The 115,343-nt window shown below is 54.5% G+C and carries 88 protein-coding genes and 1 riboswitch (2 of these 89 cut by a window edge); of the genes, 68 read left to right on the top strand and 20 right to left on the bottom strand.

Going from position 1 to position 115,343, the window contains the following annotated elements:
• From K239x_RS03510 to K239x_RS03520, 3 genes are all read right to left on the bottom strand, one after another.
• A protein-coding gene (locus K239x_RS03510; protein WP_145416275.1) for a GumC domain-containing protein crosses the window boundary here: on the bottom strand, positions 1-1,948 show its 5' portion. Its footprint begins 122 nt before the window's first position; 1,948 of the gene's 2,070 nt are visible here — the first part of the coding sequence; its start codon is at positions 1,946-1,948; its stop codon lies beyond the left edge, outside the window.
• Positions 1,949-1,983: 35 nt separating this feature from the next.
• Positions 1,984-3,399, bottom strand: a complete 1,416-nt coding sequence (locus tag K239x_RS03515) for an O-antigen ligase family protein (protein WP_145416276.1) — start codon at positions 3,397-3,399, stop codon at positions 1,984-1,986.
• A gap of 429 nt (positions 3,400-3,828) precedes the next feature.
• Complete coding sequence (locus K239x_RS03520) at positions 3,829-5,058, bottom strand: Gfo/Idh/MocA family protein (RefSeq protein WP_419189629.1); 1,230 nt, start codon at positions 5,056-5,058, stop codon at positions 3,829-3,831.
• A gap of 475 nt (positions 5,059-5,533) precedes the next feature.
• Between K239x_RS03520 and K239x_RS03525 the strand changes: the two genes are divergently transcribed.
• The 26 genes from K239x_RS03525 to K239x_RS03650 all read left to right on the top strand — a co-directional run bounded on the left by K239x_RS03525 (position 5,534) and on the right by K239x_RS03650 (position 36,253).
• Positions 5,534-6,973: a sigma 54-interacting transcriptional regulator gene (locus K239x_RS03525; protein ID WP_419189630.1), complete on the top strand. Its 1,440-nt coding sequence runs from the start codon at positions 5,534-5,536 to the stop codon at positions 6,971-6,973.
• Between the two features lie 397 nt (positions 6,974-7,370).
• The gene (gene rfbB / locus K239x_RS03530) at positions 7,371-8,945 is read left to right on the top strand and encodes a dTDP-glucose 4,6-dehydratase (protein WP_145416279.1); all 1,575 of its coding nucleotides are present in this window, start codon (positions 7,371-7,373) and stop codon (positions 8,943-8,945) included.
• A gap of 94 nt (positions 8,946-9,039) precedes the next feature.
• Positions 9,040-9,954: a glucose-1-phosphate thymidylyltransferase RfbA gene (rfbA, locus tag K239x_RS03535; protein ID WP_145416280.1), complete on the top strand. Its 915-nt coding sequence runs from the start codon at positions 9,040-9,042 to the stop codon at positions 9,952-9,954.
• A 38-nt stretch (positions 9,955-9,992) separates the two neighbouring features.
• Positions 9,993-11,144 (top strand): Gfo/Idh/MocA family protein, encoded by a 1,152-nt coding sequence (locus K239x_RS03540; RefSeq protein ID WP_145416281.1) that lies wholly within the window; start codon positions 9,993-9,995, stop codon positions 11,142-11,144.
• A gap of 178 nt (positions 11,145-11,322) precedes the next feature.
• A complete protein-coding gene (gene ispH / locus K239x_RS03545; protein WP_145416282.1) occupies positions 11,323-12,267 on the top strand; it encodes a 4-hydroxy-3-methylbut-2-enyl diphosphate reductase in 945 nt (314 codons plus the stop codon).
• 346 nt (positions 12,268-12,613) lie between these two features.
• Complete coding sequence (locus K239x_RS03550) at positions 12,614-13,708, top strand: tetratricopeptide repeat protein (protein ID WP_145416283.1); 1,095 nt, start codon at positions 12,614-12,616, stop codon at positions 13,706-13,708.
• 152 nt (positions 13,709-13,860) lie between these two features.
• Positions 13,861-14,910 (top strand): PEP-CTERM sorting domain-containing protein, encoded by a 1,050-nt coding sequence (locus K239x_RS03555; RefSeq protein ID WP_145416284.1) that lies wholly within the window; start codon positions 13,861-13,863, stop codon positions 14,908-14,910.
• 158 nt (positions 14,911-15,068) lie between these two features.
• Positions 15,069-15,377 carry a hypothetical protein gene (locus K239x_RS03560; protein ID WP_145416285.1) on the top strand — a complete coding sequence of 103 codons (309 nt, stop codon included), beginning with the start codon at positions 15,069-15,071 and terminating at the stop codon, positions 15,375-15,377.
• 836 nt (positions 15,378-16,213) lie between these two features.
• Positions 16,214-18,064, top strand: coding sequence for a DUF1800 domain-containing protein (locus tag K239x_RS03565; protein WP_419189631.1), 1,851 nt, complete (start codon positions 16,214-16,216; stop codon positions 18,062-18,064).
• Positions 18,065-18,199: 135 nt separating this feature from the next.
• Positions 18,200-19,669, top strand: a complete 1,470-nt coding sequence (locus tag K239x_RS03570; protein ID WP_145416287.1) for a DUF1501 domain-containing protein — start codon at positions 18,200-18,202, stop codon at positions 19,667-19,669.
• A gap of 183 nt (positions 19,670-19,852) precedes the next feature.
• Positions 19,853-22,393 (top strand): secretin N-terminal domain-containing protein, encoded by a 2,541-nt coding sequence (locus K239x_RS03575; RefSeq protein ID WP_419189632.1) that lies wholly within the window; start codon positions 19,853-19,855, stop codon positions 22,391-22,393.
• Positions 22,393-24,057 carry a GspE/PulE family protein gene (locus K239x_RS03580; protein ID WP_145416289.1) on the top strand — a complete coding sequence of 555 codons (1,665 nt, stop codon included), beginning with the start codon at positions 22,393-22,395 and terminating at the stop codon, positions 24,055-24,057. Before K239x_RS03575 ends, K239x_RS03580 begins: the two co-directional genes overlap by 1 nt.
• The gene (locus K239x_RS03585; protein ID WP_145416290.1) at positions 24,057-25,262 is read left to right on the top strand and encodes a type II secretion system F family protein; all 1,206 of its coding nucleotides are present in this window, start codon (positions 24,057-24,059) and stop codon (positions 25,260-25,262) included. The genes K239x_RS03580 and K239x_RS03585 overlap by 1 nt, the downstream gene beginning before the upstream one ends.
• The gene (gene gspG, locus K239x_RS03590; RefSeq protein WP_419189633.1) at positions 25,259-25,720 is read left to right on the top strand and encodes a type II secretion system major pseudopilin GspG; all 462 of its coding nucleotides are present in this window, start codon (positions 25,259-25,261) and stop codon (positions 25,718-25,720) included. Before K239x_RS03585 ends, gspG begins: the two co-directional genes overlap by 4 nt.
• Positions 25,707-26,255, top strand: a complete 549-nt coding sequence (locus tag K239x_RS03595; protein WP_145416291.1) for a prepilin-type N-terminal cleavage/methylation domain-containing protein — start codon at positions 25,707-25,709, stop codon at positions 26,253-26,255. Before gspG ends, K239x_RS03595 begins: the two co-directional genes overlap by 14 nt.
• Before the next feature lie 11 nt (positions 26,256-26,266).
• The gene (locus K239x_RS03600) at positions 26,267-26,680 is read left to right on the top strand and encodes a type II secretion system protein (RefSeq protein ID WP_419189634.1); all 414 of its coding nucleotides are present in this window, start codon (positions 26,267-26,269) and stop codon (positions 26,678-26,680) included.
• 2 nt (positions 26,681-26,682) lie between these two features.
• Positions 26,683-27,306, top strand: a complete 624-nt coding sequence (locus tag K239x_RS03605) for a prepilin-type N-terminal cleavage/methylation domain-containing protein (RefSeq protein WP_145416293.1) — start codon at positions 26,683-26,685, stop codon at positions 27,304-27,306.
• The gene (locus K239x_RS03610; RefSeq protein WP_145416294.1) at positions 27,306-28,331 is read left to right on the top strand and encodes a hypothetical protein; all 1,026 of its coding nucleotides are present in this window, start codon (positions 27,306-27,308) and stop codon (positions 28,329-28,331) included. The genes K239x_RS03605 and K239x_RS03610 overlap by 1 nt, the downstream gene beginning before the upstream one ends.
• A 27-nt stretch (positions 28,332-28,358) precedes the next feature.
• Complete coding sequence (locus K239x_RS03615) at positions 28,359-29,096, top strand: hypothetical protein (RefSeq protein ID WP_145416295.1); 738 nt, start codon at positions 28,359-28,361, stop codon at positions 29,094-29,096.
• A 69-nt stretch (positions 29,097-29,165) separates the two neighbouring features.
• Positions 29,166-30,503, top strand: a complete 1,338-nt coding sequence (locus tag K239x_RS03620) for a hypothetical protein (protein WP_145416296.1) — start codon at positions 29,166-29,168, stop codon at positions 30,501-30,503.
• Complete coding sequence (locus K239x_RS03625; protein WP_145416297.1) at positions 30,500-31,045, top strand: hypothetical protein; 546 nt, start codon at positions 30,500-30,502, stop codon at positions 31,043-31,045. The genes K239x_RS03620 and K239x_RS03625 overlap by 4 nt, the downstream gene beginning before the upstream one ends.
• A gap of 142 nt (positions 31,046-31,187) precedes the next feature.
• Positions 31,188-32,039, top strand: a complete 852-nt coding sequence (locus K239x_RS03630; RefSeq protein ID WP_419189635.1) for a tetratricopeptide repeat protein — start codon at positions 31,188-31,190, stop codon at positions 32,037-32,039.
• A gap of 198 nt (positions 32,040-32,237) precedes the next feature.
• Positions 32,238-32,933: a PEP-CTERM sorting domain-containing protein gene (locus K239x_RS03635; protein WP_145416299.1), complete on the top strand. Its 696-nt coding sequence runs from the start codon at positions 32,238-32,240 to the stop codon at positions 32,931-32,933.
• Between the two features lie 145 nt (positions 32,934-33,078).
• Complete coding sequence (locus tag K239x_RS03640) at positions 33,079-34,563, top strand: RtcB family protein (RefSeq protein WP_145416300.1); 1,485 nt, start codon at positions 33,079-33,081, stop codon at positions 34,561-34,563.
• Between the two features lie 96 nt (positions 34,564-34,659).
• Positions 34,660-35,874 carry a cytochrome P450 gene (locus K239x_RS03645; protein ID WP_145416301.1) on the top strand — a complete coding sequence of 405 codons (1,215 nt, stop codon included), beginning with the start codon at positions 34,660-34,662 and terminating at the stop codon, positions 35,872-35,874.
• Positions 35,875-35,950: 76 nt separating this feature from the next.
• On the top strand, positions 35,951-36,253 hold the full coding sequence (locus K239x_RS03650) for a hypothetical protein (protein ID WP_145416302.1): 303 nt from the start codon (positions 35,951-35,953) through the stop codon (positions 36,251-36,253).
• A 26-nt stretch (positions 36,254-36,279) separates the two neighbouring features.
• Here the strand turns inward: K239x_RS03650 and K239x_RS03655 are convergent, their stop codons facing one another.
• Together K239x_RS03655 and K239x_RS03660 are read right to left on the bottom strand one after the other, a co-directional pair.
• Entirely contained in the window at positions 36,280-37,575 is a 1,296-nt protein-coding gene (locus K239x_RS03655) for a 3-keto-disaccharide hydrolase (protein WP_145416303.1), read from the bottom strand.
• A 64-nt stretch (positions 37,576-37,639) separates the two neighbouring features.
• Positions 37,640-38,914, bottom strand: a complete 1,275-nt coding sequence (locus tag K239x_RS03660; RefSeq protein WP_419189636.1) for a sulfotransferase family protein — start codon at positions 38,912-38,914, stop codon at positions 37,640-37,642.
• A gap of 384 nt (positions 38,915-39,298) precedes the next feature.
• On the opposite strand from K239x_RS03660, the gene K239x_RS03665 reads away from it, so the two are divergent.
• From K239x_RS03665 to K239x_RS03680, 4 genes are all read left to right on the top strand, one after another.
• On the top strand, positions 39,299-39,619 hold the full coding sequence (locus K239x_RS03665) for a MazG nucleotide pyrophosphohydrolase domain-containing protein (protein WP_145416304.1): 321 nt from the start codon (positions 39,299-39,301) through the stop codon (positions 39,617-39,619).
• A complete protein-coding gene (locus K239x_RS03670; RefSeq protein ID WP_145416305.1) occupies positions 39,616-42,090 on the top strand; it encodes a hypothetical protein in 2,475 nt (824 codons plus the stop codon). The genes K239x_RS03665 and K239x_RS03670 overlap by 4 nt, the downstream gene beginning before the upstream one ends.
• A 64-nt stretch (positions 42,091-42,154) precedes the next feature.
• On the top strand, positions 42,155-43,093 hold the full coding sequence (locus K239x_RS03675) for an ABC transporter ATP-binding protein (protein WP_145416306.1): 939 nt from the start codon (positions 42,155-42,157) through the stop codon (positions 43,091-43,093).
• Positions 43,094-43,176: 83 nt separating this feature from the next.
• The gene (locus K239x_RS03680; RefSeq protein WP_145416307.1) at positions 43,177-43,356 is read left to right on the top strand and encodes an Rdx family protein; all 180 of its coding nucleotides are present in this window, start codon (positions 43,177-43,179) and stop codon (positions 43,354-43,356) included.
• Between the two features lie 9 nt (positions 43,357-43,365).
• Here the strand turns inward: K239x_RS03680 and holA are convergent, their stop codons facing one another.
• Both holA and K239x_RS03690 read right to left on the bottom strand, forming a co-directional pair.
• Complete coding sequence (holA, locus tag K239x_RS03685; protein ID WP_145416308.1) at positions 43,366-44,412, bottom strand: DNA polymerase III subunit delta; 1,047 nt, start codon at positions 44,410-44,412, stop codon at positions 43,366-43,368.
• Between the two features lie 188 nt (positions 44,413-44,600).
• Entirely contained in the window at positions 44,601-47,420 is a 2,820-nt protein-coding gene (locus K239x_RS03690) for a hypothetical protein (protein ID WP_145416309.1), read from the bottom strand.
• A gap of 197 nt (positions 47,421-47,617) precedes the next feature.
• Here K239x_RS03690 and mnmG point away from each other — a divergent pair, with 197 nt between their 5' ends.
• From mnmG to K239x_RS03730, 8 genes are all read left to right on the top strand, one after another.
• On the top strand, positions 47,618-49,432 hold the full coding sequence (gene mnmG, locus K239x_RS03695) for a tRNA uridine-5-carboxymethylaminomethyl(34) synthesis enzyme MnmG (RefSeq protein WP_145416310.1): 1,815 nt from the start codon (positions 47,618-47,620) through the stop codon (positions 49,430-49,432).
• A gap of 584 nt (positions 49,433-50,016) precedes the next feature.
• Positions 50,017-50,604: a response regulator gene (locus tag K239x_RS03700; RefSeq protein WP_419189637.1), complete on the top strand. Its 588-nt coding sequence runs from the start codon at positions 50,017-50,019 to the stop codon at positions 50,602-50,604.
• Between the two features lie 139 nt (positions 50,605-50,743).
• The gene (locus K239x_RS03705; RefSeq protein ID WP_145416312.1) at positions 50,744-51,985 is read left to right on the top strand and encodes a sensor histidine kinase; all 1,242 of its coding nucleotides are present in this window, start codon (positions 50,744-50,746) and stop codon (positions 51,983-51,985) included.
• A 273-nt stretch (positions 51,986-52,258) separates the two neighbouring features.
• Positions 52,259-53,734: an Asp-tRNA(Asn)/Glu-tRNA(Gln) amidotransferase subunit GatA gene (gene gatA, locus K239x_RS03710; RefSeq protein WP_145416313.1), complete on the top strand. Its 1,476-nt coding sequence runs from the start codon at positions 52,259-52,261 to the stop codon at positions 53,732-53,734.
• Between the two features lie 96 nt (positions 53,735-53,830).
• Positions 53,831-55,312: an Asp-tRNA(Asn)/Glu-tRNA(Gln) amidotransferase subunit GatB gene (gene gatB, locus K239x_RS03715; protein WP_145416314.1), complete on the top strand. Its 1,482-nt coding sequence runs from the start codon at positions 53,831-53,833 to the stop codon at positions 55,310-55,312.
• A 116-nt stretch (positions 55,313-55,428) separates the two neighbouring features.
• Positions 55,429-56,865: a hypothetical protein gene (locus K239x_RS03720; RefSeq protein WP_145416315.1), complete on the top strand. Its 1,437-nt coding sequence runs from the start codon at positions 55,429-55,431 to the stop codon at positions 56,863-56,865.
• Positions 56,866-56,977: 112 nt separating this feature from the next.
• Positions 56,978-57,472, top strand: coding sequence for a hypothetical protein (locus K239x_RS03725; RefSeq protein WP_145416316.1), 495 nt, complete (start codon positions 56,978-56,980; stop codon positions 57,470-57,472).
• Complete coding sequence (locus K239x_RS03730) at positions 57,469-58,284, top strand: hypothetical protein (RefSeq protein WP_145416317.1); 816 nt, start codon at positions 57,469-57,471, stop codon at positions 58,282-58,284. The genes K239x_RS03725 and K239x_RS03730 overlap by 4 nt, the downstream gene beginning before the upstream one ends.
• Positions 58,285-58,378: 94 nt before the next feature.
• Here K239x_RS03730 and hisB read toward each other — a convergent pair whose 3' ends face one another.
• The 3 genes from hisB to hisD form a co-directional block, all read right to left on the bottom strand.
• Positions 58,379-58,966: an imidazoleglycerol-phosphate dehydratase HisB gene (gene hisB / locus K239x_RS03735; protein ID WP_145416318.1), complete on the bottom strand. Its 588-nt coding sequence runs from the start codon at positions 58,964-58,966 to the stop codon at positions 58,379-58,381.
• 124 nt (positions 58,967-59,090) lie between these two features.
• Positions 59,091-60,134 (bottom strand): histidinol-phosphate transaminase, encoded by a 1,044-nt coding sequence (gene hisC, locus K239x_RS03740; RefSeq protein ID WP_145416319.1) that lies wholly within the window; start codon positions 60,132-60,134, stop codon positions 59,091-59,093.
• A 234-nt stretch (positions 60,135-60,368) separates the two neighbouring features.
• Complete coding sequence (gene hisD, locus K239x_RS03745; protein ID WP_145416320.1) at positions 60,369-61,721, bottom strand: histidinol dehydrogenase; 1,353 nt, start codon at positions 61,719-61,721, stop codon at positions 60,369-60,371.
• A 157-nt stretch (positions 61,722-61,878) separates the two neighbouring features.
• On the opposite strand from hisD, the gene K239x_RS03750 reads away from it, so the two are divergent.
• From K239x_RS03750 to K239x_RS03770, 5 genes are all read left to right on the top strand, one after another.
• Positions 61,879-62,913 (top strand): threonine aldolase family protein, encoded by a 1,035-nt coding sequence (locus tag K239x_RS03750; protein WP_145416321.1) that lies wholly within the window; start codon positions 61,879-61,881, stop codon positions 62,911-62,913.
• 62 nt (positions 62,914-62,975) lie between these two features.
• Entirely contained in the window at positions 62,976-64,628 is a 1,653-nt protein-coding gene (locus tag K239x_RS03755) for a glycosyltransferase family protein (protein ID WP_145416322.1), read from the top strand.
• A 62-nt stretch (positions 64,629-64,690) separates the two neighbouring features.
• Entirely contained in the window at positions 64,691-66,049 is a 1,359-nt protein-coding gene (locus K239x_RS03760) for a c-type cytochrome (RefSeq protein WP_419189638.1), read from the top strand.
• Between the two features lie 150 nt (positions 66,050-66,199).
• Positions 66,200-66,310: riboswitch (TPP riboswitch) on the top strand.
• 67 nt (positions 66,311-66,377) lie between these two features.
• Entirely contained in the window at positions 66,378-68,480 is a 2,103-nt protein-coding gene (gene thiC / locus K239x_RS03765) for a phosphomethylpyrimidine synthase ThiC (protein ID WP_419189639.1), read from the top strand.
• Between the two features lie 253 nt (positions 68,481-68,733).
• Entirely contained in the window at positions 68,734-69,474 is a 741-nt protein-coding gene (locus tag K239x_RS03770; protein WP_145416323.1) for an ion transporter, read from the top strand.
• 157 nt (positions 69,475-69,631) lie between these two features.
• On the opposite strand, the gene K239x_RS03775 is transcribed toward K239x_RS03770, so the two are convergent.
• Positions 69,632-70,939 (bottom strand): MFS transporter, encoded by a 1,308-nt coding sequence (locus K239x_RS03775; protein ID WP_145416324.1) that lies wholly within the window; start codon positions 70,937-70,939, stop codon positions 69,632-69,634.
• 448 nt (positions 70,940-71,387) lie between these two features.
• Between K239x_RS03775 and K239x_RS03780 the strand changes: the two genes are divergently transcribed.
• Positions 71,388-72,401, top strand: a complete 1,014-nt coding sequence (locus K239x_RS03780) for an acyl-CoA desaturase (protein WP_419189640.1) — start codon at positions 71,388-71,390, stop codon at positions 72,399-72,401.
• 152 nt (positions 72,402-72,553) lie between these two features.
• Here K239x_RS03780 and K239x_RS03785 read toward each other — a convergent pair whose 3' ends face one another.
• The 3 genes from K239x_RS03785 to thrC all read right to left on the bottom strand — a co-directional run bounded on the left by K239x_RS03785 (position 72,554) and on the right by thrC (position 75,249).
• Positions 72,554-72,919 (bottom strand): hypothetical protein, encoded by a 366-nt coding sequence (locus K239x_RS03785; RefSeq protein ID WP_145416325.1) that lies wholly within the window; start codon positions 72,917-72,919, stop codon positions 72,554-72,556.
• A gap of 9 nt (positions 72,920-72,928) precedes the next feature.
• On the bottom strand, positions 72,929-73,690 hold the full coding sequence (gene dapB, locus K239x_RS03790) for a 4-hydroxy-tetrahydrodipicolinate reductase (protein WP_419190045.1): 762 nt from the start codon (positions 73,688-73,690) through the stop codon (positions 72,929-72,931).
• A 197-nt stretch (positions 73,691-73,887) separates the two neighbouring features.
• On the bottom strand, positions 73,888-75,249 hold the full coding sequence (thrC, locus tag K239x_RS03795) for a threonine synthase (RefSeq protein ID WP_145416327.1): 1,362 nt from the start codon (positions 75,247-75,249) through the stop codon (positions 73,888-73,890).
• Between the two features lie 364 nt (positions 75,250-75,613).
• Here thrC and K239x_RS03800 point away from each other — a divergent pair, with 364 nt between their 5' ends.
• The 7 genes from K239x_RS03800 to K239x_RS03830 all read left to right on the top strand — a co-directional run bounded on the left by K239x_RS03800 (position 75,614) and on the right by K239x_RS03830 (position 81,342).
• On the top strand, positions 75,614-76,186 hold the full coding sequence (locus K239x_RS03800) for a signal peptidase II (protein ID WP_419189641.1): 573 nt from the start codon (positions 75,614-75,616) through the stop codon (positions 76,184-76,186).
• Positions 76,187-76,216: 30 nt separating this feature from the next.
• Complete coding sequence (gene hisN / locus K239x_RS03805) at positions 76,217-77,023, top strand: histidinol-phosphatase (RefSeq protein ID WP_145416329.1); 807 nt, start codon at positions 76,217-76,219, stop codon at positions 77,021-77,023.
• Between the two features lie 377 nt (positions 77,024-77,400).
• On the top strand, positions 77,401-78,876 hold the full coding sequence (gene ffh / locus K239x_RS03810) for a signal recognition particle protein (protein ID WP_145416330.1): 1,476 nt from the start codon (positions 77,401-77,403) through the stop codon (positions 78,874-78,876).
• 160 nt (positions 78,877-79,036) lie between these two features.
• Positions 79,037-79,489, top strand: a complete 453-nt coding sequence (gene rpsP / locus K239x_RS03815) for a 30S ribosomal protein S16 (RefSeq protein WP_145416331.1) — start codon at positions 79,037-79,039, stop codon at positions 79,487-79,489.
• A gap of 54 nt (positions 79,490-79,543) precedes the next feature.
• Entirely contained in the window at positions 79,544-80,236 is a 693-nt protein-coding gene (trmD, locus tag K239x_RS03820) for a tRNA (guanosine(37)-N1)-methyltransferase TrmD (RefSeq protein WP_145416332.1), read from the top strand.
• A gap of 131 nt (positions 80,237-80,367) precedes the next feature.
• Positions 80,368-80,721 (top strand): 50S ribosomal protein L19, encoded by a 354-nt coding sequence (rplS, locus tag K239x_RS03825; protein WP_145416333.1) that lies wholly within the window; start codon positions 80,368-80,370, stop codon positions 80,719-80,721.
• A gap of 111 nt (positions 80,722-80,832) precedes the next feature.
• Positions 80,833-81,342 carry a YraN family protein gene (locus K239x_RS03830; protein WP_473163567.1) on the top strand — a complete coding sequence of 170 codons (510 nt, stop codon included), beginning with the start codon at positions 80,833-80,835 and terminating at the stop codon, positions 81,340-81,342.
• A 555-nt stretch (positions 81,343-81,897) separates the two neighbouring features.
• Here the strand turns inward: K239x_RS03830 and K239x_RS03835 are convergent.
• Positions 81,898-82,851, bottom strand: a complete 954-nt coding sequence (locus K239x_RS03835) for a hypothetical protein (RefSeq protein ID WP_145416334.1) — start codon at positions 82,849-82,851, stop codon at positions 81,898-81,900.
• A 722-nt stretch (positions 82,852-83,573) separates the two neighbouring features.
• On the opposite strand from K239x_RS03835, the gene K239x_RS03840 reads away from it, so the two are divergent.
• The 11 genes from K239x_RS03840 to K239x_RS03885 all read left to right on the top strand — a co-directional run bounded on the left by K239x_RS03840 (position 83,574) and on the right by K239x_RS03885 (position 99,897).
• Positions 83,574-84,596 carry an AAA family ATPase gene (locus K239x_RS03840; protein ID WP_145416335.1) on the top strand — a complete coding sequence of 341 codons (1,023 nt, stop codon included), beginning with the start codon at positions 83,574-83,576 and terminating at the stop codon, positions 84,594-84,596.
• A 130-nt stretch (positions 84,597-84,726) separates the two neighbouring features.
• Positions 84,727-85,638, top strand: coding sequence for a DUF58 domain-containing protein (locus tag K239x_RS03845; RefSeq protein ID WP_145416336.1), 912 nt, complete (start codon positions 84,727-84,729; stop codon positions 85,636-85,638).
• A complete protein-coding gene (locus K239x_RS03850) occupies positions 85,635-87,698 on the top strand; it encodes a BatA domain-containing protein (RefSeq protein ID WP_145416337.1) in 2,064 nt (687 codons plus the stop codon). The genes K239x_RS03845 and K239x_RS03850 overlap by 4 nt, the downstream gene beginning before the upstream one ends.
• Entirely contained in the window at positions 87,695-89,890 is a 2,196-nt protein-coding gene (locus K239x_RS03855) for a hypothetical protein (RefSeq protein ID WP_145416338.1), read from the top strand. Before K239x_RS03850 ends, K239x_RS03855 begins: the two co-directional genes overlap by 4 nt.
• Before the next feature lie 154 nt (positions 89,891-90,044).
• The gene (locus K239x_RS03860; protein WP_419189642.1) at positions 90,045-92,723 is read left to right on the top strand and encodes a hypothetical protein; all 2,679 of its coding nucleotides are present in this window, start codon (positions 90,045-90,047) and stop codon (positions 92,721-92,723) included.
• Between the two features lie 72 nt (positions 92,724-92,795).
• Positions 92,796-93,326 carry a hypothetical protein gene (locus K239x_RS28240; protein WP_419189643.1) on the top strand — a complete coding sequence of 177 codons (531 nt, stop codon included), beginning with the start codon at positions 92,796-92,798 and terminating at the stop codon, positions 93,324-93,326.
• Between the two features lie 36 nt (positions 93,327-93,362).
• A complete protein-coding gene (locus K239x_RS03865; RefSeq protein WP_145416339.1) occupies positions 93,363-94,250 on the top strand; it encodes a hypothetical protein in 888 nt (295 codons plus the stop codon).
• Between the two features lie 4 nt (positions 94,251-94,254).
• A complete protein-coding gene (locus K239x_RS03870) occupies positions 94,255-94,977 on the top strand; it encodes a hypothetical protein (RefSeq protein ID WP_145416340.1) in 723 nt (240 codons plus the stop codon).
• Positions 94,978-95,027: 50 nt separating this feature from the next.
• On the top strand, positions 95,028-96,089 hold the full coding sequence (locus tag K239x_RS03875) for a prenyltransferase/squalene oxidase repeat-containing protein (RefSeq protein ID WP_419189644.1): 1,062 nt from the start codon (positions 95,028-95,030) through the stop codon (positions 96,087-96,089).
• 2 nt (positions 96,090-96,091) lie between these two features.
• Positions 96,092-99,208, top strand: a complete 3,117-nt coding sequence (locus K239x_RS03880; protein WP_145416341.1) for a TlpA family protein disulfide reductase — start codon at positions 96,092-96,094, stop codon at positions 99,206-99,208.
• A 14-nt stretch (positions 99,209-99,222) separates the two neighbouring features.
• Positions 99,223-99,897, top strand: a complete 675-nt coding sequence (locus K239x_RS03885; RefSeq protein WP_145416342.1) for a hypothetical protein — start codon at positions 99,223-99,225, stop codon at positions 99,895-99,897.
• 934 nt (positions 99,898-100,831) lie between these two features.
• Here the strand turns inward: K239x_RS03885 and K239x_RS03890 are convergent.
• Entirely contained in the window at positions 100,832-102,256 is a 1,425-nt protein-coding gene (locus tag K239x_RS03890; protein ID WP_419189645.1) for a hypothetical protein, read from the bottom strand.
• 247 nt (positions 102,257-102,503) lie between these two features.
• On the opposite strand from K239x_RS03890, the gene K239x_RS03895 reads away from it, so the two are divergent.
• Both K239x_RS03895 and K239x_RS03900 read left to right on the top strand, forming a co-directional pair.
• Complete coding sequence (locus tag K239x_RS03895; protein WP_419189646.1) at positions 102,504-103,532, top strand: NAD-dependent epimerase/dehydratase family protein; 1,029 nt, start codon at positions 102,504-102,506, stop codon at positions 103,530-103,532.
• Positions 103,533-103,538: 6 nt separating this feature from the next.
• Complete coding sequence (locus tag K239x_RS03900) at positions 103,539-104,585, top strand: dihydrodipicolinate synthase family protein (protein WP_145416344.1); 1,047 nt, start codon at positions 103,539-103,541, stop codon at positions 104,583-104,585.
• Between the two features lie 186 nt (positions 104,586-104,771).
• Here the strand turns inward: K239x_RS03900 and queC are convergent, their stop codons facing one another.
• Entirely contained in the window at positions 104,772-105,464 is a 693-nt protein-coding gene (gene queC / locus K239x_RS03905) for a 7-cyano-7-deazaguanine synthase QueC (RefSeq protein ID WP_145416345.1), read from the bottom strand.
• Positions 105,457-106,422 carry a 3'-5' exoribonuclease YhaM family protein gene (locus tag K239x_RS03910; protein WP_145416346.1) on the bottom strand — a complete coding sequence of 322 codons (966 nt, stop codon included), beginning with the start codon at positions 106,420-106,422 and terminating at the stop codon, positions 105,457-105,459. The genes queC and K239x_RS03910 overlap by 8 nt, the downstream gene beginning before the upstream one ends.
• Before the next feature lie 622 nt (positions 106,423-107,044).
• Here K239x_RS03910 and K239x_RS03915 point away from each other — a divergent pair.
• The 4 genes from K239x_RS03915 (at position 107,045) to K239x_RS03930 (ending at position 113,575) form a co-directional block, all read left to right on the top strand.
• On the top strand, positions 107,045-107,686 hold the full coding sequence (locus K239x_RS03915; RefSeq protein ID WP_145416347.1) for a hypothetical protein: 642 nt from the start codon (positions 107,045-107,047) through the stop codon (positions 107,684-107,686).
• 202 nt (positions 107,687-107,888) lie between these two features.
• Positions 107,889-109,007 carry a c-type cytochrome domain-containing protein gene (locus K239x_RS03920; protein ID WP_419189647.1) on the top strand — a complete coding sequence of 373 codons (1,119 nt, stop codon included), beginning with the start codon at positions 107,889-107,891 and terminating at the stop codon, positions 109,005-109,007.
• Between the two features lie 40 nt (positions 109,008-109,047).
• Positions 109,048-111,249, top strand: coding sequence for a polyphosphate kinase 1 (gene ppk1, locus K239x_RS03925; protein WP_145416348.1), 2,202 nt, complete (start codon positions 109,048-109,050; stop codon positions 111,247-111,249).
• Between the two features lie 397 nt (positions 111,250-111,646).
• Positions 111,647-113,575, top strand: a complete 1,929-nt coding sequence (locus K239x_RS03930) for a membrane or secreted protein (RefSeq protein ID WP_145416349.1) — start codon at positions 111,647-111,649, stop codon at positions 113,573-113,575.
• Between the two features lie 183 nt (positions 113,576-113,758).
• Here the strand turns inward: K239x_RS03930 and K239x_RS03935 are convergent, their stop codons facing one another.
• Together K239x_RS03935 and K239x_RS03940 are read right to left on the bottom strand one after the other, a co-directional pair.
• A complete protein-coding gene (locus tag K239x_RS03935) occupies positions 113,759-114,754 on the bottom strand; it encodes a DHH family phosphoesterase (protein WP_145416350.1) in 996 nt (331 codons plus the stop codon).
• A gap of 4 nt (positions 114,755-114,758) precedes the next feature.
• On the bottom strand, positions 114,759-115,343 hold the 3' portion of the coding sequence (locus K239x_RS03940; protein ID WP_419189648.1) for a bifunctional riboflavin kinase/FAD synthetase. Its footprint extends 414 nt past the window's final position; only the last 585 of its 999 coding nucleotides appear in the window; the start codon falls outside the window, past its right edge — the gene reads right to left on this strand; it ends in the stop codon at positions 114,759-114,761.

Raw genomic sequence — 115,343 nt, forward strand, 5'->3', positions numbered from 1 at the left:
TGAGTAGTTCGACATCGGCAAAATGCTTGCTGTCCAGTCCTGTGACCAGAATCAGACGATCGTCTTGAACGCAATCTTTAACGCGGGCCAGTATTTGCTCCGCTTGTGTGTCCGCGATGTCGATCGTGTGCAGCAGGCCGCAATGCGTGTGGCTTTCGGTTGCTTGCTCCGATCCGGCAACAACGACTGTGATTTTTTCACCCATTTGAGCCAAACAGTCTGCAACGCGAACCGTCAACCAAAGCGTTGGCAGTCGGCCAGTTAGTTCCACGATTTGAATGATCGAATCGGATCCCGTGAAGCGACGCAGACGATTGGCCAGTAACCGAATCGCTTCGGGATGCATTTGCTCCGTCGCGTCGTTGGGTGGTGTCAGATCGTTGGACGCCGGGGAGGCCAGCGTGATGACACCCAGTTTCTTGGCCAGCGATTCGCCGGGCGATGGCAGCACGTTCTTGAGTCCAAAAATCAGGACGGGAGACGTTAGGCCTAGGAATGCGATCAGGAATGAACCGGCAAATTGCTTGCGATAGTTGCTGGTTTCGCCATTGACGGCCGGTTCGGCCTGCGCAAGTACGGTGAAGACATGCGCGTCGGTTCCCTTCAAGTTCTCAAGGCTTTCTGCCAAAAACGACTGGTCGTCAATGCGTTTCGAAGCGACCAAGAGTTGCTTCTCCAATTCCTTCGCTGCCGGAATCGCCGTTTCAATCTTCTCTAACTCTGGCTTCGTGACGGACAGCAGTTTTTCCAGTTGCTCGATACGAATACGCGAACCGGATATCTGTTGATCAATTTCGCTTCGCTTGCGCTCAAGTTCGCGAAACGTTTCGATTGCGCCGGCCGGATCATTCCCAAGCGACTGAATTTGTGACGTTAAGTCGGTGAGTTCGCTTTCCATTTGCTGCATCGGCGAATTCCCGCGGACGGCCAGTTGTAGCTGTTCGACTTCGCCCAACATCGATTCGTAGCGGGAGCGGGGAATCAATTGGCTGTCAGCGAGTCGCCGGAGACGTGCTAATTCGCCTTCCTTGCTACGCAGTCGTGACTCAGCCACTGCCCGATTTCGTTCGCGATCAATGTCCAACTTGATTTCATCCATGCGACGCAACATCGATGTCGGACTCGCTGGAACAACGCCACTAGCGGTCGTGACGGGTGTCGACCGCGTTGTCGAAGGCATGGTGTGGCTAACGAGAGTCACGTCATGCTGGTCAAGTTTTTCGCGATAGCTCAATCGCGCCTGCAAGTTGATTTCTTCGTCCCGGATGCTTTCCTCAAGCGTATTGACTTCGCTGTCGAGAGCATCAAGGGAAGATTCGATATCGTCGACGCCATACTTCGCTGCCAACTGCTTGTACTGGTCAACCAGTTGCTGATGATCGGGGTCGTAGCGTGATGCAATGGTTTGTCGAATACTTGTCACAAACTGGCTGATTCCTTCGTCACGGATTGAACGCGCTCGCTGATTCCCAATCGCAACGATTTGATCAAGCAGGCGTTTGGCGTCGTCGACGTCTTCCCAAGTCAGAGACAGATTGATCGAAGCATTCCCGCGTCCGACGGAAGTCTTCAGACGCCGTTGGAGTAGATCGACTGGGACTTTTAGACCCAATTCGCTGCGCAGTGCTTCCATGCATTCAAGTGATTTAAATTCCGTCGCCAACGTATGCACATCGGGACTTTGGTAGAGCGGTGCACCGACCGAACTGCGGTTAAACACAAGTCGTGATTCGACTTCGTAAGTGCTCTGGCTGTGCTCCTTGGCCCAGTAGACTGCAGCGATCGCGCTGGCGATGCCCGCAACAGCTAAATATTTCCAAGTGACGCCAAAGAGTTTCGTGACGACGTTGTCCGACGAATCATCAGCGATCATTCGTGGTGTGGATGAAATTTGCAGGTCGGGGTCGTCACTGATGGGCAGTGAGGTTCTTACCAAGGTTTTCGTCATCGGTATTTTCCTAGCCATGTAAAGGAATCTTAGGATCAGACGTGGCCAGCCTGATGAAACGGTTCCGCGTTTGCGCGAATTTTTCGGCGCGGTGGTGCTGACGCAATTCGGTGAGTCGCCATGCGGGGTGAGTGTTTCGTTTTGTTGGCTGCCGAAACGCTGCTGCTAAGCATTCCGATGTAGCACAGCCACGAAAAACCGAAGCCGTTGGAGAACCACACGGTCAACAGCAGCAACATCACCGCCGCGATGGTGCCCGACATTGATCCAATCAGAACGCGGTAGGCTGGGGCGCCAACGAATGCGAGTTGCGAAGACGAACCGATCGCAAATAACCCCAGTGCAAGAAACGCGATCAGACCGGCGATGCCCCAATTCAATATCAACAGCACATAGTGATTGTCGATGGACCGAAAGGTTCGCCGCAGTTCAGGTTCGACGTAGAGCAGGTGATCGGTTTTTGCGCCCCATTTACCATGACCCAACCAGCCTGCGTCTTGCATCGCGGAGGCATAGACGATGTAGAGCAGTGTTCGGTGTTTGGTTCCCGAGTATTCGTATTCATCGCCGTTGATGGTGACGGTGTGACCTTGTTCTTCACCCGAAAGCGATTCCAACTGGTCAACGACAATGGGCCACGCCGCGACCATCAGGGCCAGAGCCGCGAAGGCCAGAATGCCCAAAGGTAGTCTCCATGCGGGTTTCCAAAAGAACAGTGCACTCCCGATCGAAACGGCCAATACCAATATGGGACCTCGCGAGAGCGTGCAAAATACTCCTGCAGCACAAAGGATCGGCGTCACGATAAACAGTCGCGGCAATTGGTTATTCCAAGCTTGCCGTGCGCCTTCGATCGACCATGGAAAAAGCATTGCGATCGTCATGCCAAAATAGATCGGATGCCCCAGCGGGCCTTCGGCGCGGCGCAGATTCATTCGATAATTTTCGCCGGCAATGCGTGATCCACCGCGACCCGCGATCACGTTGAGCGGGTTGACTTTGGTAGTCGATTCGACCACCGACCAAGTGGACAAGACCAGGCAAACAGCGCACGCATACGGCAAAAGTTGATCCAAATCGCTGAGCTTTGTGATGACCAATCGGCCCATGACATACGGCACCACCCATGTCGAAAGGATGACCAAGCATTCAGATGGGCCGAATAATTGGGAGCGTTGCAGCGAAATCATTGCGACGACGGTGAGGACGCCAACAAACAAGTCGACCCAGTTCCAGCCTTTGATCCATCGACCACTGCCAATGCAGATGACGGCCAGCAAACCAAGTGTCATGAATCGCAGATCAATACTTAATGCACCGACACCGCGTGACAGCCATGCGGGTGCCAGCATCGCGCAAACCCAGCCCACGCGAGTTGCCAAGCTAGCACAGCTGATCAGCACGCTGACAAGCAACGCGACGACAATCATGGCGAGAATGGGAAAGAACAAGGAACAAGTTTGCTTGAGTGTGAGTCGTCGTTTCTTGCCAGTTCTCCGAATGGATGGCCGGACAAACGCAATGGGATTTGCAAAACGTGATTCGCAAAACCTGTACCGCGTGCCGCTAACGGATTGTGAATGCCCACCAGAAAAGTCACGTTGACGATTTGCGGGGGCGTACGCGCGCTTGCTGGCGTGGCATAGCGGTTAACAACTTTCCCTTCACCGACATCTGAGAAGAAACCATCAAAATTTGTTTCTGTATCGGTGTGGTTCGATCGAAACTGGTCGACGATCAGAACGATAAAACTGTCTGGCGATTCGCTGCCATAGTGAGAATGTAAAAGCGCCCATAGACGAAATGCGAGCAGAGAAGGGCAGTCTGATGAGTCACATTAAACCGCTCGCTGGTGTCGCGAAATCTGGGAAGCCAATCAACTACGAAACAATGGCGGGTGTCAGCGGGTCACGGATTGTTTCTTCGAATTGCTCTCGCGCGCGTCCGGAATCGATCTTCTGTGCCCACGGCATCGGCGAGATCGAACCGGCACGCGTATCGATGTTCTGCGTCGCGAGTCCTTCGGTTGGCGTTTGGATTTTTAGAACCACTTCGTTGATGTGAAGCGAAAAGTCGGCCGACAAGTGACACTCTTGACCGTCTTGGACGGCCTTTGCCAAATCAGCGATGCCGCGTGAAAAGTCCATGTGATGACCTCCGGTTCCGTAACAATGTCCAAACCCTGGGCCTGCCAATGGCGGCAACTTGCGTCGATGCACACCCTTGATCCTTGCCATCAACGGGATCTTTTTCATTCTCGCTGACATGGTCGAAAACGGTTCGACATACACCGGCGAGTTGTAATACCAGCAGTCTTCCACGGACAACGTGCCATCGTCGCCGTAGATTTTTAGGTGGTGATCGTGTTGGGCGATGATGCTGCATGTCAGCCTGGCCACGACACCGGATTCAAATTCCAAACAGGCCACCGAAAAATCGGGTGCCATCACGTCAATTGTTTCCCGGGTGTTTTTGCTGGGAATCAGGCAGCGCGGGAAAGTCGTCAGTCGCGTGACGGAACCAAAAAACGCTACCAGCCAAGTGAGATAGTAGCCGGCGTGTTCCAGCGTGCAGCCAACTTCAAGTTCGTCTTTCACCGGCCATGGACGGCCCAGAATGCTTTTCCACTGGTCGTATGGCATTTGGTGAATCAAACCGTCGTCCATCTCCGCATAAGCCAATCGAACGGTTCCAATTGCGTTATTGCGCAGTGCCTGCCAAGCCGTTTGTGCCGTTTCACTCAGGACATTGCAGGGTGCTGAGGACAATTGCAAGCGTCTGGATTTTGCCATGTCGACCAATTCGGCAGCCTGTCCCAAATCCGTGGCCAGGGGTTTTTCGCTGTACACGTGTTTGCCCGCATCCAGTGCAGCAGCGGAAATCTCAAAGTGACTTCTGGGGTTTGTCAGATTGATAACGGCGTCGACGCGATCATCGCAAAGCACTTCATCAATGGATTGATAGTGATGGCCGCCAAAATGTTTGCACAACTCTGACGATCGTTCCGCAATGGCGTCGTGTGCGCCCAAGAAGTTTAGTTGGGGATGATTCGGGAGCGTTTGCAGATAGAAGTCAGCAACGTATCCGCAACCAATCAATGCAATGTTCATTGATAACTCAGGCGTTGTGAAAATGGGTTCAGGGCGAAACAAATGACATTTCATTCACTACGCAAGTGCCGCGCCGAAATCGCCAAACTGAAGTCTTGAACACCTGCCACTGCGCACTCTGCGCGCAATTCTTCAATCCAATGCGTCTCTGGTAAGCACGTCGGCGTGGCGATCCATCACACAAACTTTATCTTGCATTTGTTGCCAATTTAAACTTCCTCCATAGGGTTAGGGCTGTGGGCCCTAGGAGGCTCTCTAGGTGGGTCCGCCCTCCATCGTAAATCAGATGATTTGCGAAACCGGATACCGGCATGGGGTTTGCCTAGTTTGACTTCCGGCACTGCTTATAGCAGTTTCAAACGAACGAGAAAGACGCTCGCGTTCAATCAGCCATGAGAATTATGGACAGCGAAACGATTGGAATTGAAAGCCGTCGATTTGCGAGCCATTGACTACACCGTTCCCAATGCGCGACATGAAGAAACAGTCATTAACAAAACCAGATGCGATCATTGCCATTGTCTCCAATGATTCCAAATTTGCAGCCAGTGTGAAGTCCGATCTAGGCGCATGGGGGTTTTCCAGCATTGTTGCTCACGACGATGCGCAACTGACCGACGTGATGAACCAGCAGGCACCGACTTGTGTTGTGTTGGACGTGAGCCAGCCTGATGGTTTAAGTGACTCCGCGGCCGACCGAGTCGTTGACATGCGGCTTCTGGATCGATTGCGTTCTGGTTGGAAGACGACGCCCGTGGTCGCTGTGTCATCCGATCCATCGATTTCGCTAGCGGTGTCGCTGGTCAAGCATGGCGCATTTGACGTCGTCGCCAAATCCTGTGCGACGAAACAGATCAGCCGTTTGGTTGACGGGTTGGCCAAGCAGCAGCAAGCCGATCATCGGGCCATGAAGCACCACGAAGCGCACTGTAAATCGCGTGGGATGGGGAACTACGAAATTTTGGGCAAGAGCCAAGCGGTGATGGACGTTTTGGATTTGGTCGAACAAGTTGCGCAAAGCGACGCGACCGTTTTGATTTTGGGCGAAAGTGGCACGGGAAAGGAGCTGTTGGCACGTGCGATTCACCACAATTCACTTCGAGCCGACAAGACGTTTGTGCCCGTCAATGTCGCTGCTTTGCCACCCAATATCGCCGAAAGTATTTTGTTTGGATACGAAAAAGGTGCTTACACGGGCGCCGATACCGCATCGAAGGGTTGGTGCGAAACGGCCAACGGCGGCACCTTGCTGTTAGACGAAATCGGCGAGATGGACATCATGCTGCAAGCCAAGCTGTTACGTTTTTTGCAAGACGGAACCTTTATGCGGGTGGGTGCCAACCAACAACAAAAGGCAGACGTCCGCGTCATTGCGGCGACAAACCGAGAACCAAAAGAAATGGTTCAATCGCATCTCTTGCGAGAAGATCTTTACTATCGGCTGAACGTGTTTCCTATTCGGATGCCACCGCTGCGTGAACGTCGGGAAGACATTCCGATTCTTGCCAACACGTTCTTGGAACGATCGGCGGAACTTCATCGGCGGCAGGTCGTCGGGTTTAGCGAAGGCGCGATGGAGTGTCTGGTTCAATACGATTGGCCGGGCAATATTCGCCAACTGGAAAATTTGGTGACGCGGATGGTGTTGCTGACACGCGATGCTTTTATTGGCATCAGTCACGTGCCCGCGGAAATCAAGTCGACTCGCGCCGGCACGCACGTCCAGCCCGAACCCGAGCTGAGTCATATGAAAAATGTGGAACGGCAAGCCATCGTAGCGGCATTGGAAAAATCCGACGGCAATGCCGTGGCAGCCGCCAAGCTACTTGGCCTTGGTCAGGCGACGATCTATCGAAAGATTAAGCGCTTTCAGATCGAACTGAATCAGATCAAAGCTGATTCTCGCATCTCTTAACATCGCGTTATGCGAGTAATGCGAGCGTGCCCGCTGTGGCGCTACGCGAGCGTGCGCTGGGGAACCATGCGAGCGTGCGTTCCGATGCTGCTCCTGCATGTGCTTGATCCGCGACATCGGTTTGCCTGTTCGATATGAGGAAGTTGCCGCAGGGGTTTCTCGATTTGATTCATTCTTGTTTGTCATGTGATGAACGCGTAACGAATCGTGCCGTACGACGAAATCGCTGCGTCAGTAATCGTTGCCTATAAATGTCATTAAAGGTTCTGCGAGTGACGTTAACGGTGCTTTGAATGAAATGGTCTAACACGAATCACAAACGTCCGTGTGTTCGGAACGGGAGTTGCGTTCCCTGGGATCAGTGAAACATTCCTGGCTCGTACGATTGGACGTCAACATGAAAACGGTTTTAGTCACCGGCGGCGCCGGCTTCATTGGCAGCAACTTAGTCAGGCATTTAATTCGCGCTGGCTACCGCGTCGTCAATTTGGACAAACTGACGTATGCGGGAAACCTTGCGTCGTTGAAGGATTTGGAACAAGACGAGAATCACATTTTTGTTCAGGGCGATGTCTGCGATGGGATGTTGGTCTTGGAACTACTGCATCGATACGATTGCGATGCGGTAATCAACTTGGCAGCCGAATCACACGTCGATCGCAGTATTGGTTCGCCCGGCATGTTTGTCCGTACGAACGTTGTCGGCACTTTCGAGATGCTGGAAGCAGCACGCGAATATTGGCATGCGTTGAGCGAAGAACGCAGTCAAGGATTTCGCTTTGTGCACGTGTCGACCGATGAAGTCTTTGGGTCACTTGGGGATTCGGGAAGCTTTACTGAATCGACGCCGTTTCAACCCAATTCGCCGTATTCGGCATCCAAAGCAGCCAGCGACCATCTCGTCCGTTCGTATCACGAAACATTTGCGTTGCCGACGATCACCACCCACTGTTCAAACAATTATGGGCCTTATCAATTTCCCGAAAAGTTGATTCCGTTGATGACGTTGCATGCGGTCGAAGGCAAGCAGTTGCCCGTCTACGGGACCGGTCTAAATGTACGTGATTGGCTACACGTCGAAGATCATTGTTCGGCGCTGCGGTTGATTTTGGAGTCCGGCCGGATCGGTGACACCTACAATATCGGTGGCGATGCCGAACGCTCCAATTTGGAAGTCGTGCATGCCATCTGCCAAACGGTGGATGAGCTTTGCCCAAGCGACCAACCATCATCAAAAAATATTCAGTACGTACGTGATCGACCTGGTCACGATTTTCGCTATTCGATCGATGCGTCAAAACTTTCGTCTGAACTTGGCTGGAAACCATCCGTTTCATTCGAGCAAGGTATCAAGGACACGGTTAGTTGGTATTTGTCGAATCCAGATTGGGTGACCAGCACACGCGAGAAAGGTTATCACGGACAACGGTTGGGAACGTCAGCCAATTCGATGACCGATCAGTTGACGCAGTCGACCGAGCGCGAACTTGGATCAACCGTCGACAAACCGTTCGACGGCGTCGTGTTTGAGCAATTGACACAGTACACCGACGATCGTGGATGGTTGATCGAGTTGTATCGCAACGACGAAATTCCGATCGGCAACGAACCGGTCATGGCTTATGTCAGCCAAACGATGCCGGGCGTTTCTCGTGGACCCCATGAACACGTCGACCAAAGTGACCTGTTTGGTTTTTTTGGACCCGGTGACTTCCGATTGTATTTGTGGGACTCGCGCGAAGGCTCGCCGACATTCGGAGAACGATTCACCGTGGTCGTGGGTGAGAGCAACCCTCAGTCGGTGATCGTGCCACCGGGCGTAGTGCATGCTTACAAGAATATTAGTCTGCGTCCTGGAATTGTCTTTAACGCACCCAATCGTCTGTACGCCGGTGAGGGCAAGAAAGAAGCGGTTGACGAAATTCGGCACGAAGACAACCAAGGAACGCCCTATCAACTGGTCGACGCATAGTGTGCCAAGACGTTTGACGATCAACAGCGACTGGACGATCCGGTTGACTTCACGCTTGGACGCAAATTGACTAACACTTATCGCGAGACGAATCATGTCAGCTACTGAATCACGCGTTTCCAAAGGCATCATTCTTGCCGGCGGTAGCGGGACCCGCATGGCTCCCATGACCAGTGGATGCAATAAGCAACTATTGCCGGTCTACGATAAACCAATGGTGTACTACCCGCTGTCAGCATTGATGTTGGCGGGGATCCAGGATGTGTTGCTGATTTCTTCTCCTGAGGAGATTGACCGGTTTTCGTCACTACTGGGCGATGGTTCACAGTTTGGAATCCAGATCAGCTACGAAGTCCAGCCTCGACCAAACGGTTTGGCGCAAGCGTTTGTGATTGGAAGCTCGTTTATTGGCGACGACAATGTCGCGCTCATTCTGGGCGACAATATTTTTCACGGCAATGATCTGGCGACGATCTTGCAGCGTGCGGCGGCCAACCAAGAGGGCGCGACGATCTTTGCGTATGAAGTCCGCGATCCCGAACGCTATGGTGTGATCGAACTGGATGAATTTGATAATCCGATTGCGATTGTCGAAAAACCGATCGACCCCCAAACAAATTTGGCCGTGCCCGGGATCTATTTCTTTGACAACCGTGTGGTTTCGATCGCGCAGTCATTACAGCCATCGGCTCGCGGCGAATACGAAATCACTGACGTGATTGAGCATTATTTGCAAGACGGAACGCTATCAGTCCAGCGATTCAGCCGCGGTATGGCTTGGCTTGATACAGGAACCCCGATGGCTTTGCTGCAAGCCGGCAATTTCATTGCAGCGATCGAGCAGCGGCAAGGATTGCGGATTTGCTGTCCTGAAGAAATTGCGTTGCGCATGGGGTTCATCACTGCGGAACAACTTGCAGAAAACACGGCCAACATGAAAAGCGAGTACGGCGCGTATTTGCGATCGATCACAAAACAGTTTTCCAACAATTCGCTGGCCGCCAGTTAAGCGGGCGAACGATTGGGCTTAGCAAAAGGGATGCGACCATGCGTTGGGGAATCATCGGGACGGGTTACGCAGCACAGCAGTTTATCAACGGACTGCGTGAGTTAGACGATGTCAACATCCGCGCGGTTGCTTCGCAGTCGCCCCACCGCGCGTCGCAGTTCGCCGCCCAGTACTCGATCGATGCGTTCGAATCGTCGTATTCCGATTTGATTGCTCGCCAAGATATTGACATCGTTTATATCGGTGCCATCGCATCGCTTCATCATGCGCTGTGCATGGAGTGCATCGAATCCGGGATGCCGGTGGTCTGTGAAAAACCGTTTGCGATGAACGCGGATGAGGCGGCGGAGATCGCCCAGGCATCCGAGACGTACGGTGTGTTCTGCATGGAAGCGATGTGGTCGCGATTTATTCCTTTGCATCTTCGATTGCGTGACCTAGTTGCCAGTGGTGAGATCGGCGAAGTGATGTCTGTGTCGGCGGACTTTGGGCTTCGACAGACACCGCGTTCGAATCCACGGTTGTTTCGATCGGACTCTGGCGGAGCGATCTTGGACTTGGGTGTGTATCCAACTTCGCTAGCAGTACAGTATTTGGGAGAACCGGATCACGTGCATTGGGATTGTGTCAACGGACGATACGGCCCGGATGCGTTGGATAGCGTAAACGAACGAGCCGTCGGTGCGTTTCGATACAAATCCGGTGCGTTGGCTACGGTGGCGGCCGACATCGTTTGCGAGCTTCCGACTCAGGCAACCATTGTTGGCACCGATGGCGTCATTCAAATCGACACGCCCATGTATCGACCGGATACCGCTAGGCTGACGCGATCAGCAATTCCGGCGGGGGCGTTTGAATCGACTCGCAGCGGCAATCTAGGATTATTCAACGCCAAGCAAAAGGCTCGCCGGATTTTGTCCGCTGTCAAACGTCGGTGTTGGCCGCCCTATCGCACGATCCACGTTGGCTATCGCGGCAATGGTTATCAGTATCAGGCCAGCGAAGCAATGAAATGTCTCCAGGATGGCTTAGTCGAAAGTTCCATCATGCCGTTGGACCAAAGCGTGGCTGTGCTGCGAACCATCGATCAAGCCAGCAGGGAAGGGGCGAGTGGTCAAGCAGATCCGCAGGATTTTCAGACCAAAACGACTGAGCGTGCTTCCGCTCCGCCGTTGAAAGTTGTCATCTAAGCAACTGGGCGCCCAAGGCTTTTCTTTTTGGGATACCGGCTCAGATTTGCAGCCTTTTCCCACGAAACGAAAGCATCGTCCCAGGTTTGCATTTTGCCCTGGTTAGACGAAGTGGCTTGATGGCGGTTATGGTAGTTCGTAGCTCCCCTACACTTTTGCTCTACCGCTCCAAGCAGCTATGAAAATCATTCTCGCAGCACCTCGTGGTTTCTGTGCCGGCGTCAACATGGCGATCGATTCGCTGGAGCTGACGCTGCAAAAATTCGGTCCACCGGTCTACGTCTACCACGAGATCGTTCACAACCAATATGTGGTCAACCGATTCAAAGAAAAAGGCGCGATCTTTGTCGACACCATCGACGAAGTCCCCGAAGAAAGCGTGCTGCTGTTTTCGGCCCATGGTGTTTCGCCGGCAATTCGTGAGGCTGCCAAAGCTCGCCAGCTGAATGCTCTTGATGCGACTTGCCCGCTGGTGACGAAAGTCCATCTTGAGGCCATCAAGTACGCCAAGGCCGGATTTACAATCATCTTGATCGGCCACGAAGGCCACGATGAAGTCATCGGCACCATGGGCGAAGCTCCCGAAGCGATCGTTCTGGTCGAAGATGAAGCGGGCGTGGACGAATTGCAAATTGCGGACGAAACCAAACTGGCTTATCTGACGCAAACTACCTTAAGCGTCGATGACGCAACGCGAATTATCAAGCGACTTCGCGAGCGTTTCCCAGACATCGAAAGCCCGCCCAAAGAAGACATCTGTTACGCAACCCAAAACCGCCAAGAAGCCGTCCATATATTGACCGATCGTGCTGACGTGGTTGTTGTGCTTGGCAGTCAGAACAGCAGCAACTCGCAACGACTGCGAGAACTTGCCGCCGACAAAGGCAAAGCAGCCTATCTAGTCGACGGTCCCCAAGATCTGAAAGACGAGTATTTCACCGACGCCAACACAGTCCTGATCACTGCCGGAGCAAGCGCCCCCGAGTCGGTCGTCCAATCCGCCATCGATTGGCTGGTTAATAAATTCGGAGCCACCGTCGAGACCGCCGAGATTCGAGAAGAGTCAGTCGTCTTCCCACTACCCAAACCACTGCGAGCTTTCGCGGCGGAAACAAAAGCGTAGCAACTCTTGAGTCTATAAGAGGCGGTATATGTTTCGAGCTGCGATTGCCGTTTTATGCTTGATTTTGCTGGCGTTAGCGGCTTGTTCGTATTGGCTGGCGAAAGAGCCTGGCATTGCCCCAGGGCCCACTGCCGAAGACAAGTCTCCTGCATCTTTGGTGAGGTTGCAGGAGCGTCTTGACGATGCAAGGGATTTGCTGAAAGAAGGAAAGGATTCCGCAGCATCGAGCGAAATTCGGCGTTTAACGCAATTGCGTCCTGCGTTCTTGCCGGCCCATCAGTTTGTCGTCGAGCAGCACTTTGAAAGCGGTCAATTTCGATCAGATGTCACACATTTCCGAACACTCTTGCATCACTTGACGGTGTTGGCGGACCACGGTGATCTACCGGGCAAGCTTGCGTTAGTGCAAATGTACGTGGTCTCCAAGCAGACCCAAAAAGCTGTCGATCTGATCCGGACACTGGTTGTTAAACGTCCTGATCTCTATTTGCAGTTGGCAACGCTGTTGAGGGAGCAAGGAGAGGTCGAGTCTTCACGCCGTGCAGCCTCACGCGCGGCCGAACATTTCCGTCAAGTGATTCAGAACGAAGACGCTCATAACTACTCAGACTTTATCGCGCTCTCTAGATCACTATTGATTTTGAAGCAGCGAACTGAAGCGATCGACGTTCTGAGAACCGGAGTAAAAAAGTTTCCAGAGCTTGAGCCGACCCTTACACAGCATCTTGTTGAAAAGTCGGACCGATTGCGTGGTAACGACATCGCTCAGTCGACAAGGCTTCTCAGGGAAGCAGCTGAACTGTCTCCAGATGCTATCGCAGTCTGGATTCGAGTGTGTGAACTCCGCAATGAGACATGTATCTATGACAGAGCCAACACGATCCTTGCCACTTTCAAACGGCAACAGAAGAGCAATGGTGCGATCGACATTGTGCTCGGCGCCCAGGCATTTCTCGACGGACGAGTCGATCAAGCAGTCAACTCGCTTCAAAATGCCGTTGATCGTTCGACGATTAACTCACGTAATCATCAACTAGCGCTAAACAACTTGGCTTCCTACTTGGCCCAGGTCGATCCACCCAGGTTCGACCAAGCAAAAAGCCTGATCGATGGCCTCATTGCAGCCCATCCTCAGAATTCCGAGTATCTATTTACCCGTGGGAATATTCTGGCCGTTGAAGGGAAAGTCGAGGCGGCAGTCGTCGATTTGGAGGCGGCGTTATCGATGGGGGCCCGTGATCAACGTCTGGTTCAGAAGCTGGTGGGACTGTACGAGCAGCTTGGTCAAACTGTGAAAGCTGCAGCTTTGCGGGATCAGCAACAATGGTTTCTTGGGATGAAAGCAAGGACAACGTACGGTCCTAGGGAAAGCCTGGAGGGCAAACTATTCAGCGAGTCAGTCGATCAGGGAGCTTCCGAAGAGATCGTGGTGGAAGACTAGCCACCAATCGGGACGAGGGACATGCTTACACCTGCAGTTTGTTGGGCTCTATCCCGCACACTGCCCCTCTGGCGGATGATTGTTTGATCTGACCTCGCGGTTTGTTTAATTTACGCAACCCAGCTAGTCCGTGCATCAAAAGTGAGAAAATTATGGGCCATCGAATTATTGGAGCCCTCGCAGCGTTTTTTGTGGCCAGTGCTTTCGCCTTTGCAGCTCCCGTCAACATCGTTGCCAACATTTTGGATGGCGGGGGTGAGGGATTCAATGACGCGACATTGGGAGCAGCGCGAACCGGTGCTCTGCAATTTGCGCTCGATATTTGGGGCAATGCACTAGAAGCTTCTTACGTTGGTGAAACAGTTACGATTGACGTCCAGTTCAATCCACTTGGCGGCGGCGCAAATTCAGCGACGTTGGGATTTGCAGGCGCTTTGGGGTCTGGATTTGTTGCTGGCAACCCGCAGGGAAACAATGTCTTTTTCGCAGGCGGAATCCGCAACCATTTGAGTGGAGCGGATGTTGTGGCGGGTAGCGAAATGCAAGGTTTTTTCAATTCAGACGTTGATGGGAATACTGTTCTAGGAAATACGACTTTCTACTACGGCACTGACGGAATGGGCGGCGCAAACACAGTTGATTTCGTTGAAGTAGCGTTGCATGAAATTGGTCACGGTCTGGGGTTTGGAGGCACGATCGCGCCTTTTGATGCCGTTGGTGTAGAGATCACTGATCAGAACAACATCAACGATGGCACGCAGGTCCCGACAACTGCTCGCTATATAAATGGTGGTCTTTTCAACAGCTTTGACAATCAGGTTGTGCGAAAGAGCGACAGCGCGGCTCTTACCGGACTTACTGACGCTGAACGTATGACGGCAATTCTGAACGATGACATTCGCTGGAACGGAGCGAGCGGGGTCACCGCTGATTTGGAAGGCACGTATTCGACCGACTTTGGAGGCACACCTGCGGGTAATTGGAGATTAGGTTCTACGTATTCTCACGTAGACGAAGACGACTTTCCGCTGGAACTGATGAGTCCGATCGCGACCGTAGGCACAGGATTCGAGATAGATCCAATCACTCGCGGAATGATGTCTGACGTGGGGTGGACCGTAACAGCCGTTCCCGAGCCTTCCACTGTGTTTGCGATTATTTTGCTAGGTGGAGTTTCCTTCACCCGTCGCCGGCGGAATTAGGTCACGTTCGGATATTTACTGTCAAATACTTGCTTGAAGGTCCGGATGTTTGTCCCGATGGCGATCCATGTTATGACACAGGCTACGGTTTCCGTATTTCGGAGCTGAATGGCCGACGCTTTGAGTTCTGCTCCCCCCCACAAACCTGGAATGATGTCATGAAACGCTTTTTGAAGATCGCTGTGTTACCAGCACTCTTGATCGGTGCCTTCGCCGTTGCATCCGCCCCATCGGCTCAGGCGGTTGGGCCGTTCATCGGGCCGCACCATCGCCATATGGTTCGCCGAGCTGCGTTTCACCAACGCATTGCTCCCGTGCGACCTGTCGTGGTGGCCTATCGGGCACCCGTTGTTTATCCGATGGTCCGCCCTGTGATTACACCGGTAGTGACTCACCACGTTCACTATCCAGCCGTCGTGCCGGTCTATCGACCCGTTGTGACGTACAGCAGTTACTACGGTTACTAAACGCTTGCAGAGGAAAAGATTTGGCTCCCGCGCGAAGCTCGCGGGAGTTTCGGATCTCTGTCAAACTAGGTGCCGCCGCAGCAATGCGGCGGCTTTCTTTGTTGCATGAAAAGGAAAAGTCTGGCGTGACCGCGATTTTGCCTACGGACGATCACCAGCGTCCTGTGACGGTGTTTGGCGCGGAGAAGATTCGCGACACGTGTGCATGCTTCGCCGACGCACATTTATCTGGGAACGTTTGGTTTCGGCATTAAGTGTTTGACGAGACTGTTGGAAACGGACTCACCGCGTTCACGATCCAGTCGCTGGCCCCGTATATCAGCCGGTTGTGACTACGGCAGAACGATCGGGCCTATCTTTGCATCGACACATTCCGCCCTGCATCTGTCCCAGCCCGGATTCGACAGTCGCGCTGACAGTCATTTAGGTGTTAAGCCGCCAACGAGAGATACTCGATAGCGGTTTTCTTATTACGTGCTGGCGATAAATGCAAAGCAGGCGTGCTTGTCTGGCCAGGGGTGCGATGGGCAAGTGAGTGACAGGCAGATCCACCAATCGCGTACTTGAGATCTATCGGCCGGTGGATTCGAGGATAGCCATTTGGGTGGCGAATTGTCGACACAAAGGTGTGGTTAAGGTTAATCCGTTGACCCTTGAGCCAGCCCTCATTAGTCTGATCCAGAATCCGAGTGACCGTTGATTGACATTTTGAACCAAATGATCGTAAGAATTTTGTTCAATCCACAGTCGCTCGACCTTCTCTTCTCATTTCAAACGCAGCCTCGCACAAAGCCATGCGTTTGGACTTTTCAAGTTCTTATCATCGGAGAGTTCGCATGGTATCGCGACTGAAGTGGATGAACTGTTTCGCAGTTGTCCTTTTGTTGGCGGCGGTCAATTTTTCATCCGCCTATGCAGGAACCTTTGCCGTCAGTTCACGCTCGGACATGACAGAAAAAATGGTACGCATTCGAGCGACTCAGTTTTTGCAACGTGCCACGTTTGGGCCAACGCAGGCAGAAGTGGACGCGCTAACGTTGGAGATGATCGACAAGGGCGTGACGCAAGCGGCATCGGATTGGATCGACGCTCAGTTTGCGATGCAGCACACTTCGCATGTCGCCACTGCCAAGGCAATGCTGACGGCTGATGGGTGGGAAGACGACGAAGTGAGTGTTGGTATTACCCGTTACCGCTACCAAGCTTGGTGGCACAATGCGATTACGGCACCCGATCAATTGAAACAACGTGTGGCCTGGGCTTTGATGCAAATTTGTGTCGTCGGCCAAACGGGGTCCGGGTTCAATTCAACTTCCGAAGACAACTTGGGACAGCCGCGTTGGCTTGGGCTGAGCAACTACTATGACATGCTGCTTGAAAACAGTGACGATACTTACCGCGACGTGTTAGGCGACGTCACGTTCAGTCCGATCATGGGCGTGTATTTGAGTCACTTGCGAAATAAAAAAGGTGATCCTGCCAACGGCGTTTTCCCTGACGAAAATTATGCTCGTGAAATCATGCAATTGTTTTCCATTGGATTGTATGAACTGAAGCAGAACGGTGAGTACAAAAAGGATGCTCAGGGCGAAGACATTCCTACCTATGGCAATGAAGAAATCAAAGCGTTTGCGAGACTCTTTACCGGTCTGAACTACGCTGGCAGCACGACGGTCAGCAACGGTTCGTCGAATCTTCACACGCCGATGATCATGCACGAAAGTGGTCACGATCAGGATCCCAAGACGCTGCTGCAAGGCGTGACCCTTCCAGCGACTACCGATGGTGTCGCAGACATCAATGCTGGTCTAGACAACCTTTATGCTCATCCCAACGTTGCGCCGTTTATTTCGCGATTGCTGATCCAGCGATTGGTGCGATCGAATCCATCGAAAAGGTACCTGGGGCGAGTGTCGGCTGTATTTCGTGACAATGGTCAAGGCGTGCGAGGCGACTTGAAAGCTGTTGTCAAAGCAATTTTGCTAGACCGTGAGTGTTGGAATTCGATTCGGATCACTCGGGTACGCAGTCCGTTGTCGATCAAGGTTCGTGGTACTGGCACGGAACGCAGCCGGATGATGGAGCCAGTCGTGATGTATGCGTCGTTCATTCGGCGTTTCGGGAATGGCGTTTCGGTGACACATACTGACAACGACGACAACGTCACTACGCCAGATTCTGGTGGTTGGTACAAGTTGCCCGGTATGGGATACAACTGGTCGCAGCAGCCCTATAGTTCGCCAAGTGTGTTCAACTTTTATTCTCCCAACTACCAGCCCGCTGGACCGATCAGCTCGTTTACAGCATCAAAGAGGATTCCCAACCGTACGTTGTACGCACCGGAGTTTCAGTTGTTTGACGCGGTGGTCGCCAACCGAATGGCAAACCGATATCGCAACGACATTCGCGACGCAAAGTCTGACGTCAACACGGTCAATAATGCTAAGGCAGGCAAGGAAGAAATCGACGTTCTGTTGGATTTCTCTACCGAAGAGGCGTTGGCTGGTGATGCAGAAAGTTTGGTGGAACACTTGGACCTGACACTGTGTGCGGGAACGATGACCAACGCCATGCGAAATGCCCTCGTCGCTGCGATCAACGACGAACCGAACGCGTCAAATGCGAATCGAGCTCGTGGCGCGTTGCTGGCTGTGATGATGTCACCGGCAAATGTCATCGCCGAATGACGTTGAAGTGATTTGACACGTCACCTTGTCTGTTCAGTTGGCAGCGACAGCCTTCAACAAGATGACGTTTGGAATGCCAAGCTAACTGCTTGGCAATGGTTTCTTCTCATTGCTCTCATCTTTAAAGTACTCAACATGTCAAAATCAACTTCGCGTCGTCGTCGTGGTTCATCACCCGAAATTCAAGCTGATTCGCTTTCACGTCGTAACTTGCTGAAACTTGCTGGCGGTTGTTCCGCCATGTCGTCGACCGCCATTTTGTCTCAGCTACTCAATCTCCAGTTAACGCAGTGTGCGGTGGCGGATTCGGGGGGAGGCGAGGACTACAAGGCGTTGGTCTGCGTTTTCTTGCTCGGCGGCATCGACAGTTTCAATATGGTGACTCCGCATGTGCAGGAGGAGTACGACGCCTATGCAGGTGTTCGGACCAATCTGAGTCTAACGCGCGAAGAGATTCTTCCGATCAATACTGATATCAGTGATGGTGACAATAGCCGGACGCTTGGGATTCATCCGGGGATGCCTGAGATCCAGTCGCTTTACAACGCAGGCAACGCCGCTGTGGTTGCCAACGTTGGCAGTCTGGTATTTCCAACGACGAAAGCAAATTACGGCACCATCAAATTACCGCTGGGTTTATTCTCTCACTCGGACTTGATTCAACACTGGCAAACGTCGGTGCCACAATCGCGTTCACAAGTGACTGGGTGGGGCGGTCGTATGGCGGACTTGCTCAGTTCGACAACGAACGGCAATCCGAATATCTCGATGAACTTGGCACTTGGTTCGTTGAACATTTTTCAAACAGGATCGGACATTGTTCCCTACGTGGTCAATTCGTCCGGTGCAACGACGTTGTCGGGCTACGGCAGCAACAATGTTCAAGATCGGATCTATCGTAAATTTACGGATAACCTCTATCCGACGGGTGATAGTGAACTCGGACAAATGTATCGCGATTTGCTGCAGCGGACCTTGGCAAAAACCAAACGAGTCAGCATCGAAGCGGCGCAGTCGTTTAACGACGCCACGAGTGCCGAACCAACCACGGCTTTCCCAGACTCCAGTTTGGCAAACCAATTGAAGATGGTTGCCAAAGCGATCGCGGGCCGGAGTACTATTGGCCATGGCCGACAGATTTTCTTTGTCTCGGCCGGCGGCTGGGATCACCACGATGAAGTGCTGGACAAGCAAGCGGGTATGTTGCCAATGGTTAGCCAAGCACTCAGTGCGTTCTATCAAGAAACGGAGACATTGGGAGTTGCGGATTGCGTGACGACTTTTACCGCTTCGGACTTTGCCCGCACGCTGTCGACCAACGGCAACGGTAGTGACCACGCTTGGGGTGGCAACCATTTCGTGATCGGCGGCGGCGTCAACGGCGGAAAAGTCTACGGTGACTATCCCGAATCACTTGCTTTGAATAATGACCAGGACGTCGGTCGCGGCCGTCTGATCCCGACCACTTCGGTTGACGAATACAACGCTGAGCTAGCAATGTGGTTTGGAATCCAGAATGACAGCATGTTGACGGATGTTTTGCCTAATATCCGCAATTTTTATGCCAGCGGTGGTGCCACGGGACCACTCGGGTTCCTGACCTAAGGAACATTCGCAACACGCGTAGTCACCTTGATTGCGTAGACTGCGTGAAACAAGTTGACATCACCCGGGAAAGCTTGCTAACAGTCATGGATTGTTTAGCAAGCTTTCTCTGCTAGGTGCTCTCTGGTGATGCAATTCGTTGGCAATCGGTTTCGTTGTGCGTGGTCCCAAGGCCCACGTTTGATGCTGCTTGCCATCGAGCGTTTCGGGAGCAGCCACCGCCTTTTGTTGCAATTGACGGTCATAGGATGGCTGGTGGTTAGCGCTATTTCGCAGTCATCTGTCGCGCAAGACAATCTTGGCGGACTGGTGGGGCCCGAGGTTCAGACGCAACCTTTGCCGGTGCCCAAGCGTGCGATCGGTGGCGGTACCGTTCGAATGAACCTGCAAGGCAAAGTACCGCTGGATGCGTTGGTGGGCTACCTCTCCAAACGACTGAATATCCAGTTTGAATACGACGACGCCATTGCGGCCAAAGAGGTTTCGATACGGACGCCCGAGCAGGTGCCTGTTGAGTCGCTGATGACGCTGCTTGGTAATGTGCTGCGAACCGAAGGGTTGGCGCTGATTGATTCGGATCGAGCAGGCTGGAAGCGAATTGTCGAAGTACGCGACATGGCTTCGCTATCCGCGATCCGTCGAACTGCGCCGCCACGCCCCAGCAATCAAGTTTCCGATTCAGCGCCGCTGAACCCGGCCACGCCGGTCACCCAAGTATTCGTACTTCGTAACTTATCAGCGGAGTCGGTTGCGGAAGTACTGAAGCCATTTTTGAGCGGTGATGGGGCGAACCTCGCTTCGGTCGCAAAGTCCAATACGTTGATCGTGACCGATTACGCAGCGTCGATCGCAACACTCGCCGACCTAATTTACTTAGTCGATCAACCTGCTGGCAGTGCCGAACTAGTGATGTACGAAGTGCGTCACCAATCAGCGGATCGTTTGGCCAAACAAGTCGAAAGCTTGTTGAAATCCGTTTCGACCAAAGACAATCAAGTCAATTTGTCGATTGTGCCTCAGCCTTTGGGCAATCGAATCATGATCGCCGGCACCATGGACTTGGTCGCTCAAGCTCAGCAGATTTTGCTGCGGCTTGATATTGCCTTGGGGGTGACGACGGAGGTTTATCGCATCCGAAACACAACGGCTGCGAGAATTGATCGTTTGATCGGCGGATTCATCGAACCGCCCAACGATAGTGAGACGGCGTATCAGTCGACCGTCGACGAAGAAGGGAACTTGTTGATCGTCCGTGCGCCGGAAGACGTGCACCGACAGATCAAGGATCTGATCGCACAGCTGGATTCAAAAATCGACACCAACGAAAGTCCGATTCAGTTTTACAAGCTAAAGAACGCTAGTGCGATCGACGTTCTGTACTCACTGTTGGCTCTGCAAGAAGCAGTGGGGGCCGGAGTCGGTAACAACGGCGGATTCTACGGCGCTCTGGGCGGAGTTGCACAAACCGGATTCGTCGGCAACGGTTTTCCCGGCGCATTTAATCCCGCGCTGGGTGCTAACCAAGCGTTTGGCGGATTTCAAGCGGGCAACGCACTGAACAACCAGGTCACATCGCTGCCGCTAAATCCCATCTCGAACTCGCGTCAGTCATTGGCTCAGCAGCCGTCTAATCCATTGGCCCGTCCCACATTGGCGGCCGGGAACGGTGGTTTTGGCAACAACCAAATCGCTGGTAACCGATCTGCAAATCAGTTGGCGGGTGGTGTTGCGAATGGTGGAATTGCAGGTGGCGGTTTTTCGCAAGGGCAGGGCGGGGGCACGGTGGCAACGCTGCCAGGCGGTGCTCGTGTTTCGGCCGATGTTTCGACCAACAGTTTGATTGTTTACGCGCCGTCGAATGTTCAACCCATGTACGCCAAACTGATCGAGTCGCTTGATCAACGTCGGCCGCAAGTTTTGATCGAAGCCAAAGTGATCGCAGTGAGTACGACGGACAACTACACACTGGGGGTAGAAGTCTCGGCAGGTGATCGTAGCGGAGCGAAGCGGTTGTTTAAGTTTTCTTCGTTCGGATTGAGCGAAGTGGATGCGGACACGGGCGCGTTGAAGATTACACCGGGGCTTGGTTTCAACGGAACGTTGATCGACCCTGATGTGGCTGACATTGTCGTTCGCGCTTTGGCCCAACACGATCGATCCCGTGTCTTGGCGGCCCCCAAAATCTTAGTCAACGACAATAGCACCGGAACACTGGAGAGCGTCGTCAGCGTGCCTTTTACCAGTGTGAACGCATCCGATACCGTCGCGACGACCAGTCTGGGCGGAGATCAATCCGCTGGCACCGTGATCACCGTGACGCCACATATCAACGAAGACGACCATTTGCAGTTAGAATTTGATGTCGAGTTCAGCACGTTTGAGGGATCCGGCGCAGACGGCTTGCCTCCACCTCGTCAGATCGACCGTGTCGGCAGCATTGTCACAATCCCCAACGGAAAAACGGTAGTCGTTGGCGGATTGAAACGCGTCTCCAGCAGCGAAGAGTTTAAGGGGATGCCTTGGGCGGAACGTATTCCGGTCCTCCGAGAGTTGACCAGTCGTACTGATGACATGCATCGTTCGACGTCGTTCTTTCTTTTCATCCGTCCGATCGTTTTACGCGATTCGCGGTTTGCAGACCTGAAGTATTTGTCCGACAATGATTTGAAAGATGTCCAGTTGCCGTGCGACTTGCCGGCCAGTCGCCCCGAATTGATTCATTGATGAACTCCAGCAGCCAATCGCTTCCCGATGACAGTCCTGAAGCGATCGGAGTTGCCAAGGAGAACGGGTCTGCCAAGGAGGACGGGGGTGCCAAACCGAACGGAGTTGCCCAAACGAATGGGCAGCTGCAAGAGTTGGCGTCGCAGTTGAATTTGCCCATCCATGATTCGTTGGATGCTTGGCAAGTCTCCGAGTCATTCTTGCAAGCGATTCCTATCGGCCACGCTCGACAGCATGGAATTATTGGACTGCGCGGACTTGATTCGGATGACAGCGAATCGGTTGTTTTGGCAATCAGCCGACAAGAAGCGTGGTCGCAGCGAGACATCATGGCGCGGCGATTGGGCGTGGATGTAACGGTGCTCTTGGCGTCACCGCAAACCGTGTTGGCCGCCATCGATAGTGCTTACTCTGGGCGCGGTAGTGACGCGAGTGGTGCACTTAGCGGTATCGATACGTCCGACGCCAGCGAGCAGCTGGCATTGTTGGCTGCGCGAGAGGACTTGCTGGATTCGGACACTCGCGCGCCGGTGATTCGCTTGGTCAATCAACTTTTGTTCGATGCCGTTGTTGCCGGTGCGTCGGACATTCACATTCAACCGTACGAAGATCGCTTGCAAGTTCGGCAGCGGATCGACGGAGTTTTGTTTGACACGTTTGTGATCCCCAAATCGATTCAGGAAGAAGTTCTCACGCGGGTCAAAGTTTTAGGACGAATGAACATTGCCGAGAAGCGTTTGCCACAGGACGGGCGAGCGACGGTGCAGTTGGGGCATCGCGTGGTTGATTTGCGAATCGCTTCTTTGCCGACCAGCCATAACGAACGCATCGTGATTCGTTTGTTAGACAAAAGTGCACGACGATACACGCTGGACGACCTTGGTATGCCCAGCAAGATGCGAACGCACTGGCAAAAATTGATCGGGATTGATCACGGTTTGATTTTGGTGACCGGTCCGACAGGAAGCGGAAAAAGCACGACGCTCTACAGTGCACTGCAATCACTGAATTCGGCTCAGTCGAACATCCTGACATTGGAAGACCCGATCGAATATCAATTGGATGGAATCAGCCAAACACAAATCAACGAACGAAAAGGCTTAACGTTCGCGTCGGGAATGCGAAGTCTGTTGCGGCAGGACCCCGACATCATCATGGTTGGTGAGATCCGCGATGAGGAAACGGCGAACATGGCGATCCAAGCATCGCTGACTGGGCACCTTGTTTTTAGCACGTTGCACACGAACGATGCTGCGAGCGCCGTAACCCGGCTATTGGATTTGGGAGTGCAACCTTATCTAGTTGCTAGTTCGTTGGTCGCGTCGCTGGCACAGCGGTTGGTGCGGACGTTGTGTCCCACGTGCCGTGTGGAAAATGACTCTCGCCCCGTCGGATGCGACGATTGCCGCCAAACAGGGTATCGCGGCCGTGTCGGGCTTTTTGAATTGTTGGTGGTCGATGACGTTTGTCGTCAACACATTCAGCAGCGAAGTGGTTCGTCCCAGATTCGCGACTCAGCGATCGCGGCGGGAATGACGTTGTTAGCCACTGATGGACGAGAAAAAATCGACCAAGGGATCACCACACTTCAAGAAGTTGTTCGCGTCACGCAAATCAGTGACGAAGATCCCGCGGCGTTTGACTCCAAGAACGTGGGTGACTGATGCCCATCTATTCTTACGCTGGTGTTGATGACAGCGGCCAAAGTGTCAAAGGAACTGTATCTGCCGAATCTCCGCGTGGCGGCCGCGATCAGTTGCGTGATCAGGGCGTGCAAGTTCAGTCGCTTTCGGAAATCAAACGCACTGATCAGCGTTCGTGGTGGCAAATCATTAGCCAGCGACGGGCTCGCTACCAATGGGGCGGCGCGGCACACGAATTGTCGATGTTGTTGCGAGCCGGCATTTCGGTGGATGAAGCTCTGGAGATTTTGGCACAGCAGTATCGTGGTGCGCTGCGCGACGCATTGAAGCGTTTGCACGATCAGATTTCTGCCGGACGATCGCTGGCCGAAGCGATGGCGGAAGAGCCTGGCGTGTTTGACGTCGCGTCCATTCGCTTGGTCGAAGTGGGCGAAAACGCAGGGACGCTGGAGTTGGTGCTGGATCAATTGGCTGATTTTAAACAGCGGCTCTCGGAGTTCGGCGACAAGGTGGCGACGGCGTTGATGTACCCCGTGTTCTTGTTGGTGTTTGGCACCGCAGCAATGATTTTTCTGATGACATGGGTGTTGCCACCGCTGCTGGAGAATTTGCAGGAGACTTTGACACAAATCCCTTGGCCGACGCGAGTTGCAAAGTTTGCCAGTGACGCGCTGGTGCATCACGGAGGAAAGTTATTGTTGGTGATTGCCGCAGTGTCGATCGTTGTCATTGCCCTGGTTCGTTCGGAAAAGGGGCAAGTCTGGATTCATCACAGGCTGCTCCGCTTGCCTCTGTTGGGGCCACTCTTGATCAAACAACACGTTGCGCGCGTTTCCATGGTGATTGGTCTTTTGCTCCGCAGCGGTATTCCGCTGAACGAAGCGTTGGAATTGGCGGCGCGGTCAACACAAAATCGGGTCGTGAAAGATTGTTTGTATGACTGCAGTCGTGACCTAACGGCAGGACGCGATTTGGCAGGTTCGCTGAAGCAGTCGGGTGTATTTCCGCCACTTGCGGTACGTGTTTTTTCGGTCGGACAGGACAGCGGTCAGCTAGATCAGATGCTCATTCGGCTAGGCGAAGACTATAATCATCAAGTGCAGATTGCTTCGACACGTGTTGCAACTCTACTCGAACCGGCGATGATCCTGTTGATGGCAGTTTTGGTCGGTTTCCTTCTCGTCGCTACCATCCTTCCTATTCTTCAAGCCGGACAAATGCTTTGAACGACACTCTCAATCCCAATGTTCGTCTCGGCGCGACTTCATCAGGAAAGGCACGGTCGGCGTTTTCGTTGGTGGAACTGATTGTGGTGATGGTGATCATCGGGCTGTTAAGCAGTTTGGTCGCCGTGCAGACACGCAGCTATTTGATCGCGAGCAAGCAGAATGCTGCGCGAGCAGAGATTTCGACGATCGTCAGTGCGTTGGAAACGTTCTTTGCAGACCAGTCGCGTTATCCAAGCAACGAAGAGGGCTTGGAAATTTTGACGCAAGGAACGAACGCGTTTCCCGATGGCTTCATCAAGAAGCTTCCCAAAGATCCGTGGGGCAACGCGTACGAGTACATCAGCCCCGCCACCGAAGCACCGTTTGAAATCTTGTCGTTCGGTGGTGACGGCAAGGAAGGCGGCGAAGGTGGCGACAGCGACCTTAGCAGCGAGGCACTTGATGAAGGCCGCTAGGGGCACAAACGCTTCCTTTGGCGGCGTTTCATCGCGAAACGGTTTCACGCTGATTGAAATGGTCGTTGTCGTGCTCTTGTTGGCCGTCATATCGGGCGTGGGATTTCTGTCGGTTCGATCGACATTGGCACAAGCGTCGCTTCAGCATGTGGTTTCTCAGATCATTGCACTGGATGCGCAAGAACGCGCCGCAGCACGCTCGAATCCGGCGGGCGGCAGAATGCAAGTGCTATCGGACCACGAACTTCGTTGTCGACTTTCCAATCGCAGTGTTCGAATCGCCGGCGATCTTTCGATTAGCCGATTACTGCGACTGACCCCCAGTGCCACACTTCAAGACGTCGCAGAGATTTCGTTTTTCTTGTCCGGCAACAGCCCGACTTATGCGGTCGAGATTACGGATGCAAAGGACGTGCGTTCGTGGGTGGTTGTCTTAGGGACCAGCGGACAAGCGTTTCCGGTGGCGAGTGAAGTGGAACTGTTGGCGATGGTTTCGGCGAGTCGGGTTTCCGCGAGTAGGGGTTCTGCCAGATGAACGTGAGGCAATTGACGACCCAACGGTCACGACGCGACCGTACTGGATTCACGCTGTTAGAAGTCGTGATTGGAGTGATGTTGATGGCAAGTTTGGTCGTCGGTTCGCTGACGGCGCTCTCGCGTTACCGAAGTTCGTTGGCCATGGCTGCACGCAAACGACAAGCCATGGTTGTTGCTGACGATCTGCTGAATGTTTGGGTGCAATCGAGCAACGGATTGCCTGGCGCATCAGTGGGCGAAGTGGGGGGCGAATCCTTGTTCCGTTGGCAAACGCGGGTGTTGTCGCAGCGATTGATATGTGGAGTGCAAACAGAGGTCGTTCGCTTGGAAATCTATCACCCGCAGTCAAGCAATGTTGCCCCCTATCCGCTGGCAACGGTTGACTACGTTCGTGGCGCTGCTTCGTTACAGCGGGGATTCTGAGCATGAAAATTCGCAACGATCCATCCTGTAGGTCAGCGTTCACGTTGATCGAAATGGTTGTCGCGACCGTGCTTTCGGCGATTTTGCTGGTCGTTTTGTTGGGGGTCAGTCGTCAAACATTGATGCTGCGGGATTCGGCCATGCGAATAGCAGAACAACTGGCAGGAACCGAATTGTTGGAGGATCAATTTCAACGCGACTTTTCCCAAGCCGATCGATTGACGGTGTTGCCTGATGGTGTGTTGTTGCAAGGAGCGATCTACCGTAGCGATGGTGGTCTGATTTCCAACCATCAAACCGCGACCGTTCGCTACCGCGTGATGTTGTTGCCAAGTTCCAAAGAGCCGATCGTTCCGTGGTTGTTTCGTGAACAGTGGCAAGTCGATCCCAGCACAAACCAAATCGTCGGTGCGATGAGCCAGCCAATATGGCGAGGCACCGCTGCGATGACGATTTCCAGCAATACGATCGCTGCATTGTCGAATCGCAGCGATGACGAAGGTCTCTTGGGCGACGATTCGCAAGTTCCCGTCGATGCGATGCCGGAGAATGTGCAGATCCATTTATTGGATTCGAACGGCAACGTGTTTCTCCGGCAGACCATCCATCATCATTGGGAAGAATAATGCATCACTCTCATTTGAATCGGCGGCAACGTGTGAAACGCACGAATCGACAGGGCGTCGTGTTGTTGATTGTGTTGGTTGCGATCGTAGTTTTGGGCGCTGCGCTAACACAGGTGGCGCGAGCCAATTCGCGAGCGAACATTGCGGTGCAACGTCAGCAACGGGCGTTGCAGCAGCGGTGGGGAATGCTGACTTGTCAGCGAGCGGTTTTGCCAGCAGGGCAGGGGGCTTTTTTGGGAAGCGATTTCGTTGCCAAGCAGTCAGCGAAGTTGCGACAAAAGTATCGGCATCAAATCGCCGACCAAGTCGAACTTGGCGGGCAGAAATTTGACTTGCTGTTAGCGGACGAGGATGCAAAAGCGAATTTGAACGCGATCTACGATTTGGGTGGCACGTCAGCGTGCGAAAAAGCGATGCGTGATACGATCGATTTGGGAGACTCTCGCAGTATTCAACTCCGTCCGCAGCGACGTAGCTTGGGTGAATTCGATGCAGCCGTTTCCAGGGCGGGATCATCACGCCTGGGCAATCAACAGTCGGGTTCCGATCAAGGGGATGACGACGAAGCAGCAGACGAAATCGAGCCTGGTTTCTTGCCTCCCGCATTTCGCAGTTGGGGGGATGTGCTGGACTTTGATGCAGTCATTCAAAACGCGGGGGATGTGCGTCAGATCGCCAAGACGACGCAAAATGTGACGCTCTGGGGCACTGGCCGGCTGAATGTCTGGCGTGCTTCGGACGACGCGATCATTGCGGTTTGTCGCGAAGTTGTTCAAGATGGATTGGCCCGACGCATCCAACAGAGAGTACGGACGGCACCTTTGTCACAAATTGACTTGGTTTTACGACAAACCGTCACGAACGAAGAAGATCGCCGGAAAGTCAGCGAGTTGCTTGCCGATAGCAGTCAATGTGCGTCTCTATGGGTCGAAGCCAATGACGGTCAAACGCGACGACAGCAGTTGTCGGTTTTGATTTCCGATGAAACCGGATTGACCCGCACAATCGTTTTTCAGTTTCCCTAGTCTCATTTGTCAGCTGCCCGTCATTTGATGGATTACCAACGATCCGTTTTGCCAACCGCTTTGCGCTGGGGAAGTATTTCTCTGGTCGCGGTGATGGCCGGATTGTTGGCCTGGGCAGCCGTGCCGATTGATGATGTGAAAGTGGAAACGGCTGGACGAAAGCCCGCGACTCAGTTGCCCGCGACCGCGTTGTCGGAGGATTGGAGATCCGCTGATCTGGATGCACTTTGGTCCCGATCGCTACAAGGGCGTCGTGCTGCGGCGAAGCCAGTTGTCGTCGTCGCAAAATCCAAAGCAAAACCGACTCCGAAGCCGCAGGCGAAAGTTTCCGCGCCGACGACTTTGGGTGTTCGCCTCGTTGGCACCATCATCGAACCTGGTTCCAACCTTGCCATCGCGTCGGATCGTGAAGGACAGCTGTCGTTTCGATCCGAAGGGCAACGTTTTCAGTTGCAGCCAAAAGGCGTGTTGATCGAGAGTATTGATGATGCTGGTGTTTGGGTGCGATACAAGGGCCAAAGGATTCAGTGGGCCGTCGGTGAGAATCTAAGCTGGACCAACGCAAAAGCAAACGCAGGGCCGACGACGAAAGACGCTCAGCCAGGGGGTAGCTCGAAGTCGCGAATCATTCGTCCACAAGCGAACGTGCCAGCGTCGGAAATGCTTGACGATGAAGACGGAATGTTGGATGACCGTACACCGATTCGGACGGAAGAATTTCCGAAAATGAGCCTCGAGGACGAATTGGATTTTCTTAATGGCTGAGCAAAGGCAATCATCTGCCGCTGGGCCACGTTGGACGATACGGCCGGTTGTTACCCGCGTGGGAATGACATGCAAGACGCACTAATCATTCGGTCGTCGCGTCATGGTGTCTGGCTGCATTCGACCGCTGCCAGTGCGGCGCCGAATTGGCTACCGTTTGAAATCGCTGGCAACAAAGTGTCGGCCAGTGAACGCATCACACAGCAGATTGCCGACGCGGCCGACCAGTACGCGCGTGACGAACGACTCCATCGCGGCCGGGTTGTGATTTGCACCGGATCGGAGGTCAGCTATTTCATTCGGCTCGATCGCAGAAATTTGGTGGGCGAAGTCTCTCACGAATCGCTTCGTTATGCAGTCGAAGCGGTTCTGCCAGTGGATGCGGAAGCAATCGAAGTCGACTTTTTGGCCGACGAGAACACGATCTCCTGTGTCGCCATTGAAACGGATTTGATTGATCCACTCGTGCATGCTTTGGAGCAGCTTGGGTTGCAAGTTCAGCATGTTGTTTGTGAAACGCTGTTGTGTGTGCAACATGCACTTTTGCAAAAGCAAGTTGCCAGCACATCGTTGCTGACGATCGAGGGCGAATCGCCGGCCGAGCCAAGTCAGGCAACGCGTGCAAACTGCGACGTGGTTTCGCTTTTGAATGGACGCCCGGTCGCGTGGAGCTTGTGTGCCAGTCAGGCCATTGCCATGCAACAAGAATTGCAGCTGCAATCCAGTCGGCTTCCGCAGGATGCGCAGCAAGTGACAATCATGCTTGGTCGTCCTGAGGCGACGATTGATGCCGTTCTGGATCTGCTTCGAGGTCGATTGAAACCGTGGTTTGCGATGCGCCGCGGCAAGTTAGCTGCTCATGATCCGTTTCGAACGTCACGGAAGTCGTTTTCGGTTTTCGCGGCGCTACTGACGGCGGCGGCGCTGATTGCTTGCGGAGTGCTTGGGTGGAAAGCACATCAACATACTGGTCGCGCCGACGACGCGGTGACTTTGATGCAGGGTGTTTTCAAAGAGAATTTTCCTGGGCAGCGTGTGCCAGCGGCCATCGTCAAGCGAATGGAAAGTGAGCACCGTAAATTTATCGGACAAAGGAATCCAGTTGGCAATGTTCCTGAGACAATTGATGCAAGTTCGGTGCTGTTGCCCTTGATCGCGTCACTTCCCTCGAACGAAGACTTGCCAGTGGAAAAGGGGTTTGTCGTTGAATCAGTCCGAATTAACGATGGAGAGTTTTTGTTGAACCTGAGGCTGTCTAGCTATCAGGACGCGGGGCCGATTTCACGCTCGTTGGAACAGGCTGGCTTTTCCGTCGAACCTCCGTCCAGCACGCGCAGTTCTGCTGGCAGAATTCAGACGCAGTTTCGTGGGACCTGGTCGCCTCAGGCAAAGCAGGTGAAACCGTGAATCAGACTCTTGGTCAACAAAAACTACGTCACCCGCTGACATTGTTCACAGTGTTATTGGTCGCTGGGACACTAGCGGTCGCATTCTTTTATCAAGGATACGCATCGGCTGTTCGCGCCGATCAGAAAGCTCAGACAGACCTAAGTCGCGTTGAAGAGTTGGCTAAGAACATGGCAGCGGCGAAAGCGCGGCCACGGTTGGCTGCGTTGGAAGTGGAACCTCCGGATCGTATTTCGCGCCGAGTCAATGAAGCACTGGAAGCCGCCGAGATCAGTCCCGAATCGCTACTGTCAATTGATCCTCAACCCGTCAGTCGTATCGGGCGATCGGACTATCAGAATCGGGCAACGCAAATTGTGTTGCAGGAAGTGACATTGAAGCAGTTGGTTGAGTTCACGCGGTCGCTGCGTGACGAGGCGGATGGGATGGACACGCGTGACCTGAGTTTGACGCCGCGCACGTCAAACTCGGTGAACGAGGAGTTCTGGGATGTTCGTCTGACCTTGACCCAACGGATCTTTTCACCCATAAGCGATTCGTGAAGATGCCTCGTCGTGCTGATTCTCCGCTTCAATGCTCTTGGTTGCGCCAACATCCATGCCCGCCGCCCTTTTCTTGCCGACCGATCGACAGGAAAGGCCGCCGCGACGGCAGAGCAGGGGGGCTTTTTGCCAACTTACCGTGATGCTTTTTGGTTTCACGCTAATAGTGTTTCACGCGGGTTGTTCTTCGCTGCACAAGACCGATAGCAGCGAAGTCGTGCATGTGAAATCGACGACGCACCATCTTTCGCCCGAGTCACAATCTGCGTTTCGGTTGGGGCTGAAGCACTACCATGCTGAGCATTTTGATTTGGCCGCTAAAGCTTTTCGCAACGCGATCGAACTGGATGGAGCGAATGGTCGTGCACACAACAATCTGGGTTTGATCTATTTCGATCAGCGTCGGCTAGCCAGTGCAGCATCACACTTTGATTCAGCTGCTGCGTTGTTGCCCGATGAGCCATCGCCGTTGAACAACTTGGGTTTAGCCTTGGAGCAGGGCGGACGTACGGATCAAGCGCTGGAGTATTTTGAACTGGCCGCTCAGATGGATCCGAACAATCCGATCTATGTAGGTAATTTTGTTCGTGCAAGAGTCCGCATAGGTGATGAAAGCGATCATACGCGCGCGTTGTTGCAGCAATTGGTGATGATTGAGCTCCGCCCCGAATGGCGGCGGTGGGCGAGAGATAAATTGGCATTGGAGATGAACCCGCTGCTCGATCGCGGCGAGGCGCCCAAGCCGTCGATGTCAAACGACGCATCGGAGCCAGCACTTGCTGCCCCGCAAAACGGTGTGTCTTGGGATACGACACCTGGCTCTGCCTCTGTCGCAACCACCGACCCGGCGGCTGTACCCATGGATTCAGGGCATTCGGTCGTCATGCGGGATGCTGAATCAGTGGAAGGGCCAAATCAGCCATCGAACTCTTTTGACGGGCCTTCCAGCAGCGATGATTTTGTGGACCCGCAGGACTACTTTCTGGCCGAGTAGAAGTTGCGTTCGGGTATTTCCTGCTCTGCTGATTCTGCCGGTATCCCCCCGGTTGGTTCGCTGTACGAAAGCGTCGGAGAAAGTTTTGGAGAAGCGAAACGCGCCAATTAGAATCGTTGCATTCCTAAGCGTCGGATGATGAGAGGCGAATAGGAATCCTTCTCTGATTTCTTTTCTGTGCCCACCGTTGGTTCTACGATGAAACCTCGCATTCTTTCACTCGTTGCTGTCTTGGCAACAGCACTTCCCGTCATGTCGGCACCGACTCGCTATTTAGAGTCCGGTGCCTTTGATACTGCTGCTACAGGCCTTCCGTTCACCACCGTCAACTTTGACACTGTTGGCGCAGACGCAATCATCAGCGACGGTACCGTTTTTGACGGACTCAAGTTTGACTACGGGGCGGGACTCGGTACGGATGAATTGATAGTTGTTTATAAGCCCGACAGTGCCAACGACTATGATACGACGTCAGGGGATGCCTATCTTGGCGGAGACGTGGATGAGCTGATTCGAGATAACTCAAGTTTTACGATTTCGAATCCGACGGGTTTCAACGCATTCAGTTTTCAAATTGTGGCCCCCGAGGCACTGTTTTTGGGCGACATCGAAATCTCGGTGCCGGGCAATCCTGTATTCGACTTTACTGATGCGACGTTCAGCAATGAGTTACCTAACGGGGCCGGTTTTAGATACTTCTTTGGTATTCATGATCCCACGGATTCATTTGACTCTGTGACGATCAACGTACCTCTTATCGATGATACAACGGATCTCTTTGGTATCGACGACATTCGGTTTTCGGCTGTGACGGCTGTGCCCGAACCAGGGTCTTTGACCTTCTTAGCCTTTGGCGCTTGCTTGGTGTCGATTCGCCGCCGCCGACGTCGCTAGGTCGGCCAAGGCATGCGGGTAGGAGTCTCGTTTTCATCGAACGCGAAACCAGGCGCGAACCTGCACCGAGTTGCTGATCTCTGTCAAACTATGTGCCGCCGCAGCGATGCGGCGGTTTTTTTGTTTGATGAAAGGATAGAAGTTGATGGAACCGCGAATCATTCCTACTGGCGAAGCCACCGCGATTTTGCCTGCTGGCGATCACCATAGTCCTGTCAAGGTTTTTGGTACGGAGAAGATTCGCGACACGTTTGACGACTTGTGTTTGCAGCAGGCCATCAATTCTCGCTGCGCGCCCGGGGTGACCGATGTGGTTTTGAATCCGGACGCGCACTGTGGTTACGGTGCTCCGATTGGTTGTGTGCTTGCGTCCCCGACGCACATTTATCCAGGGCCGGTTGGGTTCGACATCAAGTGTTCGATGAGCCTGCTGCAAACGGACTTGCCCGAAGACGCGGTCATTGATGAAGGTGTCCGGCGAAAGTTGATTCATGCGATCTGCCGAAGGATTCCGACCGGCATGGGCAAAGGGGCGCGTGACGTTCCCAAGGGCCGCCGCATTGACGAAAAAATAGGCTCTGCGGCGATGACCGAAGGAGCGTCATCGGGAGTGCTGGCATCGTTGGGGATTCCTGTCGACTGGGCCGATCGCTGTGAAGATGCTTTTCACCGTGGACACGATGACAGCGTCGACGCGCTGAAACAGCGTTTGTACGACCTGCGTCAAGGCAAGACGTTTCGTCGTTTCCGCGAAACCGTGCAGCAGTTGGGATCGTTGGGGGGCGGTAACCATTTTGGCGAATGCGAAATTGTTGAAGTCAACAACGACGATGCGGCCCGCGAAACGGCGGACGCGTTTGGGTTGCGCAACGGTTGTGTCGCGTTTCTATCGCACTGCGGATCACGGGGAATCGGTCACCGTTTGGCAAGCGGTCAATTCCGGGTGCTGGAGGAAAAATTTCAGCAATGGGGAATTCCGCTTCCTGGCAACGACAAACAATTGGTTTACGCACCGCTAGGTTCCGACGAAGCGGACAGTTACATCGATGACATGGCGATGGGGGCGAATTTTGCAACGGTCAATCACCTGTTGATCAACGCATTGGTATTGGAAGCCTTTGCAGAAGTGATCCCAGGTACCAAGGGCAAGCTGGTCTATTTCATCAGCCACAATATTGCTCGCAACGAAATCGTCAACAACCGCGAATCATGGGTGCACCGCAAAGGAGCCACACGTGCGTTTCCAGCGGGCCACCCTGCGCTGCGTCGCACGCCGTTTGAACACACTGGGCATCCGATTTTGCTGCCCGGAAATCCTCAAGCAGGGTCGGCCGTGATGGTCGCATCCAAAGGGGCCAAGGAAAGCTTGTACAGTGTCAATCACGGTGCTGGCCGGATGCTGGGGCGTCGTCGTGCGATCAAGGAGTTGGATCAAAAACACGTCGACGATTCGTTTGCCGCAGCGGACATTTTGACGAATTGCAGACGCTATCCTAAGGACGAGGCTCCCGCGGCGTACAAGGACTTTGAAGAGGTGCTGCAAAGCGTCAAGCAGGCGGATTTGGCGACCGAGGTTGCTAGGTTGCGGGCAAGGTTTGTGATCAAAGATTCGGCGGATGCGGACGATTGAATCGGCTGCAATCAGTACGAGACGCCAGCGAGTATTCCCAGGTAACTCGTCGGCGCCCTCGTTTTTTTTGCTGCGACGACACACTACGCTGATGGCATGGACATCTCTTTCAAACAATTGACGTCGGCGGAGTTCAAAGCGGATCCGTATTCGTTTTGCCGCGTGCTGCGTCAGAACGCACCTTTGGTTTCGTGCAAAATCCCTGTCATTGGCAAGATTCATTTCGCGACGACGTATAGCGCCGTAGATCAACTGCTGCGTGATCGTCAGCGGTTTGTACTGGAAGCTCGCAACGCTGGCGTCAGCGGTTTTGGCAATTTTCTGAATTGGTTTCCACGATCGTTCCGTGTGCTGGCCCAGAATATGTTGCAAAAGGACGAGCCGGATCACCGACGATTGCGACAGTTTGCCGAGCTTGCTTTTTTGCGTAAAAACATCGACGGCATGCGTGATGACGTGACGCGACTAGCCGATGAGTCCATCGATGCGTTTGCCGACGAATCGCGAGTTAATTTGATGGACAATTTCTCCAGAGTGTTGCCTCTGTCGGTGATCTGTGAACTTCTGGGATTGCCACAGGAGGACCGCGACAAATTCAGTCAGTGGGCAAGTTCATTTGGCAATGTTTCGTTTCCGATTGGGATTCTGAAGATGGTCCCGAGCATTTGGAAATTAAGCCGCTACTTTCGCGGCCAGTTTGAGCTTCAACGGAACGATCCGCAGGAAGGATTGATTGGTGAATTGGTGATAGCTGAGCAAGACGGATCAAAGCTAAGTGAAGACGAATTACTGGCCATGGCGTTTGTACTGTTGATGGCAGGGCACGAAACAACCACGCATTTGATTTCGCTGTCGGTGATGACGTTATTGCAGCGAGAAGATCTGCGGCAGTGGTGGTGGGATCATCCGCAGTCACGTTTGCAGGCGGTGGACGAATTGGTGCGTTATTTGTCGCCTGTGCAGATGACAAAACCACGCTACGTTGCCGCGGACACGGAGCTAGACGGATATTCGCTTCGTCGCGGCAAAAAGGTCATGGGTTTGCTTGCGTCAGCGAATTGTGATCCTGTGAAATTTGCTGACGCCGAAACGATTGACTTTGAACGACATCCCAATCAGCACGTGGGTTTTGGCGGTGGAATCCACTTTTGCCTGGGCGCTCAGTTGGCTCGGATTGAAACGGAGATCGGGATCACAAGGTTGCTGGAGCGGTTCCCGAATCTGCGACTCGCCTGTTCGCCCACCGATCTGCGGTGGCGTACAGGAACCGGCATGCGGGCGTTGTCGGAACTGCCGATTGAACTAGAGTGATCGGAAACGGCGCCGCGCTGGTACGTGGCCGCGCGGGCAATTGCAGTTCAGAAGCCAACTACAGATTAATGGCGTGATGAAACGGAATTTGGATCAACAATCCGCAATTATGATTGCGATCGATCATTGTGGTGGCGTTTCACCCGGGCAGAAATGTTCGGCGGTCTTTTTTGACGACGCGAAGATCGAGAAAGAAAAGGCGTTCTACTCGCGGTGTTGCAACGATAGCGGGATGACAGATCCCGCTGAGGTCGAAGCGATGGTTGCCGCTCAAGTGCCCAGCCAACCCTATTGGTTGGTGTCACTGAAGTCGCCCGATGAAGCGACCGAAAAAGTCCAGTTCCACCGGATTGATGATCGAACTGGGCAAGTGATCTAAGTGCACGTGATTTAGGAGCACGTGATCTAGCCGTCGGTTTTATCCAGACCACTGGTGATCTTGAATTGCCGGAACACGGCGTCGGTGCCGGGGTCGTGTCCTTGGATCATCAGGGTTCCCGCTTCCAGTCGTTGGCCGCGGCGAGGATTTTTATCCGCTTTGCGATCATCGACCCAGTCGGTGACTTGCACACCGTTGACCCAGGCCGCGATATGCGAGCCTTGGACCGACAGAAGCACCGTCGACCACTCGCCAGGGTCGCCACCGACAAACCGAGCGTCTTGGCGTTTGAAAATTCCGCCTGTGCCGCAGTCAGCGGGGATCAGCGGATTGCCGTCTTTGCGTTGGTTACTGACTTGGCATTCGTAGCCCATCATTTCGTCGCCGGGGATACAGCGAAAGAAAATGCCAGAGTTCATTTTTTCGTCGGCCATTTTGTAATCGGCTAACAGAACAAAGTCATCGTAGGACTCTTTGCTTTCCAGTTGCGTGCGTCCACCTTTGACTTGCAGATGGCCGTCTTTTGTGGCGGTGAACTCGCCTGGCATCTTGGGGTATTTTTTCCACTGCGACAGGTCTTTATCCAGCAGGGATTCCAGACCGAGCCGTTTGATACGAATGTCACGAAAAGCAACCCGCCCGCTGTTGTGTTGAAGTGCGATACGGTTTCCAGGTGTCTGTCCGGGATCCTTGTATTGGCAAACCACCTTGTCGTCCACGGTGACTTTTACGTCAGGGCCCTCGATGCGAATCGTCATTCGTCGCCAAGTGCCAAACGATTGCTCCGGTGCATCTTTGGAAACCTCCTGTCGCTTGACGATTCCGCCCGTGGGGTAGGGGTTGTCGTCGGGTGCGATGTTGACTTCGTAGCATTCCAGTTCGACATCGGTGGGATCGATAATCGTTCGGCAAAAGACGCCGCTATTGGTTTTTTCGTCCGCGTTGAATTCGAGTGTTAGTTCGTAATCTTTCCAGTCCGTGGACGAGCAGAGCAAACTTCGCTCGCCTTTGTCGACGGTCAGTGTTTCGTCTTCGATTCGCCAGTTCGCGTTGCCAGTGATTTCCCAGCCAAAGAGCGTGTGTCCATCGAAAAGTCGGACCCAGCCTTCGCTAGCCAACTCGGGATCCAAACGTGCGCCAAGAAGTTGCTCTCCGCTAGCTTCATAGGCGGTAGTCGGAACTAGCGATTCGGTGATTGGCGCGTCCGTATCTTTCGCTGCGGGGTTGTTTGACGAATCTTTTTTGCAGCCGGGGAAAAGCAACCCGATAGCGACGAGGACAAACAGCGTTGGGCAAACTGAGAAACGATTGTTAAATGGCATAGCAAGAGATTAAAAAAGAATAAGTGCGAACGGCGAATTTCAATTTGTACTTTGACTTGACAGTCTAAATTTCGTAGCCATAACGCTGAGCGTACTGACCCCAGACGTCCTTGATCAAGGCTTCGTCTTGGTCGCTGAGCGAGTGCTGATTGGTTTGGTACGACTTGTGTTCGGTTCGGGCCCATTCTTCGATGGAGGCGCGGGCCGATTCGAAGTCGCTCAATCGTAGTGTGGAGTAAATCGTCTGCATCGTATCGAGCGGATTGGCGGCCAAATCTTCGTAGCGGACGTGAATCAATCGATGTTCGTCGATCTGTTGGCTGTCTTTCTCGAAGGCGTTGTACATGCGTTGAAAGCATTCATTGACGTACTCGTTTTCGTCAGCGTGCGTCGGTACTTGCAAAGCCTGCGCCTCGCAGAGTCCACGCCAAAGACGCCGTGTCGATGGGAACAGCGCTTTGGGGTCGCGCGTCATGTGAATGAATCGGGCTTCGGGGAATTCGTCTGCCAGTTTTTTGATGCGGCCGGTGTGTGTCGGGCTTTTGATCACCAGTGGCCTTTGCGTCACCGTGCTGACGGTCAACAAAAATCGCCGCAACGTGGAGAGCCACGATCGGAGCCGCTTTTCGTCGACGCCTTCAAAATCAAGAAAATCCATGTCGACCGGACCTTCGTTGGGAAACGCGATGCGGCGGTAGGGCGATGGCTGCCCCAGATTCATAATCGCGAACTCGTCTTCTTGTGGTCGCTCCCAGCCGGCTTGCATGTTGTCCATCGGACGCTTGCCTGGTAACAGCCAAGCCAGGAACCGGCGAAAGAACCATTCGGTCAACAAAAAGTGATGAGGTGCAAAGCATTGATACGTCGATGGGCTGCTGTACCGTTCGTCCCGGACCATCAACTCGTGCAGCAGCGTGGTTCCGCTTCGCCAATGCCCAATAATAAAGACGGGCGGACCGTGAAGTTCAGCGGAGGACAGCCGGCGATAAAACGCGGCGTATTGAATGCCCGCCAGGATGGTGTTGAAAACCACCGCGAAGGAAACGCCGATCGCATGCGGAAATCGGCTGGGGCTAAAATGATATCGGCCGTGGCGGATCAGCCGCAGCCAAGCCAGGGGCCGCATTCCATGCCAAAATCGCGGAGCATAAAACGGATACGCATGGAATCCCGAATTAGAATCTCCTTTGTTCGAACGATTTTGATGCTCCGCTGTCGGTGTCGCGACGGGCGAACCGCCGGGCTGATCGTTGATCTTTGCAGTCGTTTTGGGACGCATCGCCGTCGATCGACCGTCACCCTTTTCGGGATTCAAGGAAGTCGACTCGCGAGCAGGCATATCACTCAAAAAATCGATCGCGATGGAGAAAGTGGAATAGAAAGAGCGGAACCAGTTGGCCGATTTCGCTGTATCACATGTACGAACACTGTAATGGACGATTTACTGCTCGTGCTAGCGCCCGCAAATTGCGTGCGATTCACGCAAATTCCAGATGCCTGGCCGGGACGGAGGCGTTCATTGCGACAGGTATTGGGTTTGACGCCTAATTGGGGCGGAATTCCACGGACCGGATTCGACTCGAGTGGCTGGGCTCAAGGCCTGTCAATGACCGGTTGCGAAGATGACGTTGCCCCGTCACGAAGAAGGGGACGTTGGTTTACAATCGCCGTCGTTCCGCTTGATCTGATTTTTAACTGACGACCTTTGCCGCCCGAAATTTCCATGCCCGATTCTGAACCCGAACTTTCGGTCGCCGATTTGCAACGTCACATTCACCGGATGTACTACGAAAAAGATGTGGCTCGCGGCGTCGACGGAACATTTATGTGGTTGATGGAAGAAGTCGGCGAACTTGCATCGGCGCTAAGGGGCGACGATCGAGAAAATTTGGCCGAGGAGTTCGCCGATGTGATCGCTTGGCTGGCCACAATTGCCAATGTTGCCAAAATTGACCTGAACGCTGCTTTGACTGCCAAATATGGAAACGGCTGTCCGGGATGCCAACGTTTGGTATGCGAGTGTCCCAATTCGGAAAAACCATGAACCTGGATCCTCCCAACCTCTCTCCGAGGTCATTGAATTGGCTAGGCAAGCGTCTTGTTTTGGGAGCCGCTGTCTTCGACGCCGTCCGTGTCTTAGACGCCGTCCATCGCTGCGTGGTGCACTGTGCCCACCCGCAGTTTGAACGAGACGCACCGCTTGGAAGCGGTTGGCAGCCGGGGAAATGGTTGCGACCGTTGTTCTGTCTGTTGCTGCTGGGCATCGTTTGGATCGGCAGCGCGGGTTCGTTTGCAACAGCGGAAACCCCTTCGCTTGAAAGTCCTGCGGCTGAATCCACTGGCAAAGACGGCGTTGTGTTCGGTATCGCCGGAAACTACCGAATTGGATACTGGACTGCCGTTCGGATCGACGCAACCGATCCGGTCGATCAAGGTGACATAACCATCGAAACGCTCGATGGTGATGGTGTGCGAGTCGTTTTTGATTTGCCATCGGCTGAATCTGCCCAGAATCTGACGAGTGACTATCGATACGGCTACGTGGTTCCCGGAACCGAGGCAGCACCGATATTGGTGCGTCGTGGCGAAGAGGTCGTCATCAAATCACGGTTTCCCGAAATCGGTTCTCCCGCCCGAGGTCCATCTGCGATTCCCATCGACATGCCTTGGGTGGTTTGCTTGGGAGATCCGCTGAGCGTCGATCAGTTGGGCGCCAACGAACTACTTGATCGCGATGCACAGATCGCGGTGTCAATCCCCAGCGATGTCAGTGAGCTGCCTGATTCGTCGATGGGTTATCACGGTGTCGACATCATCATGATCAATTCCGTCGGCTATTCACTGCTGCAACAACTTCAGGCATCACAGCAACAAGCGATCGTTGATTGGATCAATTCCGGTGGAAAAGTGTTTTTGACGCTTGGCCAATCCGCTCCGGAGCTTTCCAAGGCGGCGCCGTGGCTGGTCGATTTGCTTCCTATCCAACGCGATATGGAAACGGTCGAATTAAGTCCGTCGGCAATCGAGACGTTCACGTCGACGCAGACTCCTTTGACCGAATTTGTCGGCGTTAGATTGCCAAAAAACCAAGGCGAAGTTCTTCTGACCGGTCGAACGGCACGCCGTGTCAGTACGCCAATCGCGGTCGACTACATTGTCGGACTTGGCCGCGTGACAGTGTTGGCAGCGGATCTGGAAAGCGAAACGTTTGCAGCTTGGCCTGAACGGATGGACTTGATCCGCGGTGTAACCGGGGATGCATTTTCGATCGACAAGGAGCGGATTTCTCGCAATCGCATCACAGCGTTTGACGATCTTGCGGGGCAGACTCGGGCGACGCTGGATCAATTTCCCGTCAAACGTCAGATCGGGTTCTCAGTGCTTGCGATGATCCTGCTAGCCTTGATTGCTTTGGTGGGACCGCTGGACTATTTCCTCATCAATCGCGTGTTCGGCAAACCACTGTTGGGATGGCTGACGTTTCCCATCGTGGCTCTAGGTCTGTCGGCGCTATTGGCTACTTGGTCGTTGCCGCGGGCTAGTTCGGCGATCAACGTTTCTGCTAATTCCAGCAGTGACGAAGCCGCCAAGCCAGATAGAGCGGATTCGATGTTGGTTCAATGCAACCGAATCGAAATCGTGGATGTCGACGTGGCTGGACAAATTGGCAACGGGTTTGCATGGAGCTACCTTTACTCTCATTCCGCCAACCAGTTTGATTTGACGATGAGGGCGACTCAGCCGCTCTCATCGCTTGCCGAAACGATGACACAGAACTACACGGCTCCGTTTGGTACACCTGGCACGACGTTTGGCGGCATCCAGATCGCTGGCGAAGATGCGCGTCTGCCTGCCTACCACGTGGCCATGGCCGACCAGGGTGATAGAAGCCAATCTTCGGTTCAGGATTTGGCAATCGCGCCGCGGAGCAGCAAGTCTTTGGCGACGCAGTTTCGATTCACCCCAAGCCTGGTTCTGAGTGATGGAGTCAAGCGCCGGCGAGGTAGCGAACTTCTGGAGGGAAAATTGACCAACCCGCTTTCCGTCGATCTGCTCGATGCAATGCTGGTTTATGGCAACTGGGTTTATTTGTTGCCAACGCGGTTTCGTGGTGGCAGCACGATTGATTTTATCGAAGACCTAAGACAAAAGAATTTTCGTTGGCGACTATCGCGGCAAGAGATGCTGGAGAAGAACAGCGTGAAGAATGAGTCTTGGTTGGCCACTGATTTCAAGTCGCCGTCGCGGATGGCAGAGATGCTGATGTTCCACGGTGCAGTTGGCGGTTCACGTTACACGGGATTGAAGAATGGCCCGCTGAAGCAGTTGGACCTCAGTGAGTTGCTAGTCGGTGATCGTTGTATGTTGGTCGGACGATTGCGTGACCCCTGGTTGGACGTCGAACTGAAACCCGTGCATCGCGGGGATGAACCGGAAAACATCGTGCGGCCGACCGGCCAAACTCTGTCGATGGTCCGAATCGTGCTACCAGTCCAATCGGCACGCAGTCGCTAGTTCGGTTCGACCCGTGCTAGTTTTTCCAATTGTTTCCTTGTTCTTTTTCCCAAATTGCAGCCTCGTGATCAAAACAGTCGATTTAACGAAGAAGTATGGCGATGCGTTTGCGATTCGCGCCATCGATCTGGATTTGGAACCGGGCGATTTGTTTGGGTTTATCGGTCCCAACGGTGCGGGCAAGACGACGACGATGCGAATCATCGCAACGCTGTTGGAACCCAGTTGGGGCGAAGCCTATGTGTGCGGTCACAGTGTTCACACGCAGCCCAAAGAGATTCGCCGGTTGGTTGGCTACATGCCCGACTTTTTCGGCGTTTACGACGATATGACCGTCGTGGAGTACTTGGAGTTTTTTGCTGCTGCCTACCGAATTGGCGGCGACGCGAGAAAGAAACGCGTTGACGAAATGTTGGACGTCGTTGATTTGGATTTCAAACGTGACGCGTACGCCAACACACTTTCACGTGGCCAGACGCAGCGGCTGGGATTGGCACGAACGATGTTGCATGACCCACAAGTGTTGTTGTTGGATGAACCCTTGTCAGGTTTGGACCCGCGGGCGCGAATCGAAATGCGGAACCTGCTTCGCAAGCTTGGCGAAATGGGAAAAACGATCATCGTCAGCAGTCATATTTTGCCCGAGCTGGCTGACGTCTGTAACAAGGTAGGCATCATCGATCGCGGCGAGCTGAAACAAAACGCCAAGGTCACTGAAGTGATCAAAATGGTTCGTGAGCATACCGTACTGGTTGTTCAGCCAGCCCAGCGTGGTCAAATGAGTACGATCGCCGACCTGTTGAAAGACCACGCCAAAGTCCAAGGTGTCGATACCGGCGATGACGCAGTTCGCGTGGTGCTGAAAGCAGAAGTAGAGGACTACAGTGATCTGCCGAAGCTATTGATCGAAAACGGCATTGCACTGAAACAATTCACCGAAGAAGAACTGGACTTGGAATCAGCGTTCATGGCGCTGACCAAAGGCACCAGTACTCGGATGTAGCCCAACCAAACCCAAGGAATAAATCGATGAAAGTCGAAATCAAATTCTGCAGTATGTGAAACTACGCTCCTCAAGCCGCCAGTTTGGCGGAGAAGATTGCGTCGGAACATCGAAAGCAAATCACAGCACTGACTCTGGTTCCCGACGGTGGCGGATGTTTTGAGGTAACAGTGGACGGGGGACTGATTTATTCGAAGCTGGAGACGAAAGAGTTTCCGTCTGAAAGTGCGATCGTCAAACAGCTGGGTGAGATGCTGGCTTGAAGCAGGTGGCTAGTTTTTTGCCAGCTTGATAACAAATTGTTCCAGCAAAAACCGGTCGCGACCGTCTTGGCTGTGGGTGCCCTTCAGGCGAAGGTCAGCGTCGAGCAACCAGCCGAGCAGGTTCTTGGCGCGATGGCGACCGAGTCCTTTGAGTTGTGCTTTGGCACGTTGGATATCGGATGGTCGGTTGATGCCCGCCGACGACAGAGCGTCTTCGAGTTGCCATTTGCGACCTTGCTTCTCGCGATGTTCGACCATCGCCGTAGCCATGCCCAATCGACGGAGCGACCACGCGATCTGTGGCAGCAACGCGATGGGTTTTTGTCCGCCGCTCATCAGTTTGTCTAGCTGGCGTAAAGCTTCGGCGGCGTCGCCGGCGGCAATGGCGTCGGTGATTTGCCAAACCGTTTTGCCTTGCCAACCCGCCACGATGTCGCGCACCATGGCTTCGTCAATCGGTTTGCCTTCGTCGCAGTACAGCGCCAGTTTCGCGATCTCGGTATCCAGCATGCCGATTTCTTCGCCCATCATTTCGATCATTGCGTCCGCGGCGCTGGCATTCAGCTTTGCCTTGTGGCGACCTGCCACGTAGTCGGTCAAAAATTTCCGGCGTGTTGCCGCGGTGACGCCTAGTTTTTTGTCCGTCGCCGAATTGCACGCGACCAAGACATGTTCGCCAGCGATGGCTTTGTAAAGCCGAGTGTTGGATGCCAGCGATGATAGTTCCAGAATGAAACGGCTAGCGGATCCGGGTTTGGCGACGTGTTTTTCCAGTTCAGGTCGATGGTCGCTGACAAACTTGTCGGCGCCTCGCACCACAATCGTGCGTTTTTCGCCCATGTCAAAAAGCGACGCGGTGGACAAGTCGTCTTTCAAATCCGACCATCGCACGCTCTCGCCGTCAAACTGTGTGACGTCGCCGGTCGACGTAAGCGCCGACATGGACCAAGAACGCAGCGTGGCGTCAGAGCCAAAAACAGCGGCGACCGCAGGCGGATTGGCGGCGGTTTTTTCTGCCGATTTTGTCAGGAATTCAAACGCGTGCAGGACTGGCATGATGTGGCTGGCAGGAAGTGGCTGGCCGCGAAAAAGACGGTTCGGTAGCAAGATACCGCATCGAGAAGTCGGCCGCGACTCGGCATGATGTGCTCATCCCCAGCACCGCGCCCAAAGTGGTTTTGCCCTGCAATCAGCCAAGCCTGCGAGAGAAACTCAGGTTGGCACTTCAGGATAAACTGCTAGGGCTATTTGAATGAACCGCTGGGGCGGCCGGCGGTTTGATCCTTTGGATCTGCAAAGCTTCGGTCGCTGAGCGAACGGAAACCACGGATGCGGGCACGCGGGGCTAGACCTTGTGAATCGATCGGTTCTTCCAGCAGATACGTGCCGTCGTTGCCTGCGCGATCTTTGGCATCGATGCGCAAGTAGATCTTTCGTGGTAATTCTGGGTCGCCGGGCCAGACGTAGTCACCTTCGTTTTGCAGTCCACCAGCAATCGTGGTCCATGGCCCGTCGGGTGAGTCACTAAACGACAGAGCGATCGGTCGCTGCATCAGGTTGGGATCTTTGCAGTCGTAGCGAATCACCAGCGAACCCGTTCGTTCGCCTTCGCCGTATTTGACGTCGGTGATTTTGACGTCCGGCTTGGACTTGTCCACGATCACGGCGATGTCGGGTGTTTCACCTGAGAGCGGCCGCGGGCTTGCTAGACCGTTGCGACTGATCACGACAATCTTGAACGCGAAGGTTCCTTCACCCTTGGTTTCGATATCGAACGGGCTGGTCAGGTCGGGGTCGTTGCCCCAACGTTTCCAAGTTTTTCCCGCGTTGGTACTGCCGTAAAGTTCAACCGATTCGGCACCGCCAGCGCCGATGGCTTCCAGTTCGTACTCCAGCGAAAAGCGTTCGCTGTCGCTGTAACGAACTACTGTGCGATCGGCCAAGAGAGCCTGGTCGTAGTCCGCTTGTGACTGTCGCATCGCACGGTAGGCGGGCGATTCGACGTCGATCGGTTGTTTTTTTGAAGGTTGTTTGTCGGACGGTGATTTCGCAGTGGCTTGTGTTGGATTGTTGCTGGCGGTTTTGGGATCCAGTGGCCGCATGGCTTCGGCAACCGTTCGCGATGCGCGCTGTTTTGGCGGCTGGCGATCAATCGATAGTTCGGCCGGTTGCTGGGGTTCGGTTTGTTCCGTGGCAGCAAAAGTCTGAGGCCCATTGGGCTTGTTCAACCCGCCAAAGCCGTTGCTGATTTGTTCGGGGGTCGAAGCCGGCGGTAGTGAAATCATGCCAGGGTTCGGAGCGGCGGATGGCTGCGCGGCTGGAAATTGTGGGATAGCCGAAAACGGCTGCGGTGGAGATTGCCGAGGCGCAAACTGTTGAGCCGGGAATTGGGGCGCGGGCTGAAATGGTGGTGTTGTTGGCTGCGGGCTGGGCATCGCGATTGCGGGCGCGCCAGTTGTCGGCGATGTGATTGCTGGAGTGTGCATTGACGGTGGCAGTTGAAATGCGCTAGGCCGCTGCATGCTGTCTGGGGCTGTCATTCCACGCGGAACAGGTGGCGCATTGGGATCGACTGATTGCGTGCCCAACATGCGGGACGCCCCAGTATTGGCAGCCGGCAATTTGGTTGCCACGTTTGCCGGCGGAGCGTTTAAACGCGGTGCAAACGTCGCTGGCGGTGCAGTCGCTGTTGCAGCTGGCTGAGCCGGAGTTGGACGCATCAGTTGATACTGCTTGCGGTTCTGCGTGACCGACGGTGGCCCGAAGGATCGTGTTTGGGGAGCACCACTCAAACCGAACTGATTGGTTCGTGTGTTTGGCTGTGTGAGCGAACGCGGGTCCGTTTGACGTGGGTCAAATGGCTGCGTGGCGCTTGCCGACGCGCCAGGTTGCCCGGGGCGAAAGAACGAATTGGTGACCGGTTGTGGCGAACGCCGATTGGTCGGAGGCGCATAAGTGGGGACCTGAGCGATTTTTGCATCGGCGTCGACGGCTGGCAATTTTGCTTTAGCGTCGTCGCTGGGTTGAGATCCGCCGCCGGTGACAAAAATGGACCGGTTGGTGTCATCGGCGCGGTGCACGTACATGCTGGGGTGCGATTTGTTTGAGCCTTCGGTGGCCAGCTTGCGACGCGCTGCGCTGCTACTGATCGGGTTGTCCTCGCCATTGGCGACCAGTTGGATCTCGTGCGGTCCGGCGGCGTGGTCGTACGCATCGATCACTGCAAAATCGGGCGTCTTTTCTGTGGCGATGCGAGGTCGCTGGATCAGTTTCGAGATGACCGCTCGGTTGTTGGCTGCATCGGTGGTGATGATTTGCAGCGAAAGCTGTTGCCAGTTTTCTTTGGGAGTGAATTTGATTTTTCCCGTCGCGACGGCATTGTCAGCGCCCAGCTTGGTCCATTCACGCAGCACGTCCGTGGCGTAGTGAATCTGAATGCTTTTGATCGGTGTTTGATCTTCATAAGTAAATGCGGCCTCGACACGTCCACTCGCGTCCGCATCGACTTGCAAGCTCATTTGGGGCTTGGCGGTATCGATGAACACTCGCAGTTGCGGCGACAAGTGATCTTTGGGTTGGGCATTGCCCGCTGCGTCGATTGTGCGTGTGGCGAACCAGTACCTGCCGTCGTCTGTTCCTTTAAATTGAAACTCTTTGACCGTGGGTGGTTTTCGGTCGAACAATTTCCACTCGCTGTCATTGCCGCGGGAAACGAACAAACGAACTTCGACGGGGCGTGTGCCCGCGTTGTCGATGTTGAATGGGATTCCAAAGCTGCGTGAGTTGAGAACCACCGAGTCCGTCAGATCGGCTGGCAAAAGGCGCTCGATGGGCGTTGCTTTGATTGGCTGCATGGCGGTCCGAGGCGGCAACGCGGGCAACGAAGCGACTTGGTTTTCGGCGGATCGGCTAGCTGCGGATTGAGGTGCCATTTGCGCAGCAGGCAGCGTTTCGTCGGCGCGCAGCAGCGATCCAGCGGGCCAGAATGCGAAACTGGCGGCAGCGACCAGGCCGTATTGGGTTAAGCTGGTTTTGAAAGAGCTGGGTTTCTGGCGAGAACGCATCTTGTCGACCGAGCCTTGATGGCAGAAAACGAGCGTGAACGGACGAATCCACCCGCAGGCCAAAAAATCGGCGCGCAGGGCGTGCTAGTCCCACTTGTTCGGATTCGGCAAAATTGTCGAACTGTCTTGAAGAAAACGGCTGCGACGATCAGGCGTAGACGTGAATACCCCGCATATCACCCCTAAATTAGCCTCCAATGAGCCAGATTCGCTATCAATACGACGTCGTTGTCATCGGGGCAGGGCACGCCGGCACCGAAGCCGCTGCTGCCGCTGCACGAGTCGGAGCCAAGACGGCATTGCTGACAACCAACCTGGATACGGTCGGGCAAATGTCCTGCAACCCAGCGATCGGCGGCGTTGCAAAAGGCCAGATTGTGCGGGAAGTCGACGCGCTGGGCGGCTTGATGGGCGAAGCGATCGATGCGACGGGAATCCAGTTTCGGTTGCTAAATGTGCGCAAGGGCCCCGCGATGCACAGCCCCCGCGCGCAAGCCGACAAGAAGGCGTACCAAAACCACATCAAGCACCGGATCGAATTGCAAGACAATCTCGATCTGCGGCAAGAGACCGTCGAAGATCTGCTAACGGAAACCATCGACGGTCGCGACCGGATCATCGGTGTCAGCGTGCGCGGCGACGCTCAATACCTTGCTCCGACGGTTGTGCTGACCACGGGGACTTTCCTGCAAGCGATCATGCATACCGGCGAAGCCAAGTCGGCGGGCGGCAGGGCAGGGGAGGGCACGACCAAAGGAATCAGCGGAGCGCTGAATCGATTGGGTTTTGAAATCGATCGTTTCAAAACCGGTACGCCGCCACGGTTGAACGCACGCACGATCGATTTTTCGAAAACCGAAGAGCAGCCCGGCGACGACCAGCCGCAACCGTTTTCGTATTTGACGGGCAAGCTGAACCTTCAGCAGATGCCGTGTCACATCACGTACACGAACAATGCCGTTCATGATTTGATCCGCGAAAATTTACACCGCGCGCCGATGTACAGCGGCCAGATCAACACGCGCGGCCCACGTTACTGTCCTTCGATCGAAGACAAGGTGGTTCGCTTCGCCGACAAGGAAAGTCACCAATTGTTCTTGGAACCCGAAGGCCGCGAGACGCAGGAAGTCTATGTCAACGGAATCTCAACCAGCCTGCCACGCGACGTGCAGGACAAAATGTTTCGGTTGATCGATGGTTTGGAAAACGCGTCAATCATGCGTTATGGCTACGCGGTGGAGTATGATTTTTGCCCGCCAACGCAGCTTTGGTCGCACTTGGAGTCCAAGGCCATCGACGGGTTGTTCTTGGCGGGACAGATCAACGGTACGACAGGCTACGAAGAAGCGGCCGGTCAAGGTTTGATCGCTGGCCTCAACGCTGCTCGCAAAGTGGCCGGCAAAGACATGTGGCTACCGACCCGCGACCAAGCCTACGTCGGGGTTTTGGTCGACGACTTGGTCACGTCGGGAACCGATGAGCCGTATCGAATGTTTACCAGCCGCGCGGAATATCGGTTGCTCTTGCGACAGGACAACGCCGATCGGCGGTTGACAGCTGCGGCGGATCAGCTGGGACTGATAACAGCGGCGCGGCGCGATCGTTTTCGCAGCAAGATGGCGGACATCGACCGGGCCATGACATTGTTGCGAGCCGCTCGCGTAGAAAACGTCACGGGCGATGTTTACTTGCGCCGTCCCGAAGTGACATGGGACACGATGTGTGGTTTGGTCAGCGATCTCAACACCGTCGACTCCGAAGCCGCCCAGCAGTGCGTCTACGACATCAAGTACGAAGGCTACGTCAATCGCCAAAAGATGGAGGTCGAAAAACAGCACCGTCTGGCCGAAAAGATTATCCCCGAATCGTTTGACTACGAACGCATCGGGTCGCTGCGAGGCGAAGCCCGTGAGAAACTGAATAAGATTCGCCCTTCGAATCTGGATCAAGCCAAACGCATCAGTGGCATCACTCCAGCGGACATCGCGTTGGTGATGGCGTATTTGAAATAATCGCCTTGGCAATCCATGACGGCATTCCCTTGCAAGCGTTCCGCTATGGATTGGGGAATGCCACCACTTAGATGCAAATGGACCACCTGAGCGCAAATGGAGCGTTACGCGTGTGGAAACAGCGCTGTAATCCGTCTTGGCTTTGCGTACCAATTGAAAACTTCTGCAACAAAAATTTGGCTCACTTCAGTAAACCAAAGCCTTTGCGTAACTTACGGCGATTCGATCGATCTTGACCTAGTGAGTTAAATCGATAGAATTCGCAGTCGAGGCAAGCTTGGTAAAGCGGAGTGACTTGGAGTTTCTTGCCGCTTGCGTTTTTCGCGTAGATTGGTGCTGTAATGCGCTAGTGCGGGGACACGGGGGTTTGCTAAGAGAGGGTTCTTGGTGTTGCAGCCAGAATACGTAAGCAGGGTTTGCTTGTGTGTTTTGATTGCTAGCGAAAGGATGTTCCGACGGAACGGTTCGCTGCACAGAATTCCAGCGGGAGATAAATGTGTCGTGCTATGACTGCGACCGACTTTCTTTCAGCTCAAACAATACATTGGCAACGGCTTAGTCATGCAGGGAGGATGGTTTCTGCCATGACCACAAAAACGGTTTTTACGACAGGCGAAGCGGCTAAGATTTGCAAGGTTAGCCAGCAAACGATCATTCGTTGTTTCGACAATGGTTCGTTGAAGGGATTTCGTGTCCCGGGCAGCAAGTTTCGTCGGATTCCTCGTGAGCAGCTTTACCTGTTCATGAAGGACAACGGAATTCCAACGGATGCGTTGGAGAGCGGCAAAAAGAAGCTCTTAATCGTTGATGACGATCAAGACTTGGTTGATCTGATCAAGGATGGGTTCGAACGCGACGGACGGTTCGAGATTCGCACTGCCAACAACGGTTTTGATGCCGGTATGGGCGTCAAGGAATTTCGACCTGACCTTGTTGTTTTGGACGTTATGCTTCCCGATATCAACGGCAAAGAAGTTTGTCAGCGAGTTCGCAGCGACCCGGCTTTGGATATGGTCAAGATCCTTTGCATCTCCGGGATGGTCGAACACAGCAAGGTTGACGGTCTCAAGGCAGCCGGTGCAAACGATTTTATGCAGAAACCGTTCGCGATCGACGATCTGGTCGCTCGTTCATGCGATTTGTTAGAAATCGAACGCAAAGTAGCTGGTTAAGGTGGCCAGCGCGACGCCGCTGAATGACTCGGCGCTGAGTAAATCGGAACCAGCCCGATCGGTTGATTCTCGATCTCCCTCTCTCCGCCAAGCGAGTTTGTCATTTTCGACGACGCAGGATTGTAGGAGATCCAATTCAATGGGGTTTCTGCCTTGCTTACGACGCGGCAGTGACCGTTGGTGGTTGCCGCTATCGTCAGTCGCAACGGAAACGCTTGGGCAAATCGTTTTGTCCGCCAGTCAACAAATCAACGAAGTCGATTCGCAGTACCGATCTTTGAATCGGCAAGTCGCGTCGGCTTTGCAAATCGATCCGCCGCTGATGATTTTCGCTGCGCTCAGCTGGCCAGGCGAAGAAGCCAGTTTGTCGGATTTAGCGGATTGGCTGATCGCCAATGTCACGGGGGCTCTCGCCAGCGGTGACGCATTCATGGGCGCCCCGCAAATCGTTGCAGACCAGCAGCGCCGATGGAACAAACTGCGCGATCATTATCGCACGCTTGCGACGGCCAACTGGATCGACGATGCCGAATTGTGGTTAGAAGTCACCGGGCCGCGAGTTTCCAACACTTGGAAACAACAATGGCCGACGATCGCAATCGACGAAGAGCAGCTTTTGGACGACGCTACCCCGCCGTCGGGAAGCAAAATGCTGCAGCAGCTTGCACGAAAAATGCAGCGTCAGCAAAGCCTGGAGCGTAGCTTCGATATTCGACTTCATAAAAGCAAGCTCGGTGCGCTCAAGCAACTCGCTTATGGGCTGTCGCACGAAATCAATAATCCGCTGGCCAATATCTCCACTCGAGCCCAGCAACTGCAGCGAAACGAAGACGATCCAACGCGTCACGCTGTTTTACAACGAATCGTCGATCAAGTTTATCGGGCTCACGAAATGATCGCGGACCTGATGTTCTACGCAAATCCGCCGCGTCCTGAAGTCGCCGAGTCTGATCTGAACGGGATTATCGAATCGGTCACCGAGGGATTCAGCGAAGAAGCCCAGCGGCAGGCAATTCGTTTGGAAGTGGAAACGTACAACGATGGTTCGGCGAATTTCAGCGTCGATGCCGTAATGATTGGCGAGGCTATTCGAGCTTTGATCCGCAATGCGATTGACGCGATCGGCTGTGAAGGAACGATTGTTGTGTCGTTAGTGCGTCAAGACGAACGCTGGCTGATCCACATCGCCGATAGCGGGCCCGGTCTAAGCCGTTTGGCCCGGGACCACGCGTTTGATCCGTATTTCAGTGGTCGCGAAGCGGGCCGTGGGCTGGGGCTGGGGCTGTGCCGAGCCTACCGGATCGCCAAGTTGCACAGCGGCGAAGTCACTTTGGCAGGCGGACCGACGGGCTGCGTCGCGACAATCATGTTGCGTGTCTAGAAAATCTAAGTGATGAGCTGAGTCGCGGGCGCTAGCCACGGGCCTTTTGCGGTATCCCAAACAAGTCTGGGCTATTACTACTGGCTTCCAACTTTGCTTAGCAGCCAATTTTTCCGGTCGCTCAAGCGGATTGGCATCATCGCTAAATGCCCGTGGCTAGCGCCAGCGGCTCACTTTGGAGTCAGCGGAGCAACTATCTACACCTAGTCGTTCTGCACCGAATCGTCGATAATCTCCCTTCGCCACGATTTATCCTGATTCCTAACCGGTGCCATGTTCGATTCCGCCAGCGAAATCCTGTCTTTGCAATCCAGCGGTGAAGCAACCGCGGTCGAAATTGCCGAAAAAACACTCGCTGCCATCGAAGTTTCTCAGGGCAAACACAACTCGTTTACCCACGTCGCTCGTGAATCCGCACTTGCCGCCGCCGCCGCGGTCGACGCCAAACGTGGTTCGGGTGAGAAACTTGGCCCGCTCGCAGGCGTTCCGGTTGCTGTGAAGGACGTCCTGTGTACGCGTGACATGCCGACGACATGTTCGTCCAACATGCTGCGAAACTTTGAGCCGCCCTACGACGCGACCGTCGTTCAAAAATTGCGTGACGCCGACGCCGTCATCGTTGGCAAAACCAACATGGACGAATTCGCGATGGGGGCGAGTACCGAAACAAGCGCTTTCGGCGTTACACGAAACCCGTGGGACACGGATCGAACACCCGGTGGCAGCAGCGGCGGCGCGGCAGCCTGCGTCGCGGCGGGCAGCGTGCCACTTAGCTTGGGCACCGATACGGGAGGTTCGATCCGACAGCCCGCAGCATTCTGTGGTGTGACAGGGCTGAAACCAACCTATGGTCGCGTCAGCCGATTCGGATTGGTTGCCTTTGCCAGCAGCTTGGATCAAATCGGTCCGATTGCGTGGTCGGCGGCAGACTGTGCTTTGATGTTGGAAACCATCGCGGGGTTTGAACCTCGTGATTCAACGTCACTCGAAACGCCCGTCGCAAGCTACACCGAAGCTCTCGCATCGACAGACCTTCGCGGCTTAAAAATTGGAGTCCTTCGCAATTCGATCGACACCGATGGTTTGGACGATTCGATTCGGGCTGCCGTTAATGCATCAACGGACGCTTTCAAAGAGTTGGGCGCGGAAATTGTCGAAGTTGATCTGCCGCATAGCAACTACTGGGTGCCGACTTATTACGTGATCGCACCGAGCGAAGCGAGCAGCAATCTGTCGCGTTACGATGGCGCGCACTACGGGCACCGAGCGTCCGACATTGATCGAAACACGAAGGACGGCCCGCTGGTCGAAATGTACTGCCGCAGCCGATCCGAAGGTTTCGGGGCAGAGGTGAAACGTCGCATCATGGTCGGCACTTATGCTTTGAGCGAAGGCTATGCGGACGAATACTACAACAAAGCGCTCAAGGTTCGCCGGCTGATCAAAGGCGACTATGACGCCGCGTTCACACAGTGTGATTTGTTGCTCGGGCCCGTCACGCCCACTTCGGCGTTCAAGCTGGGTGACAAAATCGACGACCCGATCCAAATGTATCTCTGCGATTTGTTTACCGTTGGTGCGAACTTGGCGGGCGTTCCCGCGATCTCGGTACCCGCAGGCTTTGACGCTGGCGGACTGCCCATCGGATTGCAACTGCAAGCACCTGTGCTGCAAGAGTCTCGGTTGCTTTTCGCAGCCAATGCATTTCAATCGATCACTGACCATCACAAACACCGCCCCAGTTGTTAAGTGTCCAGTCTGGCCGAACACTCCGTGGTCGGTCTCTGTATTCCGATCGCGGAGCGTTCGGCCACGATTCACTCAGACCAATACCGACTCCCAATCATGACCGTCACCGCTCCCAACACCGTCACGACGATCATCGGTCTTGAAGTTCATGTGCAACTCAAGACTGAAACCAAATTGTTTTGCGGTTGTAAAACACAGTTCGGCGCTCCACCCAATACCCAGGTCTGCCCTGTGTGTCTTGGCTTGCCCGGTGCCCTTCCGGTGATGAACGACCGAGCCATTGAATTGGCTGTCAAAGCTGGTTTGGCGATCAACTGCGACATTCCGCCGATGTCCAAGTGGGATCGCAAGCAGTATTTCTATCCCGATTTGCCCAAGGGTTACCAAATCAGCCAATTCGATTTGCCGATTTGCGGCGAAGGTTATCTGGATATTCCCGATGATGAAAACGACGGCGACACGGTTCGCATCGGCATCACGCGAGCGCACTTGGAAGAGGACGCTGGCAAGAGCATGCACGACGAAGCGTCCGGCACGGGCGATACGCGCATTGACCTGAATCGTTGTGGCACGCCGCTGTTGGAAATCGTCAGCGAACCGGACATGCGTAGTTCGGCCCAGGCCCAGGCCTATTTGACTCAGTTAAAAGCGTTGATGATTCACATGGGCATCTCGGATTGCGAAATGCAAGAAGGCAGCCTGCGCGTTGACGCCAACGTGAACTTGCACATCAACGTGGGCGAGAAAAAGATCGCCACGCCGATTGTCGAAGTCAAAAACATGAACAGTTTTCGTGCCGTCGAAGCTGCCATCGAACATGAGGTCGTTCGGCAGTACGACGTCTGGCAAGAAACGGGGAAGACGATCAAAGAAGAGCCCAAGACAACTCGCGGTTGGGACGACACAAAAGAAATCACGTTCCAGCAACGCGAAAAAGAAGAGTCGGCTGACTATCGGTATTTCCCCGATCCGGATTTGTTGCCCGTTCGGATTCTGCGTGAACAAGTCGAAGCGATTCGCAGCACACTTGGCGAAACACCCGATCAAACACGCGATCGCTTGCCCGGTCAGTACGGCATCAAGCCGTATGACGCCGATGTAATCGTCAAGTCGGGCAGCCAAATGGTGGTGTATTTCGAGCGAGTCGCCGAGTTGTCCGGCGACGGAAAACGAGCCAGTTCGTGGGTGCAGCAAGACGTCATGCGGACGATGAAAGATCGCCAAATCGATGTGAGCGATTTTCCCGTTGATGCCGACAAGTTGGGCGATTTGCTGAAGCGAATCGCTGCTGGCGACATCGACAATAGCCGTGCGAAAGACGTTTTCAATCACTTGGTCGACAACGATCAATCGGTTGACGAAGCGATTCAGTCGCTCGGTATCGAATCGGTCGACAGCAGTGAAATCGACGCGTTGGTTCAAGAGCTTTTGGACGCCAATCCCAAGATCGTCGAAGACGTTTTGTCGGGCAACGAAAAAGCCGTGGGAGCCTTGATCGGCCAAGCCAAGAAAAAGAACCCCAACGCCAACCCACAGGTCATCCGCGAAACGGCATTGCGGATTATTAAATCAAAGTAGCCAGCACGACTTTGTGGTGTAGCACGGGTTCGCGCATTGATGTTCTAGTAGTGCGCTCGACCATTTAGGGTGGGATACAGTAGGAACGCTTTCGTTCACCTCGAGGCCTTGGAATCATGATTCAACGGTTTGCCTCCCGCATTTTACGTCAGGCGCGAAGGTCCTGCTTGATCTTCGTTGCCTTGGTACCGTTTGTAGGTTGCCTCAGTCGGCTATATGGACAGGGGTTCTCTTATGACGGTGTTTTTGAATTAACACTTCTTGATCCCGAAGGTGAGCCGGTCGAAGGAGTTTCGGTTCGACTCAAAACACTTCGATTTGAAGAAATCCGTTCATTGCGCATTGGGCTATTCGAACAGGCGAAGGTTAGTGATGCCGATGGATTTGTTCGATTGACATATCCAACGACCTATGAGACGCGACTTGGTCTCGGGACTACGTCTGAAATAGGTTTCGTGTTTGAGCATCCTGAGTTTGTTACTCAGCAAATTAGTTTTGATCCGACGACGGACGCGACGAAACACACTTTGGATCGAGGATGCCGGTTGTCGTTTTCGGCGGTCGATGCAGAACGCGAACCCATTGGCAATTTTTCAGTATATATGTCAGGCCCGGCTGCACTGGTGACTTGGTTTGCGGAAAAAGGAACTTCGGCCAAGTTCTCCACGGCAATTCCCGATGGAAGTTGGCAAGCGATATTGGTCTCTCCTCGCAACGACGGGCGGCATCTCTTTAGCCAAGTCATGCCCGTTCGCTTAGCGGAGGATCAAGTTGTCAGTATTCGGAAAGTGCCGATGACAGGAGGGATGCGATTGACGGGGCGACTTTCCGAGAATGTTCCGCGACCGATTCGGAACGGAACGGTCAGTGTGGCGTGCATTCCGAAATCCTCTCAACAACGCGGTGGCAACGAAGCCGCGCCGCTCGGTTGGAATGAATGGACGGTCGTAAACGATGATGGGACTTTTGAGTTCGCTTCGCTTCCAGTCATGGAAACCATGCAGATCATTGCGAGATGTGACGGTTGGTTGATCGATGACGAACAAGGTGACAGGTTGTTTTTTCGAGGGAAATATGTCTCTGCAAGTGAGCGAACTAATCAAGGCAATTTAGCGTTGACGCTTCCTATGGTGCCTTCTGGTAATCTAAGAGTTGTCGTCAAAGACGAAAACGGCCAGCCAGTGCGTTACGCTAAGGTCTATGCTCGACCAATGCAGAAGCTTCTTTCTGGAGAATTGACCTATGTCGGTAGTGGTGCCCGAACGGTCGATAAAATTTGGAAAGATCTAGATCAAGATTTTGATCCAGAGTTGTTTCGTTGGCCAAATTTGAGAGGATTTCAATGTGCAACGAACTCCGATGGAGTCGCGGTCGTAAGCGGGATCCCTCTTGATCGAAGCTTTCGCTTAACAGCAACGCTTGAAGGTCATTCGATCGTCAACGCCGAGACTCCAGGGTTGCCTCAGATCTTGATGCGAGTCGAGTCAGTCAAACGGGCGGAAGTGGAACTCCTCGCAAAGCCGAATGCCGCCAGTGAAACGCCGCCGAAGTAGCCGTTAAATTGCGAGTGACTTGGCCTGGCTTTTTGGAAGGCTGATTGATGTTCACCCGCGAGAGACGACCTGACATACTGGCGATTCGACCCCGATGAATCTTGGAGCCAGAATGTCAGTAAACGGTGCCCCACCGAAGCGACCACGCGACCTGTCTTACCGCGTTGTTTGCGGCATGATCATTGCGGTGGTCGTTTGGATGCTGCTAATGCCGTTCGTGCCATCGGTCGCGATGTCGACGATGCGACGCTTTCATTTGGCCAGCGACTCGTTTGTGCTGTGGTGCGTGCAGCAACCGGTGCCGTCGATGTACAACTTTGCCAACCAATTCCACGCTCGCAAGACGCCGCTGGGATTCCCGGAGACGATCCTGTCATTGGATGACCAAGAAGTGGGCGATGATTGGCGGTACATCAATCACTTTCCAACCCGTCGACTGACGTTTGCCGATGGTCGCTACGATCTGCTTCGCTACAGCAAGAATCAGTGGTTGGAATTCAAAACGACCTATCGCGGGCAAGAATTGAATTCACTGATTCACGCCAAGCCGGTGGGCCCCGGCGAGTACGAAGTCATTCGCAAAGAAATCGCGGAGGATTCGCCGTGATCGATCCTTTGGTTTCACGCGGTCGCATGGTGGCAGTTCACTGTGTGGTGCAGTTGGGTATTTTGCTGACGTTGACTTGGAAGTGGACGTATTTCAAATGGTCTGACAACCTGCACGAGAAAATCACGCTGGCCGATCCGTTTTTTCCGGACTGGCTGGAATCTGCCGATGTCGTTCGCTATGCGTATTTAATTTCTTTGGCAGTGATTGTTGTCAATATCGTCAGTTGGGAAAAATATCTGACGCGGTTGTGCAACTACGTCACGCTTGCCTGTTTGTCGGTCTTGTTGATTCATCAGGCCAGCTACAACGACGCGACGTTTACGACTGCTTGGTGGGCCTGTGTCTGGTCCGTTTGGTATGGGCATCACATGGATGACCCGGATCGCATTGCAACACTTGATCGCGGCGCGTTCTTGAGCCGCGCGATGATGTCGATGGTGTTGCTGGGCGGAGCCGTCGGAAAATGGACGCCGGAATATTGGAACGGCGATGTGCTTTACGATATCTATTTTCGCGACCGCAATTTTTGGATGTTCAACTATTTGCGAAACACCTTCGAACCGGATCAGCTTCGCGTGATCGCGACATGGTACAGTCGCAAAGTGGTGGCGATCGAGACGATTTGTGGATTCGGACTGTGGCTGTTGCCATCCAGGCTTGCAGCGCTGATCGGATTGCTGGTGTTCACGTCGATCGCGATTTTTTCCAACATCTATTTGTTCTCGGTGATGTTCGCACTGATGGGCATTGCCGCGGTGGGTTTGTTTGTCGTCAAACGCCCAACGCACCAGCTAGATTTAGAAGCGTAGTCCTGCGACGCCGTTCGCAGGGCCAAGGTTCCAGTTCCATCGTAGCGACCGGAGGTCGCATATTCCTGCAAGTTGCGTCGCGGGGTCACGCGATTTACAGCACGCCTTTGGTGCTGGGCACCGCGTCGCTGCGTGGATCGCTTTCGGCTGCCATGCGAATCGCTCGAGCTGTCGCTTTGAAAACACATTCTGAAATGTGGTGAGCATTTCGACCATGGTGCAGCACGACGTGGAGATTGCACTTGGCGTTGGCAGCGAACGATTGCCAAAAGTGTTCGACCAGTTCGCTGTCGAACGTGCCGATCTTGGCTGCTGCGATTGGAGCGTGATATTCAAAGGCGTAGCGTCCACCCATGTCGACGGCCGATGTCACCAAGCACTCATCCATTGGTAGCGTGAAGTGACCGTAGCGGCGAATGCCTGCGCGGTCGCCGAGAGCTTGGTCGATTGCTTGGCCAAGTGCGATGCCGATGTCTTCGGCAGTGTGGTGGTCGTCCACGTGCAAGTCGCCGACGGCTTTGACGTCCAAGTCGATCAAGGCATGCTTGGCCAGCAAGTCCATCATGTGGTCCAAGAACCCGATGCCAGATTCACGTTTGCCGCTGCCATCGCCATCCAAGTTGATGGATAGCTTGATGTCGGTTTCGCCGGTCTTGCGGTTGATGGTTGCTGTTCGAGTCATGGATTTTTCCGTAGTCCCGCGACGCCGCTCGCAGGGCAAAGGCGACTTGAGGGGCGCCGAATCGAATGTCGGGGGAAATGGCGAAGCCATAGTTGGCCCGCGAACGGCATCGCGGGACTGCTAGCTACAGGGCACGCTCGATCATCATCAAGCAGGCGTCAATTTGATCGTCGGTGCCAACGGAAATTCTCAATCCGTCACCCCACGTCGGGAAGTCCATATATCGAACCAGAATCTGATTTGACTTCAGGAATTCGTAAATCGCCTTGTGATCCGCAGTTGGGTGTTGGCACCAGACAAAATTGGCATGCGACGGTGTGACGTCGAATCCGATCTCGGCCAGTTTAGTTGCCATGCGATCACGCGTTGCATTCATCTTGATGCAAATTTCGGCCAACCATTCGCTACAACCCATCGCGGCGGTGGCAGCGGCAATCGCTAATGCGTCGCAGTTGTAGCTGTCCTTGATCTTGGACAGTTCGGAAATCACCTGTGGCTGAGCGACCAAGAATCCAAAACGCATGCCCGCCAGGCCGTAGGATTTGCTCAGCGTCCGTGTGACCATGATGCGATCATTTTTTTGCACCAGATCCAAACAGTTGGTGTCCGCAAAATCGGCATAAGCTTCATCAACGACCAGCGGACAGGAAAGCGATTCGGCGATCTTTGCAACTTCAGCGGGTGAGACGATCGTCCCACTGGGGCTGTTGGGGTTGGGGAGAAAGACCAGTCGCACGTCGTCGTCGGCTTCGCCAAATGCGGCTGGCAATTTCCAGCCGTCCTGGAATGGTACTTGCTCCCAAGCGGCACCCTGAATGTCGGCCAGCGTGCGATAAAGGATGTAGCTGGGGTAGGGCAGTCGCAATCGCTGGCCTTCGCCCACGAATCCACGCACCAGAATCGTCAAGATGTCGTCGCTGCCGTTGCCTGCCAAAATCCATTCGGGACCGGGCAGGCCCAAAGCATTCGCCGCCGCGATTCGAAACGAATTCGCCATCGGATCGGGATAGCGATTCAGCGGTCCCTTGGCGGCGCTGCAAATTGCATCGATGACGGCTGGCGGCGGCGGATAGGGATTCTCGTTGGTGTTCAGTTTGACGCACTTACCCGGCGCCGGTTGTTCGCCGGGCGTGTAAGGAAGCATCTTTGCAAGGACAGGGCGAAACATTGTGAAAGTCGACTCGGGACGCAGCCAAAGGGAAAGGTTGTCAGCAGTACAAGTAAAGCGTAAATAAGACTGTCTTGGGAGGGAGCTAATTCAAGACCAGTAATCAATGGGGCACTATTCATCTTCGCCACCTCTCCCGCTGCGCAGTGGAGGTGGCAAGTGTTCGTGAACCGTGATCGGCGCTCAATCTTATAATCGCATGAACTCTGTGCTGTGAAAGAGGCGTGTGTGTCGTTACGACCGCCGAATCGAAACGCTTCTTGCGTGGGCGGTCAGGCCTTCTTTTTCGGCTAGCCGCTCGACATCGGGTGCGATTTGTTCCAGCGCAGATTCGTTGAACTCGGTCAGGCTGCCGCTGCGCAGGAAACTGTTGCAGCATAAACCGGCTGCCCAAGTGCAGGTGCCGCCGGTGGGTAGGACGTGGCTGGGGCCGGCAGCGTAATCGCCCAGTGCGACGGGGGTGTGGTGACCCAGGAAGGCCGCGCCGCTGTTGCGGATTTTGGCGATCTGATCGCGAGGGTTGGCGGTTTCGATTTGTAAGTGCTCGGGTGCGAATTGGTCGGTCAGTTCGCATGCGGTGGTTTCGTCGGCGACCAAGATCAACGCTCCGAAAGCTTCTAGCGAATCGACGGTCAGCTCGCTGCGTTCCAGAAGAGCAACTTGCCGGACCAGTTCGTCGTAGACCGCGTCGATGAGTTTTTCATCCCACGTGATCAAGATCGATGAGCCAGGTGAGTGCTCGGCTTGGGCCAGAAGGTCTGACGCGATGAAATCGGCTCGTGCGGTTTCGTCGGCGATCACGATCACTTCGCTGGGGCCAGCAAACGAATCGATGTCGACGGTTCCGAAAACTTCCTTTTTTGCCAATGCGACAAACAAATTGCCGGGGCCGACAATCTTGTCGACTGCGGGTACCACGTCGCAACCATAGGCGAGCGCGGCGACCGCTTGGGCGCCACCCATTCGGTAGACTTCCGTCACACCCAGTTCGTGACAGGTCGCCAGCATGTCAGTGTTGTAGGCGCCAAACGGCGTGGGTGGTGCGACGACGGCGATTTCTTTTACGCCAGCAACTTGAGCGGGAACAACGGTCATCAAAACGGTTGATGGATAAGCCGCCGCGCCACCAGGGACGCAGACGCCGACGCGACGCAGTGGCAAGTATCGTTGTGTGAGCGATACGCCGGGTTGGGGCGTGATCGTGACGTCACTGTGCAGGATCGCTGACTGGAATTCGGTGATGTTGTCTCGGATGCGGCCGATGGATTCGATCAGCTTGGGGTCGGCAGCTGCGTGGGCGGCGGCTAAGTCTGCCTCTGGCACACGCAAGTCCGCCGGCGACAGGTCGGCTTTGTCGAGGGCCTTTAAGTAGCGGAGCAGGGCAGGAGTGCCTTCACGGCGGACGTCGTCGCAGATTGTCTGGACGACTTCGACGGGCGTAAGCGGTTTACCGAACACTTCTTCGGTCAGCGCACGACCGCGCGGGCTGACCACGTCGCCTTGGGGGCTGAGTTTTGCGCGTAATTCGTTCAGGATTTCCGTGTTGCCATTGCGGGCATCGACACGTTGGATGTTCAGTTTGGTCATGGTGGCTTTCCAGTAGCACGAACTCTTGCCCGTTGCTGCGCTGTGCTTCGGTAACGGACCCAAGTCAGTTCTACATCGCGACGTCGTCATCATAAACAACTACACTGCGGTTTGTTTACCCGCGACCCTTTCGAACAATTCACTCCAACGATTCAAAATGCCCAGCGAAATCGATCTTCGCAGTGACACGGTTACCCAGCCAACCGACCCGATGCGACAAGCCATGGCCAGTGCGCACGTCGGTGACGCGGTCATTGATGTGGACCCCACCCTGGACCGCTTGGAAAAACGGTCTGCAGAGATTCTTGGCAAAGCAGCCGCGATTTTTGTCCCCAGCGGTTCGATGGCCAATCAGATCGCCGTTCGTGTGCATTGTGGGATGGGAAACGGTTTCATCTGCGAAGGAAACAGTCACGTTTATCACTACGAGCAGGGGGCGTTTGCGGCTCTGTCTGGCTTGATTGCTCAGACCGTCTTTGGCGACGGTGGTGTGCTGACGGTGGATGATTTGCGAAGCCAGATCCACCCCGAAGATGACCATAGTGTGCGAACGAAATTGCTGTGTATCGAAAATACGCACAATCGCTGGGGCGGCCGAATTCAGCCGCAGAAAGAAGTGGTTGCGGCCTGCGATTGGGCGCACGGGCAAGGGGTGCAATGCCACTTGGACGGAGCACGGCTTTGGAATGCGTCCGTTGCCAGCGGTGCCACTGAAAAGGAATTATGCGATCCGTTTGACAGCGTCGGGGTGTGTTTTAGCAAAGGGCTGGGCGCGCCGGTTGGATCGGTCTTAGCTGGCAGCGAATCGTTCATCAGCGAAGCGCGTCGTTGCCGCAAGCTTTTCGGCGGTGCGATGCGTCAGGCGGGCATCATCGCGGCGGGGGCACTCTACGCACTGGAAAACCATCGCGAGCGGTTGGCGGATGATCACACGCACGCAAAGCAATTGGGCGATGCGATCGAAGCTTGCGGTTCTCTTTCGTTGCGAGACGGCCGGATCGATACGAACATGATCGTGTTCGACGTGGACGCTGGGTTTTGCACGGCTGCTGATTTTCAAGCGAAGCTGGAATCGCAAGGCGTTCGTTGTTTTGCGATCGGTGATCAGGCAGTGCGGTTAGTGACGCACTTGGATGTCAACACGCAGCAGATCGAAACGGCGTGCGGCATGATTCAGGCAGTCGCCAAGTAGTCCGGCGACGCCGTTCGCAGGGCCAAAAAGACGTCAGTCGTTTTGCTATTTTCTGATCCTCGATGACCAAGAGTCATCGGTGCCCTGCGAACGGCGTCGCAGGACTACATTCATTGGACGACGAAGTGCGCAACTTTATCAATCACAACTGGCCCACGCTCGTCTGGGCGACCGTTGTGTTTGTTGTGGCGGTTTTGATTCGGCTGCCATCGTGTTACGAAAGTTTTTGGGTCGACGAATTGCACACGGCCTGGGCGATTTGGGGCGACATGGCGCAAGTCGCCGAGCGGGCGGAAGTCGGCAACCAAACGCCGCTGTATTTTCAGGCAATGTGGATTTGGCGCTGGCTGGTCGGTGATTCGGAAGTGGCGTTGCGGATGAGCAGCGTGCTGGCCGTGGCCGCGGCATCGGCGCTGTTGGTCGTTGGGGTCAGGCAATCGACGGGCCGCGTTTCGGCGGGCGTGGTGTCAGGAGCAGTGTTGGCCGTTGATTCCAATTCGCTGTTTTTCGGTACCGAGTTTCGACCTTATGCGTTCATCATGCTGTCGTCGGTGATTGCGACATGGGCAGCGGTGGGTTTGATTCAGGGGAAAACCAAAGTTCGCGGCGGCAATCTGCGGCTGATTTTGGTGGCCGCCATTTCGCTGGCGGTGCTCATTCATCCCACATCGATCGTGACGTTGGGACTATTGCCGATTGCTGTGTTGATCTTCGTGTTAATTGATCGCGGTTTGAGTTTGAAATTGCAAGTCTCCGATTTGGTCTCGATGATTTTGATCGCGGCAGTGGGATTCTCTTTGGCCAAGTCGTCGCTGGGGCATTCATGGGAGATTCGCGATCAGTGGGCAGCTTTCGGAAGAGCAACGTCACCGAATCAGCTCTGGACGATCTGGCCTTGGTGGATCCTGGCGATCACGCCCGGCGTCATTGCGTTGCTTTCGCTAAGGAATCGATCGTTCCGTGAAGTTCTGATTGCGAAACTACCCATGCTGGTGGCCGTAGTTGCAACGACCGTTTTTTTCGCTGCGTCGTATTTCGATTGGGTACCACTATGGCATCGTCGCTACTTCGTCGCCGTGCTGCCCCTGTTTGCGTGGTCGATCGGAGCTTGTTTTGCATTGCCGATGGCCAAGGGAATTTGTCGCGTCAGCGAAACTGTGGTTGTCGTAGCAGGAGCGTTCTTGATTGCCACGATGCTGTGGAATCAGGGCACGATCCAGCAGTGGCAGAAGGGGCAAACGCAGTTGATTGTCAGGGGAGAGGATTGGCGTAGCGCCGTCAATTGGCTGCGATCGGAAATGGCTGAGGATGAGAACTCGCAGGCGTATGTGGATGCGGCGTTGATCGAATCGGCAGAACCACGTCGTCATGTTGAGCTGGTTGGACCCTGGGCAGACTATTTCATGTTTCCGGTTCTGGGACCCTATTCACTTGAGAATTGCCAGACGCTAACGATCGACGCCAACATGCCGAAGCTGGATACGCGTACGTTGATTTACCCTGGAATGCGTTCATTTAAAAATCAATCGGCGAATTGGCTGATTTCCCGATCCAGTCGATCAAGAATCGATCGTTGGTTGGAGAGCCATTTGCTGCGTGCTATCGAACGCCGATCATTTGGACCTGTGCATGTCATTCGATATGAGTATCTATTGCCGAACGAACTCGGTCCGAAGTTGAAAGAAATGGGGTTTAGCCCACCCGCCGCCGAGTAAGTTATGGGTGAGACTTGGCGACGGTTCTAATATGTAATGGCTGCTTCGCTACCCGATGAAGGATGACTGGTTTGCCTACCCGCTCCGTTTTCACTGTTCTAGTTTTGTTTGCAATCAATGTTTGCATTGCTGATGACGCTGCGCAGCGTGGGTACCGGCGTCTTACGGAAACGGCGTTTCTGCCTGCGGATTTTAATCAGGATACATTTGATGAAATCTGGACTAGTTGGCCCGAACCGTTGCGGAGTGAGGCGGAAAAGGCTTCGCCCGAGCGGCGGCGGGAGATGGCGTTTGAACGTTATGGTTTGACGACGCGGCCCGACGACGATTCAGGAAAGCCGCTGCAGTATGTCGTCGGCAAGGATGGCGGCTGGACGATGAACTGTTTTTCTTGTCACGGCGGCAACGTCTACGGCAAACCCACGCCTGGCGCTCCTAATAATCGGTTTGCTTTGCAAACGTTGACCGAAGAGATACGGGCAACGAAATTTCGCATGGGCAAACCGTTTTCGCGAATGGATGTCGGTGCGATGGTCATTCCGTTGGGAACGACGCATGGGACCACGAACGCGGTGGTCTTTGGGATGGGGTTGATGCACAGTCGTGACGAGCAATTGAATTTGGTCAATCGTTCGCCGGTTATGTTCACGCATCACGACATGGACGCGCCGCCTTGGTGGCACTTCAGCAAGCGGCCGTACATTTACATCGATGGGTTTGCCCAAAAAGGCCATCGTGGGTTAATGCAGTTCATGTTGGTTCCTGAGAACGGTCCGGAGTTTTTTGAAAAGCACGAAGATGATTTTCGCGATGTCTATGCGTATTTGTCTTCGTTGAGACCGCCAAGGTATGCGGGGGCCGTCGATGCAAAATTGGCGGAGCAGGGCAGGGGGCTTTTTAATCAGACGTGTTCCGACTGCCACGGTACCTATGGCAAAGACGGGATATATCCGAACCGACGCATCCCGATTGATGAGATCGCGACGGACCCGGTGCGGTTGACTGCCCTGTCGGTGTCGGGCCGCGAGCTCTATTCGAACAGTTGGTTTGCCAATGCGGGGCAGGTGGACGAGCAGGAAACGGTGGTTGATCCCGATGGTTACGTTGCCCCGCCGCTGGATGGTGTGTGGGCAAGTGCGCCGTATTTTCATAACGGCAGCGTGCCGACGCTGTGGGGTGTTTTGAATCCAGCGGAACGACCGACGGTGTGGCGACGCGTGGTTGAGGCAATGGATGCTGAGAAGTTCGGCTTGACGGTTGAGTCGGTCCCGAAAGCTCCGCTGACCGAACCAGACAAAGCTGTACGACGAACCTATTTTGATACGCGGCGATTTGGCAAAAGCAATGCCGGGCACGATTTTCCCGATCAACTGAGTGACGGGGACAAACGAGCCGTTCTGGAGTATTTGAAGACGTTGTGATCGGAGCAATGTCCCACTGAAGCTCTGTTCGTTTTGAAGATGGATGGTTGTATTGTCGTGGATTGCTCCGCAATCCTACGTGATTGAGGCGTTGGATCGGCGGAGCGATCCACGACTATCCTTGACCAAAAAACGCTTGCCGTCATACTCTTTTGACCGCAGGGGTGTCCGTTTGGACTGAGAATTTTGGTGCAATCTCCAAAATAACCCTTCGAACCTGATACGGGTCATACCGACGAAGGGAGCGAGGAGGCTACGTTTCTTTTTCTTGCGATAGCCATTCTCTCTTGCTGAGTTTGTTTTTCCTGGTCGCTAACTTTTAGGAAAAATGATGAACGCACCCAATCAATCCGCGCCTTCTTTGGACGAGCTGCAGAACGCAAAGCAACGGGGCGACTACACCGGGCAGTTTACGGACGACGTTGATAACTCGGAAGAAATTCAAGCGATCGAAAACGACCCGACTCAGTTCCCGAACTCAACGCGTGTCTACATCGCGGGCGAGATTCACGCGGACGTTAAAGTTCCGCTACGAGAGATCCGGCTGTCAGACACTGAGCATTCCAATGGCAAGATCGAAAAGAACGATCCCATCCGAGTCTACGACTGCTCTGGCCCGTGGGGCGATCCTGATTTTGAAGGCGATGTGACGCAAGGGCTACCGGCGCTGCGACGCGAGTGGATTTTGGATCGCGGCGACGTCGAAGAATACACGGGCCGCGACGTCACGCCTGAAGACAACGGATACCTGTCTGAAGAGCATGCTGAAAAATACAACTCGCTGAAGAATTCCAAGAACCGGCTGAAAGAATATCCTGGGCTGAAGCGGAATCCGTTGCGTGCCAAAGGAAGCCAGGATGATGCGGCAGAATCGCATCCCGTCACGCAAAAGTGGTACGCCGATCAGGGCATCATCACACCTGAAATGGAATACATCGCGATCCGAGAAAACCTTGGACGCAAGGAGCAGTTCAAGGCAATCGCCGATCAGTATCCCAACCTCAATGACTTGCCACCGGAAGCATCCGATCGTATTCGGCAGCTGTGCACCACGCCCGACGGCTACGAAATGCCTCGCCCGTCCGAGATCGATCCGAATCAACAGGTTCCTCGGAACCGAATGGAGCACCAGCATCCGGGGCAAACATTTGGCGCGATGACTCCGGCGTTTATCACTGCCGAGTTCGTGCGATCGGAAGTCGCCCGAGGCCGTGCGATCATTCCGCTGAACATCAATCATCCCGAATGTGAACCGATGATCATTGGGCGGAACTTCCTGGTGAAGATCAACGCCAATATTGGAAACTCGGCGGTTACTTCCACCATCGATGAAGAAGTGGAAAAGATGCGTTGGTCAACCAAGTGGGGCGCCGACACAGTGATGGATCTTTCCACTGGCAAGAACATCCACGCGACTAGGGAATGGATCATTCGCAATAGTCCGGTCCCAATCGGAACCGTTCCGATTTATCAGGCGCTTGAGAAAACCGGCGGCAGTATCGAAGCACTGACTTGGGAGTTGTTCCGCGATACGCTGATCGAGCAAGCCGAACAGGGCGTCGATTACTTCACGATTCACGCCGGAGTTCTGCGAGCGTTCGTTCCCCACACGGCCAAGCGGATGACCGGTATCGTTTCGCGAGGCGGTTCGATTATGGCGAAGTGGAGCATTCACCACGAGAAAGAAAACTTCCTGTACGAGCATTGGGATGAGATCTGCGACATCTGCGCGGCGTACGATGTCAGTTTCTCGATCGGTGACGGTCTTCGTCCCGGCTCGATTGCGGACGCCAATGATTACGCTCAGTTGGCTGAACTAGAAGTTCAAGGCGAACTGACCAAGCGAGCTTGGGCCAAGGGCTGCCAGGTCATGAACGAGGGGCCCGGGCATGTGCCGATGCACCTGATTCAGGAGAACATGCAAAAGCAAATCGAATGGTGTCATGAAGCACCCTTCTACACGCTTGGCCCGCTAACGACAGACATCGCTCCAGGCTACGACCACTTCACATCGGGAATCGGCGCCGCGCAAATCGGATGGTACGGCTGTGCGATGCTTTGTTACGTGACGCCCAAGGAACACTTGGGCTTGCCCAATCGCGATGATGTTCGGGAAGGTGTGATCACTTACAAGATCGCGGCTCACGCGGCTGACCTTGCCAAAGGACATCCGGCGGCTCAGATTCGTGACAACGCGCTGTCGAAAGCTCGGTTTGAGTTTCGTTGGCGTGATCAGTTTGCACTCGGTCTGGATCCCGCGAGGGCGATTGAGTACCACGATGAAACGTTGCCAGCCGAAGGTGCCAAGACGGCTCACTTCTGTTCGATGTGTGGTCCGACGTTCTGCAGCATGAAAATCTCCGAGGACATTCGCAAGCTGGCAGGCGAAGGCGAGAATTTGGTTGAATTGGAAGCCATCAAGGCCAAGTAAACTCTGCTGCAAGTGCGAATCGAAATACTGCTGGATAAAGATGACTGAAGGCGTCCGGCAGTTGGGGAAAAGAAGAATCTGGTCGGATTGCCAATAGCGGAAGGTTAAGAGTTCTTTGCTGTAGTCCTGCGACGCCGTTCGCCGGGCACGTAAGGGCGATGCTGCAAACCCTACTAAGGCCCTGCGAGCGGCGTCGCAGGACTACGGACGACAGCCAGTGATCCTGAACCGAATCCTACTTAGCGAGCGCTTGATGTTGGCCGTCGTGGCGGTCAACTCGCTGCTGATCTACGCTATGTACTTTCCGTCGCTGCGTGGGGTAAAGTGGCTTGAATACGCCGACATGGCATTCATCTTGGTGTTTGTGCTCGAGGCGATCTATAAGATCTCGACATACAGTTTGGCGGGGTACTTTCGCAGCGGCTGGAATCGATTTGATTTCGGCATTGTGTTGCTGAGCATGCCGACTTTGTTGGTGCCATTTACCGATGTGCCTGATACGGCAGTATTCATTATCTTGCGGCTGTTTCGGCTGGTGCGGATCGCACGTGTGCTTCGTTTCGTGCCCAATATGCACCACATTCTTGCGGGCTTGGGGCGTGCGCTGAAAGCGTCGGTGTTTGTGTTCTTTGCTCTCGGATTCTTGCTGTTTGTTTTCTCCGTCATGACGTGCCATTTCTATCACGACGTCGTGCCCGAACACTTCGGCGATCCGCTGATCAGTCTTTACAGCGTCTTTCAGCTATTCACGGTCGAAGGCTGGTACGAGATACCGAATCTGGTTGCCGAACGCACCGACAAGCCATGGGTGATCGGTGTGACACGATTTTATTTTGGGATGATCGTGTTACTCGGCGGCGTGCTGGGCATGAGCCTTGCCAATGCCGTGTTCGTCGATGAGATGACGATGGACAACACCGATGAGCTGGAGGAGAAGGTGGACCGGCTGGGCGAGCAGATCGCGGAGATTAAGGAGATGCTCCGCGACCGCTGACTTTGAGTGTGGGAGGCATTGGCCAAGAAAAGTCGCAAACGAACAAGAAGCAACAGTTGATTGCCTGTTTCTCTCGTTTGTCTTCGTCCTCGGTTTTTCTTTTACTCTTTGTGGCTACCAAGCTGATCAGCGTTGGGGCCATCGGCTTTGAATGGGGTTACTGATTGACGGTCGAGTCGTCCGGGATTCCTTTGCCGATCAATAATCCGGTGCCGCGGAGTCGCCAAAAGAAATAGGCGGAACCGGCTAGCATTAAGATCGAGCAGATGAGAAAGATCCGCTGCGGAGTCTCGCCGAAGGCAGGCCGGATGACCGAGTAGATGATCGCTGCAATGGTAAGAAACGTGAACGAACAAGCGTTTGCGGTCCCGAGGAACCGTCCGCGTTCATCGTCGGGCGACATTTTTTGCAGCAAGGATTGCAGGGGCACGATGTAAAAACCAGCCGAAAAACCAGCGCCGAATATGAACAACGCGATCGAGCTGAGGCCAACGCGAACCATCGGTGCCATGTCGGGCAGCGAAGGCGGAACCAGGGCCAGGAGCGCGAAGAAGACGATCAATCCCAGAGCGCCGATCGGGATCAAGCGTGTTTCGATGCGATGTCCGGAAATCAGTCCTGCGACAGCGCATCCGATGCCAATGGCGATTCCCATGACGCCCAGCAACACGCTGGCTTCGGCGCGACTGACGTTTAGCACCACGGTGTACTCCGGGACGATGAACAGCGCGATTCCGGCCAGCAAGTAGAAATAGCCCCATGCCATCATCACCATCAAGAGTCGCGTTTTGGACATTTCACGGACCGCATCGATATAAGTGCTAAGCGGGTTCCAGTCCCATTTCAAGTCGCGGTCACCAGGTTCCAGGTCGGTCATCAGCATGGCGGCGACGAGCCCGTGCAGCGCGACGACGACCAGGATAAACCCGGGCAGCCAGACCAGTGGCGTGCCGACTCCTTGCGGGCTGTAGGCGTCGCTAACGAATCCAGCTGCAAGCGTGCCGATGATCACAGCGACGTTGGTCATCATATTGATTGTGCCGTTGGCGCGGCTCAGATCGGAGTCTTCGACCAGTTCGGGGATCATGCCGTACTTTGCTGGCCCAAAGAAGGCACTTTGGCAGGTCAGCATGATTAACGATGCCAGGGTGATCCAAAGATTGCCGGACCAGAATCCAATCAACGCGACGATGGCGATCGGGACTTCGGCGATTTTGACGCCCAAAAGGACGCTGCGTTTGGAATAGCGATCGGCGACTTGGCCGGCGTATCCCGACAGCAGAATAAACGGGATCGTAAAGAAAATGCCCACGATTCCTTGGCCGCCTTTGCCAAGTTCGCCGGCCCAGGCACCGTCGATCACCATAAAGGTCAGCACGCCTTTGATGATGTTGTCATTCATTGCCCCAAAGAACTGCGATGCCAGGAGGCTGAGGAATCCGCGTTTAAGAAGGTTGCTTTGCACGATTCAGGCGATTTCAAGGGACGAGTTTCGACGAGAGAATGCGTGCGGATCTTAGCAGAGAGCTCGCCGCGGCAGTGAGGCGAGCCGAACCAAGCTGGCGCGGCTTTCTGGACAGAGCCTGGTTACGGGGCGTTGAATGCGGCGAAAATGCCCAAAGTACCTAATGCGAAAAACTGGGAGGCGGTATGTGTCGATGACGCGCGCTGACCAGCATCGCGATGACAAGTTATCGATTTTCACTATCGGGTGGGTGGTTTAACACTGCTCAGAAATGCGCGGGCGGGTTACAGTCATGCCAGCGAACAAACAGGAAATGGGTGTTCCGGGTTGGCCGTGCGAATCCAGTGAGAGGCGCACATGAGTTTTCTGGCCCGCGGAAATGTCTCCTTCACGGATGTCTCGCAAAGGGGATTTTTTTGATCGTTTATTCCAACGAAGCCAGAACTCTATGTCCACGATGATTCCGGACGAAACCGCTATCGATTCCGATCTACCTACCGCGGCGGAGTCGGAATCGACAATTGAGGTCGTCGCCGATAAACACACCGTGCCCATGGAATATCCCGTCGGTGTCAGCATGAAAGAAGTCCGCAAGGATTACTTGGTCATGTTTGTGACGATGCATGTGTTGGCAGTCATGGTTTTTTTGCCGTACTTCTTTAGTTGGACTGGCGTGGCGCTGTTTGTGTTGGGAGTGATTGTGTTTGGTCAGCTGGCCGTGCCAATCGCCTTTCACCGCTTGCTGGCTCACAAAAGCTTCAAAACACCCAAGTGGTTCGAGCGTTTCTTGGTGACGTTGGCGATGTGCAGCGCTCAGGAAACTCCCGCGCAGTGGGTGGCTTGGCATCGTAAGCACCACGTTCACAGTGACGAACGCGAGGATCCACATTCGCCGCGTGTCAGTTTCTTTTGGTCGCACATGGACTGGATGCTGCACGACAACAAAAGTGCGGTCGGTACCTTTGCGATGTACGAAAAGTACGCCAAAGACATCCTGCAAGATCCGTACTACATGTGGATCGAAAAGCTACCGATCGCTTCAGGTTTCTTGTACTTTTGCCACGCGATTTCTTATGCGTTGTTGGGTGCGATCGCATCGGTTTGCTACTTGGGTTTTACGCTTGAAGCATTGCAGTTTGCGGGCAGCATCTTTGTTTGGGGTTTGGTTGCCAGGACCGTTTGGGTTTGGCACATCACGTGGGCAGTCAATTCGTTGTCGCATGTGTACGGCTACCGCAACTACGAAACGACTGATGACAGTCGCAACAACTGGTTTGTGACGTTGCTGACGGCTGGCGAAGGCTGGCACAACAACCACCATGCGGACCCGTCGAGTGCCTCGAATCAACACCGCTGGTGGGAGATCGATCTAAATTACTACGTGATTCGATTGTTTGGCGTGCTAGGTTTGGCCAAAGACATTATTCCGCCGCGGCACGTGCGTCAGGCTGGCAGGAAGTAGTCCTGTAACAATTAACCTGCGCTTTTTGTTAGCCGCTGGCGCTAGCCACGGGCCTCGCTCAGTCACGCAGGAAAGGGCCCGTGGCTAGCGCAGCGGCTCACTAAATACGAAGTGTCGCTATCGCCAGCGGCTCTCAAGCAACGTCATCGGGACTACTGTTTGTACTTCTCGATTGCTTCGGGAAGCGGGTACGCGGTGACATCGCGATCGCCTTGGGTCGCAGCGATTTCTAGCAATCGACCGTAACCGCGGCTGACAAGTTGTTGACGTGTTTGGACGTAGTCGGCGTCCAGTTTTTCTCGCGACAGATCCCCAGCGACGGTGACTCGCGCGAAGTTGTTGTGATCGATGAATTGCGCGAGCACGGGATTGCAGCGTATGTGTCGTTCCGGCGAAGTGTGCAGTACTTCGGGGTCCAATTCGCCGATCACATAACGCAGGTATAGATCGCTATCGACGATGGAACTGACATCGTCGCCGCATACTTCACACAGGTAACCTTCGTCGCACTTGGCCATGTTGACGACCTACGACAAGCCCAATACGTCGAACATGTTGTACAGGCCGTTGCCTTTGCCTTGCAGCCATTTGGCTGCCGCCAGCGCGCCCGAGGCGTAGCAGTCGCGATTGCTGGCGGCGACGTTCAGTTCGATCTTTTCACCCAACATTCCGAAGACGATCGTGTGTTCGCCAGGATTGTCGCCGACGCGGACAGCGTGGTAGCCGATTTCGTTTTGCGTTCGCTCGCCGGTGTGGCCTTCGCGTCCGTGAACATGCTTGGTGCCGTCAGCGAGTTTTTCTGCGATCAGTTCGCCAAATTTTAGGGCCGTGCCACTGGGAGCGTCGGCTTTGTAGCGGTGATGGCGTTCGATGATTTCGATGTCCACACCGCCTGCGATACCGGCCATTTTTTCGGTGATCTGCTGGGCGACTTTCATCGACAAGTTGACCGCCATCGACATGCTGGGTGCCCACACGATGGGCAAACTTTCAGCGGCTTTGGCGAGACTAGATTTTTGCGAATCCGAGAGGCCCGTCGTCGCTACGACCAGGGGAACTTTGGCGAACAAGCATTTGGCGATGCAATCATCGATCGCTTGTGGCAGTGAAAAATCGACCACGGCATCGATGGCTGTGGGCCACTGGCTCACCAGCGTTTGATTCAGCGGGTTGATGCCGGCTAGTGATCCAGCGTCTTCGCCTTGATGTGGATTGTCCGCATGATCGATGGCGGCAGCGATTTGGAAGTCAGGGTCAGCGGCTGCCAGTGCGACGACTCGGCGGCCCATGCGACCTGCAGCGCCGTGGACGGCCAGTTGGATAGGTGTGTTCATGCTCAAAATCGTAAGATGGTCGAGCGAAAATCGCTAGTAGTCGCGGTGATGTTGGAACACCTAATTGAGCCGCTGGCGCTAGCCACGGGCGTTTTTGGGGATCAGTTGGTCATGCTCGAAGAGGCCCGTGGCTAGCGCCAGCGGCTGACCAATTACGACGAGAGGCGTTTGGCGATTTCGTCTTTGACGGCGTTTGCGTCGGCTGGCAGATGCACCGCGGGGTTGGCGTACTGGCTGTTGACGTCCTTGAGAGTTTGCTCGTGGTAGCCGACTTTGAAATCTGTGAACTTCAATCCGTGGGCGGTGCTGATCACGACTGTTTTGTCGCTGGATTTGATCACGCCTTTTTTGATCAGCTTGGTCAGCACGGCCAACGCAACGCCGGTGTGCGGGCACGTGAACATGCCTGTCAGGTCGGCGTGGGCGGATGCGTCGGCGAGTTCGTCTTCGCTCGCTTGTTCGACGATGCCGTCGGTTTCTTGAACCGCTTTGACGGCTTTGACATAGCTGACTGGGTCACCGATGCGGATGGCGTTTGCCAGCGTGTCTTGGGCCGTCATCGTGATTTTGTCTTTGAATCCGTTCTTATAAGATTCGTAGAAGGGATTGGCTTTTTGTGCTTGGGCGGCCACCAGTCGCGGCATGCGGTTGATCAAGCCTAGGTCCAGCATTAGTTGGAAGCCTTTGTGCAGGGCACTGATGTTGCCGAGGTTTCCGACCGGGATGATGATCCAGTCGGGAACTTCCCATTCAAACTGCCGGACGATTTCGATGCCGACTGTTTTTTGGCCTTCGATACGAAGGCTGTTCATTGAGTTGGCTAAGTAGATGGAATTGTCCTTGGTGACCTCTTGGACAATTTTCATGCAGCCATCAAAGTCCGTGTCTAGCGCCAGGACGTGCGCTCCGTTGGCGACCGGTTGGATCAGTTGCGCCGTACTGACTTTGCCAGCGGGCAAAAAGATCACGGCGGGGATTCCGGCGTACGCAGCATACGCTGCCAGTGCGGCACTGGTGTCGCCGGTGCTGGCGCAAGCGACGGCTTCGACGCTGCTGCCTTGAGCCATCATTTGTTTGACGACGCTGACCAAGACGGTCATGCCCAAGTCTTTGAAGCTTCCGGTGTGAGAGTTGCCGCAGAGTTTGATCCACAGATCCGGCACGCCGAGTTGTTTGCCCAGGCGTTCGGCCCAGAACAGATTCGTGTTTCCCTCGAACATGCTGACGACGTTTTCATCGGCCAGCGACGGAATCACCCATTCTCGCATGCCCCAGACGCCGCTGCCGTGTGGCCACACGGAGGTGCTGGCTCGGGAATCAAAGAGAGCTTGCCATTGGTAGGCGTTTTTCTTTTTCAGGGGTTCTCGTTCGTGATGGACTTCCAGCAAGTTGCCGCAGGTGGGACACGTGTAGATGACGTCGTAGATCGAGTGCTTGGCCGAGCAGCCAGCGACGCAGCGGAAATAGACGGTCGAATTCTCGAGAGCCGCGGAGGCTTCTACAACGGACGACATGATGGGTTCCTGGTTAACAGTTGATGTGCTGCGTCATTATGTTCGGCGCGGCGGCGATGGCAAAGGGCGAGCGTGAAACTGCGACGTTCAGGCAGGGCTCTTTGGCAGGTCCGAAAGACTTACATCGGCAGTTTGAGGGCAAAAATGGACGCAGATTTCGCTCAAGTTGCCCCGCAAATCATCGGATTCGCCTGGGCATCGATCGATTCGGGCCGTAGTTTAGCCGTAGTCTTCCCAGGCCCTGGGAAGACACTGTGTGTAGGCAACCACGTCTGAATTGTCATTCCTGGCCACGATGAATGCCCTGATCAGGGAATCAATGACGCTCGGGACTGACAGGGTTTCGGGGGAAAGCAAAAGGCTTATGAGCGAATCAATCCAAACCGCCATGCCCCTTCGCGGCCGCGCGGTCCTGTACGCCTTGCTGGCGATCATCGGCGGCGGCATCGATCTGTGGACCAAGCAAGCCGTGTTTGCTTGGCGAAGTTTGCCGGGGCAAAAGGACATTTGGTGGGTTGTCGACGGTTACTTTGGGATCGAGACAGCTGTAAACATCGGTGCTGTGTTTGGGCTCGGGGCAGGGCAGGGGACTGTCTTTGCCGGCTTGTCGGTCATCGCAGCGATCGGAATTATGGTGTGGTTGTTCTGGTTTCGCGCGGCCGAATCACTGTGGCTGACGACCGCGTTGGGGTTAGTGTCGGGCGGGATCATCGGGAATCTGTACGACCGTCTGGGAATGTGGTGGCAGCCGCATTATCCGCCAGAGTGGAGAAGTGGCGTTCGCGACTGGATTCTGTGGCAAGCCAGCGACACGATGAAATGGCCTAATTTTAATATCGCTGATTCGTTGCTGGTGGTCGGTGCGTGCATGTTGATGTATCAATCGATCTTTCTGGCGGAACCGCCAGCCGATGAATCCGATACCTCTTCTCAGTGAGAGGTGCTTCAACATTTAGGACTAGATCTGATGGCGACTCCTGACCAGTGGCAATCTCTTCATGAAGGACGGCTCGCCGCGATGATCGAAGTCGCCGAGGCGGCAGGGGCGCACACGCTGAAGCACTTTCGCAGTAGCGAATTGGTGATCGATGCTAAACAAGATGACTCGCCCGTAACGATCGCCGATCGCGAAGCCGAGCAACTGGTTCGCAAGTTGCTGTTCGAGCGGTTTCCTCAAGACACGTTGCAAGGCGAAGAGTTTGAAGAGCAAACCGGCAGCAGTTCGTATCGCTGGATAGTGGACCCGATCGATGGCACGAAATCGTTTGTCTGTGGCGTCCCGCTGTATTCGACGTTGTTGGCATTGGAGTGTGACGGGAATCCGCTGGGAGGCGTGATCTTTATCCCAGCGATGGGGGAACTGATTGCGGCCGCGATCGATCAGGGAAGCTGGTATCGCAGGGGTGATGGTGCTGCTTGGGAAGCGGCACAGGTTTCCACTAAGACGGACATCAGCCAAGCGGTTTTCGTGACCAGCCAAGTCGATTCGTTTGATCAGCGCGGTGCGAGTGACGCTTACAAACGTTTGGAATCCGACGCTTGGGTGTCTCGCAGTTGGGGCGATGGCTACGGCTATTTGCTAGTCGCGACGGGCCGAGCCGAAATGATGATCGACCCGATTTGCAATGCTTGGGACGTCGCTGCGATCTACCCTGTGATCACCGAAGCTGGTGGAACGTTCACGGACTGGAAAGGAACCAAGACGGTTCGCGGCGGCGATGGCGTGGGCACCAACGGGCATCTTCATGCAGCAGTGCTGGACCGCTTGTCATAGCCCGTTGGCATATGGTTATCGCCCGTTGGCATAGTCCGGCTACTGTTGGCATAGTCCGGCGACTGTTGGCATAGTCCGGCGACTGTTGTCACCATCAGATGTGGCCCCGCGACGCCGCTTGCGGGGCCGGGCCTTACTTTCCTCAGTTGCTTTGCGAAGTTCTCGCAGGCTGGCGTCTCAGGACGTGATCATTTGGGCGCCGTCTCAGGACGGCGGGGGGGCCGGGCAACTAGTTTCTCGGCAATTTGGGGGTTTTTGGCTGCTTTGCATTTACAAAAACAGTGCTTTGCCCCTAAACTGCCGCTCCGCATCTAACCCCGGTATCCGCCGGGGTTGTTTTTTCGTGTTATCACGACATTTTGGGTCGGCGTTTTACGGTGTTTGAGAATCTCTCCGAAGGATTGCAGTCTGCTTTCAAAAGCTTGTCCGGCAAAGGCAAGCTGACCGAAGGCAATATGCGCGACGGTCTGGAGATCGTTCAAAAGTCGTTGCTCGAAGCCGATGTGAGCTATCCCGTCGTCCAAGACTTCATGGCCCACGTGTCCGAGAAAGCTCTCGGTAAGCGGGTTTTGCTCAGTTTGCGGCCGCACGAAGAATTGGTTCAGATCGTCAATGACGAACTGATCAACATCCTGGGGCCGGTCGATTCTTCGCTGCATCTCAAAAGCGAAGGTCCGACAATCATCATGCTCTGCGGTTTGCAGGGAAGTGGTAAAACGACGACGTGCGGCAAGCTTTCGCAGTTGCTCAAGGAAGAAGGCATTAAGCCGATGCTGGTCGCCGCTGACCTTCAGCGACCTGCCGCGATCGAGCAATTGCACGTCATTGGCAAACAGCTGGACGTGCCGGTTTATAGCGAACCAGACAACAAGAACCCTGTCAAAGTTTGTCAAAACGGTGTCGCCAAGGCCAAGGCCGAAGGCGCCCGAGTGGTCATCTTGGACACGGCCGGCCGATTAGCCATCGACGAAGAGTTGATGGCGGAACTCCAGAAGATCGACAAGAAGGTCGGCCCCGATCAGGTTTATCTAGTCGTCGACGGCATGACCGGGCAAGACGCGGTCAACAGTGCCGGTGCGTTCAACGAATCGTTGGAGCTAAACGGCGTCATCATGACCAAGCTGGACGGCGATGCACGTGGTGGTGCGTTGTTGTCGGTCAAGCATGTTACGGGCGTACCGATCAAGTTTATCGGTACCGGTGAGCACTTTGATGCACTCGAGCCGTTTCGCCCTGAAGGTATGGCGAGCCGGATTTTGCAGATGGGCGACATCGTCCAGGCTGCCCGCGAAGCTCACCGAATCGTTGACGAAGCAGAACGTGAAGAGCTGGAAGCCAAAATGGCTTCGGGTGATTTTACGCTCGACGATTTCAAAAAGATGATGGAGAAGGTCGCCAAGCCCGGATTGATGGGCAAAATGATGGGGCTGATGCCAGGCATGGGCCAGTTCAAAGACGCTATGGAAAGCGAAGAAGCCGCCGGGGGAATCCGCCAAACGATCGGCGCGATCAACTCGATGACGATGGCTGAACGCAAGAATCCCAAAGTCATCGATGCTCAGCGTCGCACGCGGATCGCACAAGGTGCGGGCGTGCAGACACCGGTCGTTTCACAGCTGATCAAGCAGTTTGAGGTCATGAAACCGCTGATGGCGGGTATGGCGGGCAAGGGCGTCGGCGATCGCATGGCGATGATGAAACAGTTGCAGGGCAGCGGCGTGATGAACGACCCGACAATGAGCGGGCTAAAAACAAAACAGAGCACTGGCAAGCGTTTGAGTAAGAAAGAACGCGAGAAGATGAAGCGACAGCGTGAAAAGATGAAACGCCAGTTGAAGAGAAACAAGAAGTGATGGATTTGAAATCTGACATTTGAAATTTCAAATCATTTTTTAACAAACTAGATGCCAGTACGTTCTGGCACCGACCCGGAGAATCTGCAGATCGTTTGCAGACTCCAGGCAGTCTGACTAGAAGCGAAGCCTCCCAGCCTTAAGAGAGCACTTAACCAAGATGGCAGTTCGAATCCGAATGAAGAAAATGGGCCGTACCCACCGGCCGTTCTATCGCGTTTGTGTGATGGATCAACGAAGCCCACGCGATGGTCGCGTGATCGAAGAACTAGGTTTTTACGATACCAGTGTTCCCGAAACTGATGCTCGTGTGCGTTTGAAAGGCGAACGCGTCGATTATTGGTTGGGTGTTGGTGCTCAGCCGAGCGAAAAAATTGCCGTCTTGATCAAAAAGTACGGCACCAACGGCACGCATCTAGAAGCCCAAAAAGAAGCGTTGGAGCGTTTGTCAAAACGCAAAGAGTACACACCTGCTCCTGCGGCTCCCAAGCCAAAGAAAAAGGAAGAGCCCAAGGCCGAGGAAGCTCCTGCTGCGGAAGAAGCTGCCGCCGAAGAAGCCGCTCCTGCTGCCGAAGGCGAAGCTGCTCCGGAAGCCGAAGCTGCCAAGGAATAATCCTACGCATTGCGGTTGCAAATTGCTTGCGGTTATCGCTGAAGGGAAAGAAACATGCGGTTTGACATCGTCACACTCTTTCCGGCGATTTTTGAGGGGTACATGACTCAAGGACTGTTGGGTAAAGCGATCCAGCGAGAATTGGTTCAGATTCATCAGCATGACTTGAGAGATTGGGCGCCTCAGACGACCCACAAACCGGTGGATGACAAACCATTTGGTGGTGGACCTGGGATGCTGATTCAAGTCGAACCGACAGTGAATTGTGTCGAAGCGGTCGAGAAGAAAGCTGATCAGTCAGCGCGGCGGATTTTGCTAACTCCACAAGGAAAACGTTTCGATCAGCGAATGGCAGAGGATTTTGCGACGAGTGGCAGGTTGATGCTGTTGTGCGGTCGCTACGAAGGATTTGACCAGCGGGTCACAGATATTCTGGAGCCCGAAGAGGTCAGTATTGGCGACTTTGTCCTCAATGGAGGCGAAGTGGCCGCGATGGTAATCGTTGATGCAGTCGTCCGGCTTTTGCCCGGCGTGCTGGGCGACGAGAACAGTAGCATTGACGATTCGTTCAGCCGCGGAAATCGGCTGTTGGAGTTTCCTCAATACACAAGACCAAGAGAGTTTCGCGGCCACGCCGTTCCCGATGTTCTGACTAGCGGTGACCACAAAGCCATCGCAGCCTGGCGGGAACAACAAAGCCTCCAGCGAACTAAACAACGACGCAGTGATTTGCTGCGAGATGAATAAACAGGAAGGCCAGTTTCGGAAGAGGGGGCAGACCCCAAAAGCCGAAACGGTCTGAAAGGTGCTTTGCACTTTTGGGGTCTGACCCCTTTTTACGAAATAACTACACCATTTTGAAATAAGTGAGCCGAGCCATGAGCCAAGCCATTATGGATCTGGTCGAAAAGACCGCCCTGAAAGAGAACCCACCCAAGTTCGATGTCGGTGACACCGTCGACGTGCACTTGCGGATTTTGGAAGGCAGTAAAGAACGCATCCAAGTTTTCACCGGAGTCGTTATCGGACTTAGTGGAACTGGATCAAAAGAAATGTTCAGCGTTCGTCGTATCGTCGCGGGCGAAGGTGTGGAGCGAAAGTTCCCACTGCACAGCCCTCGCATCGACAAAGTCGAAGTCAAGCGAAGCGGCGTCGTGCGTCGTGCGAAGCTGTACTTCCTGCGTGGCCGCGTCGGCAAGGCTGTTCGTCTGAAAGAACGTCGCCGCGTTTAAGTTGCTGACCTAGCAGCGATTGAAACAGAGCGTGTGACGCAAGTCCCATGCTTTTCGATCCGTTGGCGCCAGTCGCGTCCCTGTCCCGTTTGCCCATGCAGGACAAGGCCAGTGGCTAGCGCCAGCGGATCGCTGACGATTCCTTGGTCGGGGGTAGAGCATGTGAATGTTGCCCGCGTCTTTCGCAAGCTTCGCGACCAGTACATCGACTGGCGATACGGAGCGATCAACTTGGAAGCTCCCGTCGGGAAACGCGGCGAGCAAGCAGCGGCGCGTCTGTTGCGTCGCAAGGGCCTGACCGTGGTCGCCGAGAGCGAATCGGATCGCGGGGGCGAAATCGACCTGATCGCCATTGATGACCGCAAGAAGGTCATCATCTTTGTCGAAGTCAAGACGTTGGCGACGACCAAGCCGGGACATCCGGCGGACCGCGTCGACGAGAATAAGCAGAGGCGAGTGACTCGAGCAGCCCTGCGGTATCTAAAACGAAAGAAGCTTCTTGGCATCGCTGCCCGCTTCGACGTCGTTGCTGTCTGGTGGCCAAAGGATCACGAGCAACCCGAAAAGATCCAGCACTACGAATCTGCGTTTGATGCGGCCGGTGATTTTCAGATGTACTAGCTGATCGTCAGATGTACTTGCTGGGCGCCGCGGCAGGGGTGCCGTTGCGACCAGCACGGTTTATTGGCACACGTGCCTTCTTCGCTGGCAATTCATCAGCTGTACATCAGCGTTTTACGGCAAAAATCTACTCTGCGCCCCATTGGAACGCAGTTTGCTATGACGAACTTGCGTCAATTGCCGCATTTCGCAGGCAATATTTGTGTCCAAGAAAATAAGGAACAGCGCTGTGGACGTGAAAGAAGCTCCGATCGTGGAAGACTGCCCCAGTTGCGGACGGCCAATGAGCATTCGCCTTCAACACATTGGCAAGCCGATTAGTTGTGGCCATTGCGGCTGCGATTGTTTGGTGCAGATTGATCGGGCTTCCGTGATGGCGGGGGCTGCACGGCACCGTTTCCAGGCGAGCCGGCCACGTTAGCAATGCATCAGGCCACGTTAGCAATGCATCAGTCAGTGAGTTTGCTTCAATGCCGCGTTGACTGAACAGACACAAAAAAAGCCGCCTCTCTCACGAGGCGGCTTTCGTTTTTTGGGCAAAGAAGTACGTCGCTTCTAGACGTCCTCTGCTTTTTCCGCGTTGCCGACGGGAAGCTCTTCGGCTTGTTCCTCGCTGCCGTCTCCAGCGGGGGCAATTTGGGCGGGAGCAGGAACGGGCTCGGCTGGCACCTCTTGTAGGAGCGATTGGCCAGTCGATTGAGCGGCCGATTGGACTGGCGTGGTCTGAGAAGAAATGGGCTGAGCGGGCGTCAGCGCGGTCGGCTGTTCGGTTGCGGTGCCGGTTTCCATTCTGCTGCTCTGCTCTGGCACAGCGTCTGCGGCAGGCAGAGCCCCCACAGAAATCACTCGCGACCCATCAGGCAGGATCATGCCGGCTTGAAGCTCGGTGTTTGGGTCCGACGGATCACCGGAACTTCGCTGTGGTGCCAACGTTGACGGCGTTGATCCAGCGTACGGGTTCTGCATTGGCTGCGAATCGTACTGCGGCGCGATGCCCTGCGAGGGCTCGCGGTAGGACTGATACGCCGAATCTGCGTAGGCTGAACTTGAGTATTGGGAGCTCGTGTAAGGCGAAACAGGCTGCGTGTAGCGGTAGGTGCTAGACGTGGACGGGTAACGCTGGACATACGGTTGGCTGTACCGCAACGGGTCAGCATAAAGGCTCAGTCCAATGCTTGACCGACTGGATGAGTAATACGGCGAGTACCCGTAGCCGCTTGAGTAGCCGCCATAGCCTGACGAGTAAGGGTACGAAGAACGCAGTCCATAGCTGCGACCCAGAGAACCGTAGCGGTAGCTGGGCGAGTAGCCGGTACCGATCGAGATGCTTAGACCGGAGCTAGGCCGGCGAGATCCGTAGAGGCTATGGCTTGGACTGTACGAACGACCATAGGAGCTGCCGTGTCCGCGGCCTGGATGAAAGGAAGAATGCGGCGGGCCACCGTGACGGGAGCCGATGCTGGAGCTTGGAAGTGAACGCGATAGGCTTGAGCTTCGCGACGGGCCCATGCTTCTGGAGAGGCTCGGACTTCGTGACAGGCTTGAGCTTCGTGAGGGGCTTGAGCTTCGTGAGGGGCCCATGCTTCGTGATAGGCCCGGTGCTCCCAAGCTGCGTCCCGTCGAGGGTCCGGAGCCTCGGCGTTGGGCCTGAGCCTGGGGCGCCGAAAAGCTGGCAGCCATTAGCAAGGCAAGGGAAACAGAACTGATATGCTGAAAGCAAGGCATCCTTCGGGCTCCAAAACATTGAGATAAGGGGAATCGGGCAGACTCGTCGCGGATGGTTCGTGCCCCCTCCAGTGAACAACGGTTCGCCTATTGCCATGGTAAGCGGAACTGGCCCGGCGGCAAATGATTGGAGCCGCAAAGCACTGTTTTACTTCAACATTCGCCGACATTTACCCAGGTTTGTAAGCCTGCAGCTGCTTCCAAAGCAAGACGGACAGTCTCGCTGATTGGCTCGGTTCTCGGCGCACGGCAGCTGGAAAGCCAGCCGGTTGGCGCAGGGAGCATCCCGGTCCGTCGTTTTTAAAAATCATGCGGCGAAACTACGACATTTATCGAAAAAAGATCGCTCCGTGTTTATTCCGGTCCAGCCTCATTCGTTCGCACTTCCCCCCTCGTGGTCGAGTTATAATCGCCGCAGGCTGCAAGCAATTTTGTGGCCTGATGGATGACGAATGCGATCGGGAGTGATCGCATTTTCTTTTGCATACCCCACCTGAGCAAACAACATGAGCCAAGCCGCCGCCGCTGGAGAGACCCAGCGACTTAGCGAAGACGATGTCCAGGCAATCGATCGATTACGCGACGCCTACCAAGGCCTCCGAAGCGAACTCGCCAAAGTCATCGTGGGGCAACAAGACACGATCGAACAATTGGCGATCTGTTTGTTTGCGCGTCGTCACGCCTTGCTGATGGGGGTTCCTGGTCTGGCCAAGACGCTGCTGGTCAGCAAGTTGGCCGAGACGCTGTCGCTGAAGTTCCACCGTATTCAGTTCACGCCGGACTTGATGCCGATGGACATCACCGGCACCGACATTCTGCAAGATACCGCGGATGGACGGCGCGAAATGCAATTCGTCAAAGGTCCGGTGTTTGCCAACATCGTCTTAGCGGACGAAATCAACCGAGCACCACCTAAGACGCAGGCTGCGATGTTGGAGGCGATGCAGGAGCAGAACGTGACGGTGTTGGGCAAAGAGTTTAGGCTGGAATCGCCGTTCATGGTTTTGGCAACGCAGAACCCGGTCGAGCAGGAGGGCACGTACCCGTTGCCCGAAGCGCAGTTGGACCGTTTTATGTCGTTGATCGAATTAGACTATCCCAACGAAGAAGAAGAAATCCAAATCGCGCGGACCACGACAGGTGGGGCGCTGCCAGACCTGCAGCATTTGATGTCGGCCGAAGACATTATTGCACATCAAGATTTGGTGCGACGCGTGCCCGTGCCGGATCACATCTACACCTACGCAGCGAGGTTGGTTCGCAAAACGCGGCCGGGTGGTGAAACGGCACCGGACTGGTTGATGCCATTGGTGTCGTGGGGAGCGGGTCCGCGTGCGGTTCAGAACTTGATCTTGGGCGCCAAAAGTCGAGCGGCGCTGGAAGGCAGTTACATGGTACGACTGGAAGACGTCCAGCACGTCGCGCCCGCTGTGTTGACGCACCGCCTGATTACGACCTTCGCCGCGCAAGCGGAAAAGGTTACGGCAAGGGAAATCGTCAAACGCTTGGTGGACGAGACTCAGGAATAGCGTCCGTCCTTTTTCAGTTTCTCCTTTTGTTAGCCGCTGGCGCTAGCCACGGGCCTTGTCCGGTAGCCCGGTGATCATGAAAGCCCGTGGCTAGCGCCAGCGGCTAACTAAACCATCTCCAAAGCTCGACATGACCACTGACACCAAGCATCGTGACTTCGTTGACGCCGACGTGATTGCACGATTGGGTGCGTTGCCGTTCGTTTCGCGTCGTCCGATGTTGGGCAGCGTTTCGGGCAAGCATGCCAGCCCGCACCGCGGGGCCAGTGTGGAGTTTGCTGAGTATCGCAAATACGTTCCCGGCGATGACCTGCGTCGGTTGGATTGGCGAGCTTATGGCCGCAGTGATCGCTTCTACGTCAAAGAATTTGAAGCCGATACCAACTTGCGAATGGTCCTGGTTGTCGACACTAGTGGTTCGATGGATTTTGGTAGCGTCGGCATGACGAAACTGGATTATGCCAAGCGTTTGGCCGCGACACTAAGTTACCTTTCGATTCAGCAAGGTGATGCAGCGGGATTGGCGTGCGTGGCCGGCGGGATCGTGACTAACATCCCTGCCAAGCGAAGTCCCGCTCACTTGAATGTCTTGATGGAGACGCTGAGTGAAACCAAACCGCAGGGCGAAACCGAAATGGCCGCCGTGCTTCATGAGCTCGCTGAGACCGTTCGGCAACGAGCTCAAATCGTCATCCTGTCGGACTTGTTCATTGATCCGCCTGAGCTACGTGACTGTTTTGAACACTTGCGATTTCGCAAGCATGACGTGTCCGCGTTTCATCTGCTGGATCCCGAAGAGATTGGTTTTGATTTTCAGCGGCCAACGCGGTTTTTAGACATGGAAGGCGGCACGGCGGTGTTTGTTGAACCCAGTGAGATTGCTGATCGCTACCATTCGGCACTGGAGGAGTACTTGGCAGGACTTCGCAAAGTTGTCTTGGAAACGGGCGTCGATTATCGGCGAATCATTATCGACAAACCGTACGACGTTGAGCTAACCGAGTATTTGATCGGCCGCGCACAGCAGCGAGGTGCTCGATGAGTTTCTTGCAACCTTGGATGCTCTTTGCCCTCCCGCTGATCGCATTGCCGATCATCATCCACTTGATCAATCAGTGGCGTTACCAGACCAAGCAGTGGGGCGCGATGATGTTCCTGCTCAAAGCCAGTAAGATGGCTCGCGGGTACGCCAAGCTGCGACAGTGGTTGATCTTGGCTATGCGGTGCTTGGTCGTCGCGGGATTGCTCTTTGCGATCGCTCGGCCGCTGGCAAGTGGACTGCTGGGCTGGACCGGCGGCGGACGCGCGGACACGACGATCTTGCTTTTGGATCGATCGCCCAGCATGCAGCAGGTCGGTACCGCAGGTGTATCGAAGTTGGACACCGGGCGACAGCAACTCGCCGCCACATTGGAAACGCTCGGCAGCACGAACTGGGTGTTGATCGACAGTACCGACCAAGAACCTCAGTCGTTCGATAGCGTTGGGGCGCTCGTCGATTCGCCCACGATGCAGGGGGCCAGTGCGACAGCCGACATTCCAGGCATGCTGCAATCGACGGTCGACTATCTGAAAAACAATCAGCCCGGCGCAACGGAAGTTTGGTTGTGCAGTGATCTGCGTTCGCCCGACTGGAATCCGGATAGCGGAAACTGGTCGGCGATTCGCGAAGCGTTTAGTCAGTTGCCTCAGTCGGTTCGGTTTCACTTGTTGGCCTACCCAGAGACAACGGAGTCGAACATCGCGATTCGTGTCAGTGATGTGCGGCGAGAAAGTGGCCCAGCGGGGAATGCCGTGGTGATGACCATCCGGCTGACTCGCAGCGACAACGGCGAAAACGCGTTGCAGATTCCGGTGCAGATCGAACTTGATGGCGCCCGAACCACCTTGGAAGTCGACGTCAGTGGGCAAATGGTCGAACTTCGCGATCACCGTGTGCCGCTTTCGGGACGCCAAGAACGCGGATGGGGACGTGTTTCGATTCCGGCCGATGCAAACGAGTCGGACAACGAGTTCTTCTTTGTGTTCGATGATCCTCCTCAGCGGCGTATCGTCTTGGTCGGCGAAGACGAAACAAAAGTGCGCGCGTTGCAGATCGCAGCGTCCGTTTCGCCGGATGGGAAGTCCGGAGCGAACGTGGAGTTTGTCACGCCCAGCCAATTGGATTCGCTGGTATTGGATGATGCGGCGCTGCTGATTTGGCAAACCGATCTACCCGATAGCGAAACCAGCGGCGCGGTGCGTGAATATGTTGGTAAAGGCGGGCAGGTGATTTTCTTTCCGCCCGAGGGTCTGGTCGGAGGGATCAAACCACAAGGCGAATTCTTGGGTGTTCAATGGAAAGATTGGGTTCGCGCTGATGTTGACACGAAAGTCATGGTCGAAAATTGGCGTGGCGACCAGGATCTGCTCGCCGCGACCCGTAGCGGAACCGGGTTGCCGGTCGGTCAGTTAGAAGTTAACGGCTACGCGACAGTCGAAGGTCAAATGACACAGTTAGCGACCTTGTCTGGCGGCGTGCCGCTGCTGGGCCGCGTGACCACGGACAAAGGCGGCGTCTATTTTTGCACGACGTCGACGGCAGGCGACCAGTCGTCGTTCGCAAAAAATGGCATCGTGATGTACGTGGTGGTGCAACGTGCGATCACTCAAGGGTTGTCGGCGCTCGGTCAAACCGTGCAACGAGTGGCGGGTTCGATTAGCGAACCCACCGAAGGCTGGCGGCAGGTCGCCGGACGCCGCGAAACACTTTCGAGCCAGTACGCGTTTCATTCGGGCATCTATCAAGAAGGTGAGGCCGAAGATGCTCAGTGGTTGGCGGTCAATCGTTCATCCAAGGAAGATCAACGCGACACGATTTCGGACAAGCAGTTAGCAGCCTTGTTCGCCGGACTGGATTTTTCGCGGGTCGACGATTCGGCGGGCAGCATGTCCGGCATCGTTCGTGAAATTTGGCGAGTGTTTTTGTTGTTGATGATCGCCGCAATGCTGCTTGAAGCGTTGCTGTGCATCCCGCGGCGAGCCGTCGCAAAAAAGGCCGCTTCGATCACCAGTGGTTTTGCACCTAAAACGACGGACGCCAAACCAGGAGCTGCAGCATGATCGAATCTACTTTTTCAATGCAGGCCAATGGCTTTACGGTTTTTGTTTCGATCGCAGCGATTGTTGCCGTGTGCGTGTTGTCGTGGATTTCGTGGAGCAAGAGTGGTTTTCGGCAATCAATTGGTTTGCTGGAATTGTTGCGGATTGCGTTGGTCACGCTGGCTGTGTTTTTGCTGAATCAACCCGAGACGGTAAAACAGTTTGTGCCTAGCACGAAGCCAACCGTGGTGGTTTTAGGGGACCAGTCGCTGAGCATGTCGACGCGAGACGTGGGAATGAACGATAGCGGCGAAGTCGCACTGAAAAGCCGGAGCGAATCGATCGCGCCGCTGATGATGGATCAGACGTGGGAATCGCTCAAGGGCAAACTGAATGTCGTCATCACGCCGTTTTCGACGGGCGAAAATAGCGATCGCAGTGATTTGCACGCAGCACTCCAGGCGGCTCGCAAGGAGCACCCAAATCTTCGTGCTGTCTTGCTGGCATCCGACGGCGATTGGAACGTGGGTGCGCCACCCGTCGAGATGGCGACGCGATTGCGACTGCAGCAGATTCCGATCTTTGGCGTACCGGTTGGCGAACCAACACGATTGCCGGACATCGATTTGCTGAGCTTTGATTTGCCGTCGTTCGGTGTCGTTGGCAAGACGGTGCGGGTTCCTTTCACGGTCGAAAGCTCGCTGCCGCGTGACCATGCCGCCATCGTGACAATGGAATCATCTGACGGGACAAAGATCACCAAGGAACTGCGTATCTCCGCGATGGGCCGAACGACCGATGCGTTGATGTGGAAACCTGAAGACGTGGGCGACTACACGCTGACGCTGCGGATTCCACCGCATGGCGAAGAACGCAACGTGGAGAACAACGAGAAGACAACGCCGATTGTTGTCCGTGAAGAGAAGTTGAAAGTGTTGGTCGTCGAATCGCTGCCGCGTTGGGAGTATCGCTATCTGCGAAACGCTCTCTCACGCGATCCCGGCGTCGATGTTTCGTGTTTGTTGTTTCATCCGGGGTTGAGCAAAGTTGGTGGCGGCAACCGCGATTACATCGGTTCGTTTCCCGACACGTTGAAGGAACTATCGCAGTACGACGTGGTGTTCTTGGGTGATGTGGGAGTTGATGAAGATCAGTTGACCGAAGAGCAGTGCCGCCTTTTGAAAGGCTTGGTTGAACAACAGGCCAGTGGGTTGGTGTTTATGCCCGGTTGGCAAGGCAAAGGATTGTCGCTGGCCGATACGCCGCTGGATGATTTGTTGCCGGTCGTTTACGACCGCGTGCAAGTCAACGGTTGGGGATCGCGACAACCAAGTCACTTTGGTTTGACCGAACTTGGCCGCAGGAGTTTGCTAACGAAACTGGCCGACACACAGGACGACAACATGGAAGTCTGGGAGAACTTGCCCGGGTTTCAGTGGCATGCCCCAGTCATTCGCGCCAAAGCAGGCGCCGACGTGTTGGCGGTTCACCAAGAAGCATCAAACGAATACGGACGCATTCCGTTATTAGTGACGCGCACGTTCGGCCGCGGCAAAGTGTTGTTCATGGGAACCGATGGCGCGTGGCGTTGGCGGCGCGGCGTGGAAGACAAATACCACTATCGATTTTGGGGACAAGTTGTTCGCTGGATGGCTTATCAGCGAAACATTGCCAAAGGTGAATCGATGCGTCTTTATTATTCGCCGCAGCAGCCGCAAGTTCGCCAAACGATCGCGCTGAAGGCCAACGTGATGGAAAAAAGCGGCGAACCACTTAGCAAAGGAACCGTCACAGCCAGGATCGTTGCACCGTCTGGCCGCACTGATACGGTTCGCATGAAGATTGCCGGAAACGAATGGGGTGCCTTCGCCGGATCGTACACGCCGTCCGAGCCAGGGAATCACCAAGTGACGCTGCGTTGCAAAGAAACGAACACCAAATTGGATGCGAGTCTTTTTGTACAGGGCGCGATACTGGAGCAAACAGGCAAACCAGCACGACCCGAAGTAATCGACGAACTAGCAAGGGTTTCGCGGGGCAGGGTGCTCAAAAGTGCCACGCCCGATGAAATAATTAAGGCAATCGGGCAAGTTCCCGAGCCACCCAAGCAGCTTCGTCGGGTTCAATTGTGGAGCCACCCGTTGGTCGCCGCCCTAATGATCGGCCTTTTGGGCCTGTTTTGGACGGGCAGAAAAATGGTGGGGCTGATTTGATGTATCCGATAGACTGATTCAACTCGTTAGCCGCTGGCGCTAGCCACGGGCCTTTCACGCAGGTGCAAGTTAAGCCGGCGAAGACCCGTGGCTAGCGACAGCGGCTAACAAACAACACGCGATATAAACACTGGACCTCTACAGAGACCATCCCATGAGTGTTGCCTCTCCCGATCGAAACCCGGACTTGCTCCGTGTGCCGGACAGCTTGAAAGAACAGTTGTCGCGGTTTCGCAGCAAGGTATGGACCACCAAGATGGCCGAAGCGATTGCCATGGCAGTCGCGGCGATCTTAATTGCGTTCTTGACGGTGTTCATCGTCGATCGATTTTGGGACACGCCCGCGTCCGTCCGCTTGGGCATCTTCTTTGCCACGCTGGCGGTTTGGTTGGTCGTGCCGTGGGCGTTTCACCGCTGGGTTTGGCGACACCGCAGCCTGGATCAGCTAGCCAAGTTGCTGCGTGTTCGCGAACCCAATATCGGCGATCAACTGCTGGGTGTGATTGAACTGGCCGACAGCGAAACCGAACAAGCTCGTTCTCGCAAATTGTGCGAAGCCGCCATCGAACAAGTTGCTGTGTCGGCAAAGAGTCGTGATCTGAATGCCGCGGCACCGACGTCGCGCGTCAAATTGTGGAGCAGCGTGTTGGCCATTGCCGCGGGCATCGCCGTTGTGCTGGGCGTCGTCGCTGGGCCAGCCGCTAAAAACGCTTGGGCGCGAATGGCTGCGCCATGGATCGACACACCGCGTTACACATTTACCGAAGTCAATGCATTGCCAAAATCGATGGTCGTGCCCCACGGTGAAAACGTCTCTTGGACGGTTTCGCTTTCTGACACAAGCCGTTGGCAGCCCGCTTCGGCAACCATCGAGATCGAAGGCATGCCGGACAATGTCGTGTCGATTGTCGACAACCGATACCAGTTTGAATTGCCGCCCAGGATGCAGCCAACGGACATGATGGTTCGCGTTGGCGACTTCTATCAAAACGTCACGCTTGATCCTCAGATTCGGCCCGAATTGGTTGCAGCAAATGCTGTGGTGCAATTGCCCGAATACCTGGGACTAAACGAAGCCGTCGAGCGAGATGTTCGGGGCGGCACATTGAGCGTCGTCGAAGGCAGCACGGCCAAGGTTTCAGCCACCGCATCGCGGCAGCTTGATTCCGCCAGCATCAACGAAAATTCGGTTCCTGTGATCGACGCATCGTTTGCATCGGGCAAAGTCGACGTCACGGACGCAGGGCAGATGAGTTTGTCGTGGAAAGACCAGTTCGGTTTGGCCGGTCGCGAGCCGTTTGATTTAGCGATCAAGCCGCTTGTTGATGAACCGCCAAGTGTGGTGACGCAGGATTTTCCCCGCCAAGCCGTGTTGCTCGATAGCGAACAACTCAATTTCCGTGCTCTTTCGGCGGACGATTTTGGCGTCAAGAAAATCGGGTTTACTTGGAAGGGACTCGACGACCGCTTGGCCAAACCAGCCGAGGGCGAAAAGGTGCTTGCGGTTGGCGGCCCCGATCAGTCATCGATTCAAGTGCCGGCAACGTTTTCGGCCAACGGGTTGGGAATCGACCCGCAGCCGGTTGAAGTCCGATTGTGGGTCGAGGACTACTTGCCCGGTCGCGAGCGAGCCTATTCAGCTCCGCACATCTTCTACGTGTTGACTGCCGAGGAGCACGCGATCTGGGTGACCAGCCAGCTGAGCAAATGGCATCGGGCATCCTTGGATGTGCGGGACCGCGAACTCAGGCTTTATGAACGCAACAAGCAACTGCGTGCCATGACGGCCAGCGAATTAAACGACGATGACATGCGAAACGAACTTCGCAAACAAGCCGGCGCGGAATCGTCCAACGGTCGTCGTTTGGACAATCTGAACAAAACCGGCGAAGACCTGCTTAAGATGGCCGCACGCAATCCCGAGATTGGCGTGGGGCACTTGGAGCGGTGGGCAGAAATGCAGCAGACTTTGAAGGACATCGCAGCGAATCGAATGCCTTCGGTGTCCGAACTGTTAGCCAAAGCTTCAACAGACGACAAAGTTGCTCGTGGTGAACCCTCCAAGCCGAAGCCCGAAGCTCCCAAAGCTGGCCAGAGTTTGGACGACAAGACTGCGCCAGGCGGTGAAGGCGACGATGATGCGAATGCCAAGGAAATGCCTCGGGTTCCTACGATCGCCGATCGCGAATCGTCGCAGCAACCACTTGATGAAGAGGGCGGCGATCCAGCGGCGCCCAAACCACCAGGTGCTCCGCGTCTCACATTGCCCACCACCACGATTGCTAGTCCGGGCAAAAAAGGTGAAACACCCGAAGAGTGTGAAGTCCCCGAAGAGGCTCCTGTCGATGAAGCGATCAAAGAGCAGGAATACTTGCTGGCGGAGTTCGAAAAATTGGCCGAAGAGATGAACGCAATTCTGGCCAACTTGGAAGGCAGTACGTTGGTCAAACGGCTTAAAGCCGCTTCACGAGAGCAAGACCAAGTCGCCGAGCGAATCGGTGGTCGAATCAATGCGGTGTTTGGTGCGAAGCGTTTGGCCAAGCCTGAAGATCACAAGATGTTGGGTGATTTGGCGGAAGTCGAAAAGAAGAGCAGCCAGAACGTGTCCTACATCATGGACGACATGGACAGCTACTACCAACGTCGCCGCATGTTGCAGTTCAAAAATGTGCTGGACGAAATGCGAGCGGCCGAAGTCCTGACGGCGCTGACTGACCTAGGCGAAAAGATCCCCAAGAAACAGGGCATGTCGATTGCTCAAGCCGAATATTGGTCCGACACGTTTGATCGCTGGGCGGATGATTTGGTCGATCCGATGAGTGGCGGTACGTGACCGGGCGGCAAATCGGCTGGCAGTTTGCCACCATCCGTCATTTTAGAAGTACTTCAAATCCTAGAAGGCGAAGTGAACTTGCGCGAGGAGACGCGGGTCGCTGAGCAAGCCAAAGAAGCGATGGAGCGAGACGATTACATTAGCGAAGGGATTCGGTTGAGCGAGACGCAGGATTTACTGCGTGACCGTACCGATAAAGTCATTGACCGTATCAACGAACTTCCCGAACCGGAGGGCTTTGCCAAAGAGATCAACATGCTGACAAAAGTTGAGTCGGTAATGAAAGAGGCTGTCAATATTTTGGTCTCACCCGATACGGGCGATCGAGCCATCGCGGCGGAAACCGAAGCGATTGAGTTGCTGTTGGCATCCAAACGCATCAACCCCAAGGGCGGTGGAGGCGGCGGAACGTCACCTGGTGGTGGCGGCAGTGGCGATACGCAAGATTCGGCGCTCGCGCTGATCGGTGCAGGTGTCAACGCCAAAGAGCAGCGTCGCGCAAGTGAAGTGACGCAGGCAACGGGCGAATCCGGCCGAGCACTGCCAGAAGAGTTTCGAGCTGGTTTGGACGAGTATTTTTCCAGGCTAGAACGGGACCAGTAAAAGTAACCCTGCGGCGCCGTTCGCAGGGCAGAGTGAATGTTCGTTTTCTTGCGTCGCAAGAAACGCCCTGCGAGCGGCGTCGCAGGACTACGCCTGAATGCAGGTTTGACGTTGCGAAAAATGAATGCCAGCCACCTACCGTCCCTGTTCTTGATGCTGCTGATTTCATTCCCGGCATTTTGCGGTGTCGCACTTGCGCAGGATGCCGCGGAAGCAGTTTCGGAAGAGGCAGTGGCCGAATATGAAGCAGCGTTGGTAGAAGATGAACAGGCGATCGAGGACGAAGAAGAGTTCGTTCTTCCTCCCGACCCCGAAACCGCCAAAGTTCAGGCTTACTTGGCTGTCCAACGTGGTTTGATCACTCGTGTTTGCAATTTGACGGATGATCAAGAAAAAAAACTTTCGTCAATGAATAACCGATGGCTAGCGAAAGTCTCCAAGGAAAACGAACCGAAGCCAAACGGCGTTGGTAGACAACCGGGGCTGATCGGAATGTTCTTTGGAGTGCAACCACAGCGTCCGCGCGCGGCTCGTAAACAGAATTTAAAGAAGATTGTCGATGAGCAACTTGTTGCCGTGCTGGATGACGACCAGAAAAAACAGTTGAAGACTGAGCAGGAAGAGTCGGCACAGTTCCGCCACGCTGCGACCGCTGATGCGCTGCTGGAATCACTGCAAGATCGGTTGGATATGACCGCTGAGCAACGCACTGCGATCAAGGAAAAAATTCTTCCTTGGGTGTCACGATCGGATCTGGTGGTGGTGCACTATTTCAACGGCAACAATTACTATCCCGACATTCCGCTTCACTTGCTAACTGCTTTGACGCCCGACCAACGCAAGGCCTACCAGGGACTTCAACGCCATCTGTTCACCCATGACAATTTCAACGATGGCAATGAGCCGATTGTGATTGAGGAGTAAACCTGTGCGTTCAATCTGTTTTGGGATCTTCATTGCGTTTTTGTCGACGACTGCATCGGCACAACAGGACTGGGTTTCCAGTTGGGTGCTCAATGGGCAAACCGAAGCACAGTTTGAAAAACAGCTGAAATCGGATTACGAGATGCAGGTCAACATGATTGATCGGCTATGTGATCTGCGCGACGCCCAACGATCCAAGCTGACATTGGCCGCTGACGCCGACGTCACACGCTTCTTTCGTGACGTCGCCAAAATTCGCAAGAAGATCGCTGCCTTGGATTTGAAAGGCAACCAAAACGATGACATCAACAAGATCTTTCAAGTGGTCAGCCCGCTTCGGACCCATGTGCAAAACGGAGTGTTTGGTGACCAGTCACTCTTTCATCGAGTGTCACGGTCGGTGCTCACGACTGATCAGCAGGAGCTCTACGCGGCCGAGATCAAAAAAAATCGTCAGCGTCGTTGCGAGGCGATTGTTCGCGTCAATGTGGCTGATTTGGAGCGATCGATGCCGATGTTGGCTGATCAACGCGACAAATTGATGGAAGTACTGGATGCTCAAGAATTACCAACGACAATCAATCAGCACATGGAAGGCTACTCGGGGTTCTTGAAACTGGTGAAGGCCAGGAAGAACGCCAAGCAGGATTTCGAGAAGATTTTTGATGCCAAGCAGATGAAAGTGATCGACCAGTACTGTGATCGCTATCAAGGTTGGGTGCCGTGACAGATCAACATGAACAAACTGCAGACTTACCAATACAGGCGAACGTTTTGATGAAGGCATCTTTTGAATTTCGGACTGGATGGTTACTGCTGGTCGCGGCGCTGGTGTTTCTGATTTCGCCGGTGCCATCATCGTCGGGTCAGGGGCTGGTCGTTCCGCAAGGCGACGTGGTCGCGCGTGATGTGCGTGAAATGTACGACAAGGGTTTGGGCTACTTGCTGAAAACGCAAAGTGACTCGGGGACCTGGAACACCGGCGGCGAACGCGGGGCAGGGACGACCGGTTTGGGATTGTTGGCTTTCTTGGCATCCGGGGAAGATCCCAATTTTGGTCCCTACAGCAGTGCCATCCGAAAAGCGATTCGGAACATCATTAAATCGCAGCCAAAATCGACGGGCTACATGGGGCCAAGCATGTATCACCATGGGTTTGGATTGTTAGCGTTGGCGGAAGCCTACGGCGCGGTCGACGAAACGGACCTGTGGGCTGGCGAGAAGCATGCCAATCAACGCAGTTTGGGAGAGGCACTGGAATTAGGTGTTCGCTGTGCCGTGACATCCCAAAAGAAAAACCCGTTTGGAGCTTGGCGGTATTCACCCAACACACGAGATGCGGATACTTCGGTCAGCGGAGCCGTGTTGATGGGGTTACTGGCGGCCCGCAACGCCGGCATCGAAGTGCCGGACGAGTCGATTAACAAAGCGATCAAGTATTTCACCAGCATGACCGGTGGAAATGGAATCGTGGGCTACTCGGGCGGTCTGGATGGGTTCGGCGAATCGATCGCTCGTTCATCGATCGCTTGCTTGGTGTATGCGATCGCGAAACGCAAAGATCTGAAACAGTACAAATCCGTCGAGAAGTACTTGGTCAACAATCGCAGCGAAGGTTCGGGATGGACGGAGTATGCAAGGTACTACCAAGCCCAGGCTCTGTTCCAAGCCGATATCGAGGCTTGGGAGAAGTGGAACAAGGGATTGATTCGGAAACTGAAAGGAGTTCAAGGAGCGGACGGCAGTTTTCAGGGTGACTTGGGCGCGGCGAACAGCACGTCGATGGCTTTGTTGGCCTTGGCACTGAACTATCGATTTTTACCCATCTACGAGCGGTAAACATGCAGATGAAATGGTTGAACGGTTGTCGAGGTTTTGTTGCGTGTGCGATCCTGATTTGCTTACACGGTGGTTTGGTCCATGCAGACGCCGCCAAGCTGCGCATGTATCTCAAAGACGGCAGCTTCGTAGACGGCGTGTTGAGTCCGTCTAATCGAGAAGGGTACATCGGATTTCAGAGCGATCTGTTTGATAGTTCGCTGGAGTTTGACGTCCGGGGAATTCGATCCGTTGCAGGTGAATTTTCGCCCGAAGACCAAAAATCAGGCCACGCGTTCTTGCTGGACGGCGGTACGCGGATCACGGGCGATTTGCAGCAATGGAATGAATCTGCCCTAGTGGTCAGTTCTAAATCGTTGGGCGAAGTCACGATTAATCGGTCGCTACTTCGTGCCGTCGAAGCCGTCGCCGATAGCGGTAAACGAATCTATTCGGGACCAAAATCGATCGATGATTGGACGATTTTGGATGATACGAACAAATGGGATTTCGCCGCAGGATCACTGAAGTCGCCCGACAACGATGCCAAGGCAGGCGGGAACGTGGGTTTGCCTGAAAAGTTCCGGCTCTCGCTGTCCATGTCTTGGGAAGGCCGCGCGGATTTTGTCATGTCGCTTGGTTGTACCGAACCCAAAAAGCCTGCGCCGGAACCCGAGAACAACAATCGACGCGTTCGGCGTGCCATGGTCCAGCCCACGCAGAATATTGCTGCGGTTCGATTGGAAATGTGGGATGCGCAGCTCGCTGTCGTTCGTGAAGTCGGCAATCTTGCGGACATCGCCGTATTGCCACTCGATGATGATTCGTCGCAGTTTGAATTGACGTTTTTCGTGGATCAGGTTGCCGGTTTGGTCGCGGTGTATTCACCGCGCGGAAAGCTGTTGGAAAAGATTCAAGTGGCTGAAGAGTCGGGGAAAGCAAACCCATTTGCGATGCTGGACAATCACGGCAAAAGCGTTTCGCTGGATCAATTCGACGTCTACGAATGGGACGGGCATTTGCCGGATTCGACGGAGTACCCCGATAGCTACGTTTTGGACAAGGAGGAGAAAATCGTCAATGCGGAGGTTGTCGGGTTTGACGCAAAAACGCAGTCGCTTGACCTGATTGATGAGGACGGCAAAGAGTTGCAAATGAAACTGGCGGACGTGCGACGAGTGATTTTGGCTGTCCAGGACGAGAGCTCTGAAGAGTCAAAAGACGAATCCAAGAAAGGCGAATCCAAGAAAGGCGAATCCAAGAAAGACGAATCTGAGCAAGACGAAGACGAAGACGGAGACGGAGACGGAGACGGAGACGGAGACGGAGACGGAGACGGAGACGGAGACGGAGACGGAGAAGGAGAAGGAGAAGGAGACGGAGAAGGAGAAGGGCAGGGCAGTGGCGATGAAGACGACGCCGCTGTGGACGAAAAACCGAGCGGGCAAGCAATTGCTTTCGCAGCGTTTGAATTGGACGAGAGCCGATTGATCGAAGTCGACTTTGCTGACAGCAGTCGATTGGTCGGGTATTTGGCCCAAGGGAACGGCAAGCAATTTGGATTCAAGGCAAACGGCATCGCGAAGGTCGCAAGTTGTGCGGCCGATCAGATCGTGGCCGTCTCGGGATCGGCGGTTCGCTTCAAGGGGGACGATTTGTCCGGGACCGCGGGCACGCTGACGACGGAACTTGCCAAACTACAGGGAACGCTCGTGCAGAATGCAGCACCGAAGGGCGATGCCGTTTTGGTCTGGCAACCTTGGGCCAGTGAAAGCCAGGCTGCAATTTCGCGTGAATTCACTGGGGCAATTATCTACACATCACGGAACGCGCCACTCAGTGCGAAAGCCGCAGTCGTCGTGCCAGCGCAACGACGTCGGCCCAATAATGGATTGGGGGCTCTGATCGGTGGGATTTTTGGCAATGGTGGTGGAAAGCCTGCGATCGCAAAAAAGAAAGCTCCCGCAGGCGATGGTGCTAAATCAAATCTGCCTAGCTTTGAAATCGTCTTTCGATCGGGCGATACGGTCGACGGCGTGGTGCAATCAGTCGACCAGCGGGGGGTGACGTTTGCATCGGAGGAAACTAGCACCACGGTTGTCCCGCACGATCAAATGGATTCCATCACACTGGGCAAAGCGACGACCAAGCCGTCATTCGACGAACTGGAACTGAAACGTTTGCTAACGGTTCCGCGGAATCAGAAAAGCGACCCGCCAACCCATTTGTTCGTGTCCACGACCGGTGATTATTTGCGTGGCCGATTGGTTGGGGTGACCGAAGACGTGGTCGGCGCCGAGGTGCGACTGGAAGTGCAGGAGATCCCGCGAGACAAAGTGGCTCGCGTGATTTGGTTGCATGAACGCCCTTGGTTGGATGCGGATAAGGATGCCGATGAAGACGCCAAGCAAGAAGCTCCCCCGAATACGACTGACGCCAGTTTCTTGGTCCATGCCGTTCGCCCTGATTCTCGCGGAGTTACTTTCTCCCCCGAGAAATTAGTCGATGGAACACTTAGCGGAACCAGTGATTTGCTGGGTGATTGCAGTATTCGTTTGGATTCGATTCAGTCGTTATTGTTCGGACGTGATGTAGGCGAAAAAGCGCTGGCACTGCGAAAGGACTCATGGAAATTGGAATTGGCCGCGCTGCCAAAGGCCTACTTGGACGATGGCGAAGGCGGCGAAGGGGCATCGGCGGCGACCTCGTCTCCCTTGGTGGGACGCGATGCTCCGGAGATCAAGCTTCAGACGATCAACGACGTGGAGTTTGTGCTCTCGGAGAATCGGGACAAAGTCATCGTGTTGGATTTTTGGGCCAGTTGGTGCGGTCCGTGCATTGCGACAATGCCCAAAGTCGACGCCATCGTCGATGAATTTGATCCACGCGAAGTGGAATTGGTTGCTGTGAATTTGCAGGATAGTGTGGAACGAGCACGTATCGCGCTAAAGCGAATGGAAATCGAACCAACCGTGGTAATGGATGTCGATGGCGAAGCTGCCAGGTTCTACGACGCTCGCGCCATTCCGCAGACCGTGATTGTGGACCGCAACGGAAAGATTACACACTTGTTTGTCGGCGGTGGATCGAAGTTTTTGGATCAGTTTTCGGCCGCTTTGAAAGAAGTTGTGGCGAAGTAGTCGTCCCCGCTGCAATGACCAAGAAACTGCTCGTGACCATTCCGCACTTTTGTGCGCCGTCGGATTCGCCCAACAATGCGGCGGCGAATCAAACGGCCTATGGTTCGGTTGCAGGATCGCCAGCACGCAGAATTCAAGCCTTTCAAGAGTGCTTGGATCAGTTGGCTCGCACGTTCGCGTATCCGGCGTATGCGTTGGACAATCGCACTGGTCTGATTGGCTCGGCCGCGTTCATTTTGCCGCCCGAGTGGGACGTAGAGATTCTGATCTGTGTTCACGAAGAGAATCATTTGATCGATTCGGTGCGATTGCCCACGCAGGCGAATGTGATTCAGGTCGGGGGGCTTCCCCAAGAGCTTGGGTTTGCCTGCCATCGCGAAATGGCATCGCGGTTTCAGACATGCGATTTACTTTGTTACCTGGAAGACGACATCGTGATCACGGATCCTTCGTTCTTCGGCAAGCACGTTTGGTTTCACAAGCTTGTCAACGATGGAGCGATCGTGCAGCCGAATCGTTTCGACGTGGATGGTGATTGGCGAAAAGTCTACGTGGACGGTCCGTTGCCAAAACGTCATGTGATGCGATATGCCGATCTGAAAGTGCAGTCGGAGCTCACTGCGGAATATGGCTCGCGTCGGATTCGGTTTATGCGACCCAGCAATCTGATGTCGGCGTTTTTTTTCTGAATCAGACTCAACTTCGCAAATGGGTTGATTCTGATGTGTTCGATGATCGGGACAGCTCGTATAGCAGTCCGCTAGAAAGGGCTCAAATCCTCGGGATGCTAAAGCTTTTTCGCGTGTACAAGCCGTCGTTTGCGAACGCATCATTCTTAGAAGTCGAACACTGCGATTCGCGGCTCACGCGGGCGCCGACGCCTCGGCGCGGTTTGGACCAAGCGATCAAAGAATTCGGCTAGGCAGTTGTCTGCTCGTTCGCTGATTACAGCAACTGGCCAATGGCGCTGAATTTTTTTTGTTTAGCGTTTGTGGTTGGTGGCGAAAAAGTAGTCGCTGGGCACACGCCGCATCCGTGAGCCGCTGGCGCTAGCCACGGGCATTTATCAACGATGCAATTCCGGTCGGAAACCGGAGAGGGCGACTGTTCCGCCGGATTAAGTGCTGATCGCGGGCCGTGTGTTTTTGGGATGCCGTAAAGGGCCCGTGGCTAGCGCCAGCGGCTAAGTTCGGAACTCCCCTCGTTCTTTCTTTGGGTTGGATGAAGTGTATTGTGGCGCCGTTTGGATCTCGTTTTCGTGAGCCGCTGGCGCTAGCCACGGGCATTTATCAACGATGCAATTCCGGTCGGAAACCGGAGAGGGCGACTGTTCCGCCGGATTAAGTGCTGGTCGCGGGCCGCGTGTTTTGGGGATACCGCAAAGGGCCCGTGGCTAGCGCCAGCGGCTAAGTTCGGAACTCCCCTCGTTCTTTCTTTAGGTTGGATGAAGTGGATTGTGGTGTCGTGAGCCGCTGGCGCTAGCCACGGGCATATATCAACGACGCAAATCCGGTCGGAAACCAGAGAGGGCGACTGTTCCGCCGGATTAAGTGCTGGTCGCGGGCCGTGTGTTTTGGGATACCGCAAAGGGCCCGTGGCTAGCGCCAGCGGCTAAGTTCAGAATTACTTTTTTTTGACTTTCACTTCGATCTTTTCTGGCTCGACGGAATCGAGCAGAAAGCGAATGGAGGCTCGGTTTGGGTCGCTTTTTCCGTCTTCGGTATCGAAGATGTATTCCTCGTGCACCAGCATGATAGAGTCGCTCATCCCGATTGGCAGTCCCTTTAAAGTGACGTTTCCTTTCTCGATCGGCTGATCTGAAAATGGCGTTTTAAATCGAATGCGGTAATCAATCTGCTTCTTTTGATCGATCGGACGAATCTGGTTTTCAATCAACAAAAGCGAGTTGTTCTTTCGTCCCAAAATCGTAGATCCGCCCAGGTAATACTGTTGGTTGGGCCAGCTGGAAACTTTGCCCCCAGTAAATGGTTTTCCGTCCTGATCTGTGACGGCAACTTCCAAGGTACCCGTCTTTTCCATTTCGACAGTCGGATGGATGATGTCTTCATCAACCTCAAACAATTGGCCTTTGACGAACGCGCGATGTTTCGGCTCGGTAACGGAAACCCAGTCATCGCAAACCGCGATAATTTGGACTTTCCCGCTGTGGGGAATCGATTTCAAAACGAACGTGCCGTCTTCATTGATCGCTGTCCACTCTTTCCAAGTCACTGACGGATCTTGTTCATTCCAAGAATCGCCCGCCGGTTTGGGAGCGGTGCAGGTGATCGCAAATCCATTCTTAATTGGACGCGGGACGTTGTCGGACAACCTGCCTTCGACTCTTGTGCCCGGCTTCATTTTTAGGTTGCGAATTCGGACGGCTTGACTGGGGCGCACGCGGAGCGGCATGACGCTGCTGAAGAGAGTGGCTCCGTCGTCTTGTGGTTTTACCAGCATGGTTTGCCATGTGCCGTCGCTGGCCGCACCTGTTCGGCGACCACCGGTTGCCTTGTCATCAACCCAATAGGTGGGGTCGTAGGGGCCAGCGATCATGACGCCAAAATTCGAGATGGGTTGATTGTCATTGTCGACGGCAGAGAGGTTGATCTCGCAGCCCTTTTTGAGCGTCACTTCGGCTTTGTCGGGGCCCAGATCGAAGTGCACGATTTGCTGCACGTATTCGTAATGACTGACTGAGAATGTGACCAAGCGAGTGGTCATCGTATGCGGTGTGGAGGCGACTTTTGCCGGGTATCGGACGACCGCACGGCCCTCCTTGTCGCTAATCACTGACTTGGGCAGACCTAGTTTTTCGCTGTTCCAATAGCCGTGGCCGCCGCCTTCCTGCATTCGCATGGCGTAAACCTTCACGGCAGCGTCTTCGACGGGTTTGCCGTCTTCGTCTTGCAACAGGACGACGAGGTCCGTCATGGTATTTTGGTCGATGCTCTTTGTCTCAATCGGGTTTTCAGGCGTGTCCGCATAGAGGCATGCGACACTGATCCAAAGAACCAAAACAGCGAAGCAACGAGTGGTGTGGGGCATGGTCTGTGCCTTTTCGGAAATGCAATGTGAACGAGCCAAACCAATTGTACCTCGCTGGTGGAGGCTCAGAGTGACCAGTCGGCTCAGCGAACAGAGAACGGAACGTCGTTGAAGTTCAAGGGTTTCGCCTGTTTCGGTTTGCGTTCAGGGCTTGGCAGCCTAAAGGCTGTACTCCAACGGGTTCGTTTACGGGAGGTGTTATACTGTTTGCGATCTGTGACCGCGGGACTACGAAGGGAGACTACGTTTGACGAATGCGATTGATGATGTCGCCGAGCTTGAGAATCTGCTTAGCGAACCGACCGACTACGTGATCAATTCGTTGGCAGCTGCGCCGGGCGATACGATCCTGTTGGGTGTCGGCGGAAAAATGGGGCCGACGCTGACGCGAATGCTGGTGCGCGCGTGTCAGGCGGCGGGTGATAAACGCAAGATCATTGCTGTTAGCCGGTTCAGTAGTGCATCGGCAAAGCAGTCGTTGTCGGATCTGGGGGTGGAAACGATCGCTGGCGATCTGTTGGCCGACGGTTTCGTGGACCAATTGCCTGATGCTGACAACGTCATTCACATGACGGGCATGAAGTTCGGTACGGGCACGAATGCGGCTGCGACTTGGGCAATGAATACTTATCTGCCGACGTTGGTTTGTCACCGCTATCGTCAATCGCGAATCATGGCGTTTTCGACGGGCAATGTTTATCCGCATGTCAGTGTCGACGGTGATTGGTCGCGCGAAGACGACGATTTGTTGCCGGTGGGTGAATATGGCATGTCGGCGCTCGGACGCGAGCGGATGTTTCAATACTTTAGCGATACCTATCAGATTCCGACGTCTCTCGTTCGATTGAACTACGCCGTCGAAATGCGTTACGGTGTGTTGGTCGACATTGCTCGCCAAGTTCACTCGGGTGAGACAATTGACTTGTCGATGGGTTACGCCAACGTGATCTGGCAGGGGGACGCCAACGCATTGGCGATTGCCGCATTGGCCGATGCGAGCGTGCCAGCGAAGGCAATCAATGTGGCAGGTCCTGAATTGGTTTGTGTGGAAACAGTTGCCAATCAGTTTGCGGAGCTGTTTGGCTTGGAGGCGAAGTTCTCAGGGCATGCCGCGCCGACAGCCTTGTTGAACGATGGCAGCGCCGCGCACGCGAGATCCGACAAGCCTCGCGTGACTTTGGAGCAAATGATTCAGTGGATCGCGGACTGGATTTCACGTGATCAACCGTCTCTTGATAAACCGACACATTTTGAAGTCCGTAGTGGGAAGTTTTAAGCTGACATGAACGAAAAGATTTCTGAAGTCCTGCACCGTGGTGTTGTGATTCCGGCGCATCCCTTGGCGCTGGACGCTGATCGCCAGTTGGACGAACGTGGCCAGCGTGCTCTTGCGCGGTACTACCTTGCCGCTGGGGCGGGTGGTCTAGCTGTCGGTGTGCATACAACGCAATTTGCCATTCACGATCCGTCTGTCGGTTGGTACGAACGCGTTTTAAAGATCGCCGCCGAAGAAATGGATCAAGCGGGAAGCGACGAAACGGTTCGCGTTGCCGGCATCATTGGGGATACGAAGCAGGCCGCTGGTGAAGCTGCGTTGGCTGGTGAGCTCGGGTACCACAGTGGGTTGCTGGGTTTGTCGGCGATGCGTGGAGCGAGTGAAGATGAGTTGATCGAACACTGTCGCGCGGTGGCTGACGTGATTCCGGTGTTTGGGTTCTACTTGCAGCCCGGTATTGGCGGAATCGATTTGCCGTATTCGTTTTGGCGTCGATTTGTTGAAATCGACAATGTGATCGCGATCAAGATTGCGGCGTTCGATCGCTACAATACGTTGGACGTGATCCGAGCTCTTTCGGATGCAGGCCGCGACGACATCGCGTTGTACACGGGCAATGATGATCATATCGTTGGCGACTTGATCAGTTGTTATCGATTGATTGGCGATGACGGAGTGATGCGGCATCGCAGGTTCGCAGGTGGATTGCTTGGGCACTGGGCTGTGTGGACAAAGAGTGCCGTCGATTTGTTGTCGCAGTGCAAAGATTCAAAACAAGATGCGTCGCTGTTGCCGGAGCTATTGATTCGCAACGGCGAAGTGACCGATTGCAACGCGGTGCTGTTCGATGCGGCCAATGGATTTGTCGGCTGCATTCCTGGCATCATGGAAGTGCTTCGTCGGCAAGGTTTGGTGCAAACGAATTTGTGTATCGATCCGAACGAATGTTTGAGCCTAGGGCAGGCTGATCAGATCGATCGGATTTGCGCCGCTTATCCACACTTGACCGATGACGAGTTTGTCAAAGCGGGCCGAGCCGAGTGGTTGGCATAGCCGGCATCATGCTGCGACGGATACCGTTTGATCTCTGTGCGTTATTGAGACCGATTTGGCTCGTGACAAGGAAATTTGCGTTGGTCGTGTCGTTGGTTGGGGCTTGGGGGCGATCCGCAGGTTCGCGATTGGAGAAGGGTTCTTTAGGGTTACGTCGGCCGGGCTACGTCAGTCGGAAACTGACGGCTACGTTGTTGGGTCGGTGAGCCCGTTTTCTTGGAAGCCTTTTTGACGCAATAGGCAGGCGTCGCAGTGACTGCAGGGTTTGCCGCCATCGAGCGGATCGTAGCAGGAAAGCGTATCGCTGTAGTCGACCCCCAGCGAAAGCCCTTTGGCGATGATCTGTGCTTTGGTCAGATCAATCAGTGGCGTATGGATCGTCATGCGGTCCGTGTCAGTCACGCCGGACTTGGTCGCCAGGTTGGCCATCACCTGAAACGCTTCGATGAACTCGCTTCGGCAGTCGGGATAGCCGCTGTAGTCGAGTGCGTTGACGCCAATGAAGATGTCGTGCGAGCCAAGCGTTTCGGCCAAGGCCAGAGCGAGCGAAAGGAAGACCGTGTTTCTGGCGGGAACATAGGTCACGGGAATCTCGCTCCCCATCTCTTCGACGCTATCGGCTTTGGGGACCGCAATCGCCGAATCCGTCAGCGCCGATCCTCCGAACTGGGCCAGGTTGATGTCGACGATACGGTGGGAAGCAGCACCAAGCGTCGCGGCGATTTTTTCGGCTCGTTCCAGTTCGTACTGATGACGTTGGCCATAGCGAAAGCTAATCGCGTGCGGCGCGAAACCGGTGCTGTTGGCGATTGCCAAACAAGTTGCACTATCGAGCCCACCCGAAAGCAGAACGACAGCAGGACGTGGGGAGTTAGTCACGATTCTTCCAGAGTTTGCGTCCGATCGATGGATTGTAATTGGTCCAGTTGCCGTCCGCCGCGACGTCGGATTCGATCACGCTGGTGTAGGCAGTGATCTTTGCATCCAAGTTGTCGATATGGTGCAGTGCGACAGCTTCCAGGGTGACGGGCAGCTTGGGGCTGCCGTATTCGAGTTGTCCGTGATGGCTGACGACCAAGTGCTCCAGATGCAGTTTCAATTCATCTGGAAAACGATCGTTGCTGTCCGTCTGCAATGATCGGATTTTTTCGTCCAACATTTGGATGCCGATCACAATGTGGCCCAGCATTTGTCCACGGTCGGTGTAAGAGATTTCGCCGCCGGAGGACAGTTCTTCGATTTTGCCAAGATCGTGTAAGAACGCGCCGAACATCAATAGCTCGGTGTCCATTTGTGGGTAGCGAGGACCGATCGCTTGGCACATTTCCATCAAGTCGATGGTGTGTCGCAGTAGGCCGCCGGGGTAGGCGTGATGATTCGACACGGCCGCGGCTGCGGATTTTAGACGACCAAGAAGATCCTCGTCGCCCAAGTAAGTTTCACCGAGAGCCCGCAAGTGAATGTTGCGGAGCCCACCGAGCAGTTCGCGAAGTCGTGTCTCCAATTGATCGGCGGCGGCGGCGTCGAATCGTTCGAATTCGGAGAGTTCGATTTCTGATGGATCCATCCTTTCGATCGAAGTCACGATGACTTGCAAGTTACCGTTGTGAATTTGTGTCCGACCTTTGCAGAACACGTAGTCACTGCGATCAAACGATTCGAACATCTTTTCGTCCGCGTTCCACATCATGCCCGCGATTGTTCCGGACTGATCCGAGAGTTTCATCAAGATGTATTTGCCACCTTGCCGATTGACTCGCAGTTGTTTGTCAGCGGCTTGGAAAGCTTGTTCAAAGGACTGTCCGTCGTTCAGGTCGACGATCGGCGTGCGATTCACAGCAGACTCAGGAGGCAAAAAGGGCAGGGGAGGATGGCGTTAAAACGACAAGAATGGCGTCCATGCCGGGGGTTTGGCAAGGCCCGAGAGGAGGCGAGACGTGCGGCGACGAGAGTTCTGTCGCAATCGAGTCCTTGCCGCCGGGCGTGAGGGCATTGCAATCACATTTAGAAGCATTGATCTGCCTAGTCCTGGATCTTCCTGGCCCGAGATCTACGTAGTCCGAATATCGCCGCCGATGTATGGCAGAGGAAATCACGCGAATTCTCGTTCGTGCTTTGCGTTGCCCGTGACCTCCTCTCAGAATCACGGTATGCCCTGGTCGGCAGCGGCCTACTTTTGTCGGCAGAAATCTTACGATTGTCATCAGGAACGCGGCCACATTTGAAATCGCGACCACAGAGATCGACAAATAAACGAAGCTGATCAACTAGCTTTCTGATCGGTTATTGACACGGAAAACACGCGGTATTGCTTGCACGGGGAACGTCGCTACATCATGCTATGAGGCTTGTCGCGACAAAAACTGATTCGAGATCGCGGGATACTCATCTCTTTGGATTTTCGCAGCTCTATGCTTGATTCCTCGTCTGACTCTGCACGGAAGTCGTCAGTTAATCTGGTGCGATCGTCCCATTCATGGACGGAAGCAGATAGCGCGGCCGGATTTGTGTTGCGATATTTGTCACCCATGCAGCGGCAGTTGACGTTGCTGCTGGGGTCCAAAGAACACGCTGACGAAGCATTGAAAATCTTGCTTGCTCACTTGGTGCAGGCTGGATTCGGTGAACACAAACGCGGACGTCTGAGGGATTTTTTGGTCCGTGGTGTTCGTTCGTGTGCCAAAGCACGTTTGAACGACATGCCCGAAGCGGAGCGAGCCGGAGTCGATCTGGGCAGTGTCACGCTTGGATCCAAGGAATGGTTGTCGTTTTGGCGAGATTGCATGCTGGAGCGAGCCTGGCGGGCTCTGGAACGCCACGAGCACAAACAACCAGATGTTCCGGTGTTTTCCGTGCTCAGTGTTGCCACTGAAAACCCAAAAGCAAGTTCCGAGGCAGTGGCAGCCAAGGTCAAAGAACAGTTCCAAATTGACTTGTCAGCTGTTCAGGTTGATCAAGTGTTGACACCCGCGCGAGCGTTGTTTGCCCAGCTGATCGCCGACGAAATCGTCGAAACTCTGCAGAGTCCCACCAAGAACGACGTCAAGGAAGAGATTAAGCTGCTGGGCATGGCTCATGCGTTCAACGGGGTCGCCGTTTGACCCTGTTTTCAGCATGCTGGAAACATTGGCGTGATCCGACGATACTAAGAACTCCGCTTTCTGCTTCACCAGACGTTCCTGAGTAAGTGAGTTTCGCGGCAGCAAGTCTCGCGGCCGTGTTTTTCGTTTGCGTCAGTGAATCTCGGGATGCCGCAGCGGACTCGCGTGCGTTCAGATTTCTACATCCAAGGATTTCGCCGATATGCGTCGATTCATCGTGCCTCCCCGTCAGCACGTTTTTTACATGCTAGTGACCATCGCGACCGGGTTTGGCATCGGTTGGGACACCGGGGCCGTGTCAGGACAAGAAGCGGTCGAACAAGAATCAGGTGATCCGGAAACAGCCGCGTCTGTTTCCGAAGAGATTTCGCGAACTGCGGTCGACGGTGAAGGCCGTGTGGTTGTTTTTAATCGTGACATCGCGCCAATTTTTCGCCGTCATTGCTTGGACTGTCACGGACCCGAAGACAGCAAGGCAGACTTTCGTATCGATGATGTCGATTCGGTCTCCTCGTATGTCGAAGCGGGGGATTTGGAATCCAGTGCGATGTATGTCGATTATCTCCTCAGCGAAGACGAAGACATGATGATGCCGCCGCCTGCCAAGGGGGGCCCGTTGTCGCCGGGCGAGCTGGCGTTGATTCGAGTGTGGATCGAAGAGGGAGCCAATTGGCCGGATGATGCCAATGTGGCTGGCGCTTCAACAGTTCCCGCACCTGTGATTACGGTGACGCAGGAAAAGACGTTGATCGGGCGAGCCTGGGCGTTTCAAGGCTTCTTTCATCCCGCAACAATCCACTTTCCGGTAGCGTTGCTGACGTTTGGGGCCATCTTTGTCGTGCTGGGTTGGAAGTGGCCCGCGATCGGTACACAAATTCCTTTGGCGTGTCTGCTGTTCGGGGCCGTGTCAGCGGTCGGGGCGACGATGATGGGATGGGCATTCGCAACGGAGAAGGGCTATCCAGGATGGACGCATTTTGACATGGACAACGAATTTTTCTGGCATCGCTGGGGCGGCATGATCGTCACGGTGTTCAGTTTGGTGATGGCGGGCGTGGCACTGCTTGGCATCAAACGTGGTGACAGTTCGCTAGACAAAGTGTGGAAGATTGGCCTGCTAGTCGCCGCAGGAATGGTCGGCGCGGTAGGACACCAGGGTGGTGAACTGACGTATGGAAAGGACCACTATCCCAAAGCATTTCGGATTTTGATGGGAACGGACGGCGAAGAAGTCACGGTGGACGATGAGCCCGGCGAACAGGTCAGTCTTCAGCGTGAATCCGCCGCTCCGCAGCCTGCGTTGGTCCCACAGAATGTGTAGCTGCGTGGTCGCCGAATTGGTTAAGTGAACGGAATAAGAAGTGGCAAAGAAACGCAAAGCGAAATCAAAAAAAGATACTCTGCTTGATCAACCGCTCCCGGATGATCGGTTTATCAATCGCGAAATCAGTTGGCTTGAATTCAATCAGCGTGTTTTGGAACAGGCTGCTGATGAAAGTCTGCCATTGCTGGAACGAGCGAAGTTTCTAGCGATCACCAGTTCCAACATGGACGAATTCGTCATGGTCCGCGTCGGTGGTTTGCGAATGCAGTACCAGCGAAATGCGCAGCAACGTGATCCTGCGGGTCTGACGATCGCCGAACAGTTAAACGCGGTGCTGGGCAAAGCGCAAATGATTGTTAGCCAGCAGTATCGCCTGGTGCGAGATACGTTGGAGCCAGCACTTGATCAGGAGGGAATTTCGAGAATTGATTTGAACAGTTGTTCGGATCGCTGCACGGTGGCTGCTGAGACGAGATTTCGCACTGACATTTCCGCTGTGTTGTCGCCGCAACAAATTTCCGTCGGGCACCCGTTTCCGCTTCTTCAGGGATTGGGTGTTCAGCTGTGCGTGCGTCTGAAAGCGGATGAAGACACCGAACTGGGCGGAAAACCAGCAGAAGAGGGTGACTTGCCGTGGCAATTCGCGATTGTTCCGCTCGGCCGCGTCTTGGATCGGATGGTGCCGATGCCATCGGACGGTGGCTACCGATACGTGCTGTTAGAAGATCTCGTGACGCATTTTGTGTCAGAGTTCTTTCCCAATCGCGAAGTGCTTGAATGCATCCCGCTGCGGGTTACTCGCAATGCAGACATTGAACTTCGCGAAGATTCCGCGGCCGACTTGCTGGGCGGTATGGAAGAAGTCTTGGAGAGTCGTCGCTATTCCGGTGCAGTGCGGTTGGAGTACGGTGCCCACGCCAGTGACGAAATGGTCGCATTTCTTTCGGAGTCGCTCGGGCTAACCAATCAACATCTGTTTGCAATTGATGGCCCCCTGGATCTGACCTATTTGTTTTCGCTCCATGGTCTGGACGGTTTCGAAGCGTTGAAGGATGAAGCTTGGCCGCCACAGCCAAGTCCTCAGATCGATGCCAGCGAAAAAATGTTTACAACGATCGCGGCTGGTGATGTGATCTTAGTTCATCCATACGAACGATATGATCCTGTCGTCAGGCTGATCGAAGAGGCGGCGATCGACCCCGACGTGTTGGCGATCAAGCAAGTGCTTTACCGCACGAGCAAGAAAAGCCCGATTGTCGCAGCCCTGAAACGCGCCGCGGATCGAGGCAAATATGTCACGACGATTGTGGAGCTGAAAGCGCGTTTCGATGAAGCACGCAACATCGAATGGGCTCGCGAAATGGAGCATGCCGGTGTTCAAGTCATTTACGGCATCCGCGGTCTGAAAACACACGCCAAGGTTTGCATCGTTGTGCGTCGCGAACCGCAAGGCATTGTGCGCTATGTGCATTTTGGAACTGGTAACTACAACGAAGCAACAGCCAATCTGTACGGTGACATTTCGCTGCTGACATGTGATGACATATTGGGGGCTGATGCGACGACATTTTTCAATGCCGTCACGGGCGCCAGTCAGCCTTTGCAGATGCAGCAGTTGATCGCCGCTCCAATTGGACTTCGCAAACGGCTTCTTGATTTGATCGCCGCCGAACGGCAGCGATGTCTGCAGGGACAAAAAGGACAGATCACCGCTAAGCTAAATGCCTTGGTTGATACGGAGCTGATCGATGCGCTCTATCGAGCCAGCCAAGCCGGTGTGAAAATTCGACTTAATATTCGAGGTGTTTGTTGCCTGAGACCTGGTGTGGAGGGGCTGAGCGAAAACATCGAAGTCATCTCGATCGTCGATCGTTTCTTGGAACATGCTCGGATCGTGTTGTTCCATCATGGCGGAGCCGAAGAGCTTTTGATCAGTAGTGCCGATTGGATGCCAAGGAACCTGGATCGTCGCATTGAATTGCTGGTTCCGATCGTGGAGGAAAAATGCCGTCGCAAATTGATTGCGGTTCTCAATCGATATTTCGACGACACGCACAGTGCGTGGCAGATGCTTCCCAACGGGAAATACGAACTGGTGCAGGCCGAAGGTGAACCGTTGCGATCACAGTGGGAGCTGTACCAGTGGTTGGCTGAAAAAATGGACGCGGCCCAGCAGAGTCGGCGAACCACGTTTCAGACTCATGAACCACGCCGAAGCGACGACGAAACCGATCGATAAAATTCGGTCTGCTGGGCTCGCGGCTTGCCGCAGAATGGCCAAAAAACCGGCTCGCGTGGTGATTTTTGTTCACCGCACTACCTCTGGTTGTTCGACGAAGGCGTACACTCACTGAAGCTGTGGTGTTTTAGGCTGCCAATTTCGCTTTTGATTCGCGGGTTTTGGCGGATTCGTGTCACAAGCTGGGGATTTATTTCCCGAAAGATACCGAACAGTCACGAATCCTGCCTTAGACGCCGTTTCGGCCTCAAAACGAGTTCGATAACATACAGCTTTAATGTTGCAGGCAATGACGGTTGGCCTACATCGCCAACTCTTCCTAGTTTCCGGATTTTGCATGAGCTTTTTATCTGGTTTTCGTAACTGCCCCGTAGGGATGGCTTGCGATAGATCTCGAATGTCTTTCACCATTTGCTTGCTGCAAACGTTTGTTTTCGTGCTTGCATCGGTCGCCGTTGGGACTGCTAACGCGCAGCCCGCAGTGGCCACGGCGTACATGCCTGCGACTGACATTCTGCCACAGAACACGGCAGGCTTTGTTCGCATTCCCAATGTGCCCGAGTTTCGAGCTTCGTGGCGCAAGCTGCACCTTGGTCAACTAATTGATGATCCATCGATGAAAGACTTCATTGATGCGCAGCGGGCTAGAGCCACTAATTATCTGGAGTCCACCGATCACAAGATTGGAATTCGTCCCAAAGATTTGGTTGACGTCGTCACGGGTGAAATTTCGCTGGCGTGGATTCCGTTTGAAAACGACAAGTTGCGTCCTTATTCGATTTGCATCATCGCCGACGTACGCGGCAAGCAGGCTGAAAGCCAAGCTGCCATGGACCAGATCGATCAGGATTTGAAAAGGGGTGGCGCTACGCGAAACGATGTCACGTATCGCGACCAGACGATTCGCGTTTATTCGACGAAACCCAAACCAGGCCAATTGAAAGTCAACCAAGTTGCGGTCGCGATCAGCGACTCTCGCGTGATCGCGTCAGACCGTGACACGGTGGTGCAAGACTTGCTGGATGCAATCTCAGGCACACCCAAGGGCGAACCGCTCAGTCGTTTTTCGGATTTCAAAACAGTGATGAGCCAGTCAGATGCGTCACTTGAATTGACCGCAGAAGACAACGGCAAATTGTGTTTGGAATGGTTCGCACACCCATTTCAAATGGGACGTATTTTGCGAGAAGTGTTTGAAGTGGATCGCGGCAATCAAGTTGACATCCTGAAACTGCTAGAAGGACAAGGATTCAACGCTGTTCGTGCGCTGGGCGGAAAAGCCACGTTTGCGGGCGAGAGATTCGATGTTTTGCATCGCGGATTTGTGTTGGCGACGCGTCCATTTAAGAATGCCGCGGTCATGCTGGAGCTAATCAATCAGCCCTACGAAGCGATTCCGGACTGGATTCACAATGAAGTCGGAAGCTTTAATCGGATCAACTGGAACATCGAAAATGGTTTTTGGGCGTCTGAGTCGCTGATCAACGAAGCTCTCGGCGACGAAATTTTTCGCGACATGGTCGAAGGTATTCGTGACGACGAAGCAGGGCCTCAGATCGATCTCGAGAAGAACTTTCTACCCAATTTGGATGACACGATTATCTTGATCGCTGACAACACCGTTCCCGCAGACGTCGATTCCGAGCGAATGCTGGTGGCGGTGGAACTGAAGAACGCGCAAGCGATCAAAGACGTGATTCGCAAAGCCATGGAAGTCGAGCCTGACGCGACCAAAATCGATGCGTTGCCTGGTGTCGATATTTGGCGAGTCCAACGTGGCGAAGGCGAAGATGATTTGGAAGCGGAATTGGAGGCTCTTGGTTTCGATGACGAAGAGGGAGCGGGCGAGAATCAAAAGCCGCTGCTGGATCACTGGGCGATTGCCGTTGTCGACAAAGGTCCCGGTTCACCGTCGGCCTACTTGATGTTCTCCAGCCATCCTGAGTTTTTGATTCAGTCAGCAAAACGAATTCAAGCGGGGGCCAAAGACGGTTTGGCGTCACTGGATCCTGCCAAGAAGGTCGTCGAAGCGATCGGAGATCTAGGAGCAAAGAACGTCGCGATGGATCGATTGGCACGACTGAAAATGTCGATGCGAGCCAAGTACGAATTGTTGCGAAAAGGACAGCTCAAAGACAGCGATTCGGTGTTATCGACGATTCTGAGGCGAGCCATGGAAGATGAGGAGGGTGGCCAGCCCGATCCTTTGAATGCCAGGAAATTGCCGCCAATCGAAAAGATTGAAAAGCACTTGACCGATGGCGGCGCGTTTACCGAGGAAACCGAGGAAGGCTGGTCGTTGACCGGGTTTTTCCTGCGTAAGTAGCCGCGACGCCAAAGAACTTGTTTTCGATCCGTACCGCCATCTCGCCCAGCGAGATGGGGAGCGAAGAAGTTTTATTGGCCAACTGCCTTACAGGGCCCAGCCGAGTTGCAGAGCCAGCCGAGTTGCAGAGCCCAGCTGTTGTCACGCTGCCCGCTCTTTGTGAACTAGGCTGCTTTCGGCTGGCTACTTTCCAAGTGCTTGCTTGAGAGCGTCGATAACGACAGGCAGCACACGTCCGCGGACTTCGTCCAGTGTGCCTTCTTGAAATGCACCCGCGGCGGCCTTGTGTCCGCCACCGTTGAACTGACGAGCGATTTCGTTGCAGTCCAATCCGCAGCGGCTTCGGAAGCTAAGTTTGAACCCGCCGCGAACTTGTCCCACAAAGATCACGGCGGCTTGGGTGTTTTCTACGGCCAAGGTCAGATTGATCGAATCTTCGGTGTCATTGGGCAAGGCTCCCATTTTCTCGAAGTCTTGTTTTTCGACGTACGTGTGCATCAACGTTCCGTCGACTTCGGACTGGGTCCGAGAGAGGATCAGCCCACGCAGTTTTAACCGGGCCAACGTGTCGCGTTCGTACAGATCGCCGTAGATCTCGCTGGGGACTGCGCCCGCTTCCATCAGCCTTGCGATAATACGGTAGGTCTCCGGCGTGACACTTCCAAAACGAAACCATCCCGTGTCCGTCGCTATCGCTGCAAAAACGGGGTACGCCAAGCTGCGCGTCAGTGGGACGTTGAATGCGTCGGCTGCTTGAACAACCAGTGTGCCGGTCGCTTCGGCTTGATAATCCTTGTACATCGTCGCACCCAGTTGGTCTTCGCCAACGTGGTGGTCCAAAACCATTTTGTCGCAGCTTGCCGCTCGGATCACGTCGCCCATGTCACCCAGTTGCGCCCAGGCGCTGGTGTCCAAAATCATGATGCAATCACAGGAAATATCTTCCGCTTCGACGTCGTCACCTAGGACTTCGATATTGGCGGCAGGATCCAAAAACTGCAGGGCCGGCGGCGTGCGATGAGCGTTGATGATTCGCACGTCTTTGCCGATCGTCCGTAGCACTTCAGCCATGCCTAATTCACTACCCAGTGCATCGCAGTCCGGGCGAATGTGGCTAACCAATACAAATGATTGGTAGTGGCTGATTTGGTTGACGAAGGCTTTCCAGTTGACGCTCATGCGTTCAAGTTCCTGAGTTGCCCGCGCTAGCAGCTGCGCGGTGAAGTGTTAGTTGATCGCGTATCGTAGTCACATCTCGCTTTAATTGCGCGGTCAGGTGTTCGGCTGAATCGAACTTAACGACGTCGCGTACAAAACTGACAAAGCTGACAACCAATTGCGTTTGGTAGAGGTCGCCGTGAAAATCGAGGACATGGACTTCGATTTTGCTGGACGAATCTCCAAACGTTGGATTCGGGCCAATGTGGATCGCCGCGTCGTAGTCCTTGCCGTCAATCGTCACCATCCCGCCATACACGCCGTGACCGGGGATGACGACGTCAACATCGGCCAGATTGGCGGTGGGGAATCCTATCGTCCGTCCGCGTTGTTGCCCGGTGACCACCTGCCCACGGATGCAATAAGAGGTGCCTAAAAACTGATTGGCCTGGTCGATGCTGCCGTTCTGCAACAAGTTGCGAATCCGCGTGCTGCTGATCAGTTGATCGTCGCTAAGGGTCGGTTGGGCGATCGTGAAACGGATTTGGTTCTGTTGGCACAGTGCGGCAAGCGTGTCGACGTTTCCTGTTCGCCCGCGTCCAAAGAAAAA

The organism is Stieleria marina (assembly GCA_007741555.1).
Taxonomy (GTDB): domain Bacteria; phylum Planctomycetota; class Planctomycetia; order Pirellulales; family Pirellulaceae; genus K23-9.

What these genes read in the sequence shown, in the direction of transcription:
- K239x_RS03585 (WP_145416290.1), top strand. Translation starts at nt 24,057, where the DNA reads ATGCCCATCTATTCTTACGCTGGTGTTGATGACAGCGGCCAAAGTGTC.
- K239x_RS03690 (WP_145416309.1), bottom strand. Translation starts at nt 47,420, where the DNA reads ATGCGTTCTCGCCAGAAACCCAGCTCTTTCAAAACCAGCTTAACCCAA.
- K239x_RS03875 (WP_419189644.1), top strand. Translation starts at nt 95,028, where the DNA reads ATGAAGGCATCTTTTGAATTTCGGACTGGATGGTTACTGCTGGTCGCG.
- K239x_RS03780 (WP_419189640.1), top strand. Translation starts at nt 71,388, where the DNA reads ATGTCCACGATGATTCCGGACGAAACCGCTATCGATTCCGATCTACCT.
- thrC (WP_145416327.1), bottom strand. Translation starts at nt 75,249, where the DNA reads ATGTCGTCCGTTGTAGAAGCCTCCGCGGCTCTCGAGAATTCGACCGTC.
- hisC (WP_145416319.1), bottom strand. Translation starts at nt 60,134, where the DNA reads ATGTTTCGCCCTGTCCTTGCAAAGATGCTTCCTTACACGCCCGGCGAA.
- K239x_RS03840 (WP_145416335.1), top strand. Translation starts at nt 83,574, where the DNA reads ATGAGCCAAGCCGCCGCCGCTGGAGAGACCCAGCGACTTAGCGAAGAC.
- K239x_RS03785 (WP_145416325.1), bottom strand. Translation starts at nt 72,919, where the DNA reads ATGGCCAAGTGCGACGAAGGTTACCTGTGTGAAGTATGCGGCGACGAT.
- K239x_RS03640 (WP_145416300.1), top strand. Translation starts at nt 33,079, where the DNA reads ATGGAACCGCGAATCATTCCTACTGGCGAAGCCACCGCGATTTTGCCT.
- holA (WP_145416308.1), bottom strand. Translation starts at nt 44,412, where the DNA reads ATGCCAGTCCTGCACGCGTTTGAATTCCTGACAAAATCGGCAGAAAAA.
- K239x_RS03845 (WP_145416336.1), top strand. Translation starts at nt 84,727, where the DNA reads ATGACCACTGACACCAAGCATCGTGACTTCGTTGACGCCGACGTGATT.
- K239x_RS03850 (WP_145416337.1), top strand. Translation starts at nt 85,635, where the DNA reads ATGAGTTTCTTGCAACCTTGGATGCTCTTTGCCCTCCCGCTGATCGCA.
- K239x_RS03930 (WP_145416349.1), top strand. Translation starts at nt 111,647, where the DNA reads ATGTCTTTCACCATTTGCTTGCTGCAAACGTTTGTTTTCGTGCTTGCA.
- K239x_RS03655 (WP_145416303.1), bottom strand. Translation starts at nt 37,575, where the DNA reads ATGCCATTTAACAATCGTTTCTCAGTTTGCCCAACGCTGTTTGTCCTC.
- K239x_RS03855 (WP_145416338.1), top strand. Translation starts at nt 87,695, where the DNA reads ATGATCGAATCTACTTTTTCAATGCAGGCCAATGGCTTTACGGTTTTT.
- K239x_RS03670 (WP_145416305.1), top strand. Translation starts at nt 39,616, where the DNA reads ATGAACCTGGATCCTCCCAACCTCTCTCCGAGGTCATTGAATTGGCTA.
- dapB (WP_419190045.1), bottom strand. Translation starts at nt 73,690, where the DNA reads ATGGGCCGCCGAGTCGTCGCACTGGCAGCCGCTGACCCTGACTTCCAA.
- gatB (WP_145416314.1), top strand. Translation starts at nt 53,831, where the DNA reads ATGACCGTCACCGCTCCCAACACCGTCACGACGATCATCGGTCTTGAA.
- K239x_RS03760 (WP_419189638.1), top strand. Translation starts at nt 64,691, where the DNA reads ATGACTGGTTTGCCTACCCGCTCCGTTTTCACTGTTCTAGTTTTGTTT.
- K239x_RS03720 (WP_145416315.1), top strand. Translation starts at nt 55,429, where the DNA reads ATGATTCAACGGTTTGCCTCCCGCATTTTACGTCAGGCGCGAAGGTCC.
- K239x_RS03885 (WP_145416342.1), top strand. Translation starts at nt 99,223, where the DNA reads ATGACCAAGAAACTGCTCGTGACCATTCCGCACTTTTGTGCGCCGTCG.
- K239x_RS03615 (WP_145416295.1), top strand. Translation starts at nt 28,359, where the DNA reads ATGGATTACCAACGATCCGTTTTGCCAACCGCTTTGCGCTGGGGAAGT.
- K239x_RS03705 (WP_145416312.1), top strand. Translation starts at nt 50,744, where the DNA reads ATGGGGTTTCTGCCTTGCTTACGACGCGGCAGTGACCGTTGGTGGTTG.
- K239x_RS03565 (WP_419189631.1), top strand. Translation starts at nt 16,214, where the DNA reads ATGGTATCGCGACTGAAGTGGATGAACTGTTTCGCAGTTGTCCTTTTG.
- K239x_RS03900 (WP_145416344.1), top strand. Translation starts at nt 103,539, where the DNA reads ATGAACGAAAAGATTTCTGAAGTCCTGCACCGTGGTGTTGTGATTCCG.
- ispH (WP_145416282.1), top strand. Translation starts at nt 11,323, where the DNA reads ATGAAAATCATTCTCGCAGCACCTCGTGGTTTCTGTGCCGGCGTCAAC.
- hisD (WP_145416320.1), bottom strand. Translation starts at nt 61,721, where the DNA reads ATGACCAAACTGAACATCCAACGTGTCGATGCCCGCAATGGCAACACG.
- K239x_RS03630 (WP_419189635.1), top strand. Translation starts at nt 31,188, where the DNA reads ATGCTTTTTGGTTTCACGCTAATAGTGTTTCACGCGGGTTGTTCTTCG.
- K239x_RS03750 (WP_145416321.1), top strand. Translation starts at nt 61,879, where the DNA reads ATGCCCAGCGAAATCGATCTTCGCAGTGACACGGTTACCCAGCCAACC.
- K239x_RS03540 (WP_145416281.1), top strand. Translation starts at nt 9,993, where the DNA reads ATGCGTTGGGGAATCATCGGGACGGGTTACGCAGCACAGCAGTTTATC.
- thiC (WP_419189639.1), top strand. Translation starts at nt 66,378, where the DNA reads ATGATGAACGCACCCAATCAATCCGCGCCTTCTTTGGACGAGCTGCAG.
- K239x_RS03665 (WP_145416304.1), top strand. Translation starts at nt 39,299, where the DNA reads ATGCCCGATTCTGAACCCGAACTTTCGGTCGCCGATTTGCAACGTCAC.
- K239x_RS03620 (WP_145416296.1), top strand. Translation starts at nt 29,166, where the DNA reads ATGCAAGACGCACTAATCATTCGGTCGTCGCGTCATGGTGTCTGGCTG.
- K239x_RS03605 (WP_145416293.1), top strand. Translation starts at nt 26,683, where the DNA reads ATGAAAATTCGCAACGATCCATCCTGTAGGTCAGCGTTCACGTTGATC.
- K239x_RS03935 (WP_145416350.1), bottom strand. Translation starts at nt 114,754, where the DNA reads ATGAGCGTCAACTGGAAAGCCTTCGTCAACCAAATCAGCCACTACCAA.
- K239x_RS03725 (WP_145416316.1), top strand. Translation starts at nt 56,978, where the DNA reads ATGTCAGTAAACGGTGCCCCACCGAAGCGACCACGCGACCTGTCTTAC.
- K239x_RS03560 (WP_145416285.1), top strand. Translation starts at nt 15,069, where the DNA reads ATGAAACGCTTTTTGAAGATCGCTGTGTTACCAGCACTCTTGATCGGT.
- K239x_RS03525 (WP_419189630.1), top strand. Translation starts at nt 5,534, where the DNA reads ATGAAGAAACAGTCATTAACAAAACCAGATGCGATCATTGCCATTGTC.
- gatA (WP_145416313.1), top strand. Translation starts at nt 52,259, where the DNA reads ATGTTCGATTCCGCCAGCGAAATCCTGTCTTTGCAATCCAGCGGTGAA.
- hisN (WP_145416329.1), top strand. Translation starts at nt 76,217, where the DNA reads ATGGCGACTCCTGACCAGTGGCAATCTCTTCATGAAGGACGGCTCGCC.
- K239x_RS03755 (WP_145416322.1), top strand. Translation starts at nt 62,976, where the DNA reads ATGACCAAGAGTCATCGGTGCCCTGCGAACGGCGTCGCAGGACTACAT.
- K239x_RS03580 (WP_145416289.1), top strand. Translation starts at nt 22,393, where the DNA reads ATGAACTCCAGCAGCCAATCGCTTCCCGATGACAGTCCTGAAGCGATC.
- K239x_RS03635 (WP_145416299.1), top strand. Translation starts at nt 32,238, where the DNA reads ATGAAACCTCGCATTCTTTCACTCGTTGCTGTCTTGGCAACAGCACTT.
- K239x_RS03595 (WP_145416291.1), top strand. Translation starts at nt 25,707, where the DNA reads ATGAAGGCCGCTAGGGGCACAAACGCTTCCTTTGGCGGCGTTTCATCG.
- K239x_RS03865 (WP_145416339.1), top strand. Translation starts at nt 93,363, where the DNA reads ATGTTCGTTTTCTTGCGTCGCAAGAAACGCCCTGCGAGCGGCGTCGCA.
- K239x_RS03555 (WP_145416284.1), top strand. Translation starts at nt 13,861, where the DNA reads ATGGGCCATCGAATTATTGGAGCCCTCGCAGCGTTTTTTGTGGCCAGT.
- K239x_RS03650 (WP_145416302.1), top strand. Translation starts at nt 35,951, where the DNA reads ATGAAACGGAATTTGGATCAACAATCCGCAATTATGATTGCGATCGAT.
- K239x_RS03575 (WP_419189632.1), top strand. Translation starts at nt 19,853, where the DNA reads ATGCTGCTTGCCATCGAGCGTTTCGGGAGCAGCCACCGCCTTTTGTTG.
- K239x_RS03860 (WP_419189642.1), top strand. Translation starts at nt 90,045, where the DNA reads ATGAGTGTTGCCTCTCCCGATCGAAACCCGGACTTGCTCCGTGTGCCG.
- K239x_RS03570 (WP_145416287.1), top strand. Translation starts at nt 18,200, where the DNA reads ATGTCAAAATCAACTTCGCGTCGTCGTCGTGGTTCATCACCCGAAATT.
- rfbA (WP_145416280.1), top strand. Translation starts at nt 9,040, where the DNA reads ATGTCAGCTACTGAATCACGCGTTTCCAAAGGCATCATTCTTGCCGGC.
- K239x_RS03610 (WP_145416294.1), top strand. Translation starts at nt 27,306, where the DNA reads ATGCATCACTCTCATTTGAATCGGCGGCAACGTGTGAAACGCACGAAT.
- K239x_RS03800 (WP_419189641.1), top strand. Translation starts at nt 75,614, where the DNA reads ATGAGCGAATCAATCCAAACCGCCATGCCCCTTCGCGGCCGCGCGGTC.
- rpsP (WP_145416331.1), top strand. Translation starts at nt 79,037, where the DNA reads ATGGCAGTTCGAATCCGAATGAAGAAAATGGGCCGTACCCACCGGCCG.
- K239x_RS03660 (WP_419189636.1), bottom strand. Translation starts at nt 38,914, where the DNA reads ATGCCTGCTCGCGAGTCGACTTCCTTGAATCCCGAAAAGGGTGACGGT.
- hisB (WP_145416318.1), bottom strand. Translation starts at nt 58,966, where the DNA reads ATGACTCGAACAGCAACCATCAACCGCAAGACCGGCGAAACCGACATC.
- K239x_RS03880 (WP_145416341.1), top strand. Translation starts at nt 96,092, where the DNA reads ATGCAGATGAAATGGTTGAACGGTTGTCGAGGTTTTGTTGCGTGTGCG.
- K239x_RS03645 (WP_145416301.1), top strand. Translation starts at nt 34,660, where the DNA reads ATGGACATCTCTTTCAAACAATTGACGTCGGCGGAGTTCAAAGCGGAT.
- rfbB (WP_145416279.1), top strand. Translation starts at nt 7,371, where the DNA reads ATGAAAACGGTTTTAGTCACCGGCGGCGCCGGCTTCATTGGCAGCAAC.
- mnmG (WP_145416310.1), top strand. Translation starts at nt 47,618, where the DNA reads ATGAGCCAGATTCGCTATCAATACGACGTCGTTGTCATCGGGGCAGGG.
- K239x_RS03890 (WP_419189645.1), bottom strand. Translation starts at nt 102,256, where the DNA reads ATGCCCCACACCACTCGTTGCTTCGCTGTTTTGGTTCTTTGGATCAGT.
- K239x_RS03920 (WP_419189647.1), top strand. Translation starts at nt 107,889, where the DNA reads ATGCGTCGATTCATCGTGCCTCCCCGTCAGCACGTTTTTTACATGCTA.
- rplS (WP_145416333.1), top strand. Translation starts at nt 80,368, where the DNA reads ATGAGCCAAGCCATTATGGATCTGGTCGAAAAGACCGCCCTGAAAGAG.
- trmD (WP_145416332.1), top strand. Translation starts at nt 79,544, where the DNA reads ATGCGGTTTGACATCGTCACACTCTTTCCGGCGATTTTTGAGGGGTAC.
- K239x_RS03835 (WP_145416334.1), bottom strand. Translation starts at nt 82,851, where the DNA reads ATGGGCCCGTCGCGAAGCTCAAGCCTATCGCGTTCACTTCCAAGCTCC.
- K239x_RS03520 (WP_419189629.1), bottom strand. Translation starts at nt 5,058, where the DNA reads ATGAACATTGCATTGATTGGTTGCGGATACGTTGCTGACTTCTATCTG.
- K239x_RS03700 (WP_419189637.1), top strand. Translation starts at nt 50,017, where the DNA reads ATGACCACAAAAACGGTTTTTACGACAGGCGAAGCGGCTAAGATTTGC.
- K239x_RS03770 (WP_145416323.1), top strand. Translation starts at nt 68,734, where the DNA reads ATGTTGGCCGTCGTGGCGGTCAACTCGCTGCTGATCTACGCTATGTAC.